The organism is Citreimonas salinaria (assembly GCF_900107235.1).
GTDB lineage: Bacteria > Pseudomonadota > Alphaproteobacteria > Rhodobacterales > Rhodobacteraceae > Citreimonas > Citreimonas salinaria.
On sequence record NZ_FNPF01000004.1, the window covers coordinates 55,330 to 163,701 of the forward strand.

General features: G+C 67.3%; 122 protein-coding genes and 1 tRNA gene (2 of these 123 cut by a window edge). 56 read left to right on the forward strand and 67 right to left on the reverse strand.

Features of this window, described 5'->3' with window-relative positions; translation table 11 throughout:
* The 6 genes in view from BLW27_RS06240 to BLW27_RS06265 are tightly spaced (at most 31 nt apart) and all read left to right on the forward strand, a layout consistent with a single transcriptional unit that may run on beyond the window.
* Positions 1-357: the 3' portion of a response regulator transcription factor gene (locus tag BLW27_RS06240; RefSeq protein ID WP_089880989.1), read on the forward strand. It extends 345 nt beyond the left edge of the window; 357 of the gene's 702 nt are visible here — the last part of the coding sequence; the start codon falls outside the window, past its left edge; its stop codon occupies positions 355-357.
* A 3-nt stretch (positions 358-360) separates the two neighbouring features.
* Positions 361-2,076, forward strand: a complete 1,716-nt coding sequence (locus BLW27_RS06245) for a sensor histidine kinase (protein ID WP_089880993.1) — start codon at positions 361-363, stop codon at positions 2,074-2,076.
* A 2-nt stretch (positions 2,077-2,078) separates the two neighbouring features.
* Complete coding sequence (locus BLW27_RS06250; RefSeq protein ID WP_089880997.1) at positions 2,079-2,507, forward strand: HPr kinase/phosphorylase; 429 nt, start codon at positions 2,079-2,081, stop codon at positions 2,505-2,507.
* A gap of 2 nt (positions 2,508-2,509) precedes the next feature.
* The gene (gene rapZ, locus BLW27_RS06255) at positions 2,510-3,433 is read left to right on the forward strand and encodes an RNase adapter RapZ (protein WP_089881001.1); all 924 of its coding nucleotides are present in this window, start codon (positions 2,510-2,512) and stop codon (positions 3,431-3,433) included.
* On the forward strand, positions 3,430-3,828 hold the full coding sequence (locus BLW27_RS06260) for a PTS sugar transporter subunit IIA (RefSeq protein WP_089881004.1): 399 nt from the start codon (positions 3,430-3,432) through the stop codon (positions 3,826-3,828). Before rapZ ends, BLW27_RS06260 begins: the two co-directional genes overlap by 4 nt.
* Before the next feature lie 31 nt (positions 3,829-3,859).
* A complete protein-coding gene (locus tag BLW27_RS06265; RefSeq protein ID WP_089881008.1) occupies positions 3,860-4,138 on the forward strand; it encodes an HPr family phosphocarrier protein in 279 nt (92 codons plus the stop codon).
* A 180-nt stretch (positions 4,139-4,318) separates the two neighbouring features.
* Here BLW27_RS06265 and BLW27_RS06270 read toward each other — a convergent pair whose 3' ends face one another.
* Complete coding sequence (locus BLW27_RS06270; protein ID WP_089881011.1) at positions 4,319-5,194, reverse strand: 3-hydroxybutyryl-CoA dehydrogenase; 876 nt, start codon at positions 5,192-5,194, stop codon at positions 4,319-4,321.
* A gap of 98 nt (positions 5,195-5,292) precedes the next feature.
* Between BLW27_RS06270 and BLW27_RS06275 the strand changes: the two genes are divergently transcribed.
* A complete protein-coding gene (locus tag BLW27_RS06275) occupies positions 5,293-6,174 on the forward strand; it encodes a DUF6473 family protein (protein WP_245710795.1) in 882 nt (293 codons plus the stop codon).
* A 70-nt stretch (positions 6,175-6,244) separates the two neighbouring features.
* Here the strand turns inward: BLW27_RS06275 and BLW27_RS06280 are convergent, their stop codons facing one another.
* The 5 genes from BLW27_RS06280 to gloB form a co-directional block, all read right to left on the reverse strand.
* Positions 6,245-7,171, reverse strand: a complete 927-nt coding sequence (locus BLW27_RS06280; protein WP_089881018.1) for an electron transfer flavoprotein subunit alpha/FixB family protein — start codon at positions 7,169-7,171, stop codon at positions 6,245-6,247.
* Positions 7,171-7,929, reverse strand: coding sequence for an electron transfer flavoprotein subunit beta/FixA family protein (locus tag BLW27_RS06285; RefSeq protein ID WP_089881020.1), 759 nt, complete (start codon positions 7,927-7,929; stop codon positions 7,171-7,173). Before BLW27_RS06285 ends, BLW27_RS06280 begins: the two co-directional genes overlap by 1 nt.
* 150 nt (positions 7,930-8,079) lie before the next feature.
* A complete protein-coding gene (locus tag BLW27_RS06290; protein ID WP_089881023.1) occupies positions 8,080-9,039 on the reverse strand; it encodes a M23 family metallopeptidase in 960 nt (319 codons plus the stop codon).
* A 10-nt stretch (positions 9,040-9,049) separates the two neighbouring features.
* Complete coding sequence (clpA, locus tag BLW27_RS06295; protein WP_089881026.1) at positions 9,050-11,380, reverse strand: ATP-dependent Clp protease ATP-binding subunit ClpA; 2,331 nt, start codon at positions 11,378-11,380, stop codon at positions 9,050-9,052.
* Between the two features lie 156 nt (positions 11,381-11,536).
* Complete coding sequence (gene gloB, locus BLW27_RS06300; RefSeq protein ID WP_177177838.1) at positions 11,537-12,298, reverse strand: hydroxyacylglutathione hydrolase; 762 nt, start codon at positions 12,296-12,298, stop codon at positions 11,537-11,539.
* Between the two features lie 64 nt (positions 12,299-12,362).
* Here gloB and BLW27_RS06305 point away from each other — a divergent pair, with 64 nt between their 5' ends.
* The 7 genes from BLW27_RS06305 (at position 12,363) to BLW27_RS06335 (ending at position 18,852) form a co-directional block, all read left to right on the forward strand.
* Positions 12,363-13,112 (forward strand): methyltransferase domain-containing protein, encoded by a 750-nt coding sequence (locus tag BLW27_RS06305; RefSeq protein WP_089881032.1) that lies wholly within the window; start codon positions 12,363-12,365, stop codon positions 13,110-13,112.
* A gap of 363 nt (positions 13,113-13,475) precedes the next feature.
* The gene (locus BLW27_RS06310; RefSeq protein WP_089881887.1) at positions 13,476-14,042 is read left to right on the forward strand and encodes a F0F1 ATP synthase subunit delta; all 567 of its coding nucleotides are present in this window, start codon (positions 13,476-13,478) and stop codon (positions 14,040-14,042) included.
* The gene (gene atpA / locus BLW27_RS06315) at positions 14,042-15,580 is read left to right on the forward strand and encodes a F0F1 ATP synthase subunit alpha (RefSeq protein ID WP_089881035.1); all 1,539 of its coding nucleotides are present in this window, start codon (positions 14,042-14,044) and stop codon (positions 15,578-15,580) included. The genes BLW27_RS06310 and atpA overlap by 1 nt, the downstream gene beginning before the upstream one ends.
* A 12-nt stretch (positions 15,581-15,592) precedes the next feature.
* Entirely contained in the window at positions 15,593-16,471 is an 879-nt protein-coding gene (locus BLW27_RS06320; protein ID WP_089881038.1) for a F0F1 ATP synthase subunit gamma, read from the forward strand.
* A gap of 18 nt (positions 16,472-16,489) precedes the next feature.
* On the forward strand, positions 16,490-17,914 hold the full coding sequence (gene atpD / locus BLW27_RS06325) for a F0F1 ATP synthase subunit beta (protein WP_089881042.1): 1,425 nt from the start codon (positions 16,490-16,492) through the stop codon (positions 17,912-17,914).
* A gap of 63 nt (positions 17,915-17,977) precedes the next feature.
* The gene (locus tag BLW27_RS06330) at positions 17,978-18,412 is read left to right on the forward strand and encodes a F0F1 ATP synthase subunit epsilon (RefSeq protein WP_089881045.1); all 435 of its coding nucleotides are present in this window, start codon (positions 17,978-17,980) and stop codon (positions 18,410-18,412) included.
* 92 nt (positions 18,413-18,504) lie between these two features.
* Positions 18,505-18,852 (forward strand): H-type lectin domain-containing protein, encoded by a 348-nt coding sequence (locus BLW27_RS06335; protein ID WP_089881048.1) that lies wholly within the window; start codon positions 18,505-18,507, stop codon positions 18,850-18,852.
* 11 nt (positions 18,853-18,863) lie between these two features.
* On the opposite strand, the gene BLW27_RS06340 is transcribed toward BLW27_RS06335, so the two are convergent.
* Positions 18,864-19,889 (reverse strand): ribose-phosphate pyrophosphokinase, encoded by a 1,026-nt coding sequence (locus BLW27_RS06340; protein WP_089881051.1) that lies wholly within the window; start codon positions 19,887-19,889, stop codon positions 18,864-18,866.
* Between the two features lie 95 nt (positions 19,890-19,984).
* Between BLW27_RS06340 and BLW27_RS06345 the strand changes: the two genes are divergently transcribed.
* The gene (locus BLW27_RS06345; RefSeq protein WP_089881055.1) at positions 19,985-20,584 is read left to right on the forward strand and encodes a 2-hydroxychromene-2-carboxylate isomerase; all 600 of its coding nucleotides are present in this window, start codon (positions 19,985-19,987) and stop codon (positions 20,582-20,584) included.
* The gene (locus tag BLW27_RS06350) at positions 20,581-21,372 is read left to right on the forward strand and encodes an alpha/beta fold hydrolase (RefSeq protein ID WP_089881058.1); all 792 of its coding nucleotides are present in this window, start codon (positions 20,581-20,583) and stop codon (positions 21,370-21,372) included. Before BLW27_RS06345 ends, BLW27_RS06350 begins: the two co-directional genes overlap by 4 nt.
* A 15-nt stretch (positions 21,373-21,387) precedes the next feature.
* On the opposite strand, the gene plsY is transcribed toward BLW27_RS06350, so the two are convergent.
* Genes plsY through BLW27_RS06370 form a run of 4 tightly spaced genes read right to left on the reverse strand, consistent with a single transcriptional unit; the run spans position 21,388 to position 24,803 of the window.
* Positions 21,388-21,975: a glycerol-3-phosphate 1-O-acyltransferase PlsY gene (gene plsY, locus BLW27_RS06355; protein WP_089881061.1), complete on the reverse strand. Its 588-nt coding sequence runs from the start codon at positions 21,973-21,975 to the stop codon at positions 21,388-21,390.
* A gap of 13 nt (positions 21,976-21,988) precedes the next feature.
* Complete coding sequence (pyrC, locus tag BLW27_RS06360) at positions 21,989-23,326, reverse strand: dihydroorotase (RefSeq protein WP_089881066.1); 1,338 nt, start codon at positions 23,324-23,326, stop codon at positions 21,989-21,991.
* Entirely contained in the window at positions 23,323-23,856 is a 534-nt protein-coding gene (locus BLW27_RS06365; protein WP_245710796.1) for an aspartate carbamoyltransferase catalytic subunit, read from the reverse strand. The genes pyrC and BLW27_RS06365 overlap by 4 nt, the downstream gene beginning before the upstream one ends.
* A complete protein-coding gene (locus tag BLW27_RS06370; RefSeq protein ID WP_089881070.1) occupies positions 23,853-24,803 on the reverse strand; it encodes an aspartate carbamoyltransferase catalytic subunit in 951 nt (316 codons plus the stop codon). Before BLW27_RS06370 ends, BLW27_RS06365 begins: the two co-directional genes overlap by 4 nt.
* Before the next feature lie 98 nt (positions 24,804-24,901).
* On the opposite strand from BLW27_RS06370, the gene BLW27_RS06375 reads away from it, so the two are divergent.
* The 4 genes from BLW27_RS06375 (at position 24,902) to BLW27_RS06390 (ending at position 31,179) form a co-directional block, all read left to right on the forward strand.
* A complete protein-coding gene (locus BLW27_RS06375) occupies positions 24,902-25,693 on the forward strand; it encodes a uracil-DNA glycosylase (protein ID WP_089881073.1) in 792 nt (263 codons plus the stop codon).
* Between the two features lie 3 nt (positions 25,694-25,696).
* The gene (gene moaB / locus BLW27_RS06380; RefSeq protein ID WP_089881076.1) at positions 25,697-26,239 is read left to right on the forward strand and encodes a molybdenum cofactor biosynthesis protein B; all 543 of its coding nucleotides are present in this window, start codon (positions 25,697-25,699) and stop codon (positions 26,237-26,239) included.
* A 93-nt stretch (positions 26,240-26,332) separates the two neighbouring features.
* Entirely contained in the window at positions 26,333-27,784 is a 1,452-nt protein-coding gene (locus BLW27_RS06385; protein WP_089881079.1) for an efflux RND transporter periplasmic adaptor subunit, read from the forward strand.
* Positions 27,784-31,179: an efflux RND transporter permease subunit gene (locus BLW27_RS06390; protein WP_089881083.1), complete on the forward strand. Its 3,396-nt coding sequence runs from the start codon at positions 27,784-27,786 to the stop codon at positions 31,177-31,179. Before BLW27_RS06385 ends, BLW27_RS06390 begins: the two co-directional genes overlap by 1 nt.
* A 7-nt stretch (positions 31,180-31,186) precedes the next feature.
* On the opposite strand, the gene BLW27_RS06395 is transcribed toward BLW27_RS06390, so the two are convergent.
* Positions 31,187-31,990, reverse strand: a complete 804-nt coding sequence (locus BLW27_RS06395) for a protein-disulfide reductase DsbD domain-containing protein (RefSeq protein ID WP_089881085.1) — start codon at positions 31,988-31,990, stop codon at positions 31,187-31,189.
* 130 nt (positions 31,991-32,120) lie between these two features.
* Between BLW27_RS06395 and BLW27_RS06400 the strand changes: the two genes are divergently transcribed.
* On the forward strand, positions 32,121-32,714 hold the full coding sequence (locus BLW27_RS06400; RefSeq protein ID WP_089881892.1) for a YqgE/AlgH family protein: 594 nt from the start codon (positions 32,121-32,123) through the stop codon (positions 32,712-32,714).
* A gap of 117 nt (positions 32,715-32,831) precedes the next feature.
* Here BLW27_RS06400 and BLW27_RS06405 read toward each other — a convergent pair whose 3' ends face one another.
* Positions 32,832-33,776 carry an L-threonylcarbamoyladenylate synthase gene (locus tag BLW27_RS06405; RefSeq protein WP_089881088.1) on the reverse strand — a complete coding sequence of 315 codons (945 nt, stop codon included), beginning with the start codon at positions 33,774-33,776 and terminating at the stop codon, positions 32,832-32,834.
* Positions 33,777-33,897: 121 nt separating this feature from the next.
* Between BLW27_RS06405 and BLW27_RS06410 the strand changes: the two genes are divergently transcribed.
* The 4 genes from BLW27_RS06410 to BLW27_RS06425 all read left to right on the forward strand — a co-directional run bounded on the left by BLW27_RS06410 (position 33,898) and on the right by BLW27_RS06425 (position 37,538).
* On the forward strand, positions 33,898-35,598 hold the full coding sequence (locus BLW27_RS06410; RefSeq protein WP_089881092.1) for an acyl-CoA dehydrogenase: 1,701 nt from the start codon (positions 33,898-33,900) through the stop codon (positions 35,596-35,598).
* Positions 35,595-36,638: an MBL fold metallo-hydrolase gene (locus BLW27_RS06415; protein ID WP_089881095.1), complete on the forward strand. Its 1,044-nt coding sequence runs from the start codon at positions 35,595-35,597 to the stop codon at positions 36,636-36,638. The genes BLW27_RS06410 and BLW27_RS06415 overlap by 4 nt, the downstream gene beginning before the upstream one ends.
* A gap of 115 nt (positions 36,639-36,753) precedes the next feature.
* Positions 36,754-36,888, forward strand: a complete 135-nt coding sequence (locus BLW27_RS06420; RefSeq protein WP_089881098.1) for an aa3-type cytochrome c oxidase subunit IV — start codon at positions 36,754-36,756, stop codon at positions 36,886-36,888.
* Between the two features lie 23 nt (positions 36,889-36,911).
* Complete coding sequence (locus BLW27_RS06425; protein WP_245710797.1) at positions 36,912-37,538, forward strand: hypothetical protein; 627 nt, start codon at positions 36,912-36,914, stop codon at positions 37,536-37,538.
* On the opposite strand, the gene BLW27_RS06430 is transcribed toward BLW27_RS06425, so the two are convergent.
* Together BLW27_RS06430 and BLW27_RS06435 are read right to left on the reverse strand one after the other, a co-directional pair.
* Positions 37,523-37,864: an AzlD domain-containing protein gene (locus BLW27_RS06430; RefSeq protein ID WP_089881100.1), complete on the reverse strand. Its 342-nt coding sequence runs from the start codon at positions 37,862-37,864 to the stop codon at positions 37,523-37,525. The two genes, BLW27_RS06425 and BLW27_RS06430, sit on opposite strands and share 16 nt — an antisense overlap.
* Positions 37,861-38,565, reverse strand: a complete 705-nt coding sequence (locus tag BLW27_RS06435) for an AzlC family ABC transporter permease (RefSeq protein ID WP_089881103.1) — start codon at positions 38,563-38,565, stop codon at positions 37,861-37,863. The genes BLW27_RS06430 and BLW27_RS06435 overlap by 4 nt, the downstream gene beginning before the upstream one ends.
* A gap of 118 nt (positions 38,566-38,683) precedes the next feature.
* Between BLW27_RS06435 and BLW27_RS06440 the strand changes: the two genes are divergently transcribed.
* Positions 38,684-39,163, forward strand: coding sequence for a glycosyltransferase family protein (locus tag BLW27_RS06440; protein ID WP_089881106.1), 480 nt, complete (start codon positions 38,684-38,686; stop codon positions 39,161-39,163).
* Here BLW27_RS06440 and BLW27_RS06445 read toward each other — a convergent pair.
* Positions 39,160-40,176, reverse strand: a complete 1,017-nt coding sequence (locus tag BLW27_RS06445) for a hypothetical protein (protein ID WP_089881109.1) — start codon at positions 40,174-40,176, stop codon at positions 39,160-39,162. The genes BLW27_RS06440 and BLW27_RS06445 overlap by 4 nt on opposite strands.
* Before the next feature lie 8 nt (positions 40,177-40,184).
* Entirely contained in the window at positions 40,185-40,655 is a 471-nt protein-coding gene (gene greA / locus BLW27_RS06450; RefSeq protein ID WP_089881112.1) for a transcription elongation factor GreA, read from the reverse strand.
* A 220-nt stretch (positions 40,656-40,875) separates the two neighbouring features.
* Between greA and BLW27_RS06455 the strand changes: the two genes are divergently transcribed.
* From BLW27_RS06455 to BLW27_RS06465, 3 genes are all read left to right on the forward strand, one after another.
* The gene (locus BLW27_RS06455; RefSeq protein ID WP_089881116.1) at positions 40,876-42,525 is read left to right on the forward strand and encodes an electron transfer flavoprotein-ubiquinone oxidoreductase; all 1,650 of its coding nucleotides are present in this window, start codon (positions 40,876-40,878) and stop codon (positions 42,523-42,525) included.
* A gap of 94 nt (positions 42,526-42,619) precedes the next feature.
* On the forward strand, positions 42,620-44,365 hold the full coding sequence (locus BLW27_RS06460; RefSeq protein ID WP_089881120.1) for a tetratricopeptide repeat protein: 1,746 nt from the start codon (positions 42,620-42,622) through the stop codon (positions 44,363-44,365).
* On the forward strand, positions 44,355-45,164 hold the full coding sequence (locus BLW27_RS06465) for a 4-(cytidine 5'-diphospho)-2-C-methyl-D-erythritol kinase (protein ID WP_089881123.1): 810 nt from the start codon (positions 44,355-44,357) through the stop codon (positions 45,162-45,164). The genes BLW27_RS06460 and BLW27_RS06465 overlap by 11 nt, the downstream gene beginning before the upstream one ends.
* Positions 45,165-45,282: 118 nt before the next feature.
* On the opposite strand, the gene BLW27_RS06470 is transcribed toward BLW27_RS06465, so the two are convergent.
* Complete coding sequence (locus tag BLW27_RS06470) at positions 45,283-46,281, reverse strand: polyprenyl synthetase family protein (protein WP_089881125.1); 999 nt, start codon at positions 46,279-46,281, stop codon at positions 45,283-45,285.
* 55 nt (positions 46,282-46,336) lie between these two features.
* Between BLW27_RS06470 and BLW27_RS06475 the strand changes: the two genes are divergently transcribed.
* The 3 genes from BLW27_RS06475 to BLW27_RS06485 all read left to right on the forward strand — a co-directional run bounded on the left by BLW27_RS06475 (position 46,337) and on the right by BLW27_RS06485 (position 47,601).
* Complete coding sequence (locus tag BLW27_RS06475; protein WP_089881129.1) at positions 46,337-46,552, forward strand: putative signal transducing protein; 216 nt, start codon at positions 46,337-46,339, stop codon at positions 46,550-46,552.
* Positions 46,542-47,315 carry a tRNA1(Val) (adenine(37)-N6)-methyltransferase gene (locus tag BLW27_RS06480; protein ID WP_089881131.1) on the forward strand — a complete coding sequence of 258 codons (774 nt, stop codon included), beginning with the start codon at positions 46,542-46,544 and terminating at the stop codon, positions 47,313-47,315. Before BLW27_RS06475 ends, BLW27_RS06480 begins: the two co-directional genes overlap by 11 nt.
* 115 nt (positions 47,316-47,430) lie before the next feature.
* Positions 47,431-47,601: a YdcH family protein gene (locus BLW27_RS06485; RefSeq protein WP_089881896.1), complete on the forward strand. Its 171-nt coding sequence runs from the start codon at positions 47,431-47,433 to the stop codon at positions 47,599-47,601.
* A gap of 175 nt (positions 47,602-47,776) precedes the next feature.
* Here the strand turns inward: BLW27_RS06485 and BLW27_RS06490 are convergent, their stop codons facing one another.
* From BLW27_RS06490 to BLW27_RS06510, 5 genes are all read right to left on the reverse strand, one after another.
* The gene (locus tag BLW27_RS06490; protein WP_089881134.1) at positions 47,777-48,385 is read right to left on the reverse strand and encodes an alpha/beta hydrolase; all 609 of its coding nucleotides are present in this window, start codon (positions 48,383-48,385) and stop codon (positions 47,777-47,779) included.
* Positions 48,378-49,310: a VOC family protein gene (locus tag BLW27_RS06495; protein WP_089881137.1), complete on the reverse strand. Its 933-nt coding sequence runs from the start codon at positions 49,308-49,310 to the stop codon at positions 48,378-48,380. The genes BLW27_RS06490 and BLW27_RS06495 overlap by 8 nt, the downstream gene beginning before the upstream one ends.
* Before the next feature lie 198 nt (positions 49,311-49,508).
* Positions 49,509-50,231: an acetoacetyl-CoA reductase gene (phbB, locus tag BLW27_RS06500; protein ID WP_089881140.1), complete on the reverse strand. Its 723-nt coding sequence runs from the start codon at positions 50,229-50,231 to the stop codon at positions 49,509-49,511.
* 139 nt (positions 50,232-50,370) lie between these two features.
* On the reverse strand, positions 50,371-51,546 hold the full coding sequence (locus tag BLW27_RS06505) for an acetyl-CoA C-acetyltransferase (RefSeq protein ID WP_089881143.1): 1,176 nt from the start codon (positions 51,544-51,546) through the stop codon (positions 50,371-50,373).
* Positions 51,547-51,669: 123 nt separating this feature from the next.
* Complete coding sequence (locus BLW27_RS06510; RefSeq protein WP_245710798.1) at positions 51,670-52,491, reverse strand: EAL domain-containing protein; 822 nt, start codon at positions 52,489-52,491, stop codon at positions 51,670-51,672.
* Positions 52,492-52,757: 266 nt separating this feature from the next.
* On the opposite strand from BLW27_RS06510, the gene rpsD reads away from it, so the two are divergent.
* On the forward strand, positions 52,758-53,378 hold the full coding sequence (gene rpsD / locus BLW27_RS06515; protein ID WP_089881147.1) for a 30S ribosomal protein S4: 621 nt from the start codon (positions 52,758-52,760) through the stop codon (positions 53,376-53,378).
* A gap of 187 nt (positions 53,379-53,565) precedes the next feature.
* Here the strand turns inward: rpsD and BLW27_RS06520 are convergent, their stop codons facing one another.
* Together BLW27_RS06520 and BLW27_RS06525 are read right to left on the reverse strand one after the other, a co-directional pair.
* Positions 53,566-53,784, reverse strand: coding sequence for a DUF1127 domain-containing protein (locus tag BLW27_RS06520; protein WP_089881149.1), 219 nt, complete (start codon positions 53,782-53,784; stop codon positions 53,566-53,568).
* A 199-nt stretch (positions 53,785-53,983) separates the two neighbouring features.
* Positions 53,984-55,009, reverse strand: coding sequence for a LacI family DNA-binding transcriptional regulator (locus BLW27_RS06525; RefSeq protein ID WP_089881151.1), 1,026 nt, complete (start codon positions 55,007-55,009; stop codon positions 53,984-53,986).
* A 127-nt stretch (positions 55,010-55,136) separates the two neighbouring features.
* Here BLW27_RS06525 and BLW27_RS06530 point away from each other — a divergent pair.
* Positions 55,137-55,213 (forward strand) — tRNA-Arg (locus BLW27_RS06530).
* A gap of 8 nt (positions 55,214-55,221) precedes the next feature.
* Here BLW27_RS06530 and BLW27_RS06535 read toward each other — a convergent pair.
* The 7 genes from BLW27_RS06535 to BLW27_RS06565 form a co-directional block, all read right to left on the reverse strand.
* On the reverse strand, positions 55,222-56,331 hold the full coding sequence (locus tag BLW27_RS06535) for a tyrosine-type recombinase/integrase (protein ID WP_089881155.1): 1,110 nt from the start codon (positions 56,329-56,331) through the stop codon (positions 55,222-55,224).
* Positions 56,328-56,519, reverse strand: coding sequence for a hypothetical protein (locus BLW27_RS06540; RefSeq protein WP_089881158.1), 192 nt, complete (start codon positions 56,517-56,519; stop codon positions 56,328-56,330). Before BLW27_RS06540 ends, BLW27_RS06535 begins: the two co-directional genes overlap by 4 nt.
* Before the next feature lie 72 nt (positions 56,520-56,591).
* A complete protein-coding gene (locus BLW27_RS06545; protein ID WP_089881161.1) occupies positions 56,592-57,155 on the reverse strand; it encodes a MerR family transcriptional regulator in 564 nt (187 codons plus the stop codon).
* A gap of 152 nt (positions 57,156-57,307) precedes the next feature.
* Positions 57,308-57,514, reverse strand: coding sequence for a hypothetical protein (locus BLW27_RS06550; protein WP_089881164.1), 207 nt, complete (start codon positions 57,512-57,514; stop codon positions 57,308-57,310).
* Positions 57,511-57,726 carry a hypothetical protein gene (locus BLW27_RS06555; RefSeq protein WP_089881167.1) on the reverse strand — a complete coding sequence of 72 codons (216 nt, stop codon included), beginning with the start codon at positions 57,724-57,726 and terminating at the stop codon, positions 57,511-57,513. Before BLW27_RS06555 ends, BLW27_RS06550 begins: the two co-directional genes overlap by 4 nt.
* Positions 57,716-57,997, reverse strand: a complete 282-nt coding sequence (locus BLW27_RS06560; protein WP_089881170.1) for a hypothetical protein — start codon at positions 57,995-57,997, stop codon at positions 57,716-57,718. Before BLW27_RS06560 ends, BLW27_RS06555 begins: the two co-directional genes overlap by 11 nt.
* Before the next feature lie 52 nt (positions 57,998-58,049).
* Positions 58,050-58,205, reverse strand: a complete 156-nt coding sequence (locus BLW27_RS06565) for an Arc family DNA-binding protein (protein WP_089881171.1) — start codon at positions 58,203-58,205, stop codon at positions 58,050-58,052.
* A 97-nt stretch (positions 58,206-58,302) separates the two neighbouring features.
* On the opposite strand from BLW27_RS06565, the gene BLW27_RS06570 reads away from it, so the two are divergent.
* Together BLW27_RS06570 and BLW27_RS06575 are read left to right on the forward strand one after the other, a co-directional pair.
* A complete protein-coding gene (locus BLW27_RS06570) occupies positions 58,303-58,617 on the forward strand; it encodes an Arc family DNA-binding protein (protein WP_089881174.1) in 315 nt (104 codons plus the stop codon).
* Positions 58,618-58,864: 247 nt separating this feature from the next.
* Positions 58,865-59,371 carry a hypothetical protein gene (locus BLW27_RS06575; protein ID WP_143042214.1) on the forward strand — a complete coding sequence of 169 codons (507 nt, stop codon included), beginning with the start codon at positions 58,865-58,867 and terminating at the stop codon, positions 59,369-59,371.
* Here BLW27_RS06575 and BLW27_RS06580 read toward each other — a convergent pair.
* The 21 genes from BLW27_RS06580 to BLW27_RS20635 form a co-directional block, all read right to left on the reverse strand.
* Positions 59,368-59,697, reverse strand: coding sequence for a phage tail assembly chaperone (locus BLW27_RS06580; RefSeq protein ID WP_089881180.1), 330 nt, complete (start codon positions 59,695-59,697; stop codon positions 59,368-59,370). The two genes, BLW27_RS06575 and BLW27_RS06580, sit on opposite strands and share 4 nt — an antisense overlap.
* Entirely contained in the window at positions 59,694-61,988 is a 2,295-nt protein-coding gene (locus BLW27_RS06585; protein ID WP_177177840.1) for a hypothetical protein, read from the reverse strand. Before BLW27_RS06585 ends, BLW27_RS06580 begins: the two co-directional genes overlap by 4 nt.
* A 9-nt stretch (positions 61,989-61,997) precedes the next feature.
* Positions 61,998-63,605, reverse strand: a complete 1,608-nt coding sequence (locus tag BLW27_RS06590; RefSeq protein ID WP_089881183.1) for a terminase large subunit — start codon at positions 63,603-63,605, stop codon at positions 61,998-62,000.
* Positions 63,583-63,981, reverse strand: coding sequence for a phage terminase small subunit P27 family (locus BLW27_RS06595; RefSeq protein ID WP_089881186.1), 399 nt, complete (start codon positions 63,979-63,981; stop codon positions 63,583-63,585). The genes BLW27_RS06590 and BLW27_RS06595 overlap by 23 nt, the downstream gene beginning before the upstream one ends.
* Entirely contained in the window at positions 63,978-64,295 is a 318-nt protein-coding gene (locus tag BLW27_RS06600) for a phage head closure protein (protein ID WP_089881188.1), read from the reverse strand. Before BLW27_RS06600 ends, BLW27_RS06595 begins: the two co-directional genes overlap by 4 nt.
* The gene (locus BLW27_RS06605; RefSeq protein WP_089881192.1) at positions 64,292-64,705 is read right to left on the reverse strand and encodes a DUF3168 domain-containing protein; all 414 of its coding nucleotides are present in this window, start codon (positions 64,703-64,705) and stop codon (positions 64,292-64,294) included. Before BLW27_RS06605 ends, BLW27_RS06600 begins: the two co-directional genes overlap by 4 nt.
* The gene (locus BLW27_RS06610; RefSeq protein ID WP_089881195.1) at positions 64,705-65,115 is read right to left on the reverse strand and encodes an HK97-gp10 family putative phage morphogenesis protein; all 411 of its coding nucleotides are present in this window, start codon (positions 65,113-65,115) and stop codon (positions 64,705-64,707) included. Before BLW27_RS06610 ends, BLW27_RS06605 begins: the two co-directional genes overlap by 1 nt.
* Positions 65,115-65,426 carry a head-tail connector protein gene (locus tag BLW27_RS06615; RefSeq protein ID WP_089881196.1) on the reverse strand — a complete coding sequence of 104 codons (312 nt, stop codon included), beginning with the start codon at positions 65,424-65,426 and terminating at the stop codon, positions 65,115-65,117. Before BLW27_RS06615 ends, BLW27_RS06610 begins: the two co-directional genes overlap by 1 nt.
* 9 nt (positions 65,427-65,435) lie before the next feature.
* Entirely contained in the window at positions 65,436-65,921 is a 486-nt protein-coding gene (locus tag BLW27_RS06620; protein ID WP_089881199.1) for a hypothetical protein, read from the reverse strand.
* A gap of 5 nt (positions 65,922-65,926) precedes the next feature.
* A complete protein-coding gene (locus BLW27_RS06625; protein WP_245710799.1) occupies positions 65,927-66,205 on the reverse strand; it encodes an HNH endonuclease in 279 nt (92 codons plus the stop codon).
* Positions 66,206-66,287: 82 nt separating this feature from the next.
* A complete protein-coding gene (locus BLW27_RS06630) occupies positions 66,288-66,674 on the reverse strand; it encodes a hypothetical protein (protein WP_089881206.1) in 387 nt (128 codons plus the stop codon).
* 12 nt (positions 66,675-66,686) lie between these two features.
* The gene (locus BLW27_RS06635; protein ID WP_089881209.1) at positions 66,687-67,856 is read right to left on the reverse strand and encodes a phage major capsid protein; all 1,170 of its coding nucleotides are present in this window, start codon (positions 67,854-67,856) and stop codon (positions 66,687-66,689) included.
* 3 nt (positions 67,857-67,859) lie between these two features.
* Complete coding sequence (locus BLW27_RS06640) at positions 67,860-68,363, reverse strand: HK97 family phage prohead protease (protein ID WP_089881212.1); 504 nt, start codon at positions 68,361-68,363, stop codon at positions 67,860-67,862.
* A complete protein-coding gene (locus BLW27_RS06645; protein WP_089881215.1) occupies positions 68,363-68,752 on the reverse strand; it encodes a hypothetical protein in 390 nt (129 codons plus the stop codon). The genes BLW27_RS06640 and BLW27_RS06645 overlap by 1 nt, the downstream gene beginning before the upstream one ends.
* Positions 68,742-69,932, reverse strand: a complete 1,191-nt coding sequence (locus BLW27_RS06650) for a phage portal protein (RefSeq protein ID WP_089881218.1) — start codon at positions 69,930-69,932, stop codon at positions 68,742-68,744. Before BLW27_RS06650 ends, BLW27_RS06645 begins: the two co-directional genes overlap by 11 nt.
* 193 nt (positions 69,933-70,125) lie before the next feature.
* On the reverse strand, positions 70,126-70,509 hold the full coding sequence (locus tag BLW27_RS06655) for a hypothetical protein (RefSeq protein WP_089881221.1): 384 nt from the start codon (positions 70,507-70,509) through the stop codon (positions 70,126-70,128).
* Complete coding sequence (locus BLW27_RS06660; protein ID WP_177177841.1) at positions 70,502-71,083, reverse strand: Panacea domain-containing protein; 582 nt, start codon at positions 71,081-71,083, stop codon at positions 70,502-70,504. Before BLW27_RS06660 ends, BLW27_RS06655 begins: the two co-directional genes overlap by 8 nt.
* 148 nt (positions 71,084-71,231) lie before the next feature.
* Complete coding sequence (locus tag BLW27_RS06665) at positions 71,232-71,528, reverse strand: hypothetical protein (protein ID WP_089881227.1); 297 nt, start codon at positions 71,526-71,528, stop codon at positions 71,232-71,234.
* Between the two features lie 2 nt (positions 71,529-71,530).
* Positions 71,531-71,758, reverse strand: coding sequence for a DNA-binding protein (locus BLW27_RS06670; RefSeq protein ID WP_089881230.1), 228 nt, complete (start codon positions 71,756-71,758; stop codon positions 71,531-71,533).
* A gap of 504 nt (positions 71,759-72,262) precedes the next feature.
* Positions 72,263-72,505: a hypothetical protein gene (locus BLW27_RS06675; RefSeq protein ID WP_089881232.1), complete on the reverse strand. Its 243-nt coding sequence runs from the start codon at positions 72,503-72,505 to the stop codon at positions 72,263-72,265.
* The gene (locus tag BLW27_RS20635) at positions 72,502-72,828 is read right to left on the reverse strand and encodes a hypothetical protein (protein WP_143042215.1); all 327 of its coding nucleotides are present in this window, start codon (positions 72,826-72,828) and stop codon (positions 72,502-72,504) included. Before BLW27_RS20635 ends, BLW27_RS06675 begins: the two co-directional genes overlap by 4 nt.
* A gap of 823 nt (positions 72,829-73,651) precedes the next feature.
* Here BLW27_RS20635 and BLW27_RS21660 point away from each other — a divergent pair.
* On the forward strand, positions 73,652-74,056 hold the full coding sequence (locus tag BLW27_RS21660; protein ID WP_245710800.1) for a hypothetical protein: 405 nt from the start codon (positions 73,652-73,654) through the stop codon (positions 74,054-74,056).
* Between the two features lie 32 nt (positions 74,057-74,088).
* Positions 74,089-74,901, forward strand: a complete 813-nt coding sequence (locus BLW27_RS06685; RefSeq protein WP_143042216.1) for a glycosyltransferase family 25 protein — start codon at positions 74,089-74,091, stop codon at positions 74,899-74,901.
* Between the two features lie 410 nt (positions 74,902-75,311).
* Here BLW27_RS06685 and BLW27_RS06690 read toward each other — a convergent pair whose 3' ends face one another.
* From BLW27_RS06690 to BLW27_RS06710, 5 genes are all read right to left on the reverse strand, one after another.
* Positions 75,312-76,427 (reverse strand): sensor histidine kinase, encoded by a 1,116-nt coding sequence (locus BLW27_RS06690; protein ID WP_177177843.1) that lies wholly within the window; start codon positions 76,425-76,427, stop codon positions 75,312-75,314.
* Positions 76,428-76,634: 207 nt separating this feature from the next.
* A complete protein-coding gene (locus BLW27_RS06695) occupies positions 76,635-76,865 on the reverse strand; it encodes a hypothetical protein (protein ID WP_245710801.1) in 231 nt (76 codons plus the stop codon).
* Between the two features lie 271 nt (positions 76,866-77,136).
* The gene (locus BLW27_RS06700; RefSeq protein WP_089881244.1) at positions 77,137-77,595 is read right to left on the reverse strand and encodes a GNAT family N-acetyltransferase; all 459 of its coding nucleotides are present in this window, start codon (positions 77,593-77,595) and stop codon (positions 77,137-77,139) included.
* 92 nt (positions 77,596-77,687) lie between these two features.
* A complete protein-coding gene (locus BLW27_RS06705; RefSeq protein WP_089881247.1) occupies positions 77,688-78,392 on the reverse strand; it encodes a response regulator transcription factor in 705 nt (234 codons plus the stop codon).
* Entirely contained in the window at positions 78,364-78,669 is a 306-nt protein-coding gene (locus BLW27_RS06710) for a hypothetical protein (RefSeq protein ID WP_089881249.1), read from the reverse strand. Before BLW27_RS06710 ends, BLW27_RS06705 begins: the two co-directional genes overlap by 29 nt.
* A gap of 163 nt (positions 78,670-78,832) precedes the next feature.
* On the opposite strand from BLW27_RS06710, the gene BLW27_RS06715 reads away from it, so the two are divergent.
* Complete coding sequence (locus BLW27_RS06715; protein WP_089881252.1) at positions 78,833-79,126, forward strand: hypothetical protein; 294 nt, start codon at positions 78,833-78,835, stop codon at positions 79,124-79,126.
* Positions 79,127-79,134: 8 nt separating this feature from the next.
* Here the strand turns inward: BLW27_RS06715 and BLW27_RS06720 are convergent, their stop codons facing one another.
* The 3 genes from BLW27_RS06720 to puuE are packed head-to-tail and all read right to left on the reverse strand — an operon-like array spanning position 79,135 to position 81,885.
* A complete protein-coding gene (locus tag BLW27_RS06720; protein WP_089881256.1) occupies positions 79,135-79,629 on the reverse strand; it encodes an ureidoglycolate lyase in 495 nt (164 codons plus the stop codon).
* A gap of 7 nt (positions 79,630-79,636) precedes the next feature.
* Positions 79,637-80,476, reverse strand: a complete 840-nt coding sequence (locus tag BLW27_RS06725) for a bifunctional allantoicase/(S)-ureidoglycine aminohydrolase (RefSeq protein ID WP_245710802.1) — start codon at positions 80,474-80,476, stop codon at positions 79,637-79,639.
* A complete protein-coding gene (puuE, locus tag BLW27_RS06730; RefSeq protein ID WP_089881259.1) occupies positions 80,473-81,885 on the reverse strand; it encodes an allantoinase PuuE in 1,413 nt (470 codons plus the stop codon). The genes BLW27_RS06725 and puuE overlap by 4 nt, the downstream gene beginning before the upstream one ends.
* Before the next feature lie 121 nt (positions 81,886-82,006).
* On the opposite strand from puuE, the gene uraH reads away from it, so the two are divergent.
* On the forward strand, positions 82,007-82,366 hold the full coding sequence (gene uraH / locus BLW27_RS06735) for a hydroxyisourate hydrolase (protein WP_089881262.1): 360 nt from the start codon (positions 82,007-82,009) through the stop codon (positions 82,364-82,366).
* A gap of 139 nt (positions 82,367-82,505) precedes the next feature.
* Complete coding sequence (gene smpB / locus BLW27_RS06740) at positions 82,506-82,979, forward strand: SsrA-binding protein SmpB (protein WP_089881900.1); 474 nt, start codon at positions 82,506-82,508, stop codon at positions 82,977-82,979.
* Positions 82,980-82,996: 17 nt separating this feature from the next.
* Here smpB and BLW27_RS06745 read toward each other — a convergent pair whose 3' ends face one another.
* Complete coding sequence (locus BLW27_RS06745) at positions 82,997-84,700, reverse strand: ATP-dependent nuclease (protein ID WP_089881265.1); 1,704 nt, start codon at positions 84,698-84,700, stop codon at positions 82,997-82,999.
* 173 nt (positions 84,701-84,873) lie between these two features.
* On the opposite strand from BLW27_RS06745, the gene sseA reads away from it, so the two are divergent.
* Both sseA and BLW27_RS06755 read left to right on the forward strand, forming a co-directional pair.
* Positions 84,874-85,731 (forward strand): 3-mercaptopyruvate sulfurtransferase, encoded by an 858-nt coding sequence (sseA, locus tag BLW27_RS06750; protein WP_089881268.1) that lies wholly within the window; start codon positions 84,874-84,876, stop codon positions 85,729-85,731.
* Positions 85,731-86,915: an amino acid aminotransferase gene (locus BLW27_RS06755; RefSeq protein ID WP_089881271.1), complete on the forward strand. Its 1,185-nt coding sequence runs from the start codon at positions 85,731-85,733 to the stop codon at positions 86,913-86,915. The genes sseA and BLW27_RS06755 overlap by 1 nt, the downstream gene beginning before the upstream one ends.
* Positions 86,916-87,107: 192 nt before the next feature.
* Here BLW27_RS06755 and BLW27_RS06760 read toward each other — a convergent pair whose 3' ends face one another.
* Together BLW27_RS06760 and BLW27_RS06765 are read right to left on the reverse strand one after the other, a co-directional pair.
* Positions 87,108-87,455, reverse strand: coding sequence for an antibiotic biosynthesis monooxygenase family protein (locus BLW27_RS06760; RefSeq protein WP_089881273.1), 348 nt, complete (start codon positions 87,453-87,455; stop codon positions 87,108-87,110).
* A gap of 57 nt (positions 87,456-87,512) precedes the next feature.
* Positions 87,513-90,515 carry an error-prone DNA polymerase gene (locus tag BLW27_RS06765; protein WP_089881276.1) on the reverse strand — a complete coding sequence of 1,001 codons (3,003 nt, stop codon included), beginning with the start codon at positions 90,513-90,515 and terminating at the stop codon, positions 87,513-87,515.
* Between the two features lie 190 nt (positions 90,516-90,705).
* Here BLW27_RS06765 and deoC point away from each other — a divergent pair, with 190 nt between their 5' ends.
* The 5 genes from deoC to rlmH all read left to right on the forward strand — a co-directional run bounded on the left by deoC (position 90,706) and on the right by rlmH (position 95,627).
* Positions 90,706-91,734, forward strand: a complete 1,029-nt coding sequence (gene deoC, locus BLW27_RS06770) for a deoxyribose-phosphate aldolase (RefSeq protein WP_089881279.1) — start codon at positions 90,706-90,708, stop codon at positions 91,732-91,734.
* Positions 91,734-92,243, forward strand: coding sequence for a hypothetical protein (locus BLW27_RS06775; protein ID WP_089881282.1), 510 nt, complete (start codon positions 91,734-91,736; stop codon positions 92,241-92,243). Before deoC ends, BLW27_RS06775 begins: the two co-directional genes overlap by 1 nt.
* Complete coding sequence (locus BLW27_RS06780) at positions 92,240-94,582, forward strand: aldehyde dehydrogenase family protein (protein WP_089881285.1); 2,343 nt, start codon at positions 92,240-92,242, stop codon at positions 94,580-94,582. The genes BLW27_RS06775 and BLW27_RS06780 overlap by 4 nt, the downstream gene beginning before the upstream one ends.
* A gap of 206 nt (positions 94,583-94,788) precedes the next feature.
* Complete coding sequence (gene rsfS, locus BLW27_RS06785) at positions 94,789-95,148, forward strand: ribosome silencing factor (protein WP_177177844.1); 360 nt, start codon at positions 94,789-94,791, stop codon at positions 95,146-95,148.
* A gap of 8 nt (positions 95,149-95,156) precedes the next feature.
* Positions 95,157-95,627: a 23S rRNA (pseudouridine(1915)-N(3))-methyltransferase RlmH gene (rlmH, locus tag BLW27_RS06790; RefSeq protein ID WP_089881288.1), complete on the forward strand. Its 471-nt coding sequence runs from the start codon at positions 95,157-95,159 to the stop codon at positions 95,625-95,627.
* Here rlmH and BLW27_RS06795 read toward each other — a convergent pair.
* Together BLW27_RS06795 and BLW27_RS06800 are read right to left on the reverse strand one after the other, a co-directional pair.
* Positions 95,615-96,331 (reverse strand): class I SAM-dependent methyltransferase, encoded by a 717-nt coding sequence (locus tag BLW27_RS06795; protein ID WP_089881291.1) that lies wholly within the window; start codon positions 96,329-96,331, stop codon positions 95,615-95,617. The two genes, rlmH and BLW27_RS06795, sit on opposite strands and share 13 nt — an antisense overlap.
* Positions 96,332-96,441: 110 nt before the next feature.
* The gene (locus BLW27_RS06800) at positions 96,442-97,245 is read right to left on the reverse strand and encodes an undecaprenyl-diphosphate phosphatase (RefSeq protein ID WP_089881294.1); all 804 of its coding nucleotides are present in this window, start codon (positions 97,243-97,245) and stop codon (positions 96,442-96,444) included.
* A gap of 220 nt (positions 97,246-97,465) precedes the next feature.
* Between BLW27_RS06800 and BLW27_RS06805 the strand changes: the two genes are divergently transcribed.
* The 6 genes from BLW27_RS06805 to queG all read left to right on the forward strand — a co-directional run bounded on the left by BLW27_RS06805 (position 97,466) and on the right by queG (position 106,851).
* The gene (locus BLW27_RS06805) at positions 97,466-98,929 is read left to right on the forward strand and encodes an NAD(P)-dependent oxidoreductase (RefSeq protein ID WP_089881296.1); all 1,464 of its coding nucleotides are present in this window, start codon (positions 97,466-97,468) and stop codon (positions 98,927-98,929) included.
* 7 nt (positions 98,930-98,936) lie between these two features.
* Complete coding sequence (locus BLW27_RS06810) at positions 98,937-99,362, forward strand: GFA family protein (protein ID WP_177177845.1); 426 nt, start codon at positions 98,937-98,939, stop codon at positions 99,360-99,362.
* On the forward strand, positions 99,359-103,915 hold the full coding sequence (gene gltB, locus BLW27_RS06815) for a glutamate synthase large subunit (RefSeq protein WP_089881303.1): 4,557 nt from the start codon (positions 99,359-99,361) through the stop codon (positions 103,913-103,915). Before BLW27_RS06810 ends, gltB begins: the two co-directional genes overlap by 4 nt.
* Positions 103,916-104,246: 331 nt before the next feature.
* Positions 104,247-104,981 (forward strand): monofunctional biosynthetic peptidoglycan transglycosylase, encoded by a 735-nt coding sequence (gene mtgA, locus BLW27_RS06820; RefSeq protein ID WP_089881307.1) that lies wholly within the window; start codon positions 104,247-104,249, stop codon positions 104,979-104,981.
* 84 nt (positions 104,982-105,065) lie between these two features.
* Complete coding sequence (gene fzlA / locus BLW27_RS06825) at positions 105,066-105,731, forward strand: FtsZ-binding protein FzlA (RefSeq protein WP_089881310.1); 666 nt, start codon at positions 105,066-105,068, stop codon at positions 105,729-105,731.
* Positions 105,732-105,801: 70 nt separating this feature from the next.
* Positions 105,802-106,851 carry a tRNA epoxyqueuosine(34) reductase QueG gene (gene queG / locus BLW27_RS06830; protein ID WP_425429278.1) on the forward strand — a complete coding sequence of 350 codons (1,050 nt, stop codon included), beginning with the start codon at positions 105,802-105,804 and terminating at the stop codon, positions 106,849-106,851.
* A gap of 124 nt (positions 106,852-106,975) precedes the next feature.
* Here the strand turns inward: queG and BLW27_RS06835 are convergent, their stop codons facing one another.
* Positions 106,976-107,476 (reverse strand): hypothetical protein, encoded by a 501-nt coding sequence (locus BLW27_RS06835; protein ID WP_089881313.1) that lies wholly within the window; start codon positions 107,474-107,476, stop codon positions 106,976-106,978.
* 161 nt (positions 107,477-107,637) lie between these two features.
* Here BLW27_RS06835 and msrB point away from each other — a divergent pair, with 161 nt between their 5' ends.
* Both msrB and msrA read left to right on the forward strand, forming a co-directional pair.
* Complete coding sequence (msrB, locus tag BLW27_RS06840) at positions 107,638-108,087, forward strand: peptide-methionine (R)-S-oxide reductase MsrB (protein WP_089881317.1); 450 nt, start codon at positions 107,638-107,640, stop codon at positions 108,085-108,087.
* Positions 108,084-108,372: the 5' portion of a peptide-methionine (S)-S-oxide reductase MsrA gene (msrA, locus tag BLW27_RS06845; RefSeq protein WP_089881320.1), read on the forward strand. Its footprint extends 221 nt past the window's final position; only the first 289 of its 510 coding nucleotides appear in the window; its start codon is at positions 108,084-108,086; its stop codon lies off the right edge, out of view. Before msrB ends, msrA begins: the two co-directional genes overlap by 4 nt.

Below are 108,372 nucleotides of genomic sequence, written 5' to 3' on the forward strand. Positions count from 1 at the left end.
CTGCGCCGGCAGGAAGCCGTGGCCGGCGACGAGGCCGGCGAGAGCGAAGAGGCCAGGCTTATGGTGCGCGGCGCGCTGACCATGGACCCGCTGCGCCACGCGGTCACCTGGAAGGACCGCGACGTGTCGCTGACGGTGACGGAATTCCTGCTGCTGCAGGCGCTTGCCCAGCGGCCGGGCTTCGTCAAGTCGCGCGACCAGCTGATGGACGTCGCCTATGACGACCAGGTCTATGTCGACGACCGGACCATCGACAGCCACATCAAGCGGCTGCGCAAGAAGATGCGCGCGGTGGACCCGGACTTCTCGGCGATCGAGACGCTTTACGGCATCGGGTACCGCTACAACGAAGAGTGATTTATGGCCTTGGCCGAGCAAATCGATACGCGCGACGATCGACGGGATCGGCCGGACGCCGAGATCGTGCTCGGCGATGACTGGATCGCACCAGACACAACGGTGGAAAAGGAACTGCGCGACACCCGCGCGCGCCGGTCGCGGCTGACGCTGAACCGCTCTCCGCTGACGCGCAAGATCATCACCTTCAACCTGATCGCGCTCAACATCCTGGCGGCGGGCATCCTCTGGCTCGACGGGTCGCGGGATTCGCTCGCGGTGCAGAAGGTCAATGCGCTGCAGACCGAGGTGGCGCTGGTCGCCGCCGTGATCGAGGCGGCGTTGCCGGACGATGCCACGGAACTGGTGTCGGCGGACGGCCCCGAGGTCGCCGCGATGCTTGAGGGCCTGACGCTGCGCGAGGGCACCGCGGTTCTGGTCTACGATGCCGAACGCTTCCTCGTCGGCGAAACGACCGGCACGACCGATCCGCTGGTGCCAGTCACGGACGGCGAGGGGCAACCAACGTTCATCTCCGACTTCCTGGACCGGGTCTGGCGCGCTGCGTCGGGCACGTTGTCGTGGTTCGCGGGAGCGCCCGAGCTGGTGCTGGAGGACCGGCTGCGCCGCATGCTCGAGGACGGCGATCCCGGCGTCACGCGGGTCGAGGCTGCCGGCACCGCCGGCGGCGCGCGATACTACGCCTTCAGCCCGATCCGGCAGGAAGGCGCGCTTCTGGGTTCCGTGGCGCTGGTTTCGCCCGCGCACGAGATCGACGCCGCCGTCAGTGCCGAGCGAGAGCGCGTGCTGCAGATGTTCGTCATCGCGACGTTGGTGTCCATCGGGCTCAGTCTCGTGCTGGCTTCGACCATCGCAAACCCGATCTCGGACCTTGCCGACGCCGCCGAACTGGGACGCGACCGCAACCGGAAGGCGCGCGCCGCCGGCCGCATCCGCATCCCCGACCTGACCGCGCGCCCCGACGAGATCGGGCGCCTGTCGGGCGCGCTGCGCGGCATGGTGGCGGCGCTGTACGACCGGATCGACGGCAACGAGCAGTTCGCGGCCGACGTCGCCCACGAGATCAAGAACCCGCTGGCCAGCCTGCGCTCGGCCGTGGGGTCCCTGCGCATGGTCAAGAAGGAGGAGCACCGCACCCGCCTTCTGGACGTGATCGAGCACGACGTGCGCCGGCTCGACCGGCTGGTCAGCGACATCTCGAACGCATCGCGGCTGGATGCCGAACTGGTCAAGGAGGAAGAGCAAGAGTTCAACCTGCTGGAAATGCTCGGCAACATCACGGATTTCCTAGGCCACGACGCCGAGACCAAGGGGATCGAGTTCATCACCGACCTGCCGCCGCGCCCCATCGCGATCCAAGGGCTCGAGGCGCGGCTGGCACAGGTCTTCGTCAACCTCATCTCGAACGCGATCAGCTTCTGCGAGGATGGCGACGCCATCCGCGTCTGGGTCCGTCGGCGTGAGGATCGCGTTCTGATCGTCGTCGAGGATACCGGTCCCGGCATCCCCGAAGACAGCCTGACCAAGATCTTCAAGCGCTTCTACACGTCCCGCCCGCAGGCCGAGTTCGGCAACAATTCTGGCCTTGGCTTGGCCATCTCGAAGCAGATCGTCGAGGCGCATGGCGGCGTCATCTGGGCCGAGAACATCCGCCCGACCGAGGCCGACGTCACTTCCGAGCCGCTGGGCGCGCGCTTCGTCGTCGGCTTGCCGCTCTGACGATGGCCGACGCGCAGCCCGCCATCCTGCACGCCAGTGCCGTCGCCCTGAAAGGGCGCGGCCTGCTGATCCGGGGCGCGTCGGGCAGCGGCAAGTCCGGCCTAGCCCTGCAACTGATGGCGCTCGGCGCGAGCCTGGTGGCGGACGATCGCGTCGTGGTCACCCGCGACGGCGCGCAGGTGCGGCTGGGCGCGCCCGACACGATCCGGGGCCGGATCGAGGCGCGCGGTGTCGGCATTCTGCACGCCGACACCGCACGCGATGCCGCGCTTGCGGCGGTCGTCGACCTGGACACGGTCGAGTCCGACCGGCTGCCGCCGCACCGCGTGACCGATATCCTCGGCGTTGCCGTAGCGCTCATTCACAACTGCGCGCACCCCTCTTTTCCGGCGGCGCTGCGTCAATATCTGATCGCCGGAAGGGAAACGTGAAAATGGCGGTTCAGGATAAGTTGCGCGTCGTGCTGGTCACCGGCCCGTCGGGCGCCGGCCGCGCGACGGCGATCAACGCGCTGGAGGATTTCGGATATGAGGCGATCGACAACATCCCGCTGACGCTGATCCCGCGGCTGGTCGAAGGGCCGTTCCAGGCGCTGCGGCCCCTGGCGCTGGGCATCGACACGCGCAACCGCGATTTCAGCGCCGAAGGCGTTCTGGCGCTGCATCGCCAGTTGTCGTCCTCGGCGGGTATCCAGGTGGATCTGCTGTACTTGGATTGCGGCGCCGACATCCTCGAACGGCGGTACTCCGAGACGCGGCGCAGGCACCCGATGGCGCCGGAGGGCACCCCGCGCGAAGGCATCCTGCGCGAGTTCGCGCTGTTCGAGACGGTCCGCCCCAACGCCGACATCATCGTCGACACGACGCACCTGACCCCGCACGACCTGCGCTCGACGCTCGAACCGTGGTTCGCGGCGTCGGCTGGGCTGGGCATGGCGATCTCGCTGGAATCGTTTTCGTACAAGCGCGGCCTGCCGCAGGGGCTGGACATGGCGTTCGACTGCCGGTTCCTGCGCAATCCGCACTGGCAGCCGGATCTCCGTGCCCTGACGGGTCTGGACGATGCGGTCGCGGCGCACGTGGATGGCGATCCGCGGCATGCGGCCTTCGCGTCGCATCTGCTGGGACTGATCCGCTTCGTCCTCCCCGAGGCTCAGGCCGAGGGAAAGGCGCATCTGACGCTCGGTTTCGGCTGCACGGGTGGCAAGCACCGATCGGTGGCGATGACCGAGACCGTCGCGCGCGCCCTTTCAGCGGACGGTTGGCGGGTATCGACGCGGCACCGTGAACTCGAGCGGCGTGGTCTTCTCTCCTCCGGGGCGGGCGCTCCGGACGAACAGGAAAAGGTACTTCCGTGATCGGGATCGTGATCGTCGCCCACGGAGGCCTTGCGCGCGAGTATCTCGCGGCGGTCGAGCACGTGATGGGTCCACAGACTGCCATGCAGGCAATCTCCATCGAGGCCGATTGCGACCGCGCCCGAAAGCAGGACGAGATCTGCGCCGCCGCGGATGCCGTCGATGCGGGCCACGGCGTGGTCATCGTGACCGACATGTTCGGAGGGTCTCCGTCGAACCTGAGCTTGCGGGCCTGCGTACCGGAAAACCGCCGCATCCTGTATGGCGCGAACCTGCCGCTGCTGATCAAGCTGGCGCGGTCGCGGCGCAAGTCGGTCAACGACGCGGTGGGCGCGGCCCTGGAGGCGGGCCGGAAGTACATTGACAGCCAAGACATTACGCCGGAATTTCCTTAGGCTTCGGGCCGGGGCCAGAGGAGGGCCGTCGATGACTCAGAGCGCGCGCCGCGCCTTGCGGATCGTGAACGAGAAGGGGCTGCATGCCCGCGCGTCGGCGAAACTGGTCGAGGTCGTCGAGATGTACGAGGCCTCGGCCGAGGTCGGGCGCGACGGCGTGCAGGCCTCGGGGGACAGCATCATGGGGCTTCTCATGCTGGCAGCCGCCAAGGGAACGACCATCGAGGTGCAGACGCGCGGGCCGGACGCCGAAGCGCTGGCGGAGGCGATCGAGAGGCTGGTCGCGAACCGCTTCGGGGAAGAGTGCTGAACGCGATCTGATCGCATCGCGGAGCGCAGGACAGAGACTGGCTTGAGGTCGGAAACGGCTGACGCCGCCTTTGGGGTGCCGTGCCTGCGCCTGATCCCTGGCCTGATCCCTGCCGGTCCGGAGGCTGACGCTCGTCCCGTTCGGGGACCTCGCCCCACCCACCGTCCCTTGGGCGCCGTGCTAGCGGGTCGGCACCGGGGTCTCGCCGCGGTAATCGTAGAAACCGCGCCCGGTCTTGCGGCCCAGCCAACCGGCCTCGACATACTTGGTCAGAAGGGGGCAGGGACGGTACTTGGTATCGGCCAGGCCGTCGTGAAGGACGTTCATGATCGCGAGGCACGTGTCCAGCCCGATAAAATCCGCCAATTCGAGCGGACCCATCGGATGGTTCGCGCCCAGCTTCATCGACTGGTCGATCGAGTTCACGTTGCCGACGCCTTCGTAGAGCGTGTAGACGGCCTCGTTGATCATCGGCATCAAGATGCGGTTGACGATGAAGGCCGGAAAATCCTCGGCGCTGGCGGCCGTCTTTCCCAGCTTCTCGACCACGGCGAGGCAGGCCTTGTAGGTCTCGTGGTCGGTGGCGATGCCGCGGATCAGCTCGACCAGCTGCATCACCGGCACCGGGTTCATGAAGTGGAAGCCCATGAACTTCTCGGGCCGGTCCGTGCGCGAGGCGAGCCGCGTGATCGAGATCGACGAGGTGTTCGACGTCAGGATCGTGTGCTCGGCCAGCGCGGGCTTCAGCGTTTCGAAGATCTGGTTCTTGACGTCTTCGCGTTCGGTCGCGGCCTCGATGATCAGGTCGCTGCGGCCCAGATCGGTCAGGGTCAGCGTCGTGCTGATGCGGGCCAGTGCCGTGTCGCGCTCGGCTTGGGTGATCTTGTCGCGGCTGACTTGCCGATCGAGATTTTTCGTGATGATCGACAGGCCCTTGTCGAGCGCATCCTGGCTGATATCGCTGAGCATCACGTCGTAGCCGGCAAGCGACATCACGTGCGCGATGCCGTTGCCCATCTGGCCGGCGCCGACGACGCCGATGCTCTTGATCTCCATGACGCACCCCTTCGTGTTCGCGGCGCACCATAGGCCCGGCCGGCGGGCGGCTGCAAGGCGCTGGCGCGCCGGAAGACGCGCATTTTCGGTTTCATCCTTTGTTCGGGTTTTGCTTCGATGCTGGTGCAGTGAAGCTTGGGCCGGGGGTGGCGGCGATGGGTGTGATGGGATCGGGTGGTTCCGCGCTCGATTACGATTTTTGCCGATATGGCGAAAGCCGGGTGCGCTTTCGCGGGCCGGCGCGCGATCTGGACGGCGACTACGTTGCCTTCGCGGGCGGCACGGATACGTTCGGATTGTTCGTGCCCGTGCCGTTTCCCGACCTGATCGAGGAGGAGATCGGGCTGGCTTGCGTGAATCTGGGTGTGGTCAACGCCGGACCGGGCCTGTTCCTGAACGACCCGGCCGCTCGGGCGAGCGTGCGGGAAGCAAAGGCAACGGTTTTGCAGATGATGGGCGCGCAGAACCTGACGAACGCCCATTACAGCGTGCATCCCCGGCGAAACGACCGCTTCCTGCGCGCGTCGGACGCGCTGGTATCGCTCTTTCCCGAGATCGACTTCACCGAGTTCCACTACACGCGTCACATGCTCTCGGCTCTGGAATACGTGTCGCCCCATCGCTTCCGCATGGTGCTGCACGATCTGCGCAGCACGTGGGAGCAGCACATGACGCGCCTGATCGCCGCTGCGGGTGGTCCGGTTATCCTCTTGCGGTTCGCGACCGGCGAATCCCCGGGCGAAACAGATGACGCCCTGGCTCGCGATCCCGGGCTGGTCGACGGACCCATGGTGGCGCGGCTGGCGCAAAAGGCATTCGCTCTGGTCGACGTCGAAGACCTGCGCGACCGGGACACGACCTGGGGTAAAGTGCATCGCGCGCACGAGGTTGCCGCCGCGCGGGAATGCCTGGGCCCGGAGGCGCATGAACGCGCCGCCGAAGCGCTGGTTGGTCCGCTGCGTGCTGCGCTGGCACGGTGACGGACAGCGCCGCGGAGCAACAAGAAAGGCCCGCCGAAGGGGCGGGCCTTCAACAGCGGGTCGATCCTCGTCAGAGCTTCTCGGTCAGTTCCGGCACGGCTTCGAACAGGTCCGCCACCAGGCCGTAATCGGCGACTTGGAAAATCGGCGCCTCTTCGTCCTTGTTGATCGCCACGATGACCTTGCTGTCCTTCATGCCCGCGAGGTGCTGGATCGCCCCCGAGATGCCAAGCGCGATGTACAGATCGGGTGCGACCACCTTGCCGGTCTGGCCGACCTGCCAGTCATTCGGCGCGAAGCCGGAATCGACCGCCGCGCGCGACGCGCCCACGGCTGCGCCGAGCTTGTCCGCCAGCTTCTCGACGATGGCGAAGTTCTCTTCCGAGCCGATGCCGCGCCCGCCCGACACGACGATCCCGGCCGAGGTCAGCTCGGGGCGGTCGCTCTCGGCCAGCTTGTCCTCGACCCATTCCGACAGGCCCGGATCGCCGGCGGCGGCGACGTCCTCGACGCTGGCCGAGCCATCCATAGCGACGGCGTCGTAGGTCGAGGTCCGCACCGACATCACCTTGGTCGCGTCGGCGGACTTCACCGTCTGAATGGCGTTTCCGGCATAGACGGGGCGCTCGAACGTGTCGGCGTCGATCACCTTGGTGACGTCGGTGATGACCATCACGTCAAGCAGGGCGGCGACGCGCGGCAGGATGTTCTTCGCGTCGGTGGTGGCGGGGGCAACGATGTGGCTGTAGTCGCCCGCCATGCTCACGATCAGGTCGGCTACGGGCTCGGCCAGCCGGTGGCCGTACAGCGCATCCTCGGCCACGAGGACCTTTGCCGCGCCGGACAGCTTGGCCGCCTCGGCGGCGGCATCCTTCGCCTTCGCCGCGGCGCAGAGCACGGTCACGTCGCCCAGATGAGCCGCGGCTTTCATCGCCTTGGCGGTCGCGTCGACGGACAGGACGCCATCGGAAATCTCTGCTATCAGAAGTACGGCCATCACACAGCTCCCGTTTCTTTGAGCTTCGCCACCAGTTCGTCGACCGAGCCGACCATGATGCCGGCCGCGCGCCCGGCGGGTTCGGCGGTCTCGACCACGGTCAGGCGCGGGGTCACGTCGACGCCAAGATCGGCGGCGGTCTTCTCGTCCAGCGGTTTCTTCTTCGCCTTCATGATGTTCGGCAGCGAGGCGTAGCGCGGCTCGTTCAGGCGCAGGTCCGTGGTGATGACGGTGGGCATCTTCACCTTGATGGTCTGCAGGCCGCCATCGACCTCGCGTGTGACCACGGCGTTCTCGCCGTCGATGTCGACCTTGTTGGCATAGGTCGCCTGGCTCCAGCCCAGCAGGGCCGAGAGCATCTGGCCGGTCGCGCCCAGGTCGTTGTCGATCGCCTGCTTGCCGCAGATCACCAGGCCGGGCTTCTCGTCCTCGATCACCTTGGCGAGGATCTTGGCCACCGCCAGCGGCTCGATGTCGGTGTGCACGTCGTCGGCGGCCACGATCAGGATCGCGCGGTCGGCACCCATGGCCAGCGCGGTGCGCAGTGTCTCCTGCGCCTGCTTGACGCCGATCGAGACGGCGACCACCTCGTCGGCCTTGCCGGCCTCCTTGAGGCGGATGGCTTCCTCGACGGCGATCTCGTCGAACGGGTTCATCGACATCTTGACGTTGGCGAGATCGACCCCCGAGCCGTCCGCCTTCACGCGGACCTTCACGTTGTAGTCGATCACGCGCTTGACAGGTACCAGTACCTTCATTGGCTTCCTCTTCCCTTGTCCGGCGCGGCCCGGCCGCGCGATGCGTCTGGGGGCGTTGATAGCGCGCGTGGAACCGGGGAAACAGGGCAAAATCGACGCGGCTTGCGCATCGGACGCGGCGTTCGCGGCTATTGACGCCGTCAGATCCGGTCAGTCGGCCGACACCTTGATATAGGCTTGGCGGGCGCCGATCAGGGTATCGTCCCGCGTCAGCCGCGCATCACCGCGATATGCGCCGGGCGGCCAACCCGTGTCCGGAGCGCGCCGGCCGAACGCGCGGAACAGCTGCGCGCGGCTCTCGTCGATGCGGATTCTTCGGTCGAAGATCTCTCCCTCGGGGCCTTCGGCGCGCAGATGCAGGACGTCGCCCGGCTCGGCGAGGAAAACAAAGCCGTATAGGACCAGCGCGTCATCCGGCCGTGCGCTGCTTGCGCGGGCCGAGCCGTCGCGCACCGCGGCCATGTCGGGCAGAGCGGTGGCGAAACCCGCGGTGTGGAAGCCGGTCGGGACATAGGCGGGCGGATCGGTCCAGTATCCGGCTGCGGACGGGCCGCAATCTTTCTCTGCGGCGAAGGGATCGATTGCCGTGCCGTCGCCCTGCAGCAACGCGAAATGCAGGTGGGGAAAGGTCGTCTGCCCCGACAGCCCGACCATGCCCAAAGCGTCGCCGGCCTCGACCGAGGTGCCCGAAGCAACCGCGACGGAGCCTTCGCGCAGGTGGCAGTAGAGCGTCTTGAGCCCGTTCGCATGGCCGATCCGGACGGCGTTGCCGCACTCGATCTCGGCGATGGTGCCCGCGGTCTCGGCCGTCATCACGCGGTCGGGTACACCGTCACGCACCGCCTCGACGCCTCCCGGAGCGGCGGCGAGCACCGGAACGCCGGAATTCATCGCGGCCATGTCGGGAAGCGCGAGATCCGTCCCGCGATGTCCCTCGCGCGCCTTCAGCCCGCAGGTGTAATCGCGGGTGCCGGGTGTGGGATCGGTGTCGACATAATCCTCGATAAAACACGTCGTGCCGACCTCGCAGGCAATCGGCAGGCCCAGAAACGGCTCCGCCGCGAGAGTTCCCGCGGCGGAGATCAACATGGTCAGGGCAAGCGACCTCATGGCCAAGGGCTCACTCGGCGGTGAGCAGCGGCGGTTTCTTCGACGACAGCCGCGCGCGATCGGGGCCTTCGAGGTTGAGCTTGAGCTCGCCGTCCTCGACCGTGACGCGGACAACGCCTCCCTTGGTCAGCTTGCCGAACAGAAGTTCCTCGGCCAGCGGCTTCTTGATGTGCTCCTGGATCACGCGGCCCAGCGGGCGCGCGCCCATCTTGTCGTCATAGCCCTTGTCGGCGAGCCATTCGGCGGCCGGGCGCGACAGCTCGATGGTCACGTTGCGATCCATCAGCTGCGCCTCGAGTTGCAGCACGAACTTCTCGACAACCGACAGGATGACCTCTTTCGGCAGCGGCTTGAAGCTGATGACCGCGTCTAGGCGGTTGCGGAATTCCGGCGTGAAGGTGCGCTCAATCGCGGCCGTATCCTCGCCCTCGCGACGGTCGCGGCCGAAGCCGATTGCCGCCTTGGCCTGCTCGGTGGCACCGGCGTTCGAGGTCATGATCAGGATCACGTTGCGGAAGTCGACCGTCCGGCCGTTGTGGTCGGTCAGCGCGCCGTGGTCCATCACCTGCAGCAGGATGTTGTAGACATCCGGGTGCGCCTTCTCGATCTCGTCGAGCAGCAGCACACAATGGGGGTGCTGGTCGACGCCGTCGGTCAGCTGACCGCCCTGGTCGAAGCCGACATAGCCCGGAGGCGCGCCGATCAGGCGGCTGACCGCGTGTTTCTCCATGTATTCCGACATGTCGAAGCGCAACAGTTCCACGCCCAGCGAATCCGCCAGCTGCTTGGCCACCTCGGTCTTGCCCACGCCCGTGGGACCGGCGAAGAGATAGTTGCCGATGGGCTTTTCGGGCTCGCGCAGGCCTGCCCGGGCCAGCTTGATCGCCGAGGACAGCGCAACGATGGCGTCGTCCTGACCGAAGACCACGCGCTTGAGCGTCGCCTCGAGATCCTTGAGCACCTCGGCGTCGTCCTTTGACACGTTCTTCGGCGGGATGCGGGCGATCTTGGCGACGACGGCCTCGATCTCCTTGGTGCCGATGGACTTGCGCCGCTTGGACTGCGCGACCAGGTGCTGCGCCGCGCCGGCCTCGTCGATCACGTCGATCGCCTTGTCGGGCAGCTTGCGGTCGTTGATGTAGCGCGCGGACAGTTCCACCGCCGTCTTGATCGCGTCGCCGGTGTATTTGACGCTGTGATGCTCCTCGAAATAGGGCTTGAGGCCCTTGAGGATCTTCACCGTGTCGTCGACCGAAGGCTCGTTCACGTCGATTTTCTGGAACCGGCGGCTCAGTGCGCGGTCTTTCTCGAAGTGCTGGCGGAACTCCTTGTAGGTGGTCGAGCCCATGGTGCGGAGCTTGCCGCCCTGTAATGCGGGCTTCAGAAGGTTGGACGCGTCCATAGCGCCGCCGGACGTGGCGCCGGCGCCGATCACCGTGTGGATCTCGTCGATGAACAGCACTGCGTCGGGGTGCTCCTCGAGTTCGTTCACGACGGCCTTCAGCCGCTCCTCGAAGTCGCCGCGATAGCGCGTGCCGGCCAGCAGCGCGCCCATGTCGAGCGAGAAGATGGTGGTCTTCGAAAGCACCTCGGGGGTTTCGCCGCTGACGATCTTGCGCGCCAGCCCCTCGGCGATGGCGGTCTTGCCCACGCCCGGATCACCCACCAGCAGCGGGTTGTTCTTGCGGCGGCGGCACAGCACCTGGATGCAGCGCTCGACCTCCGACTCGCGGCCGATCAGCGGGTCGATGTCGCCTTCGCGCGACTTGGCGTTCAGGTCGACGCAGTATTTGCCCAGCGCCGACTCCTTGTCCGAGGCGGGCTGCGACGGCGCCTCGGTCGCGGCTTCCTCCTCGGCCTCGGTGGCGCCCTGTACTGGGCGCGCCTCGCCGTAGGCGGGGTTCTTGGCGACGCCATGCGCGATGAAGTTCACGGCGTCGTAGCGGGTCATGTCCTGCTCCTGCAGGAAATAGGCCGCATTGCTTTCGCGCTCGGCAAAGATGGCGACCAGAACGTTGGCGCCGGTGACCTCGGTCCGGCCCGAGGACTGGACGTGGATCGCTGCGCGCTGGATGACGCGCTGGAAGGCCGCCGTCGGCACCGCTTCGGAGCCTTCGATGTCGGTCACGAGGTTTGCCAGGTCCTCGTCGATGAACTCGACGAGGGTGGTGCGCAATTCCTCGGTGTCGACCGAACACGCCTTCATCACGCGGGACGCATCGGGTTCGTCGACCAGCGCAAGCAGAAGGTGTTCGAGCGTGGCGAATTCGTGGCTGCGCGAGTTCGCCAGGGCGAGCGCAGAGTGAATTGCCTGCTCAAGGGTCGTCGAGAATGAAGGCACGGGCGTGCTCCTCTTGTCTGCGCCAATCGTGGGATCAGCATTGCCTCGTAACATTAAAGTTTGGTCGATAGCCCCCGTTCTTCAAGTTTTTTCTTGCGTCACCCGATCACATCGACGTTCTGCGCCTGTTCGACTGGCGTGATCCGAGGCTCGCGGTCAGAACCTGTCCTTGCGGCCGCGGATCTCGGCGAAAACCTCTGCATCGCTGGCGCCCGCCATACCCAGCGTCTCTTTCATCGCCGGATCGCCCGCGCGCAGGAACGGGTTGGTCTCCAGCTCCAGCGACAGCGGCACCTGCGCGGTCGGCTCGCCGGCCTGACGGGCTGCCTCGATGTCGCGGGCGCGGGCGTGAAGCGCGGCATTGTCGGGATCGACGCTCAGCGCGAAGCGGGCATTGGCGGCGGTGTACTCGTGACCCGAGTATACCATCGTCTCGGGCGGCAGCGCCATCAGCTTCGACAGGCTGTGCCACATCATTTCGGGCGTGCCCTCGAACACGCGACCGCATCCAAGCGCCATCAGGCTGTCGGCGGTGAACACGGCGCCCGCCTTGTCAAAGTGGAACGCCACGTGGCCCAGCGTGTGGCCCGGCACCTCGATCACGCGGAACTCCAGCTCGCCGGTGCCGCCGGTGTCGCCGTCGACCCAGCCGGTGGCGATCGGCGGCAGCTTGGACTGCTCGGATCGCGGCCCGGTCACGGTGCAGCCGTAGCGCTCGACCAGGTCGGCGACGCCGCCCACGTGGTCGTGGTGGTGGTGCGTGATCAGGATGGTGTCGAGGCTCCAGCCGCGTTCGTCCAGCGCGCCCGCGATTGGCGCGGCCTCGGGGGCGTCGACCAGGTAGGTCGTGTTGCCGTCGCTGACCAGGTAGGCGTAGTTGTCGCTCAGGCAGGGCACGGTCACGATGTCGATGGGCATGGTCAATCCTTCCCGGCTTTGTCTAAGGTCGTCCCGACACTGACTGATCGGGCGGAGCGCCGCAATGCATCTGGACGTCGGCACCCTGCGCAACTTCTACTATCGCAGCGCCCTCGGCCGCGCGGCGCAGAAGGTCATCCGCGACCAGGTGCTGGAGTGGTGGCCGGACACGCAGCGCATGACCGTCGTGGGCTATGGTTTTGCCGTGCCGTTGCTGCGCCCCTACCTCGACAACTCGCGCCGGGTGATCGGCCTGATGCCGGCGCCGCAGGGCGTGATGCCGTGGCCGGCCGGCATGCCGAACGTCAGCGTGCTGTGCGAGGAGACGCGCTGGCCGATGGAGACCGGGCACGTCGACCGGCTGATCCTGATGCACGGGCTGGAGACGTCCGAAAGCCCGTCCGAGTTGCTGGACGAGGCCTATCGCGTGCTGGGCCCGGGCGGCGAGGCGATGTTCATCCTTCCCAACCGCTCGGGGTTGTGGGCGCGATCGGACGCCACGCCGTTCGGCTACGGCCGGCCCTATTCTCTGACGCAGCTGGAAAGCCAGCTCAAGCGCCACGATTTCGTGCCGGGCGACCACGTGTCGGTCCTGTACCAGCCGCCGTCGACGCGGCGCTTCTGGATGAAGACCGCCGGGTTCTGGGAGCGCACCGGCCGCGCGGTGCCCGCCGTGACGGCCGGCGGCGTGATGATGGTGCGCGCGTCCAAGCGCCACCCGCCGCGCCGGCGCGGCGTGGGCGAGACGGCGCGGATCCTCAACCCGCTCGAGGTGCTGCAGCCGAAGCCGGGCAAGGCGGCCAAGCCGGCCTGAGCCGGCGGCGGCGGCGATTCCCGCACGCGACCGCGCGTCGTCATCGGCCGCCCCGGCGCTGCAGGCAGGGGTCGTCTCGCAACTGGGCGATCGCGCGGGGGATTGAACTGGCCGCGCCGTGGGCGCTAACGTCGCATCCGGACGGTGCGCGATCCGCGCTTTTCCAATGGAAAGATCCGCTTTTCGACCCGCGCGGGCTGCCAGCGCGGCACAGTGCCCCTGATTGACGTAAGCATGTTGCGGGGTCGAGACGGCTCTGCTACATCCCGCCGCGATCCATACGCCTTGCGGTGAGACAAGGTGAACCACGCCTCCATGCGCCCGGACATCCCGGTGCGCAGCGGGGGCATGATTATCGGAAGGGTGGACGTGTCTGAATCAGCTTCGATTTCCTCCGGCATCGCCGCGCGCTATGCCGCCGCCGTGTTCGAGATCGTCCGGGAAGAGGGTGCGCTCGACACGCTCGAATCCAACCTCGACGATCTCACCACGGCGCTGAACGAAAGCGCCGACCTGCGTGATCTGCTTGCCTCGCCGGTCTATTCGCGCGACCAGCAGCGGGCCGCGATCACCGCCATCGCCGAGAAGATGGGGTTGATGACGCCGCTGAAGAACGTGCTGGGCCTGATGGCCGCCAAGCGCCGGCTGTTCGTCGTGCCGCACTTGGTGACCCGCCTGCGCGCGATGATCGCCGACGAGAAGGGCGAAGTGACCGCGGACGTGACCAGCGCCACACCGCTGTCGGCCGATCAGGCCGCAAAGCTTTCCGAGACGCTCAAGGCCAAGGTGGGCCGCGACGTCAAGATCAATGCGACCGTGGATGAGCGTCTCATCGGCGGTCTTGTCGTCAAGGTGGGCTCGAAGATGATCGATACCTCGATCCGCGCGAAGCTCAATTCCCTCCAGAATGCAATGAAAGAGGTCGGATAATGGGTATCCAAGCAGCCGAGATTTCTGCGATCCTGAAGGAGCAGATCAAGAACTTCGGCCAGGAGGCCGAGGTCGCCGAAGTGGGTCGCGTCCTGTCCGTCGGCGACGGCATCGCCCGTGTCTTCGGCCTCGACAACATCCAGGCCGGCGAGATGGTCGAGTTCCCCGGCGGCATCCAGGGGATGGCGCTGAACCTCGAGACCGACAACGTCGGTATCGTGATCTTCGGCTCGGACCGGGACATCAAGGAAGGCGACGTCGTCAAGCGCACGAACTCCATCGTGGACGTGCCGGCGGGTGACGCCCTTCTGGGCCGGGTCGTGGACGGCCTGGGCAACCCGCTGGACGGCAAGGGTCCGATCGAGACCACCGAGCGCCGCGTCGCCGACGTCAAGGCGCCGGGCATCATTCCGCGCAAGTCGGTTCACGAGCCCATGGCGACCGGCCTGAAGGCGATCGACGCGATGATCCCGATCGGCCGCGGCCAGCGCGAACTGATCATCGGCGACCGCCAGACCGGCAAGTCGGCCGTCGCCCTCGACGCGATCCTGAACCAGAAGTCGTACAACGACGCCGCCGGCGACGACAAGACGCAAAAGCTGTACTGCGTCTACGTGGCGATCGGCCAGAAGCGCTCGACGGTGGCTCAGCTGGTGAAGAAGCTGGAAGAAACCGGCGCGATGGAATACTCGATCGTGGTCGCCGCGACCGCGTCGGACCCCGCGCCGATGCAGTTCCTGGCGCCCTACGCCGCGACCGCGATGGCGGAATACTTCCGCGACAACGGCCGCCATGCGCTGATCGTCTACGACGACCTGTCCAAGCAGGCCGTGTCCTACCGCCAGATGTCGCTGCTGCTGCGCCGCCCGCCGGGCCGCGAAGCCTATCCGGGCGACGTGTTCTACCTCCACTCGCGCCTGCTGGAACGTTCGGCCAAGCTGAACGAGGACAACGGCGCGGGCTCGCTGACGGCGCTGCCGATCATCGAGACGCAGGGCGGCGACGTGTCGGCCTTCATCCCGACCAACGTGATCTCGATCACCGACGGCCAGATCTTCCTCGAGACCGAGCTGTTCTACCAGGGCATCCGCCCGGCGGTGAACACCGGCCTGTCGGTGTCGCGCGTGGGGTCGTCCGCCCAGACCAACGCGATGAAGTCCGTCGCCGGCCCGATCAAGCTGTCGCTCGCCCAGTACCGCGAGATGGCCGCCTTCGCGCAGTTCGGTTCCGACCTCGACGCCTCGACCCAGCGCCTGCTGAACCGTGGCGCGCGCCTGACCGAGCTGATGAAGCAGCCGCAATACTCGCCGCTCACCAACGCCGAGATCGTCGTGGTGATCTGCGCCGGCACGCTGGGGTACCTCGACAAGATCAAGGTTTCCGACGTGGGCCGGTTCGAGCAGGGCCTGCTGACCTTCGTGCGCTCGAAGCACCGCGACCTGCTCGACTGGATCACCAACGAGGATCCGAAGATCAAGGGTGACAACGAGGCCAAGATCAAAGCGGTTCTCGACGCGTACGCCGCCGACTTCTCGTAAGGGGGAAAGGCATTGGCCAATCTCAAGGACCTGAAAAACCGGATCGCGTCGGTCAAGTCGACCCGCAAGATCACCAAGGCCATGCAGATGGTGGCCGCCGCGAAACTGCGGCGGGCACAGGACGCTGCCGAACAGGCCCGGCCCTACGCCGAGCGCTTCAACGCCGTGATGGCGTCGCTGGCCGCATCGGTCGGCGACAGCAGCACTGCGCCGAAGCTGCTGGCCGGCACCGGCAAGGACGACGTCCACCTGCTCGTCGTGATGACCTCGGAACGCGGGCTTTGCGGTGGTTTCAACAGCTCGATCGTCAAGCTGGCGCGCACGCATATCCAGCGGCTGCGCGGCGAGGGCAAGACGGTCAAGATCCTGACCGTCGGCAAGAAGGGCCGCGAGCAGCTCAAGCGCGACCATTCCGACAAGTTCGTCGGCCACGTCGACTTCACCGAGGTGAAGCGCATCGGCTATGCCGACGCGCAGGGCGTGGCGCAGGACGTGCTGGACCGCTTCGACGCCGAGGAATTCGACGTGGCGACGATCTTCTTCGCCAAGTTCAACTCGGTCATCAGCCAGGACCCGACGGCGCAGCAGATCATCCCCGCCAAGTTCGAGGCGGCCGAGGATGCGGACGACAGCGCGGCCCTGTACGACTACGAGCCTGACGAGGAGACGATCCTGGCCGATCTGCTGCCGCGCAGCATCGCGATCCAGATCTTCACTGCCCTGCTGGAAAATGGCGCGTCCGAACAGGGCGCCCGGATGAGCGCGATGGACAACGCCACCCGCAACGCGGGCGAGATGATCGACAAGCTGACGATCGAGTACAACCGCTCGCGCCAGGCCGTCATCACCAACGAGCTGATCGAAATCATTTCGGGCGCCGAGGCGCTCTAACGAACCCGGAGACACAAAATGGCTAACGCAAAAGGCAAGATCACCCAGGTGATTGGCGCCGTTGTCGACGTTCAGTTCGGCGACCACCTGCCCGAAATCCTGAACGCGCTGATCACCGACAACAACGGCAAGCGGCTGGTTCTCGAGGTGGCACAGCACCTCGGCGAGAACACCGTGCGCTGCATCGCGATGGACGCCACCGAAGGCCTCGTGCGCGGTCAGGAAGTGACCGACACCGACGGCCCGATCTCGGTGCCCGTGGGCAACGCCACGCTGGGCCGCATCCTCAACGTCGTGGGCGAGCCCGTGGACGAGGGCGAGCCGATCAACGCCGACGAATACCGCCCGATCCACGCGCCTGCGCCGGAATTCGTGGAGCAGTCGACCGAGTCGGAAATCCTGGTCACCGGCATCAAGGTCATCGACCTGCTGGCGCCCTACTCCAAGGGCGGCAAGATCGGCCTGTTCGGCGGCGCCGGCGTGGGCAAGACGGTTCTGATCATGGAACTGATCAACAACATCGCCAAGGTGCACTCGGGCTACTCGGTGTTCGCCGGCGTGGGTGAGCGTACCCGCGAAGGCAACGACCTCTACCACGAGATGATCGAATCCAACGTCATCAAGCCCGACAACCTGTCGGAAAGCCAGGTGGCGCTGGTCTACGGCCAGATGAACGAGCCTCCGGGCGCGCGTGCCCGCGTCGCCCTGACCGGCCTCACGCTGGCCGAGCAGTTCCGCGACCAGTCCGGTACCGACGTCCTGTTCTTCGTCGACAACATCTTCCGCTTCACGCAGGCGGGTTCCGAAGTGTCGGCGCTTCTGGGCCGGATTCCCTCGGCCGTGGGCTACCAGCCGACGCTGGCCACCGACATGGGCCAGATGCAGGAACGCATCACCTCGACCAAGTCGGGCTCGATCACCTCGATCCAGGCCGTCTACGTTCCCGCGGACGACCTCACCGACCCCGCGCCGGCCACGACCTTCGCGCACCTCGACGCGACGACGGTTCTCAACCGCGCGATCTCGGAGCTCGGCATCTACCCGGCCGTGGACCCGCTCGACTCGACCTCGCGCCTGATGGACCCGGGCATCGTCGGCGAAGAGCACTACAAGGTGGCGCGCGACGTGCAGGGCATCCTGCAGCGCTACAAGTCGCTTCAGGACATCATTGCCATCCTCGGGATGGACGAACTGTCGGAAGAGGACAAGCTGACGGTGGCCCGCGCGCGCAAGATCCAGCGCTTCCTGTCGCAGCCCTTCGACGTGGCGAAGGTCTTCACCGGCTCGGACGGCGTGCAGGTCCCGCTCGAGGACACGATCAAGTCGTTCAAGGCGGTCGTGGCCGGTGAGTACGACCACCTGCCCGAAGGCGCCTTCTACATGGTCGGCGGCATTGAGGAAGTGAAGGCCAAGGCCGAGAAGATGGCCTCGGAAGCGGCATAAGCGGTAGCGCGGCCCGTCCTTTCGGGGGTGGGCCCCATCGACAGCGAGACGAAGGAGCCAGACATGGCTGAGACAATGCAGTTCGACCTCGTCAGCCCGGAGCGGCTGCTGCTGTCGACGCAGGTCACCGCGGTGCGCATCCCCGCCACCGATGGCGACATGACGGCGATGCCGAACCACGCGCCGACGATCACCACGCTGCGCCCCGGCATCCTCTTGGTCGAAACCGAAAGCGGCCGCCAGGAATTCGTGGTCACCGGCGGCTTCGCCGAGATCGGCGAGACGCTGTCGGTTCTGGCCGAACGCGCGCTGGCGCGCGAGGACGTCGACCAGGCGACCTATGATTCGCTCGTGGCCGAGGCCAGAAGCGCCTACGAGAAGACCAAGGAAACCTTCAAGAACGAGCCCGGCCCGGTCGACGACGCGGCCAAGCTGCTCAGCGACATGGTCGCCGTGGGCACGCATATCGGGCTGGACCCGAAGCAGCCGGCGATCTGAGCGGCCGCCCGGCGCAACGTTCCGGCCCTGCCTTTCGGCGGGGCCTTTTTCTTTTTGGGGCGCGGCCCGGTGCCCGGATGTGGAGAAAGGCGATGCAGAGGTTCCCGCGCGGCCAACTGGCGATTGATCAGGGCGAGACCGAGGTCTTCTCGGAATACGAGGAGGGCGGCCCGATGTGGACCGGAAGCGGGTCGCGTGAACGCCGCCGGACCGTGACCTTCGCCACGCCGTTCCTCGCCCCGCCTGTGGTACAGGCGACCGTCTCGCTTTGGGATACGGACCAGAGCACCAACCTGCGCGCCGATATCACCGCGGAACACGTGACGCCCGAGGGCTGCGAGCTGGTCTTCCGGACTTGGGGCGACACGCGCATCGCGCGCATCCGCATGCGCTGGATTGCGATCGGCGCCGTGGCGTCCGAGGATGACTGGCCGGTCTAGCGGGCGCCGTCTCAGTCTGATTGTTGGCCGAGGATGCCCTCGTAGATCGGGCCCAGCGTGTCGGTCTCGAACAGGGACGAGACGCTGGTGCCGTTCCAGATGTTCAGGATCGCCTGCGCGAATAGCGGCGCGGTGGGCAGAACGCGGATGTTCGGCGCGGCCTTGATCGCGTCGGTCGGCTGGATCGAATCCGTCAGCACCAGCGACTTCATCACTGATTTGCTCACCCGCTCGACAGCCGGGCCGGACATGACCCCGTGGCTGATATAGGCGTGCACTTCGGTCGCGCCGTGCTCCATCAGCACCTCGGCGGCCTTGCACAGCGTGCCCGCGGTATCGCAGATGTCGTCAACGATCACGCATTTCTTGCCGCTGACGTCACCGATCACGGTCATCTCGGCGACTTCGCCGGCGCGCTCGCGGCGCTTGTCGACGATCGACAGCGGCGCGCCGATGCGCTTGGCCAGTTCGCGCGCGCGAGCCACGCCGCCGACGTCCGGGCTGACGACCATGAGTTCTTCGGCGGGGTTGTCGAATTGCTGCAGGATGTCCAGTCCGAAGATCGGGCTGGCATAGAGGTTGTCGACCGGGATGTCGAAGAAGCCCTGGATCTGCGCCGCGTGCAGGTCCAGCGTCAGCACCCGCTCGATCCCGGCGCTGGTGATCATGTTCGACACCAGCTTGGCGGTGATCGGCGTGCGCGCCTTGGTGCGGCGATCCTGACGGGCATAGCCGAAATAGGGGATCACGGCCGTGATCCGCGCCGCCGACGACCGGCGTAGCGCGTCCGCCATGATCAGCAGCTCCATCAGGTTGTCGTTCGCGGGATTCGAGGTCGATTGCAGGATGAACATGTCCTCGCCGCGGACGTTCTCGTAGACTTCGACGAAGATCTCCTGGTCGTTGAACCGCTCGATCCGGGCATCGACCAGCCCGACGCTCATCCCCCGATACAGCGACATGCGCCGCGCGATGGCCTTGGCCAGCGGCAGGTTGGCGTTACCGGAAATAAGCTTGGGTTCTACGACGGCTGGCATGGGCGAAGGCTCCGAAGATGGCGGATTCGTGACGTTGCGGACCGCTTAGCATGCGCCTACCCTGCCCGCCAGCAACAGCGGACGGGGGATGCCGGATGGCTCATATCGACTATTTTTTCGCGACTTTGTCGCCCTACGCCTACCTCGCCGGCACCCGGCTCGAGGACATTGCCAAGCGGCACAGCGCGACCTTGACCTACAAGCCGCTGGACGTGATCGCGCTGTTCTCGCGCACAGGGGGGACGCCGCCCAAGGACCGGCATCCGAACCGGCAGGAATACCGCGCGCAGGACCTGGCGCGGCAGGCCAAGAAGCACGGCATGCCGATCAACCTGAAGCCAGCGCACTGGCCGACGAACCCGGCGCCCTCGTCCTACGCGATCATCGCCGCGCAGAAGGCCGGCGGCGGCGACATGGGCAAGCTAGTCCACGGCTTCTTGCGCGCCTGCTGGGCCGAAGAGCGCGACATCGCCGAGGATGCGGTGATACGCGAGTGCCTTCTCGCGGCGGGCTTCGACCCCAAGGTGGCCGATCGCGGGCTGCTGGAAGGGGCCGAGACCTATTCCCGCAACCTCGACGAGGCGGTCGATCGTGGCGTCTTCGGCGCGCCGTTCTACATCACAGACGGTGACCAGCGGTTCTGGGGCAACGATCGGCTGGAGGATCTCGATCTGCACCTGTCGGGCCGGCTTTGACGGCCGCGTCCGGTAGCGCCGAGGTGCTGCACATCCACGTCCGCGAGTTCGGCGCCGGGCATACGCCCGCTTTGCTGCTGCATTGCGGGCAGGGCCGGGGCGGCATGTGGCGCGGCGTGGCGCAGCATCTGCACGATCGCTACGCGATGACAGCACCCGATTTCCCCGGCCATGGCCGCAGCGATCCCTGGCCTGCGGGGCAGGACGTGCACGACGTGGCCACCGATGCGGTCGAGCCCTTCGTGCGCGACGGCGCGCACGTGATCGGCCACAGCTTCGGCGCCACGGTGGCGCTGCGCCTCGCGCTGCGGCGGCCGGATCGCGTCGCGCGGCTGGTGCTGATCGAGCCGGTGCTGTTCGCAGCCGCCCGCAACAGCCCCGAAGCCGCGCTCCAGCAACAGGCCGACGCCGCGTTCACCGCCGCCTGCAAGGCCGGCGACATGGCCGCCGCCGCGCGCGCTTTCAACCGGCAATGGGGCGCGGGCCAGCGCTGGGACGACCTGCGCGACGACACCCGCGCCGCGATGGCGCGGTCGATCCCGTTCATCCTCGCCTCGGAACCGGCCCTGCGTGACGACCGCGCCCGCCTGCTCGCGCCCGGCGGGTTGGAATTGCTGCCGATGCCGGTCACGCTGGTCCGCGGGGCGCGGACGCAGCCGGTGGTCGCGGCCATCCATCGCGCGCTGGCCAAGCGTATCCCCGACGCCTCGGAAACGGTGATTCCGGGAGCGGGTCACATGGTGCCGATCACGCATCCTGACGCGGTCGCGAAGGCGATCGTGGGTTGAGCTTAAGTCAAGGCTTCAGAGCTTCCGGCGCAGGGTCGGCTCGGTGCCGGCGCGCAGCCGCTCGATGTTCTGCCGGTGCCGCCAGAAGATAACGCCGGTCATGATAAGCCCCACCGGCACCAGGTTGGGATAGTCCAGCACCCACATCCAGATCGGCGTGGCCGCCGCGGCCGCCAGCGCTCCCAGGGACGAGATCCGCACCACGCCCACCACCGCGAGCCATGTCGCACAGGCGGCCAGTCCGACTGGCCAGGCCAGCGCCAGCACGGTGCCCAGGAAGGTCGCCACGCCCTTTCCGCCGTGAAAGCGCAGCCAGACCGGGAAGCAGTGCCCAACGAAAGCCGCCAAGCCCGCCCAATGCGCGATCTGCGGACCGGACATCACGTGCACGATCCCGACCGCGATCGCGCCCTTGCCGGCGTCCAGGATCAGCGTCGCGGCGGCGGCGGGCTTGTTCCCGGTGCGCAGGACGTTCGTCGCGCCGATATTGCCCGAGCCGATCTTGCGCAGGTCGCCCAGCCCCAGTGCGCGCGTGATGACAAGGCCGAACGGGACGGACCCCAGCAGGTAGCCCAACGCGATCCACAGAGCCGACGTGATCATTTCGGGATCTCCCTCAGCCTTCGTGCACGCGCCGGCCACCGACCCAGGTGCCCAGCACCCGGCCCTGCAGGCGCGCGCCGTCGAACGGCGTGTTCTTCGACTTCGACCGCAGCTTGAACCGGTCCAGCACAAGCGGCTTTTCCGGGTCGAACAGCACTAGGTCGGCGGGCGCGCCCTCGGCCATGCGGCCGCATTCCAGCCCCAGCAGTCGCGCCGGGTTCAGCGACAGCGCGCGGAACAGCGCCGGCAGGGTCAGATCCTCGGCGTGGTACAGCCGCAGCAGCACCGGCAGCATGGTTTCCAGCCCGACGGCGCCGCTGGCGGCTTCCTCGAAGGGCAGGCGCTTGGATTCCTCGTCCTGCGGCGTGTGGAAGCTGCCGATCACGTCGATCAGCCCGTCCCGCAGCGCCTCGATGATCGCCTGCCGGTCGTCCTCCGAGCGCAGCGGCGGCTTGACCTTGAAGAAGGTTCGGTAATCCGCGACGTCCATCTCGTTCAGCGTGAGGTGGTGCATCGAGGTGCCGGCGGTCATGCGCAGACCGTTGCGCTTGGCGCGCTCCAGCGCGGGCAGGGCGCGGGCGGTGGTAATCTGGTCGGCGTGGTAGCGCACGCCCGTCATCTCGACCAGCGCGATGTCGCGGTCCAGCCCCATCCGCTCGGCCATGGGGGACACCGAGGGCAGGCCCCGCAAGCTCGCGAACTTGCCCGAGGTGGCAGCGGCCCCGCGCGACAGGCCCGGGTCCTGCGGGTGGCCCATGACAAGCGCGCCGAGGCCCGCCGCGTAGGTCATGGCGCGCGCGGCGACGCGGGTATCGGCGATCACCGCGTCGCAATCGGTGAACGCCACCGCGCCCGCATCCATGAGAAAGCCGATCTCGGTCATCTCGCGGCCCTGCCGGCCCTTGGTCAGCGCCGCCATCGGCAGCACGTTCACCGGCGCCGCGGTCACCGCGCGGCGGCGGATGAATTCCAGCGCCTCGGGCGTGTCGATGCATTGCTCGGTGTCGGGCCGGGTGACGATCGTCGTCACGCCCCCTGCCGCCGCGGCCGCGCCGGCGGTGCCATAGCTTTCCTTGTGTCGCTCGCCCGGCTCGCCCACCTTGACGCCGATATCGACGATGCCGGGGGCAAGGCAGCGACCGCGCGCCTCGACCAGCCGATGTTCGCCAAGCCCGGCGACGATCTCGGCCACCGACTGCCCGGCGCCGTGGATCGCGGCGATGCGGCCGTCGCGGATCACCACGTGGCCCGCACGTTCCTCGCCGGCATCGGGGTCGATCAGACGGGCGTCCGCGATTACCGTGGCAACCGGCGACGCGCCGCCCGCGCGCGGGTCTTCGCCGTCGCTCATGCGGCGATCCAGACCATCACACCGACCAGCACGAACAGCACCAGCAGGGCGATGGCGGCGATGCGGCCGCTCATCGCCGCGTCCGAGGGCTTCGTGCCGCTGACGGTTCCGCGTGCCGCCTCGCTGTGCAGCGGGGCGCCGGCGGGCTCGGCGCGTTCCTCGCCGAAGGTGCCGATCCAGCGCAGCGGCGCGCGCACCTCCAGCGTCTGGGTCGTGCCGTCGAAGGCCTGCGACGGCAGCGCCACGACGACTCCTTCCAGCGCATCGACCCGGTCGCGCAGGCCGGCCAGCGACTCCTCGGTCACGCCGTGCGCCTCGCGCAGGTAGCGCGACAGGGGCATGTCGCCCAGATCCGCCACCCGCACCAGATCGACGAAGTCGGTGCGCAGCCGGTCCGCGCCCAGCGCGTCCCGCAACGGCCACGTATAGCCCTTCTGCGTGACGAAGCCCTCGGCCTCGTCCTCGGGCAGGTCGAGCGCGAAGAGCCGCAGCACGTCGCGTTCGGTTCCGCTGATCCGCATCTTGGTCATGCCATCACCTCCGAAGGTCGGGCGCGCAGGTTGCGCGCCAGCAGGTCCATTGCCGCCATCCGCACCGCGACGCCCATTTCCACCTGGTCCTGGATGACCGAGCGGTTGATGTCGTCAGCCAGCGTGCCGTCGATCTCGACCCCGCGGTTCATCGGGCCGGGATGCATCACGATGGCGTCGGGCGCGGCGTGGCTCAGTTTCTCGGCGTCCAGCCCGAAGCGGTGGTAGTATTCCCGCTCGGACGGGATGAAGCCGCCGTCCATCCGCTCCTTCTGCAGCCGAAGCATCATCACCACGTCGGCGCCCTTCAACCCCTCGCGCATGTCGGCGAAGACCTCGGCGCCGAAATCCTCGATCCCCGTGGGCATCAGCGTCTCGGGGCCGATCAGGCGGATGCGGTTCTCCATCTTGTGCAGCAGCAGCAGGTTCGACCGCGCCACGCGGCTATGCGCGATGTCGCCGCAGATCGCGATGGTCAGCCGGTGCAGCCGGCCCTTGGCGCGGCGGATCGTCAGCGCGTCCAGCAGCGCCTGCGTCGGGTGTTCGTGCCGTCCGTCGCCGGCGTTCAGCACGGCACAGTTCACCTTCTGCGCCAGCAGGTCCACCGCCCCGGAATGCGGATGCCGCACCACCAGAAGATCTGGGTGCATGGCGTTCAGCGTCAGCGCCGTGTCGATCAGCGTCTCGCCCTTCTTCACCGACGACGCCTGCATCGACATGTTCATCACGTCCGCGCCCAGCCGCTTGCCCGCCAGCTCGAAGCTCGCCTGCGTGCGGGTCGAGTTCTCGAAGAACATGTTGATCTGCGTCAGCCCGGCCAACGCGTTGGCGTGCTTGTCGCGGCCGCGGTTGAACCGCACGTATTGCTCGGCCAGGTCGAGGATCGTGGTGATCTCGTCCGGCCTCAGGGGTTCGATCCCAAGCAGGTGGCGGTGGTCGAAGCGCATGCGTCTCTCGCTCGTCGCGGTCCATCCGCTTGTAGGAAGCGCGCGCCGCCGGGGCAAGGCCGGTTCCCGCCGCCCGCGCGGCCGGATAGGATGGGCGCATGGATTCGGCACTGGATTGGCACGCCGCCCGCGCGGCGCTTGAATGGCAGCTCGAGATGGGCGTGGACGAGGCGTTGGCCGACGCGCCGGTCGACCGCTTCGCGGCCGAATCCGCGCGCGTGGCCGCACAGGCGCAGGCGGCCCCGACCACCGCCACCGCGCCCGCCGCACCGATGCGCGCCGAGGCCGTCGATCCCGTGGCCGAGGCCGAGGAAGCCGCCGCCGCCGCGCCCGACCTGGATGCGCTGCGCGACGCGATGGGCGCGTTCGACCACTGCGCGCTCAAGCGCGGCGCGCGCAACCTGGTGTTCTGCGACGGCACCCCCGGCGCCCGCGTGATGATCGTGGGCGAAGCGCCGGGCCGCGAAGAGGACATGCAGGGCAGGCCCTTCGTCGGGCAGGCTGGCCAGTTCCTCGACCGGATGCTCGCCGCCATCGGCCTGTCGCGCGCGGAATCCGTCTACATCACCAACGTGATGCCGTGGCGCCCGCCGCAGAACCGCGACCCCAAGCCCGACGAGATCGCCATGATGCAGCCCTTCCTGCGCCGCCACATCGCGCTGGCGAACCCGGACGTGCTGGTGATCATGGGCAACATCTCGGCCCAGGCGCTGCTGGGCAAGCGCGGCATCCTGCGCCTGCGCGGCCAGTGGGCCGAGGCCGAGGGCCGCCCGGCCCTGCCGATGACCCACCCCGCGTACCTGCTGCGCACCCCCGCCGCCAAGCGCGAGGCCTGGGCCGACCTGCTGTCGCTGCAGGCGAAGCTGCGCGAAACCGCCAACCAAGGATAGACCATGTCGAAGATTGACGAGAGCCGCGATTCCATCCCTGTGCGCATCGCTGTGCTGACGGTCTCGGACACGCGTACCGCCGGCAAAGACCGCTCCGGCGACACGCTGGTCGAGCGGCTGGAAGCGGCGGGCCACAGCCTCGCCGCGCGCGCCATCCTGCCTGACGAGCGCGATTTGATCGCGGGCAAGCTGCGCGAATGGATCGCCTCGCACGAGGTCGACGTGGTGATCTCGACCGGCGGCACCGGCCTTACGGGGCGTGACGTGACCGTCGAGGCGCACAGGGACGTCTACGAGAAGGAGATCGACGCCTTCGGCACGGTCTTCACGATGATCAGCTACGAGAAGATCGGCACCTCGGCCGTGCAAAGCCGGGCGACCGGCGGTGTGGCGGGCGGCACATACCTGTTCGCGCTGCCCGGCAGTCCGTCGGCCTGCCGCGACGCATGGGACCAGATCCTGGCGAAACAACTCGATTATCGCCACCGGCCCTGCAACTTCGTCGAGATCATGCCCCGCCTGGACGAACACCAGCGCCGCAAGTAGTCGCACCCGTCACGGCCTTGTGGCTTGGCACCGGGTGACGGGTCTATATCTGGGGAAGGGGCGGTCCGGATGCCGCCGCCACCGGAGACGTGGATGCGCTTTCTCGGCAAAAGCCTGCTGGGCCTCTTCCTGCTGTCCCTCACGCTGGGCCTGATCGTCTTCGCCGGCGTGCTGGTGCGCGACGCGGTGCAGGTGCGGTTGGCCGACGAACGCCCCGCGCCAGAGCCGAGCGAGCGGGTCTTCGCGGTCTCGGCCGTGACCGTGACGCCATCGACCGAAACCCCGGTCCTGACGGCCTTCGGCGACGTGCAGAGCCGCCGCACGCTGGAACTGCGCAGCGCCGCGCCCGGTCGGATCATCGAACTGGCGCCCGACTTCGTCGAGGGCGGCCGCGTCGCCGAAGGACAGCTTTTGGCCCGCATCGACCCCACCGAGTCCGAGGCCGCGCTGGCCCGCTCCGAAAGCGACCTGATCGACGCCCGCGCCGAACTGCGCGAGGCCGAGCGCGCGATCGAGCTGGCCCGTGACGAGCTGACCTTCGCCCGCGACCAGGTGGGCCTGCGCGAGGCGGCGCTGCAGCGCCAGCGTGACCTGATCGAGCGCAACGTCGGCACCGCCGCCGCGCTGGAAGCCGCCGAACTGGCGCTGTCCACGGCGCAGCAGGCGGTGCTGTCGCGCCGGCAGGCCGTCGCCTCGGCCGAGGCGCGCATCGATCAGGCGACGACCGCGCTTTCTCGGGCAGAGATCGCCCGCGACGAGACCGCGCGCGGCGTGGCCGACACCGAAATCCGCGCCGCCTTCGCCGGCCGCCTGTCCGATGTCTCGGTGGTCGAGGGGCGGCTGGCTTCCGCGAACGAGCAGCTGGCCCGGCTGGTCGACCCCGACGCGCTCGAGGTCGCGTTCCAGGTTTCGACCACGCAATATTTGCGGCTGCTGGACGATGGCGGCCTGCGGCAGGCCGACGCCACCGTGACGCTGGGCACGGGCGAGGACGCCGTGACCACGGCCGCCCGCCTAACGCGCGAGGGCGCTGCGGTGGGCGAAGGCCAGGTTGGCCGGCGGCTGTTCGCCGAGCTGCGCGACGCGCAGGGCTTTCGCCCCGGCGACTTCGTGATGGTCACCGTGTCCGAACCGCCGCTGGAGGGCGTCGCGCGCCTGCCCGCCACTGCGATCGACGCAGCCGGAACCGTGCTGGTGGTGTCCGACGATGACCGCCTGCGCCCCGTCCCGGTGACCGTCCTGCGCCGGCAGGGCGACGACGTGCTGATCGCGGCAGGCGACCTTGCGGGCGCACAGGTGGTGGCGCAACGCACGCCGCTGCTGGGCGAGGGCATCAAGGTCCGGATCATGCAGGGCCCGGACGCGCGCGCCACCGGCGACGGCATGGTGGCGCTGGACGATACCCGTCGTGCCGACCTGCGCGCGATCGTCGAGATGGACACCGCGCTGCCCGACGCGGCACGGGAGCGAATCCTGGCACAGCTTGACGCGCCGCAGGTGCCCGCCGCCGTAATCGCCCGTATCGAAGCGCGGGCCGACGGCTGATGGCGCGCGCGATCCCCGAAAACGCGCGCGGCATCCTGGGCTACTTCGTCCGCCACCGGACACTGGCCAACCTGCTGCTGGTCCTGCTGGTCGCCGCCGGCTTGTTCGCCGCGCCGAACATGCGCGCGCAATTCTTCCCCGACGTGATCGTGGACGAGATCGACGTGTCCGTCCGCTGGGACGGCGCAGGCGCCGAGGACGTGGATGCCGCCATCGTGCAGGTGCTGGAACCTGCGCTGCTTGCGGTGGACGGCGTCGAGGCGACGCAGGCGCGATCGCGCGAAGGCTCGGCCAGCATCGAGCTGGAGTTCGAACCGGGCTGGGACATGGCCCGCGCCGAGGCCGACGTGCAGGCCGCCGTCGACGGCGTCACCAACCTGCCCGACGAGGCCGAGGAGCCGTCGGTCCGGCGCAGCTACTGGCGCGACCGGGTGACCGACGTGGTCATCACCGGCCCGGTGGGCACCGACCAGCTGGCGCGCTTCGCCGACGAGTTCACAGCGAGATTGTTCGCCGAGGGCGTCACCCGCACCACGATCCGCGGCCTTGCGGCGCCCCGCATCATGGTCGAGGCCCCGGTGGCCAGCCTGATCGAACACGACGTGACTCTGCGCGAGATCGCCATCGCCATCGCGGCGCAGGTCGACGCCGATCCGGCCGGCGACGTGGCGGGCGCCGACGCCCGCGTCCGCACCGGGGTCGAAAGGCGCAGCGCGCAGGAAATCTCCGCCATCGCGCTGCGCTCGGACCCCGACGGGACGACGCTGACCGTGGGCGACGTGGCGACCATCACCACCGAAGGCGTCGACCGCGAACGCAGCTACTTCGTCGGAGACAATCCGGCCATGTCGGTCCGCGTCGACCGCTCCGACCAGGGCGACGCCATCGCCATCCAGAAACAGGTTCAATCCGTCGCCGCCGACTTCGCCACCACCTTGCCCGTGGGCGTGTCGGTCGAGTTGATCCGCACGCGCGCCGACGCGATCTCGGCCCGGCTCGAGATCCTGCTGGACAACGGGTTGATGGGGCTGGGGCTGGTGCTGGCGCTGCTGTTCCTTTTCCTGAACGCGCGCACCGCCTTCTGGGTGGCGGCCGGCATCCCCACGGCGATGCTGGCCGCGATCGCGTTGATGTACCTGGGCGGGCTCACCTTCAACATGATCTCGCTCTTCGCATTGATCATCACGCTGGGCATCGTGGTGGACGACGCCATCGTCGTGGGCGAACACACCGACGCGCTGGCGCGCCGCGGGTTGTCGCCCTTCGAGGCGGCCGAGGGCGCGGCCCACCGCATGGCGCTGCCGGTCTTCTCGGCCACGCTGACCACCGTGATCGCCTTCTTCGGGCTGGTCATCATCGGCGGGCAGTTCGGCACGCTGATCGCCGACATCCCCTTCACGGTGATTGCGGTGCTGCTGGCCAGCCTGGTGGAATGCTTCCTGATCCTGCCCAACCACATGGCACACGCGGTGGCCAGTTCCGCCAGGGCGCGCTGGTACGACGCGCCGTCGCGCGCGGTGAACCGCGGCTTCGAATGGGTGCGCGACCGGCTGTTCCGGCCGATGATGGCCGGTGTGATCGCGGCGCGCTACGTGGTGCTGGCGGCCGTTCTGGTGGCGCTGGCCAGCCAGGTCGCGCTGCTGGTGCGCGGCGACGTGCAATGGCGGTTCTTCAACGCGCCCGAACAGGCCTCGGTCTCGGGCAATTTCGCGATGGCGCCGGGCGCCACGCGCGCCGACACGCTGGCGCAGATGCGCCTGCTGCAGAAGGCGACGGACGAACTGGCGGCGGAATACGAGGCCGAGCACGGCACCAACCCGCTGGTTCACGTCATGGCCGAGATCGGCGGCAATTCAGGCCGTGGCCTGTCGGGCACCGACGGCAAGGACCCCGACCAGCTGGGTGCCATCTCGATCGAGCTGATCGGCTCGGACGAGCGGCCCTATTCCAGCTTCGCCTTCGTCGGCGACTTGCAGGACCGGGTCGAACGTCACCCGATGGCCGAGACGATCAGCTTCCGCGGCTGGCGGTCCGGGCCCGGCGGCGATGCGCTGGACGTGCAGTTCCACGGCGCCGACGCGGCCACGCTGAAGGCCGCGTCGCTCGACCTGCAGGCCGCGCTTTCGCGCTTCCCAGAGATCTCGGCGCTCGAGGACACGCTGGCCTACGACAAGGAGGAGCTGATCCTCGACCTGACGCCGCGCGGCCTGGCGCTGGGCTTCGACATCGACGGGCTGGGCGCCGTGCTGCGCGACCGCCTGGGCGGGATCGAGGCGGCCAGCTTCCCCGTCGGTCCGCGCTCGGCCACCATCCGCGTGGCTCTGCCCGAGGGCGCGCTGACCGCCGACTTCCTCGAGCGGATGCAGCTGCGCACACCCCAGGGCGTCTACGTCCCGCTGGCCGACATCGTCAGCGTCGAAAGCCGCACCGGCTTTTCCACCGTCCGGCGCGAGAACGGCATCCGGACGGTCTCGGTGCTGGGCGACCTGTCCGAGGACGACCCCGCCCGCGCGGCCGAGATCATGCAGGCGCTGGAAACCGACATCCTGCCCGCCATCGCCGCCGAACGTCAGGTCGAGTACCGCCTCGCCGGCCTGTCCGAGCAGGAGGACGCGTTCCTGTCCGACGCCCTCAACGGCCTGATCCTGGTGCTGCTGGGCATCTACCTCGTGCTGGCCTGGGTCTTTGCCAGCTGGTCGCGGCCGCTGGTGGTGATGGCGATCATCCCCTTCGGCCTCGTGGGCACGATCTGGGGCCACGCGCTGTGGGAGGTGCCGCTGTCGATGTTCACGGTGGTCGGCCTGCTGGGCATGACCGGGATCATCATCAACGACTCGATCGTGCTGGTGACGCAGATCGACGAATACGCGGCCGAGCGAGGGTTGATCCCGTCGATCATCGACGGGGCGGCCGATAGGCTGCGGGCGGTGTTCCTGACCACGGCCACGACCGTGCTGGGGCTCGCGCCGCTGCTCTACGAAGGCTCGGCCGACGCGCAGTTCCTCAAGCCCACGGTGATCACGCTGGTCTACGGGCTGGGCTTCGGCATGGTGCTGGTGTTGCTGGTGGTGCCCGCGCTGGTGGCGGTCCAGCACGACGTGTCGTCGCGCCTGCGCGCCCTGCGGCGGGGCCTGCGCTTCCGCCGGGGCGGAATGCGCGCGCTGCTGCTGGGTGGCGTGGCAGCGATGCTGGGTTGGCTGGGCCTCACGATGGGCCACGTGGCGATCACCGGCGCGCTGCCCGCCGTGCTGGCCGCGATCGTGCCCGCCGAGCTGTCGCCGCTGCCCGCGTCCTTCGCGCTGTTCGCCGGCGGCGTGGCCGTCGCGATGGTGCCGCTTTACGCGCTGGGCGCCACGATCCTGTGGGTCGGGCACCGCGCCGCGCGGCAAGCCTGATCCGGCGTCAGCCCGAGCAGCCCATCACGTCGATCGCCTGCCCGTCGCGCAGCACGGTGATGCGCACGGCCGAGCGGTCGACCGCGAACGCGCCGCCGTCGATGTGGCGCATCTCGGCTTCGGCCACCAGCGCACCGTCTTCCCACCGGCTCTCGGGCTCGGCGACCCACACTTCGGGGTCGGCGGTCTCGATCACCGTCTCGACCGCGCCGCCGGGACGCGGCACGTCCAGCGTCGCGCGCAGCGCGATGCCCCCGCGCACAGGCGCCACGCTGCACCGCACCTGGCGAACGCCGGCCTCGGCATGGGTCAGCGGCTGGTCGGCCAGCGCCGCGGCGATGCGTGGATCCGGGGCGCGCGCCGCCGCCGGCAGGGTGGCCGAGACGCGAACCTCGTGCGGCATGCAGATGTCCTTGCAGATGCCCAGCTCGACCGTGCCCGCAAGCTGCGCATCGGCGTCGGCGTCGCGCAGCCGCACCCGCAGAGGCAGGACGACCTCGTTCCTGTAGCCGACCGAGCGCAGGCCCGACTGGTGGAACACGTAAGGCGTGGGCCAGATCACCGACACGCCCGCGACCTCGGGGCCCGAGCCGGACCAGCGGAACAGCGGCGGGATGCCGGCGGCCCCGGGGCTGCGCCAGTAGGTCTTCCACCCGGGCGCGAGGCGAAGATGCAGCGCGGCCATGTGGCTGCCGTCGGGCAGCCGCCAGCCGGGCCGCAATTCGGCCGAAACCACGGAATCCAGCGACTCCGCCCGAAGCGGCAGGGCGGTCAGGGCAAGGCACAGGGCAAGGGAGATGAGGCGAAGCATGGTCCCCAGATGCAGGCGGGGGATTGAAATGAAAAGTCACTTTGCAGCGATGAGGCAAAGCGCGGCCTGGCCGCGGCGTCATGGCGACACCCCCTTGCACAGCCCCCCCGGCGTCGCCATTCTTTTTCCGATGACCCAACCCGAAGCCACCAAAAAGGGCGCCGAGCCCGCCATGCTGACCGGGCGGATGCTGATCGCCATGCCGGGCATGGGCGATCCGCGTTTCGAACACGCGGTCGTGCTGCTCTGCGAACATTCGGCCGAGGGCGCGATGGGCCTTATGGTCAACAAGGCCAACATCGATCTCGACATGCCGACGCTGCTGGCGCAGCTCGACATCGACGCCTCGGCAGACCTGTCCAGCCGCCCGGTGCATTTCGGCGGCCCGGTCGAGCTGGGCCGTGGATTCGTGCTGCATTCGGCGGATTATGCGACCGAAAGCGCGACGCTCGAGGTCACGGGCGATCTGCACATGACCGCCACGCTGGACGTGCTGGAAGATATCGGTCATGGGCGCGGGCCATCGGCCTGGATGATGGCGCTGGGCTATGCCGGATGGGGGCCGGGCCAGCTCGAGGCCGAGCTGATGCAGAACGCCTGGCTGGTCTGCGACGGCTCGAACCGGCTGATCTTCGATCTGCCGAACGCCGAGAAGTGGGAAGCCGCGCTCGAGACGCTGGGGGTCGCGGCGCTGGCGCTGTCGTCCGAGGGCGGGCGCGCTTAGACTCTTCCGAGGGCGAACGCGCCTGGAATCTACCGAGGGCGGACGCGCGTACAGGCTAACGGGAGCGTACGCGTGCAGGATTCTCCGGAGGGCAGGCGCACAGGTCCGAAGGCGCGCCTACCTGTCGGCGGCGGCGCGGCTCAGCCGGTCGTTGATTGCCACGCCCAGCCCCAGGTGCGGGATCGGCGAGATCGCGATGACGTCGGGATTCTCCACGTCCAGCCGGTGCAGGTACTCGAACAGGTTCGCCGCCGCCTCGGTCAGGTCGCCGTTTGGCGAAAGGTTCAGGTCGCTTTCCACGTCGCCGAAGCCCAGCCGCGCCTCGCCCGCGTGCCACTCGGCCGCGTTCAGGCGCACCCGCGCGCCCGGCGCGTAATGCGACCGCAACTGACCGGGGGCCGAGATCGCCTCGCCCTTGCGCGCGGCGGGGCGCCGGCCCAGCACCTCGGCCAGTGCGTCCTCGGTGATGCCTCCGGGGCGCAGCAGGGTCGGCCGGCCCGCCAGCCCCAGGATCGTCGATTCGACGCCCACGGTGCAGCGCCCGCCGTCGATCACCGCCGCCACGCGGTTTCCCAGCCCCCGCACCACGTGCTCGGCCGAGGTGGGGCTCATTTTGCCCGAGGGGTTGGCCGAGGGCGCCGCGATCGGCCGGCCGGCCGCGCGCAGCACGTCGCGCGCCACGGGGGCTGCGGGCACCCGCACCGCCAGCGTGTCCAGCCCCGCGGTCGCCAGCTTTGAGATCCGCGCCTCGGGCCGCATCGGCAGGACCAGCGTCAGCGGGCCGGGCCAGAACGCCTCGGCCACGGCCTGCGCCACGCCGGACCATTCCACCAGCGCCTGCACCGCCTCGATGTCCGGCAGGTGCACGATCAGCGGGTTGAAGCGTGGCCGCCCCTTGGCGTCGAAGATCGACGCCACCGCCCGGTCGTTGCCGGCATCGGCGCCAAGCCCGTAGACGGTCTCTGTCGGGAAGGCGACAAGCTGCCCGGCGCGCAGCATCCGGCCGGCCTCGGCAAGGCCGGCCTCGTCGGCACACAGGATCTGGGTGACGGGTCCGGCCAAGGGCGCGCTCCGGTTTTCGTGACGCCGCGTTTTGTTTGCAGGCGGGCGACGTCGTCATAGCATTGCAATGCCGTGCTTTGCTATCAATCCGGTCAAGTCTTGCCAAGACGATGGAGCCTCTATGCCCTACCGCGCGCCGCTCGAGTCCTTCCAGCTGATCCTCGACCACGTCGTCGGCTACGACGATGTCGCCCGCACCGGCCGCTTCGCCGAGGCGGGCTCCGAGACCGTGCAGGCCGTCATGGCCGAGGCCGGCCGCCTGTGCGAGGACGTGATCGCGCCCACCAACCGCGTGGGCGACCAGAACCCGGCGGTGCTGGAAAACGGCGTCGTGCGCACGGCGCCGGGGTTCAAGGATGCCTACCGCGCCATCGCCGAGGGCGGCTGGGTCAGCTCGTCCGCCGATCCGGCGCATGGCGGCATGGGCCTGCCGATCACGCTGACGACGGCGGTGAACGAGATGATGAGCGCCGCCAACATGTCCTTGCAGACCGGCACGCTGATGACGCAGGGCCAGATCGAGGCACTTGAGCATCACGCCTCCGACGCGATCAAGGACCTGTACCTGCCCAGGCTGATCTCGGGCGAGTGGGCCGGCACGATGAACCTGACCGAACCGCAGGCGGGCTCGGACGTGGGCGCGCTCAGCACCAGGGCCGAAGACAACGGCGACGGCACCTACGCCATCACCGGCCAAAAGATCTACATCACCTGGGGCGACCACGACATGGCGGACAATGTCTGCCACCTAGTGCTGGCGCGCATCCCCGGCGCGCCCGCGGGCACCAAGGGCATCAGCCTGTTCCTCGTCCCGAAGTTCATTCCCGACGCCGACGGCAACCCGGGTACGCGCAACGATCTGCGCGTCGTCAGCCTGGAAAAGAAGATGGGCACCCATGGCTGCCCCACCTGCGTCATGAGCTATGAGGGCGCGACTGGTTGGCTGGTCGGGCCGGAACAGGGCGGCATGCGCGCCATGTTCACCATGATGAACAACGCGCGGCTCGGCGTCGGCGCGCAGGGCGTCGGCGTGGCCGAGGCCGCGGCGCAGGCCGCCATCGCCTGGGCGGCCGAGCGCAAGCAGGGCAAGTCGCCCACCGGCACGATCGACGGGCACGCCGACGTGCGCCGCATGCTGGCCGAGATGCGGGCCGAGACCTTCACCGCCCGCTCGATCGCGTTGGCCTGCGCCGTCGCCATCGACATGCAGACCGCCACCGGCGATGCGGAATGGGCCGCGCGCGCGGCGCTGCTGACGCCCATCGCCAAGGCCTTCGGCACCGACACCGGCATCGCCGTCAGCCAGCTGGGCATCCAGGTGCACGGCGGCATGGGCTATATCGAGGAGACCGGCGCGGCCCAGTTCCTGCGCGACGTGCGCGTCACCGCGATCTACGAGGGCACCAACGGCATCCAGGCGATGGACCTCGTCGGCCGCAAGCTGGCCGACGGGGGCGAGGCCGCCTTCGCCCTGCTGGACGAGATCGAGGCCTGCGCCGAATCGGTGCGCCACGACCACCCGACGCTGGCCGAACCCGTCTGGCAGGCGGCCGAAACCCTGCGCGAGACGACCGAGGCGCTGGTCGCCCGCGATGCCGCCGACCGGCAGGCCGGTGCGGTGGCCTACCTGCGCGCCTTCGCCCGCGTGCTGGGGGGATACTTCCATCTCAAGGCCGCGATGGCGCGCCCCGACGGCCCCGAGGCGCGGCTCGCCGCCTTCTACATCACCCGCATGCTGCCCGAGCACACCGGCCTCTGCGCCCAGGCGCGCGCCGCGTCCGACACGGTCATGGCCCTGTCGCCCGACGATCTCGCCGCATGATGGACGGCGGCACCGTTCCGATCCGCTACCCGTGGGACACGCCGCCCGCCGAGGGCGAGGCGGTCGAGGTCGCGCCGGGTGTGCTGTGGCTGCGCCTGCCGCTGCCGATGAAGCTGGACCACGTCAACGTCTACGCGCTGGACGAGGGTGACAGCTGGACCATCGTCGACACCGGCTTTTCCACCCGCCGCAGCCGCGCGATCTGGGACAGGCTCCTGTCCGGCCCGCTGGCGGGCAAGCCCGTGGGCCGGGTGATCGTCACCCATCACCATCCCGACCACGTCGGCCTTGCCGGCTGGTTCCAGTCCGAGCACGGCGCCGAGCTTGTCACCACGCGCACCGCGTGGCTGTTCGCGCGGATGCTGACGCTGGACGCGCAGGACCGCCCCGCGCCCGAAACCGTCGCCTTCTGGAAGCGCTGCGGCATGGACGCCGGTATCCTCGCGCAACGGCTCGACGAGCGGCCCTTCAACTTCGCCGACGTCGTCTGGCCGATGCCGCTGGGCTTCTCGCGCATCCGGCAGGGCGACACGATCCGCATGGGCGGGCGCACATGGGACGTGCACATGGGCAATGGCCACGCCCCCGAACACGCCACGTTCTGGAGCCGCGACTGCAATCTCGTCCTTGCGGGCGACCAGATGCTGCCCTCGATCAGTTCCAACATCGGCGTCTACGCGACCGAGCCCGAGGCCGATCCGGTGGCCGACTGGCTGGAAGCGTGCGAGCGGCTGGCCACGCTCGCGCGCGACGACCAGCTTGTGCTGGGCGGGCACAAGCTGCCCTTCACCGGCCTGCCCGCGCGCATGGGCCAGTTGATCGACAACCACCACGGCGCGCTCGCCCGCCTGCACGCGCACCTGTCGCAGCCGCGCACCGCCGGCGAGTGCTTCGCCCCGCTGTTCAAGCGCCGCATCGGCGCGGCCGAGTACGGGCTGGCGATGGTCGAAGCCGTCGCGCATTGCCTGCACCTGTGGCACGAGGGCCGCGCCCGCCGCACCGAGGGCGCGGACGGCGCCTGGCTGTTCGAGGCGATCTGATGGCACGCCGGCCACAGGGCGCGCCGACCGCGACAATTCTGCGCTATTGCCGGCGGTGACAGCGCGTGACAAATGCGCTAGCACGCCTCGACACGTAACGAACGGGAACACCGACATGGCCGAACACAAGCACGGTTCGATGGACATCACGCAGCATCAGAAGACCTTCGAAGGGTTCATGCGCTACGTGGTGCGCACCTCGATCGCGATCATCGTCGTGCTGCTCTTCCTGGCCCTCTTCGGGGCCTGATGGTCCTGCCCGTGCAGGCGCCGATGACGGCGCTCCGCGTCGCGGCGGCGGTGTGCCTGCTTGCCGCGCTCGGAGCCTGCGCCAACATCGACAGCGGCCCCAACCACTCGCCCGAGGAAGTGGCCCGCGCGGCCTATCGCGATGACGGCCCGGCCGAGCTGACGCTCTACACGATGGTCGACAACAACACGGGCAGCGGCGCGCATACCTCGCTGCTGATCAACGCTCCTTCGCAGCGGGTGATCTTCGACCCCTCGGGGTCGGTCGACATGCCGTCCGCGCCGGAAATCGACGACGTGCTGTACGGCATCACGCCCAAGGTGCGCGAGATCTACGAAAGCGCCCATGCCCGCAACACCTACCGCGTGCGCATCCAGACGGTGTTGGTGCCCTCCGGCGTGGCCGACCGCGCCATGCGCCTGGCTCAGGCGAACGGACCCGTCGGCGCCACGCAATGCACCAGCGCCACCGCGCGCATCCTGCGCCAGTTGCCGGGCTTCGAGAGCGTCGGCAGCACGCTGTTCCCCAACACGCTCGCCAACCGCTTCGCCCGCCTGCCGGGCGTGCAGGAACGCGTGCTGCGCGAGGACGATTCCGACGACAAGGCGCGCGCCATCGCCGCGCTGGAAGCGGCTCAGCCGAACCAGTAGCTTCCGGCCACCAGGATCAACGCGCCCGACGCCATTCCCGCCAGGACGTTCTTCCAGACATAGGCCACGCCCAGCGTGACGAAGGCGGCGGCCAGCCGCACCGGGTCGGGCTCGCCGCCCGTGGCGCGCGGCCACAGCACCAGCGGCGCGACCAGCGCCGGCAGCACCGACACCGCGGTGTAGCGCAGGTGGCGCAGCAGCCAGTCGGGCAGCGGCCGGTCGCCGATCAGCCCCAGGAAGACGAAGCGCAGCCCGAACGACCCCGCTCCCAGCGCCAGGATCACGAACCACAGCGTGGCCGTGTCGATGCCCGTCCCGGTGCTCATTCGAAATACCCCCGGCGCTCGGCCTCGGCGCCCGCCATCATGCCCAGCAGCGCCGAGACGATGAGGCCCAGGTTGTACGGCATCCAGGCCAGCGACAGCGCGGCCACGATGGCCACCAGCGCCGCGATCCGGTGCGCGGTGGTGCGCAGCGCCGGGCCGATCATCGCCAGGAAGGCGATCGGCAGCACGAAGTCGAGGCCCATGTTCGTCGGGATGGATTCCCCCGCCAGGGCGCCCACCACCGTCGCGACGTACCACGGCAGGCAGATCGGCGTCAGCACGCCCAGGAAATAGGCCCACTTCTCGGTCAGGCTCTGATCGGGCCGCGCCTCGTAATCGATGAGCGAGGCGGCATAGGTCTGGTCGACCAGGAAGTAGGCGACCACGATCCGCTTCCACAGCGGCAGGCGGCCCAAATGTGGCGTGATCGAGGCGGAATACATCGCCATTCGCAGGTTCACCGCCAGCGCCGAGGCCAGCACCACGATCACCGGCGCGTTGTCGGTCATCAGCTGCAGCGCTGTGAACTGCGCCGCACCGGCGATCACCACGACCGAGAAGGACAGCGTCTCGAACACGTTCAGCCCGGCCTCGGTCGCCAGCACGCCGAACAGCATGGCGAAGGGAACCACCACGGCCAGGAACGGCAACCCGTCCCGCACGCCCCGGGCGAAGCCGGTCTTCACTTCCTGCGATGCCATCTGTAGACCCGATCCTGCGCCCGGTTTCCGGCCGGATGTCCACCCGGTGCGCGATCCGTAGGCCAGCCCGGGGGAAAGTGCAAATGTCCGTGACCGCCCCGCGCCGCAGCCACCGCCGATGATCCCGCCGGCCGGCCTCGTGCTGGACGCGGCGGGCGACGTCGATGCCGTCTGCGCGGCGCTCGCGCCACAGGTCAGCGTGCTCGCGGTCCATTCGAACGCGGACGTGGACACGACGCTTCCGGTGCTGCGCGACCTTTACCCCGAACGTCCGGGCCTTCTGGCCGGCGTGCTGGCCGGGCTCGAATGGGCCGCCGCGCAAGGGTTCGAGCAGCTGGTCACCGTTCCCGCCGATGCGCAGGTGCCGCCCGATCTCGTGGCACGGCTTCAGGACGCGGCGGCGCAGGCCGGCCCGGTGCCAATCGTCGCCTCGACCGGGGCAGGGCGCGTGGTCGCGATCGCGCTCTGGCCGGTGATCCGCACCGAACGCATCCGCAGCGCGCTTGCCACGGGCCAGCGGGATGCATCGGCGGTGATCGACGCGCTGGGCGGGGTCGAGCTTGCCCTTGGGGACCTGCCGCCTGCGCCGGAGGCCTAGTCGAAGGTTCCGGCCACCCGGCCCAGCAGCATGAAGGCGCGCGCGGTTCGCGTGGCGGCAAAGTCGTTGATCTCGGAATCGCTGGCCTGCGGCTCGAACGCGGCGAAGGTCTTGTCGAAGCGGCGCAGGAAGTGATGAACCGCGTCGCGGAAGATCGGGTCCTGCTTCATCCGGCCGGCCGTCATCGCCAGCGCAGCGCGGTCATGGACGCCCCCCAGCGCCGCGACGGCACGCCCGCGCGCGCCCTGGCCGAAGGCGCGCCACGTCTCGGGGCGCGCCATGTCGGGGCGCAGGTCGTCCATGTAGATGCCGTCCTGGCTCAGCAGGGTCAGCACGTCCTGCGCGGCCTGGATCAGGTGCGCCGCCTGCCGGTCGCGCAGCGCGCGGCGCAGCGCGGCGAAGCCCTCGGTATCCTCGGCCGTCTCGGGGAAATGCAGCGCGCGGATGAAATCGGCGTTCGACAGGCGCGACTGCGCCTCGGGCGGGGTGCCAAGCGACAGCGCCTGCTGGTCGTCGTCCGCCGCCTCCGGCTCGGCCACCGGGTCCAGCGCCAGCCCGCCCTCGGCGATATGGGCCGAGGCGAACAGCGTCAGCCGCGCGTCCATCGCGGCCTGCGCGCGGGCGATCTCGTCCAGCCGCTTCGCCAGCGCGGGGTTCAGCGCTTCGGTCCGGCCGGTCTGCTGCTGCACCACGTAGGCCTGCCGCAGCGCGTCGATCGCGGCCCCCAGGCGGGCGCTTTCGGTCCGCACCGTGCGCGCCGCGCGCGCCGCCAGCACCGAGACCCAGATCAGCGCCACCGGCAGCACGATCACCATCAGCCCCAGCACGAAGCCGGCGGCGCCGGGGATGCCGGTTCCGACCATCAGCACGTAACCCGCCGACAGCGCCACCCACAGCGCCGATGCGACCGCGCCGACCACCTCGATCCCCGTCACGCCCTGCGGCGGCGCGGGATCGTAAAGGCCGGGCGCGCGGCCGCGGGACCGGTCGCCGTTCTGGGGCTTGTCGGACATGGCCAGCCCTACTTGTATTCGATCGACAGGATCTCGTAGCTCTTCTCGCCGCCCGGGGTGCGCACCTCGACGCTGTCGCCCTCGTCCTTGCCGATCAGCGCGCGGGCGATGGGCGACTTCACGTTCAGCTTGCCCTTGTCGATGTTGGCCTCGTACTCGCCGACGATCTGCCAGGTCTTTTCCTCGTCGGTGTCCTCGTCCACGACGCGGACGGTGGCGCCGAACTTGACCGGGCCGGACAGCTTCGTGGGGTCGATCACGTCCGCAAGGCTCAGCACGCCTTCCAGCTCCTTGATGCGCCCCTCGATGAAGCCCTGCTTCTCGCGGGCCGAGTGATACTCGGCGTTCTCCTTCAGGTCGCCCAGCTCGCGCGCCTCGGCGATGGCCTGGATCACCGAGGGCCGTTCCACGGACTTGAGGTGCTTCAACTCGGCTTCGAGCGCGGCGAACCCGGCACGCGTCATCGGCATCTTTTCCATCGGACTCCGCTCCCGTCGTCGTAAACGCACGAAACCCGCGGCCGGAGGTCCGGCGCGGTTTGGCCGGACTCTGTTCACAAGGCCCGGGCGGTTGCAAGGGCACAAGCGCGGCCGGCAAGGCCCTGCCGCGCATGCCGTAACGCCGTGTCGCGATTGCTCCCAGCGCGCGCCCGCGCTACCTACGCATATCAAGTGGATCACAAACGCCGGGAGGCTGCGGATGAGCGCACCGACACGTGAATCGATGGAATACGACGTGGTGATCGTCGGCGGCGGGCCGGCCGGCCTGTCGGCGGCGATCAGGCTCAAGCAGCTGGACCCCGACCTGTCCGTCGTCCTGCTGGAAAAAGGCTCCGAGATCGGCGCGCACATCTTCTCGGGCGCGGTGCTGGATCCCTGCGGGCTGGATGCGCTGATCCCCGACTGGAAGGAAAAGGGTGCGCCGCTGACCGTGCCCGTGACCGACGACAGCTTCTACATGCTGGGCGAGGGCGGCAAGATGCGCATCCCCAACTGGCCGATGCCGAAGCTGATGAACAACCACGGCAACTACGTGGTCTCGATGGGCAACGTCTGCCGCTGGATGGCCGAGCAGGCCGAGGCGCTGGGCGTCGAGGTCTTCGCCGGCATGTCGTGTTCCGAACTGGTCTATGACGGCGACCGGGTGAAGGGCGTCGTCGCCGGCGAATTCGGCCGCAACGCCGACGGCACCGAGGGGCCGGGCTACGAGCCGGGCATGGAGCTGCACGGCAAGTACGTCTTCCTCGGCGAGGGCGTGCGCGGCAGCCTGACGAAAGAGGTCATGGCGAAATACGACCTGTCCAAGGGGCACGAGCCGCAGAAATTCGGCCTCGGGATGAAGGAGCTGTGGGAGATCGACCCCGACAAGCACAAGCCCGGCAGCGTCACCCACACGATGGGCTGGCCGCTGAACGGCAATGCCGGCGGCGGGTCGTTCATCTACCACCTGGACAACAACCAGGTCTACGTGGGCTTCGTGGTGCACCTGAACTACGAGAACCCGCACCTCTATCCCTACATGGAATTCCAGCGCTTCAAGCACCACCCGCTGGTGGCCGAGCTGCTGAAGGGCGGCAAGCGCATCGCCTACGGCGCCCGCGCCATTTCCGAAGGCGGCTACCAGTCGATGCCCAAGATGGTGGCACCCGGCGTGGCGATCCTCGGCTGCGGCGTGGGCATGGTCAACGTGCCGCGCATCAAGGGCAACCACAACGCCATGCTGTCGGGCAAGGCCGCGGCCGAGGCCGCCCATGCCGCGCTGAGCGCGGGCCGCGAGGGCGACGAGCTGAGCGATTACGAGACCGAGGTGCGCAACGGCGCCATCGGCCAGGACCTCAAGCGCGTCCGCAACGTGAAACCGCTCTGGTCGAAATACGGCCTGACCGCGTCGCTGGCGCTGGGCGGCCTCGACATGTGGACCAACTCGCTGTTCAACGGGTCGCTCTTCGGCACGATGAAGCACGGCAAGACCGACGCCGAATCCACCGGCAAGGCGGCCGACTTCAAGCCGATCGACTACCCCAAGCCCGACGGCACGCTGTCCTTCGACCGCCTGACCAACGTCAGCTATTCCTTCACCAACCACGAGGAAAGCCAGCCGGCGCACCTCAAGCTGAAGGACCCGGACCTGCCGGTGGCGGTAAACCTGCCGGAGTATGGCGGACCCTCGGCCCGCTACTGCCCGGCCGGCGTCTACGAGTTTGTCACCGAAGAGGGCAAGGATCCGCGCTTCGTGATCAACTTCCAGAACTGCGTGCACTGCAAGACCTGCGACATCAAGGACCCGCGCCAGAACATCGTCTGGACGGTCCCGCAGGGCGGCGACGGGCCGAACTACCCGAACATGTGACCGCAGCGTGCGGCCCGGCGCGATTGTCAAGCGGCGGCCGCGCGCATACGATCGCGCACGCGACACCAAGCGCAGGAGGACACGCGTGCCAACCATGAGACAGACGATCCGGGCGGGGCTTCTGGCGTTCTGCGCGCTGGGCGCGATCGGACCCGCCGCGGCGGCGGCCAACGGTCTGGCCGGCGATTACCTCGCCGCGCGGCAGGCCAGCTTCACCGGCGACCTCGCGGCGGCGGCCGAATATTACGGCCGTGCCGTGGACAACGACCCGTCGAACCTGTCGCTGCTGGAACGCGCGGTGCTGGCCAACGTCTCGCTCGGCCGCTTCGACGCGGCGGCGGAACGGGCCGACCAGCTGACCGGACAGGGCGGGCAAAGCCAGCTGGCGCAGATGGCGCAGGTCGCGCGCGACGCCCAGTCCGAGAATTACAGCGCCGTCCTGATGGCCATCGATGAGGGCCGCGGCTTGGGCCCGCTGGCCGACGGTCTGATCGAGGCCTGGGCGCAGCTGGGCCAGGGCGACATGTCGGCGGCGCTGGTGGCGTTCGACGACGTCTCGGCCCAGCAGGGCCTGTCGGCCTTCGCGGGCTACCACAAGGCGCTCGCGCTGGCATCGGTCGGCGATTTCGAAAGCGCCGAGGCGATCTTCGGCGCCGGCGGCGCGGGCGGCATGGCCAACACCCGGCGCGGCATCATGGCCCGGTCCGAGATCCTGTCGCAGCTCGACCGGTTCGACCAGGCGCTGGGCCTCATAGACGAGACCTTCGAGGGCGATCTGGATCCCGCGCTGGCCGAGATGCGTGCGCGCCTGGCCGCGAAGGAGAAGATTCCCTTCACGCATGTCCGCTCTGCCCGCGACGGCATGGCCGAGGTGTTCTACACGCTCGCCGGCGCGCTCGCCGGCGAGGAGAACGCCGACCTGACCCTGATCTACGCGCGTGTCGCCAACCACCTGCGCCCCGATCACGTCGACGCCATGCTGCTGGCGGCCGAGCTGCTGGAAAGCCTCGGCCAGTACGATCTCGCGATCGAGACCTACGCCGCCGTGCCGCCCGACCACCCGGTCTTCCACGCGGCCGAGCTTGGTCGCGCCGAGGCGCTGCGCCGGCAGGGCAGCATCGACGAGGCTATCGCCGTGCTCGACGCGCTGCGCGAAAGCCATGACGACATGGCGGTGGTGCATTCCACGCTGGCCGATCTCTACCGCGAGCAGGAGCGCTTCGTCTTGGCCTCCGACGCCTATACCGCAGCAATCGACCGGATCGACGAGATCGGCGAACGGCAGTGGTTCCTGTTCTACGCCCGCGCCATCTCCTACGAGCGTCAGGACATGTGGGAACAGGCCGAGGCCGATTTCCGCCGCGCGCTGGAACTCAACCCCGAGCAGCCGCAGGTGCTGAACTACCTCGGCTATTCGCTGGTCGAGAAGCAGCAGAAGCTGGACGAGGCGCTGGACATGATCGAACGGGCCGTCGCCGCGCGGCCCGACAGCGGCTACATCGTCGACAGCCTCGGCTGGGTGCTCTACCGCCTCGGCCGCTATGACGAGGCCGTGGGCCACATGGAGCGCGCGGCCGAGCTGATGCCCGTCGACCCGGTGGTCAACGACCACCTAGGCGACGTCTACTGGGCCGTTGGCCGCGAACTCGAGGCGGAATTCCAGTGGAAGCGCGCGCTGTCCTTCGTCGACTGGGAGGATGCCGCCGAAGAGGTCGATGCCGAGCGCATCCGCCGCAAGCTCGAGGTCGGGCTGGACCAGGTGCTGGTCGAAGAGGGCGCGCCGCCCCTGCGCATGGCGGGCGACGCGACCGGCGGCGACGCGGGCGAGGATGCCAACTGAGGCCTTCGCGCCGGCCAAGGTCAACCTGGCGCTGCACGTCACGGGCCGGCGGGACGACGGCTACCACCTGCTCGACTCGCTGGTGGCCTTCGCCGACATCGGCGACCGGATCGCCGTCGCCCACGCGCCCGAAACGCGCCTGACGGTCACCGGCCCCCGCGCGGGCGGCGTGCCGGCGGATGCGCGCAACCTGTGCTGGCGCGCGGCCGAACTGCACGGCACGCACGCCCACATCACGCTGGAAAAGCACCTGCCGGCGGCGGCCGGCATCGGCGGCGGATCGTCCGACGCCGCCGCCACGCTGCGCGCGCTCGAGGCCCTGACCGGCCGAGGTACGGATTTCGACCCGCTCGTCCTCGGCGCCGACCTGCCGGTCTGCCTGTACGCCCGCGCCGCCCGCATGCAGGGCATCGGCGAGGCGCTGACCCCGCTGGACCTGCCGCCGCTGCCGGCGGTGCTGGTCAACCCCGGCGTCGAGGTGCCCACCGGCCCGGTCTTCGCTGCGCTGCCGTCGCGGGAAAACCCGCCGATGACCGACATGCCGGTCGCGCGCGACCGGCAGACGTTCCTCGGCTGGCTCGCCGCGCAGCGCAACGATCTGCAGGCCCCTGCCATCGGCCTGCAGCCGGTCATCGCGCAGGTGATCGACGCGCTGCGCGACGCCGATCTCGCGCGGATGTCCGGCTCGGGCGCCACCTGTTTCGGCCTTTATCCGGTCCAAGGCGCCGCCGAGCGCGCAGCCGGCCGCATCGCCGCCCGCCATCCCGGTTGGTGGACTGCCGCCTGCACCCTGGGCTAGGGCGTCTTCCGTTCCAGGGTTGCCTGGGGCTGGATCGCTCCGCACGCGCGAGAGCAGCAGAGCTCACCGCAACGCTTAACGGTGCGTCTCGGTGCAAGCCCGACCACGCCCCGGATGGTCAGTGGACGCGCGCGACCACGTAATCGGCCAGGTCGATCAGCAGGTCCCGGATCTCGCCCTCGGGCAGGCGGCCCATCGCCTCCTTGGCGCGCGCCGACCAGCTCAGCGCCTCGGCCCGCGTCGCTTCCAGCGCGCCGTGCTTGTCCATCAGCGCGATCGCGTGGGGCAGGTCGTCGTCGCGCTGCTCGCCCTTCTCGATCACCCGCACCCAGAACGCGCGCTCGGTCTCGTCGGCATGGGCCACGGCCTTGATCACCGGCAGGGTCAGCTTGCGCTCGCGGAAATCGTCGCCGACGTTCTTGCCCGTCGCGTCCGAGCCCCAGTAATCCAGCAGGTCGTCGACGATCTGGAAGGCGATCCCCAGCGCGTCGCCGTAGTCGAACAGCGTGCGCACCTCGTCCTCGGGGCGGTCGGCGATCACGCCGCCCACTTCCGTCGCGGCCGAGAACAGCGCCGCCGTCTTGCCGCGCACCACCTGACGGTAGATGTCCTCGGTCGTGGACAGGTTCTGCGCCGCCGTCAGCTGCAGCACCTCGCCCTCGGCGATCGTGGCCGCCGCGTCCGACAGGATGCGCAGCACGCGCAGGTTGCCGGTCTCGGTCATCAGCTGGAAGCTGCGCGCGAACAGGTAGTCGCCCACCAGCACGCTCGACTTGTTGTCCCACAGCAGGTTCGCCGTCGGCCGCCCGCGCCGCTGGCCGCTTTCGTCCACCACGTCGTCGTGCAGCAGCGTCGCGGTGTGGATAAACTCGACCGTCGCGGCGAGATGCACGTGGTACGGCCCCTCGTAGCCGCACAGCCGCGCCGCCGCCAGCGTCAGCATCGGGCGCAGCCGCTTGCCGCCGGCCTCGACCAGGTGCGCCGTCACCTCGGGGATGCGCGGCGCGTGGCGCGAGGCCATGCGCTCGCGGATTACCGCGTTCACGGCGGTCATCTCGGTGTCCAGCAGTGCTGCCAGGCGGTCATGCGGCTTTGCGCGCGGGTCGTCCAAACTCATCCTGCCCCCCAACGAAGGCTCGACAATCGCCGGGCCCTGATCCTACATCCAACCCATGGAAGAGCTCTTGCGCACCAACGACATAACGCTGATCCCGTACGCCAGAAGCCTTCTGGACGCCGAGGGTATAGACAGCTTCGAGTTCGACGTAAACATGAGCGTCCTCGAAGGGTCGATCGGCATATTGCCGCGCAGGCTGATGGTGCGGCGCGACCAGATCGACGGCGCCCGCCGCGTGCTGCGGCAGGCGGGCGTGCAGTTTGAGGCATGAACCCTTCGCCGACGAGGACCTGACCCGCGACGCGTTCCTGGGCGGGCGACTTCACATCCGCCAGCCGCGCGCCGGCTACCGCGCCGGGATCGACCCGGTGCTGCTGGCCGCCGCCATCCCCGCGCGGTCGGGCGAGACCGCGCTGGAGCTTGGCTGCGGCGCAGCACCCGCCCTGTGCTGCCTCGGGATCCGCGTGCCGGGCCTGACGCTGGCGGGCCTGGAACTACAGCCCGGTTATGCCCACCTCGCCCGCCGCAACCTGGCCGAAAACGCCCTCGTCGGCACGATCCTCACCGGCGACGTCACCGATCCGCCGGCAGACCTGCGCGCCATCGCCGCCGATCACGTCCTGATCAACCCGCCCTATTTCGAACCCGGCACCCGCAGCCCCGCCCCCGATCCGGGGCGCGAGATCGCGCTGGCCGGGCCCGCGCCGCTGGCCGCCTGGATCGACACCGCCGCGCGGCGGCTGAAGCCCGGCGGCACCTGCCATGTCGTGCTGCGGGCCGAGCGTCTGCCCGAGGCGCTGGCCGCCCTGGCCGCGCGCCTGGGCTCGATAGAGGCGCTGCCGCTGCTTCCGCGCGCAGGCCTGGCCCCGCGGCTGGTCCTGCTGCGCGCGCGCAAGGGCGGGCGCGCCGCGTTCCGCCTTCACGCCGGCCTCGTTCTGCACGAGGGCGATTCGCACGCGCGGGACGGCGACGATTACGCGCCCGCCGTCTCGGCCGTGCTGCGCAACGCTGAGGCGCTCAAATTTCCGGCGTGACACGGTAGGGTTGTCATCAATTCGCAGCAATCTTCCGCCGCATGATGCAGGCGCAGCGTGACAGAAACGGTTTCCTGTGGTGCACTGAAGATCTCGACACCATATGGAGGATACCATGAGCCTTAGTTCGCATGTCCAGGAACTGAAGCGGAAGCACCATTCGCTTTCGATGGCCGTGGAAGAGGCGCAGCGCGCGCCCAGTGTTGACGATTTGCATCTGTCCGACCTCAAGAAGCGCAAGTTGCGCCTGAAAGAGGAGATCACGCGGCTCACGCCTTCGGCGTGACAGGATCGCTGACGCCGAAGGCGTGATCGGGCCGGCCCGCATACGGGTCGCGCAGTATTGCCCCTGAGACGGGGGCCCCACGGGCCTTCAAAGGCCCCTCTCCCTCAGAAAGCGGTCGGACCGCGTCACGCTCGGCGCGGCCGACACGCCTTCCACCGGACAAGGCGGCGGCGCCTCAGCCCGCCATGAACCGCGCCAGCGCGTCGATTTCCGGCTGGGCGATCTCGTGCCCGCCCGGATGCCATTGCGCCGACACCTCGGATTCCTGCGCATCGAACCAGTCGATCAGTTCCTGCGTTTGCGGCGCCGGGCAGATCGGGTCGCGCTGCCCCGCCGTGATCAGCACCCGCGTGCCCTTCAGCCCCGGCTGCGGGTCCGGCGTCCACGGGATCAGCGCGTGCAGCAGCGCCATGTCCGTGAACAGCTCCGGGTGCCGGAACGCAACCGAGGCCATGATGTTCGCGCCGTTGGAATAGCCCAGCCCGATGACACGATCGGCCCCCACGCGCGCCTTGTGCGCGGCGATGAAGCCCGCCATGCGCGTCGTGCGCGTGGCCAGGTCCTCCATGTCGTAGATGCCTTCCGCCTTGCGGCGGAAGTAGCGCAGCGCGCCCATCTCCGACACATCGCCACGGACCGAGATCACGTGCGCCCCCGGCAGGACCTGCCGGGGAAAGTCGTGGAACTGCCGCTCGGACCCACCTGTGCCGTGGAAGGTGAAGACCAGCGGCGCGCCGGGCTCGCCTTTCGTTTCGGCGAAGGTGTAGTTCTGCAACTCAGTCATGGATCGGCTCCAGGTGCTGTTCCAGCGCCTCGCGCAGGTGTTCGTGCTGCCGGGGCAGGCGCAGCGCCTCGCCCAGATGCGCGGTATCCTCGTCGCGGTCGAAGCCGGGCTCGTTCGTGGCCACCTCGAACAGCACGCCGCCAGGCGTCTGGAAGTAGATCGCCCAGAAATAGTCTCGGTCGATCACCGGCGTCACTTGGTAGCCCGTGTCCATCAGCGCCTTGCGCACCTCCAGCTGTTTCTCGCGGTTGTCCACGCTGAAGGCCACGTGGTGCACGCTGCCCGCGCCCTGGCTGCCCGCGGGCGCGTCCACCTCGCTGATGTCGATCACCTGCGCGGCGTTCCCGTTCGGCACGCGGAACCGGGTGACGTTGCCTTGCGAATCCTCGCGTTCGTAGCCCATGAAGCCCAGCAGTTCCGCCGTGCCCGCCGCGCCCCGCGCGTTCAGCCGCATGTCGGTCGAGTGAAAGCCGCGAATCGCGGCCTCCTCCGGAACGCCGTTTCCGGTCCAGCCGGGCCGGTCGTCGTCCGTCTCCACCAGCGCGAAGCCGTCCCCATCGGGGCCGCGAAAGGCCAGAAAGTTCTCGCCAAAGCGGGTGCCTGTCTCGATTCCCGGCACTTCGAAGGTCGCCAGCCGCGCCTGCCAGTATGGCAGGGCGCCCTTAGGCACGATGAACGCGGTGGTCGACACCTCGCCCGCTCCCGACCGGCCGCGGCGCGCGCCGGTGAACGGGAAGTAGGTCATGACGGTGCCGGGCGTGCCCTGCTCGTCGCCGTAATAGAGGTGATAGACGTCGGGCGCGTCGAAGTTGACGGTCTTCTTGACCCGCCGCATCCCGAGCGTTTTCGTGAAGAAGTCGTTGTTGCCCTGCGCCCCGCTCGCGATCGAGGTCACGTGGTGCAGGCCGTTGATCTGTTTCAGCATGGCGCGTCTCCTATCCGTTGCAATGGATATAGAGCGCGCGCTGACGCAGAGAAACTGGTGCCCGCGCGCGGAATTGGTGCGCGCGTGCACAACTTCTCGGAGGCCGCCGCGCGGGCAAGGGTTACCAAGTCGTGAATCCGTCTCTGTAACCCATTGATTTCTCGTGCCCGCGGCCGTGTCCCATCGTGGGACACCCGATCAGGCGAAGAACTGCGCCCCGTTGGCCGAGATCGTCGACCCATTGATGAAGCCCGCATCGTCCGAGGCCAGGAAGGCCACGCAGCGGGCGATCTCCTCGGGCTCGCCCAGCCGCCCGGCCGGGATCTGGGCGATGATCGACTCGCGGACCTTCTCGGGCACCGCCATGACCATCTCGGTCGCGATGTAGCCCGGACAGATCGCGTTCGCCGTGATCCCCGCGCGCGCGCCCTCCTGGGCCAGGCTGCGCACGATGCCCAGATCGCCCGCCTTCGTCGCGGCATAATTGACCTGCGCGAACTGCCCCTTCTGCCCGTTGATCGACGAGATCACGATGACCCGCCCGAACTTCCGCTCGCGCATGCCCGGCCAGATCGGGTGAATCGTGTTGAAGACGCCCGTCAGGTTGGTGTCGATCACCTCTTTCCACTGCTCGGGCGTCATCTTGTGGAACGGCGCGTCGCGGGTGATGCCCGCGTTGGCGACGACAACCTCGATCGGCCCCAGATCCGCCTCGACCTTGGCGATCCCCTCTTTCGAGGCGTCGTAATCGGCCACGTTCCACTTGTAGGTCTTGATCCCGGTCTCTTCGGTGAATGCGGCGGCTTTTTCGTCGTTGCCGGCATAGGTCGCCGCGATCTGGTAGCCGTCCTCCTTCAGCCGCCTGGAAATCGCTTCGCCGATACCGCGGCTGCCGCCGGTGACAAGTGCAACACGTGCCATGTACTGTTCCTCCTCAGGTCATTGAAAACATTGCTAACGGTATTGCGTGTGTGGCGCAACAATGTTGCGCTGCAGCATTTGCGCGAGGCAAGGAAAAAGGGCGCCGAAGCGCCCTTTCATGCCGTGCAGTGCGATTGGGTTACGGGCGCTCCACGCAGAGCGCGACGCCCATCCCGCCGCCGATGCAAAGGGTGGCAAGGCCCTTTTTCGCGCCGCGGCGCTTCATTTCGAACAGCAAGGTGTTGAGAATCCGCGCGCCGGATGCGCCGATCGGATGGCCGATGGCGATGGCGCCGCCGTTCACGTTCACGATGGACGGATCCCAGCCCATGTCCTTGTTGACCGCGCAGGCCTGCGCGGCGAAGGCCTCGTTCGCCTCGACGAGGTCGAGATCCTCGACCTTCCAGCCAGCCTTTTCCAAAGCCTTGCGCGAGGCGTGGATCGGGCCGACGCCCATGATCGCCGGGTCGAGGCCCGCAGTCGCGTAGGAAGCGATGCGCGCGAGCGGCTCGATGCCGCGCTTCTCGGCCTCTTCGGCGGACATCAGCAGGGCGCCGGCGGCGCCGTCGTTGAGGCCGCTGGCGTTGGCGGCGGTCACGCTGCCGTCCTTGGCGAAGGCGGGGCGCAGTTTCTGCATGCCCTCAATGGTGGCGCCGTGACGGATGTATTCGTCCTTGTCGACGGTGATGTCGCCCTTGCGGGTCTTGACGACGAAGGGAACGATCTCGTCGTCGAAGCGGCCGGCCGTCTGCGCGGCCTCGGCCTTGTTCTGCGAGGCCAGCGCGAACTCGTCCTGCTGATCGCGGCTGATCTGCCATTGCTGGGCCACGTTCTCGGCGGTGTTGCCCATGTGGTAGCCGTTGAAGGCGTCCCACAACCCGTCGCGGATCATCGTGTCGATATATGTGACGTCGCCCATCTTGTGGCCGGCACGCAGATGCGCGGCGTGGGGCGACAGGGTCATGCTTTCCTGGCCGCCGGCGCAGACGATCTGCGCGTCGCCCAGCATGATGTGCTGCGCACCCAGTGCCACGGCCCGCAGGCCCGAGCCGCAGACCTGGTTGATGCCCCAGGCGGCCGATTCCTTGGGCAGGCCGGCGTTGATATGCGCCTGGCGCGCGGGGTTCTGGCCCTGTGCGGCGGTCAGCACCTGGCCCAGAATCGTCTCGGAAACGTCCGCCTTGTCGATGCCGGCGCGGGCGACCAGCTCTTCGAGCACGGCGGCGCCGAGGTCATGGGCGGGGGTGGTCGCGAAGGCGCCCCCGAAACTGCCCACGGCGGTCCGTGCGGCGCTTGCGATTACCACGTTCGTCATGCTGATCCCTCCAACGGTCGAGACACTTTGGTCGGCCTCGCCAGCAGGCGCAAGCGGCCGTCTCGGCCCGTGGGGTATCGCAGGCCGTGCCGACGCGACAAGAGGCGATGTGTCTCACCGTTCTCAGGCGGTCTGAAGGGCCTCCGATTCCCGCCATGGCGGCGTCACCCTGGGCGCGCCGTAGTGGAAGCCCTGAAGACAGGTCAGCCCCAGTTCCCGCAACACGATCGCATCCTCATGGCTTTCCACCGATTCGGCGACGGTGAACATGTCGAACTGGTCGGCGATGGAGACGATCGCCGCCACGAGAACCTGATTGTCGGGATCCCGGGCGATGTCGCGGGTAAATTGTCCGTCGATCTTCAACAGATCAAAGTAGAAGTCCTTGAAATGCCGCAGCGCGGTGTAGCCCGAGCCGAAATCGTCCATCGCGAAGGACACGCCCCGGCATTGCGTGGCGTTCATGAAGTCGATCAGAAGTTCCGGCACGATGATGGCCGAATGCTCGGTCACCTCGAGGATCAGCCGCTCCCCCACGGTCGGGTCGGCGTCCAGCCCCTGCTCCAGCGTCTCACGCCACTTCGAATAGCCGATCGACCGCGCCGACATGTTGATCGAAAGGCGCAGCGAGGGTTCGCGTCGCAGCTCGGACAATCCCTTTTGCAGCGCGATGCAGTCCAGTTGCCGGCCCAGTTCGGTGGTTTCGACCTCGTGAATGAAGTCGCGGGCCGGAATCACGCGGCCCGTTTCGTCCAGCACGCGCACTAGGCCTTCGTAGAAGGCGACCTTGTCCGGCGCCTGCGCCTGGACCACCGGCTGGAAGGCAAGCAGGACTTCGCGATACTCGATGGCGCGGCGCACCATGGCAAGGACGCCGGCATCCCGCCGGCTGACCGCGTAGTCGAGCGCGCTGTTCATTTCGGCCGGCACGTCCGCGCTGTGCATCAAAGAAACTCCCATACTTTCACCGTCACTGCGCGACAGTGCCATGCCCGGCTTAATGCGCGATTAAGCGCAGCGGGTCTGGCGGCAACTGCCCGCGCGCACTTGACTCGGGCAGGCTGCCGGGGCAAACGCCGCGCACTGGTGTTGGTGGCCCCCGCAAGGGGAAGCCTGTCAGTCCGGGTCGCCGGTTCTCCGGTCCGGGCAGAGGACAACGCCCTTCAACTCATGGTCGCCCCGCGCGGCCGCATCACGAAGGAGATCAGACGGTGACCAAACGCACCTCTGCCAAGTACAAGATCGACCGCCGCATGGGCGAGAACATCTGGGGCCGCCCCAAGTCGCCGGTCAACCGCCGCGAATACGGCCCCGGCCAGCACGGCCAGCGCCGCAAGGGCAAGCTGTCCGACTTCGGCATCCAGCTGCGCGCCAAGCAGAAGCTGAAGGGCCATTACGGCGACCTGACCGAAAAGCAGTTCCGCCGCATCTTCGCCGAGGCTGAGCGTGTGCGTGGCGATACCGGCGAGATCCTCATCGGTCTGCTCGAGAGCCGGCTTGACGCGGTGGTCTACCGCGCGAAGTTCGTCGCCACGATCTTCGCCGCGCGCCAGTTCGTGAACCACGGCCACATCCTGGTGAACGGCCAGCGCGTCAACATTCCGTCCTACCGCGTCAAGGAAGGCGACGTCATCGAAGTGCGCGAGAAGTCCAAGCAGATCGCCGCGGTGCTCGAGGCGACGCAACTGGCCGAGCGTGACGTGCCCGATTACCTCGAGGTCGACCACAACAAGATGACCGCGACCTTCACCCGCACCCCCGCGCTTTCGGACGTGCCCTACGCGGTGGTGATGGAACCGAACCTGGTCATCGAATTCTACGCCCAAAACTGATCCGGTCGCAGAAAGACCCGAAAGAAACGAGAAAGGGCCGTCCCGCCGGGGCGGCCTTTTTCATGGCCGGTGGCGCACGAATGGCGGGTTCTCATCACGAATCTCGGCCGCAAAAAGAAAAAGGCCGCGCCCGAAACGGATGCGGCCCTAGCGACGGCGCCACCGGCGCCGCGATCGGATCCTTGGATCAGACGTAGTACATGTCGCGGAACACGTGGCGCGCAATGTCTTCGCGCTTCAGACCGATGCGCGCCAGTTCGGCGTCGCTCATCGCGTTCAGGCGCTCGGCTTCGCGCATGCGCGAGTTGGACTCGGCGATCGCGGTCAAGAAGCTCAGGATCCTGTTGCCGAGACCGTGGAAGAAGCCGGCGGCGGAATGCGGTGCGGTGGTCGTAATGTGGGCCATGGTGCTGTCCTTGCTCTGTCTGCGTTGACGGACAGATATGCCGCAGTGCAGCGAAGCAGTAGGCCCATGCCCGAATACCCGCCTTTCGTCAGACGCATGGCGCCCGAACGGGCGCAAGCGTGGCGGTCAGGAGGCTTGCGCGGCCCGGTGCAGGCGCCGGACCTCGCTCGAAGCCAATCAGGATCGGGAATCGATGCCCCTAGCGCCGTTTCAGCGTGTCGCCGTAGGTGATCCGCGGGGTCAGCTCGACCACCTTTTCGATCGGGCTGTCGGGCTCTTCCACGCGCTGGGCGATGATCTGCGCCGCCTTGGTGCCGATCTCGGTCCGGCAGGCATCCATGGTGGCAATGGCGCGGGGAAGGCCGTCCAGCAATTCGACGCCGTTGAACCCCGCGAGGCCGATCCGGCCGGGGATGTCGATGCCTTGGTCCAGCAGTTCCAGAAGGCCACCGGCGGCGATCATGTCGTTGGAATAATACAGGAAGTCCAGCTCGGGCTCGCGTTTCAACATGGCGCGCGTCATCTCGCGCCCCTTGGCCAGCGCAGAACCGCCCGAGTAGAATTCCTGGTCGATCACCTCGACGCCCTCCTTGGCCAGCGCCTCGGTAAAACCCTCGAAGCGTTTGCGGGCGCGGTGGTCCAGCGGCATCTTCGTGCCCATGAAGCCGATGTTTCGGTAGCCCTGCTTGAGGATCGCGCGCGCCATCTCGCGCCCGGCGCGGCGATGGCTGATGCCCACCGCGCAGTCGATCGGCGTGCCGTCGGTGTCCATGATCTCGACCACCGGAATGCCGCTGGAGCGCAGCATCGCCTTGGACGCGTCGGAGTGTTCGAGCCCCGCGATGATGACGCCGGACGGGCGCCAGGACAGCATCTCGTACAGCACCCGCTCTTCCTTTTCCGGAAGGTAATCGGTGACGCCGACGACGGGCTGCAGGTCGGTCTGTTCCAGCACCGACGAGATGCCCGACATGACCTCGGGGAAGACCATGTTGCGCAGGCTGGGTATGACGACCGCCACCAGATTCACCCGCTGGCTTGCCAGCGCGCCGGCGATCTTGTTGGGCACGTAGCCGAGCGCCTTCGCCGCCTCGAGCACCTTCTCGCGCGTGGCGTCGCTGACATCGCCGCGATTGCGCAGCACGCGCGACACCGTCATCTCGGACACGCCGGACGCCTCGGAAACGTCGCGCAGGGTCAGCGGGCGGGGTTCATCAATGGACAACCGGGCATTCCTTTCTGGTTTGCGGCGATGTTATCGCAATCGACGGGACGCTCAAGCACGGCGCAGCGTCCGTTCCGCACGTGCAAGGGTGACAAGACCTTGCCGTCGCGCTAAGGACCGATCCAGTGGTCCCGTGGCTCAACTGGATAGAGCAGCCCCCTCCTAAGGGGCAGGTTGCAGGTTCGAATCCTGCCGGGATCGCCAATGCTCCATTATTTCCCTTTCTTTTCATGCTGTTGCATGGTGGTTTTGCCCAACCAATCGGATAGGTTGGACACATTCTGCGAGCCGTGGGCGAGCTTCATGCCCGCGGCCGCCAGTCTCCGACGCTGCGCCGCCTGCACGTACCGCAGAGCCTCGCGGGTGCTGCGGTGGGCGAGGAAGGCCATGATCTGGAGCTCGTTTGCACCCTTCTCGGCCAGGATCGTCGCGCCGCGCTTCCGAAGGCCGTGCGCGCGGCACTTGGCGGGAAGGCCGGCTGCCGTGCACTGGTCCGCAAACCAGTTGCCGAAGCTCTCCGGGGTGTAGGGCTTGCCGTCGCTGTGGGTCAGAAAGAGGCTCGACCCATGCGGTAGCTGGACGATCTCCGCGACCAATTCCGCCATGTAGATCAGCGGCAATTCTGTCTCTTGGCCCGTCTTGCCGCGCCGGTAGTAGATGTGATCGCCCTTGATGTTGTGCCGGCCCATGGCGCAAGCGTCCTGGCGGGCGGCTCCCGTCGCCAGCATCAGCTCGAACGCCAGCCGGGGCTTGGAACCAGTGGGATGCGCGTCCCGGAACTTCTGCACCTCGTCGTCGGTCCAGGTGTGGAAGCCGCCCTTGCGGGTTTTGTGCGGCTCCACCCCGCCCGTCGGGTTCGGGACGTTGTAGCCCAGCTTCTTCGCAGCGTAGTCGAAGATCTCCGAGATCTCCTTCAGCAGCCGATTGGCGGCGTCCGGCCCGCCCTTGCGGTCCATCAGGTTCTCTAGGTGGCGCGCTTCGAAGCTCGACAGACGGGCGGCGCCGATTAGTGAACGTATCCAGTCTAGGCGCTTGCCCTTGGCGTAGCGGGTTGAGGCGGAGAGGTCCTCCCGCCACTTCCGGCTGCCCTTCATGTGCGTGATGACGTGGTCGAAGGTGCCCCAATCGCCTGCGGTCTTTGGCGCTTCAGGAGCCGGGTTCAGCGCGGCCTCATAGGCGGCGCGAAACTCTGCGGAGCCGTAGCGGCCCGAAAGGTAGGTATCGATCTTGCGGCCCTTGATGCGCTTCCGGAGCCGCCAGTGCACTTTTCCGTGGCGGTCAACGTGGCGCGAGACGCCGGGGAAAGGGTTCTTGCGCGTCACTTGGAGATCCCCAGCATCTTGTCGAGGTCAGCCCCGTCTTGGACCGCGGCAGCTTCGAGCGTGTAGACGATGATCTTGCCGGTCGCCGGTTCGATCTCCGCACGCGCCACCGGAAGACCTGCCGCCATCATGCCCTTGCAGGCGCGGGTGAGATCGACTTGCTTAAAGGCGGTGCGGCGCTTGTTCATCTTCTGTCTCTTTGTCAGCTCGCCGTGGTGATAAGGTGCTCAGGTTTCACTCAGTTAAAAATTCGTTGCCGGTCAGGGGGCCGTCACCTCGACATCGAAGCGGATGATCGGCAGGGGGGAGAGCTTCGCGATCCGATGGGCGAGCAAGTCGTGGGCCAAAGCGATCCCGTAGAAATTGCCGCTCATGCCCATGATCCGCTCGCCATCCGCCAGATTGCGGAGTCGAGCCGCGCTCGCGCCTTCCTCGTCTTCGGGCAGCGCCACGAAGGTGAACTGCTCATCGCCAGATGCGCCCCTGACGTGGGCGCCCCTGATCCGCTCCATCTGCTCGGCGGATAGCTGATCGCCGGTGAAGACCGCCACGCCGTCCCAGCGCACCAGTTCGTCGATGACGGGCAACACCGCTAGGTTGGAAACAGACTCAGCGGTTTCGAGGGAAATGCCGCTCTGGGTAAACGCGCGCATCACGGTCATGCGGATCACGTCAGAAAGGTCGTACTTATTCCAGCCGTCCGTGCGACCCTTGATAACGTCACGCCGTCGCCAGTCCCGTTGCAGCGAAGTCGAGACGCCGGAAACGCGTGCGACTTCGCTCGGGGAGTATTCGTGCTCGATAGTCCTGACGGAATATTTCATCGCTTTCGCCTCCTGCCTTACCGTGTGAGATACCACGGAAAGCAGAGCGTGGCAAGACACACGGTTCAGACGAGGCGCCGGCCCGTAGGTGTTGCCATGACGGCAACACCCTCCGGTTGGTGGCGATGAGGCAGGCGGCGTAGCCAGACGCACTATGCCGCCTCTTTCTGCGCTGCCTTCTCATTCAACTCGATGCTGTCGATCACCGAGGCCATCAGTTCCCCGGCGAGGCCCAGCACCGTTGCCGTGCCTGTCCAGTCTACGCCGCTTGTCTCGTTCTCTTCGGCCAGCATGGCGCAGCGCAGCAGCGCGTAGACCTGATAGGCGCGGTGGCTGGGGTCGTTCATCTTCTCATTCATGCCGCGTCCTTTCGCGCCTGATCTGCAGCTTCGACCACCGGCAGAAGATCAATCAGGATGTGGATGACGTGTTCGATGCCGGAATCCTGGCAATAGGATTGACCGAAGATCTTCTCCGCATTCAGGGCGGTGTCGCCGGCTAGGTAGTGAGCCTGCAGGATGCCGATCGCAGCGAAGAGGCGGTCCTGCGATGTTTCGTCTTCAAGCGCCATGGTGAAACCCCTTCATCTCCATCTTGTCGAGTTCGCCGTTGATCCGATTTGCTTCCGCGATGATCCGCTCGAACATCGGCGGCATTGCGTTTGCGGCCCGGCGCGCTACCGGGTTGTCGGAGCGCACCAAGCCTCCGTCGACAGTGTCGGACAGGACGGACGCTCCTTCGATCAGACCGACCAGCATCGTCATGTCATGCGACAGGGCGTAGATGCGGGAGCGCAAGTCAGGGGCGCAGGTGGCGGTCGGCTTCATCGCTTCGGCGGGCATGGCGGGATCGTTCCCGCAAACGGGTTCATTAAGCATTGTGCTTCCTCTGGTTTCAGGTGGCGGCTTGATCTTCGATGCGCTCCATGCGGTCGCGGACCGCCCGGATCACTTCGCTGTTCTGCGAGCTGCCGTTCTTCTGTGACTGCGCCTTGATCCAGGCTTTCATCTCTGGCGGCAGGCGGAGCTGCATTGGTTTTCGGTCCAGCATCATCGTCTCCCAAGTCACCGTGACACCATATGTCACCGTGACGCCATTGTGGTCAAGCGAAACTTGCTGTCACCGTGCTATAAAAATTGGAGGCATCATGGCAGGCACTACTGGAAGAGACAGCGACAAGTTCATGTTGCGCCTCCCAGCGGGTATGCGCGAGCGCATCAAGGCCTCTGCTGAAGAGAACAACCGGTCGATGAACGCCGAGATCGTCCACGCGCTGGATTTCTATTTTGCTTTCGACAACCTTGGCCCGTCAGATGAGAACGGAACGGCGCCACTTGATCCACCTCAGGCTGTGAGAACCTCTGACGATGCGTCGAAAGTCGCTGCCGCGATGGCGAGGCGATACCAGCGCGACCTAGAGTTGGCGATGATCCGGATGCTACGCGAAGAGGCCGATGAATGAGGCCCTAGTAGAATTCATCCTGGAAGTTGGTGGCGAAGCTGTCTCGCAGATGACGCGGCGCCCGCGCTAAGCGAAACGATTATCGCTACCTGTCCCCCCGTTACTACCTAAAGAAGTATCAAAAACCTCAAACCGTGTATCGCTTTTGTGGAACCCACATTTTCGATACTGAACTCGATATTTTCGTTACATCGAAACCGTCTCGCCGCAAGGTGCGACGATCGAAAATAAGAATCAGAGGGACAGAATGAAGAGTGTTGTTTTCGCGGGACTGCTCGCAATGGTAACCGCGGGTTGCGCGGGCAGAGTGATTGAAACCACCGTGCCGTTCAATCCGAACGAGGTTGCCTTCATCAATCAGCGCGGTGCGGCGGATATCGAGGGTCAGGCCTTCTTTCGGCAGCAGGGCGGCGGCGTCGTCACCTGCGCAGGGGAAGAGGTCACCCTTGTCCCGGCCGGGCAATACGCGACACAGCGTATGTCGCAGATCTATGGAAACGTGAATGGTGGCCGCATCAACGTGTTCCAGGGCGCGAGCCAAGAAGGCCTTCCGCCTCAATACGTCTCGATGGTGCGCTCATCGATGTGCGACGCTGAGGGCGACTTCAGGTTCGCGGACGTCGCCAACGGTGACTATTACGTCACCACCAGGGTTCTTTGGACCGTCGGGAATAGCATCATTCCAGAGGGTGGCGCGCTTGCGCAGCGCGTGTCCATCCGCAACGGTCAGGATGCGAGAGTACTCCTGAACTAACCCAGCACGGCATCGAACGCAGCGGGCGACAGCGTACCCGATACGCGCTGTCGCTCCTCGCGCCGGTAGGCGTGCTCCATCCAGACTCGATCCATCGCCGTCAGCGCCTCGACGTGGTGCGGGTCCAGCGGCATCCGCATCAGCGACGACCAGGCGGCGATCTCCGGGAAGCCGATCGGGTTCGGCCCCACGGGTCCGCTGGAGCGCACGCGGCTGAGCTGCATGAAGGCGTTCCAGAGGATGGCGGCACCCTCGGGCGGCCTGACATGCTGGCCTTCCAGCTGGGCGCGCAGGGCGGCGCAGAGGCGGTCTGACAGGCGGCTCATGTCATCGTCCCCCGCTGCTGGAAGCGTTGCGACTGAGATCCGTGAGCGCGGGTCTGAGCGCGTGCGGTCTGGACCGAGACCTGCACGGCTTGCTGATGGCTTTCCGCCCGGATGGCCGGCTTGAAGAACGGCCCCTCCTGTCCCTCGACGATCAGCTTGACCGTCGTCGGACCGCCGCCGCCGGCCCCTGCCGCTCCTCTAAGCGCGGCCTGCGCTTGGGGCACGTTCAGAACGCCGCCGGACTGGCTGGGCACGAACACCTCGGACCGCGGCGTGCGCTCGTTGACCAGGTAAGCGGAACCCGCACGCACCGGGCCGCCAGTGGCGCGACCGCCTGACAGCAGGCCACCCAGGGCCGCGACGAATCCGCCGCCTGCGCCGCTATCTGCGAGACCCAGAAAGGCCTTTTGGATCTGGACGCGGGCAAGCTCCATCAGCAGCTGCGCGAGCGCCTCCTTTGCGTCCATGCTGCCATCCATGATGCTCATGAAGAGGTCGGTCATCCGGTCCGCGCCGCGCTGCGCGTTCTCCTCCATCTCCAGCAGGTGATCCGCCGCGTCATCGGCCGCCACCCCGGCTTGCGTGTAGGCCGCTGCCAGCTGGTCGATCTCAGCCTTCAGCTCGGGCGTTATCGCCTTGCCTTCCTTCTGAGCCGCCATCAGCAGCTCGGCACGGGTGCGGGCGTATTCGACGGCATCGCCGTAGTCCTGGCCACCCGCCGCGACCGCCGCCAGGGCAACCGCCTCAGCCTCCAGCCTCGCCGTCTTCTCGCGGATCGCCTCGATCTCGCGCTGGTAATCGTCGGCGGTCTGGCGCGAGCCTCCGCCGCCGCCGCCGCCGGTCTCCTCGGGGTCGGGCACGCCGAAGCTGTGATTGACGCTGGGCAGCCGGGGACGTGGGGAATCTCCGGGTGCCAGCGCGCCGCTGCGCCCGCCCTGGAAGATGCGCGGGTCGCTACCCCGCCCGCTGTAGACCTTCGTCGGCGTGTCCGGCGTGGGCAGGCTGTCGCGCAGTGTGGCAGCGTTTGCCGCCGCCGTGGCCAAGGCCTTCGCCATCCCTCCGATGGCCTCGACAACGTTCCCGAACCGCTGTGCGTCTACGGCGTCCAGTTCCGCGATCAGATCCTGCGCCTCTCCGATCAGGTCTCCGACCTTCTCCTCGAACTCACCCGCGCTGGTGGCCCCCGTCTGGAAGGCGCGCATTTCTCTGTCGATGTCCTGCAGGATGCCGGCCAGCTCGTGCGCCTCGTCGACGTCGGCCACGTCCATCAGCCGCAATCCGTCCGGCCCGGTGGCCGCGTTGATCGCGCGGAACAGCCCCTCATACGTCGTCTGCAGATCTTCGACCGTGTCGATCTGCTCCTCAGTGGCGTCGTCAGCGTCCTTCATCGCCCGGTAGGCTTCGCCGCCCATCATGGCGATGGCCCGCTCGGCCGATCCGAAGATCTCGTCGACGTCGATCGTCAGCGCGTCCTCGATCGCGCCGGCCACGTTGACCACGATGGACTTGCCCAGGGCCGACACGCGCGAGGCGATCTCGGCGAACTTGCGGTCGAGTTCCGCCGCCTTGGCGATGGCCTCCTCGTCCAGCACGAGGCCCAGCTCGTTGGCGCGGTCCATCAGCTTGCGGATGCCCTCGTCGCCTTGGCTCAGAAGCTCGACGAACCGTTCCCCGCCCGTGCCGCCGAACACCTCGTCGGCGATCCGGATCTGCGCAGCGCGGTCGAGGTCTTCGAGGCGATCCACGATGTCGAGGAACAGCTCCTCGGGTTCCTCCAGGCGGCGCGCCAGGTCGCGCGCGTCATAGCCCAGCCGCTTGAACGCGTCGGCACCCGCGCCCTTGCCGGTCACGATGAACTCGTCCGCGCGCAACTGCAGCTCCTTCAGGCCGTCGACCATGTTGTCGATACCGATCCGGCTCTGCTCCGAGACGAACTGCAGCTGCTGAAAGGCCTGTACGCTGAGGCCGGCGCGGTCGGCCTGTTGCTTGATCTCGGCCATGGAGCGGATCGCCTGCACCGCGCCGGTGGTGATCGCGCCGATGCCTGCCGCTACCGCCGTTGCCGCGAAGGCCTTGCCGAAGGCGCCGATGCGGCTGGATGTCGAGGCGAGGGCCTGGTTGATCCGGCTGGTCGAGCGGATCATGTCCCGCTCCATCGCCGTCGTGGTCGTGCGTGAGCCGCGGCGCAGGCGCTGATAGCTGTTCGTGCCCTGCCGCTCGGCCTTGGCCATGTTGCGCTCGAAGTCCCGGATGCGGGCCTCCAGAGCGACGATCAGGCGTTCTTCGTCCATTGCGGCCTCCTATGCCGTCCAAAGGTCGTCGGTGAACCAATCGGCCGCCGTGACCATGCCGTTCTCGTCAGCGGCAGCACGTGCCACGGCCATTGCCGCCGCGACCGCGCCGTCGATCTTGTCGCCGCTCTTGCCCTTGTGGAAACTGCGGTTGCCCGCCGGATCGACGCGCAGCTGGATGTTCGAGAAGTTCCAGCGCAGCACCGGGTGGCCACCGTGCTTGAACCGCCCGGCGAGGATGGCCCGCTCGAGTTCCTTCACCGCCGGCGCCATCGTCACCCAGCCCTGCCGAAACTCGGTGACCGGGAAGCCGTCGTCGTTCAGGCTGGCCATCATGTGGCGGCCGTAGGTCGGGTCGAACGCGATCTCGCGCACGGAATGGCGGGCGCACAGTTCGCGAATGTGGTCCTCGACCGCGGCGAGATCGACCACGTTGCCGGGCGTGGGGATGATGAATCCCTCCTCCGCCCAGGTGACGTAATCCACGCCGTGCAGCTCGCCCCGCTTGCGCAGGTTGTCCTCGGGGCAGAAGAAGTACGGCTTGACCTGATAGCCCTCGTCGCCGTCCCGCCAGCACGCCACCACGGCCGTGAGGTCTTCGTTCTTCGACAGGTCGACCCCGATCCAGCATGGCTCCTGCACCATCTCCAGCTCGTCCTCGTCCACCTCGTGCGCGCCCTCGTCATAGGTGCGCATCTCGACGAACGGCGAGGTCGACTGGTCGAGCCAGCGATTGAGGTTGAACTGAAGGAAGCTGTCCCGCTCGAACGGGCTGTGTTCGGCCTTCTGCGCCTTGTCCCGGAAGCCCATGATGTCGGGGTATCCGTGGCGCAGGCCGGGGTTCACCTTGAACCAGAGATCCTCGTCGGACCAGTCGTCGCCCGGCTCGGCCATGAAGATCACGGGCAGCGTGGCCGGATCGTCGATCTCGCCCTTCTGCACCTTGATCGCGTACTCGACCTGGTTCCACGCGAGGTTTTCCTGCCCGCGCCCCGAGGTGCTGGCGATGATCATCAGCGTACCGGGCACCTTCACCAGCGCGGAATCCAGCGCCTCCCATTGGCGCAGGCCTGCGCGGCCCTCCCATGCGTGCAGCTCGTCGGCGATCACCACGTTCGGCGTCTTGCCGTGCTGAACCTTGCCGTCCGAGGCCACGGCCACGTAGCGCGCGCCGATGCTCTTGAAGGCGATGCGCGAGACGTATTCGCGGACGCTGAGATGCTTCGACAGCCGCCGGTCGTGCTGGATGATCATCGCGGCCTCCTGGAACAGCTCCATCGCCTGCTCACGCGCGGACGCCGCCGACAGGGTAAGCCCGCCGGGGATGCGCTCAGGGCCGATCAGGTGCAGAAGCGTCAGGCCGGCGGCGAGGCTGGTCTTGCGGTTGCCCCTTGGCAGCAGCAACACGACACGGCGCACGACGCGCGTGCCGTCCTCGTGGCGCGGGCCATAGATCCGGCGCACGATCCGCTCCTGCCATGGGTCGAGCTGGAACGGGTGGCCAGGCGCCGGGTTCTTCGGATGCTTCAGGCGGCGCAGCCATTTGACCGCGCGTTCGCCATAGCCCAGCGGGTCCTCGATCTCCGATCCGTCATCAATCCAAGTCGGCGAGATCATCCTCGTCCTCCTCGTCTCGGATGGCGGGACGGGAGCGGGAGACGGGCGTCAGCCCCAGCTCGGCCGCCAGGAGCCGCGCGCGGGTCATCGCGTCGGACTGGATGCCTACGGCCGGGTTGCGCTTCATCTTGCCTTCGATGTCCTGCATGACGTGGCCGTGCTCCTGCAGGTGCGCTTCCATCTCGCGCACCGTGCCTATGGCGATGCAGTAGTTCTCCAGGCCTCCGAGGTCCGCGTCGGTCAGGATGCGGCGTTCGGTCAGGATCGGCATCACCCGATCCCATTCGGCCCGCGCGTGCATGGACAGCCATCCCGGCGCGGCAAGGTTAGCCACGGCCTCGGGGTCCGGACTCATGTGCGGCTTCGTGCCTCTCATGGCTCCACCCGGGTGCAGTGGAACTCCAGCCCGCGCCGCCGGCCGATGTGGACGATCTTGTCGATGTCGTACGCTTCCCCGTCGAAGCTGATCCGGTCGTTGTCGGTGATGTCTGGGGCGAACCGGGTGCAGAACACGATGGCGGTGACGGTGGTCTCGCCCGCATTGCGCAGGAACTCTTCGGCGCTTTCCTCGACCACCTCGGCGCGCAGCGTGGCAACCTTCGACCACGTGCTGGTGGGCGTGCCGGCGTCGTTGACCACCACGGCCGCGCGCTGGACCTCGATCACGTGTGCGAGCTTGCCGGACTTCATGCGACCTCCTCGACCAGTACGTCGACCACGAGGACTGCATGGGCGCTTTCGCCATCGGGATCGGACATCGCGCGGATGCTGGACACGCGCCAATCGGCGCAGTGATATCCGGCGCCAAGGTCGAGGCGGCCGGCATGAATGGCGCTGCGGACGGCCCCGGCAATGGTCTTCACGCCCTCCCGCGAGACTTCGGTCTTCCAGACGTGCAGCGTGTGATAGACGCGGGACCGGGTGCGCGCGATGCTGTCGCCCTGATCGACCACCTGCGCCTCGCCCAGGATGATGCTCGGGCGCGGCGCAGGGCGGCCATTCGTGTCGATGATGCTTGTGGCGGGCACGAGGGCTGTGACGGTAGATGTGGCCGCCAGGCGGGCGCGGATCGCCTTCTGCACGGCAAGGTCAACGCTCATCAGCGCGCCTCCTTGATGGCCTTCGAGATGGCCCGCTTGATCCGGTTCTCGGCCTTCTTCCGCGCCAGTCGGAAGCCGGGCCAGAAGAAGGGCTGCGCGGTCGCGTGAATGGTCCCGTATTCCACGAGGTGGGGATAGCGCACGTCAGTGTTGCCGACCGTCACCGCGACCTGGTTCTCGGGCACGAAGTGGGCGCCGCCGGGCATGGAATAGGGCGGCGTGCTGCGACCGGGCAGCGTGACTTCGATCGAGCCGACCAAGTCGCCCGTGTCTTCAGGCGCGAGCATCTCCATGGCCTCGGCGATCTCATAGCCGCCCTGCACAAGAGCCGGCTCGACAGCCTTGCGGGCCGCCTCGGGGATCGCCCTCATGCGCCGCTGGAAGCGTTTCAGGCCGCCGTCGTTCGCCATCAGAACGTGAACTCCCGGTACTCGGTGATCATCTCGCGCACGCCGAAAGGCGCCTCACGGGATGCCTCCCCCGCTGTCTCGCGGTTCTCGTACCACCACGCGGCAAGCTGGCTGACCGCCTCGACCAGGAGCGGCGGGATCGGGTCCTGGTCTACGCCGCCGAACGTCTCCTCGATCTTGAAGCCGAGAAGCCGCTCGACGTGGTTCTGCGCCGCGTGGATCTTCCGATCCAGAAGCGCGTCGTCCACCGACCCGATGTCGTCGGTGAACGAAAGCTGCTCCTTGATCTCCTGGAGGGTGACGATCGCCATGGATCAGCCTCAGACGGCCGGCTCGGCCGCGGCCACGCGCACGATGTTGCTGTTCACCCAGAGCGAGATATTCAGCTTCATCACGTTGTTGGCGGTGTCGAGTTGCTCGGTCACCGCGCCGACCTGGGCGACGAAGTACCGCTCGGACGGCGTGCCGCCGGTGGGCGCATCGTCGAAGGTGATCTTGAACGCGTATTCCTTGTCGGTCTTCTCGGCCGCGATGGCGGCGAGTTGACCGGCGTCGGCGTAGTCCATGCCGCACACGATCTCCATCGTACCGGCGCTCCGAAGGCCCTTCATCCGGCGGGTGCGGGAATAGCCGAGGCTCTCGAACGGGACTTCCTGTGCTGTGTCGCCGAACGATCCGAGGCTCTCGACCTCCATGATCTCGGTCCAGGTGACGCCGGAGAAGTCCGCGACCGCGAAGTCGGCGGATTGTGCGGCCAGTTCCCCACCGATGTGGATCTTTGCGCCAGCCGTAGCGAATACGGGCATGCTAGTTACCTCGCGAGGTTGCGGCGCTCTTCACGTTGCTTGGCGCCGGAGTGACAGGGTTTGCAGAGGGATTGCAGATTGGTCGGATCAAGCCGCCGCTCGGGCGCCTTGGATCGTGGGATGATGTGGTCGACCTCGGCCGCCTGGGCACCGCACCGGATGCACCACGGGTGATGCTTGAGGTGATCGAGGCGCAGGCGCCGCCAGTCGGCCCCCAGCCCGCGCGCGGATGCGCTGGGACGGGTCTTGTCGAACCGGGCCTTGCGAGCGGCGTCCCGTGCCATCTCACAAGCGCACCGCGTCCCTGCAGCGACACGATGGCCGCAGGCGCAGAGGCGTGGTGACTTGCCGGGCACGGGATCATCCTCAGCTCACGGGCGCGTCAGCCGGGTTGCCCTTCACGATCACCGCGCCGGCAGCGATCGAGGTGCCGCCGTTCTTGGTGATGACCGTGCGGACGTACCGCTTGTGGCCGATGTAACCGACCTTCACGACGCTGTCGGCGGCGAGGCTGGCGGGGAACGTGCCCACCAGGTGAGCCGCCGCCACGTCGGTGAAGTCGCCCGCCGTGGTCGTGTCGCTCTCCTGCAGCTTGGCAGTGAAGTCGCCGGCCGAGACGATGGCGCCGGTGTTGATCACCAGCGCAGCGCTGTTGAAGCCGAGAAGGTCGATCGCGGCGGAGGTGTTGGCGGCGCTCAGAACCTGCGGTGCGACCGCCTGAACCGGGCCGATATTGGATGCGATGTCACGCATGGGTCATTCTCCTCAGCTGGTCGACATCTTGAGTTTGCGGAAGCGTGCGGCCTGTAGGACGCGGCCACCGACGCGGCGGGTGGCGTGCATCCGGGTCACGCCCTTGCGCGCCTGGGTGTACGGGTCGGACAGGATCGACATCGCGAGGCGATCCACGATCCGGTAGGCCGAGAAGTCGCCGAAGATGATCGGGAACGTGCCGGATGCCACGTCGGGCATGTCGACGATCTCGATCACCGGGCGGCCCAGGATCGTCTCGGGCTGGCCCGCTGCATAGCTGGGCTGCCAGAGGAACCGGCCGTCGGCATCCTTCAGCTTGCGGATCGTGGCGAGCGTGGTGCCGTTCAGGCCCCAGGTGCCCGCGTTCCGGTACATCGCCGGCAGCGCGTACATCAGGTCGATCAGCTTGTCGGGGTCGATCGCGCTGGTCGAGCCGTTGACCGTCGCGGCGATCTCGGCGTTCGTCATCAGGCCCTCGGGCTGTCCTGCGCCGGTGCCGTTGACGAAGGCGGTGCCTTCCTTCTTGCCGAAGTCTTCAGCCAGCGCGAGCCGCACCTCTGCCTCGGCCGCGCCGCCGCTATCGGACAGCAGCTCGTTCGAGATGTCGGTGAAGGTGGTCAGCTTGTGCGGGATCACTTCGAGCTGCCCGAAGCTGGGCGCGCTCTCTTCCGATTCCTCGGCCTCGCCTTCCCACTGCGCATTCGTGATGCCGGTGCGCTTGGGATATTTCACCGACGAGCTGGTGATGCCGCGCACGCTGGCCACGGACCGGATCGGGGAGACCTCGACCAGGTCGCGGACGAACTCCGTCGACATCTCGGCCGGCGCCAGATAGCCCGCCTGCGGATCGCTCGACACGGTCAGCGCCTTGATCTCGTCGGGCGGGGTCTGGTTGCCCAGGCGCAGATAGGTGCCGAACGCCTTGCGCTCGACCTGGGCCGACTCGTCGGCATCGCCGTCGCCGCCATCCTTCGCGCGGTTGGCCTTGGCTTCGATCTTGTCGAGGCGGTCTTCGAGCTTGGACGTGTCGGCCTTCTTCTCGATCTCTTCCAGCCGCTCGTTCACGGTCTTGGTCAGATCTCCGATGGCCTTGGTGACGATGTCGTTGGGATCGTCCTCGCCGCCGTCCTTGAGGGTCAGGGCCGTGCTGCCGCGCAGCTCGGTCGTCTTCAGATGTCGCATGGGTTACCTCTTTGCGAGCTGCGCCGCGGCGCGTTGCAGTTGGGCGGCGAGGCTGAGCGCCTGTACCGCTGTCTTGGCCGACGTCACGCGGGCGCCGGGATGCATGGGAATGGTCACGAGGCTGGCCTCGAGAAGTTCGAGCTGCGAGATCGAGCGACCACCGCGCGGCCGTTTCGCCGCCTTGATGGTACGGAAGCCGATCGAGATGCCGCGCACGGCGCCGGAGCGGACCAGGGCGGCCACCTCTCGGGCGCGCGGGACGTCATCCACCAGCAGGCGGCCCTTGACGTGCAGGCCGTCGTCACGCTCGTCTGCGGTGTCCCACGTGCCGATCGGGTCGTTCTGGTCATGGCCGAAGAGCATGGGCAGCGGCATCGCCGTGCCGGTGAAGGCACCCTTGACGATCATGTCGCCGATGCGGTCGGGCTCTGCATACTTCCACGCCAGCCCCTCGACGGTGCCGTCGTCGGACGCGTGGATCTTTGTTTCGAGAAAGACGCGGTCCATCAGTCGGCCCTCCGGAAGGCTGCGCGGTCCGAGGCGAAGGCGTCGATCTGCGCCTGCACCCAGCTTGCGGCCTTCAGCAGGCGCACGGCGTTTGCGTGGGTGAACGAGACCGGGTTGCCGTCTTCGCGGACTTCCCAGTCGAGGATGCAGCGCGCGAGGCTGTCGATCCGGGCCGCTTCGCGCTGCTCTGCCGTCACGCGGCCCTCGGCATCGGCCACCGCGGACAGGTCGTCGGCGAGCTGCAGGCGGGCCTTGTTCTGGGTCACGCTGTCAGGCCCGGCCAGCTTCACCCGGATGCCGGTCGCCTTGCCCGTCACAGGGTCGGCCAGATCGAACCAATGGCCGCGCTCCTGGTCGGCAGAGAAGGCGCGGATCTCGTCAAGCTGCATCGTCGGCCTCCCCGCCGCTGGTCGTGATGTTCGGGTTCAGGAACTGGTCGCCGCCGGTGCGGGGCGTCAGGCCCAGCCACGCGCGGGCTTCGTTCGGGTTGATGACCTGCGAGGCGATCAGGCTGTTGATCACCGTCGAGCGGGTCGAGAGGTCGGCCCGGGTCAGGTCGTCACGGTCGAAGCGGATCACGTACTCGGCCCGCTCCTCGTCGGTGAACAGCGCCCGGCGCAGGGCGCCCTCGGTCGCGCGCAGCCAAGGCTCCAGCGTGTAGGACAGGAACTCGCGGCCCATCTGCTCGGTGTTGCTCCAGGTCGCGCGGTCGTGGTCGTAGAGCATCGAAGGCGGCACGCGGAACACGCGGGCGATTTCGAGGATCTGGAACTTGCGGTTTTCGAGGAACTGCGCGTCGGTCGAGCTGAAGGTGAACGGCACGAAGTCGGCGTCGTCGAACAGGATTGCCGTCTGCCCGTTCGCATCGGTGCCTTCGTGGGTGGCCCGCCAGGCGGCGCGTGCGGCTTTCACCGCGGCCTCGCCCATGCCCTTCGGGAACTTGAGCGCACCAGACGGTCGGGCGCCGCGTCCGAAGAGCTGCGCCGCGTGCCTGTCCAGCGACAGGGCAACCCCGATGGCTTCGCGTGCGAGGCTCAGGGGTGCGCGTCCGAACGGGCTGCGAAGATGGATCATCGATGTCGACGGCACCGCCCGCGTGTCGATCTTGTAGCGCGGCTCGCCGGTCGTCTCGTCGAACTGCACGTCGATCACGCCGCGGCGGTAGCGGATCAGCTCGGCGATGCGGCCCGCACCCACGCGGTTGACGTAGACGGTGCCGCCCTTGTCGTCGCTCAGCGCGTCGATCACGAGGTCGCGGATCAGGCTGAAGCCGTCCGTCCAGTCGTTCGCCTGGTCGCGCAGGAGCGTGCGCACCGGGTGATCGGGAACGTCGATCTCGGTGCCGTCCTCGGTCACGCGCTTGACGTGGATGTCGAGCGTGGCCACCGCCTCAGAGATAACGCGGATCGCGGACCCGACAGCCGGGACGCGCAGGGCCGCGTCGGGCGTGACGGTGACGCCGCCGGTCGAGGTCGGGGTGATGCCGAAGATCGCATAGAGGTCGTCGCCGGGTTCGGCGAGCCCCTTCGTCTCGGTCGCGGGCTGGGCTTTGGGTTTGAACGGCCACATGCCGCCAAGTATCCAGCACGCGCGCCGCTACGGGTAGATTGCAGACCGCAGGTAACCGTTGGAAATCGTAGGTAATCGTGAGGGCGGATTGCCTATTTCATGCAAATCTCGCGCCGTGTTCCCCGCGCCGGTCCCCAAGGGCGGCCCAAAGTTCAGGACCACCCCCGGGTCGGGTTATGCGACAGCGATCAGATCAGAACAAGCTTTCCAGCGCCGCGACGACAAAGCGCTTTTCGGGAGCGGTGAGAACCTTGGTATCACGAGCAAATGCAGCCAGAACCCCCGCGACATCGCCAGAGATCTTGCCTACTTTCTCCGCTTTGAAGAGCTTAAGCTTATCCTCACCGATACGGGTAATGTTGGTGAACGAGACGATGGACTCTGACGTCCGTGACTCTGGCAGGCCCGGTATTTCGCCATCTTCGAAAACGCAGTCGCCTCGATATCCAGTCTCAGAGTTTACGAACAGGAACGCAAGCCGTGGCCCGCCATGCTCGTCGTAGCCCACGCAAAGATGGTACTTTGGCTTCCCGACGGTGGAACTGTGGAAGCGGACGACATCGCCCACTTCAAACATAGGCAGACTGTTCCGCTAGAAGCTGTGCCCGGTCGAAGTTGGGCTCATCGAACAACAAGCCGAGCTTCATATCATAGGCGGCACGCCCACCATCTTCACGCCAAGCATCTACATACGCAGGATCTTCATGCGTAAGCCTTCGAACTTGCCCAAAACCCAACCGCAACACCGTGGTCAGCGCATCATCAAGGGCTTCAGTATCGCTCTCCGACAGCCATTCTTCGACATCTATCGCGCCCCGCCTGGGGGTGTAGAACTTCTTGCCTTTCTTCCCCTGCGTCCACGTCCAAGGCAGAGATCCAAACCCGTGCTCACGTACTGCCCTCTCATTCCCCTTCAGGAAGTCGTAAGCTAAGCTGGGCACGGGACCATGCTCCATAGCCTTGTAGTTATCGTACGTGATCGGACGACCCCACTCATTCAAATGAGATCGGTCAGCAAGGAACAACGTCTTGACGAGGTCGTACTGCGTCAGGGGAAGACGACGACGACGTTCAGCCGCAAGCAGCGAATGATAGATCGCTGCCCTGATCCGCCCCGCGTTTGGCGTCATGATGTCGACGTGATCGGTCATAATGCTCTCCATACACGGTTCAGATATTCGCTGAACGTCACTATAGCAATAAGAACGCGCGAAAGTGAGTTCCTTTCCGCCTGTCCTAAGAGCACCTACTTAGCGCGGGCCGTCGTGGTTACTGTCTGCCGTCTTACGTCCTCCAGTGTCACGCCATCGCGTCCATCTCGGCCAGCCCTTCGCGCACCGCATTCATGGCAGCTTCGATGATGACCGGCTTGGCCGCACTGATGAAGCTGAAGTCCCGCGATGGGCACCAGACCTTGATCTCGCCCTGGTGCTTCACGAGGCGCACGTTCTGAACCCGGATCGGATAGGCCAGCACTGTGAACGTGGCGAGGAGCTGCGCGTTCGATGCCTCCATCTTCATCGGCGGCACGTTGATGGACAGGTTGGCGATGCGCGGGTTCAGGGCGGGCATCTCGTGGGTGTTCGTGTCGGTCATGGTCATTTGCTCCTTAGCCATGCGTTTAGTTCTCCCCGGAAGGCGAAGTAGCTCCCGCCGTCGGGTCGGTAGATCGGGCAGTCCGGCAGCCGCGCCAGCCGCCGTGCTTTGTCGATCGAGATGCCAAGCGCCGCAGCGATGGCGGGCAGGCCCCAGAGTTTCTCCGGGCCGGCTGCGATGGCGTCGAAGCGCCAGGGGTCGAGGGGTGGATGTGTCGCTGTCCGTGTCACTGCTCGTCTCCTTCTTCGCTTATAGGTCAATACTATTTACCTTTACCATATAGGCGCACTCCTCCACCCGCTCCTTCCCCCCGCCTATGCGAACAGGTTCTTGACCTGCTCAGGGGAAAGGCCCTGCGCCTCCTCGATCCGTATCCACGCGATGCCCGTGTCGTGGGCCAGTCGCTTCCCCCTGAGGTTCTCACTCAGCCCGCCCTTCGCAGCTCTGCGCCGGTGCGGTCCCCGATCGGATCATCTCGCGATGAACAGGGCCGAAGCCCCCGCCGGTGGGATTTAGTTGTCGCGCTTCTGAGCGTCCTGACAGGGGCCGGTGTCGCTCGGGTCGGGTGATGTCCCCGGATCGTCATTGCCCGCCGATCTCGCTCGACGGTCAAAGGCGCGGATGGAGCGAAGCCCCTGACGTGATGTGCCCCGTGGTCGGGTATGCTCGTCGTCAGGAGGCTCCAAGTGACTACCTGCCGTGCCGGAGCCATCCGACAGCGGCACGACAGGCCATCACTCGATGACGGAAAGGTCCTCCCCGTGGTCGGCACCGTAAGCGAACAGGTCGGACACCAGGTCGCGCATGATGTGCAGTTGCTTGGGAGACGGACGCCAGCCGCGGCGGCGGGACTGGCGAACGATGGAAAGGGCGAAGGACTTGGCCCAGCCGGTCGACGCGCTCTCGGCAACAACCGGCATGTGGAAGACCAGACGCTCCAGCTCTTCCTGACGGATCGGGGGGCGATGCATGTTCATATCAGCACCTCCCCAGCGCTGACGCCGAAGACGGCCATGCTCGCGATGCGGTAGGCGTGGTCCTCTTCCAAGCCGAGGAGCGCAGCGTAGGCGATGCTCGCGCGCTCTTCTTCGCTCAGGCGAGCGGCAAGGATGATGGCGAGACCGACTGCACGTTCCCCGGACACGCCCAGCGTCAGGAAGTTCCGGATTGCATTTGCGACCCGGTTGCGGCTATCTTTGGCGGGACGATTTGCGTTGTCATCTGCACAGTCAGCCCCGGTTGCGCCCGCCAGCGCGCCGGGGTTTTGCTTTGCCGGAACCCCGTCCGACCAGTTGGGCAAACGTAGATTTTCCCCAACGATCTCAATGGGGGGATTAGTGCAGGTCGGGCAATCTACTGCGCTGATATGGTTGGCAGTATTCGCGTCCTGCCGGGATCGCCATATTCAGGAAATGCTTCATTTCAAATGCCTTGCTGAGTAGTGATCACTGTTGGGTGGTGCATGGGACGCCACAGAGGGACTCCACCGAAGAGTATCTTGCCATACATCGAACAGTTGATGGGAGCGGGCACTGCCTACCGGCTCCGTATGAAAACCCCGAAGAGCCTCAGTGGGCCGCCAAACCCATTGACGAAGGGCAGCTGTTCGGTGCGCGGATTACCAGGTCCATGGTCGGCGAAAGGCACCTGCCGACAGCTAGGAAGCTCCAAGACATCTACATGGCGGAGGTCCGCAAGCCGAGAACGAGTATCACGCCCGTCAACTTTACAGCTTGGATCGAGCCGCGCTAAAGCCAAAAGCCGTGAGGACGGAGGAAGACTGGATCTTCGTTCGCGATCTCGTCTACGCGGAAGCTGAGAGGGCACCGTAGGAAAATTGCAAGGCGTTCGTGAAGGTGGCCACGGCAACGACCCTGCCTTTATCGAAGGCGCTGGCTGGCACAGTATCTGGACGCGGGCTGCCGGTCTTGAGGCGCAAGAACGCGACTTGACGGCGGCAGGCTGCTCGCAAACCGTGCGCGCGCAGGTTTCCTCCGACGATAGGGGCCGCCGGAACACTTGGCAGGGGCGCTAGACTGGCTGCGCGAGGGAGACACATTGGTCGCGGCGAGGCTCGACCGTCTCGCCGTTCGGTTGCCCATCTGGTCGAGATCCTGGACCAGATGGAGGCCAAGGGGCATCCCTTCGCATCTCGCTATGGGTATCGACACGGGCACGCCTACGGCCATCTGATGCTGGCCATTCCAGGCGGTGCTGCCGAGTTCGAGCGTGCCATCATGCTTGAGCGGCATCGTGAGGGAATTGCCAAGGCGAAGGCGGAAAGGCGGTACAACGGTCGCAAGCCGACTGCGCGTGCCAAGGCTGACGAAGTGCTATCCTCGCACGCCAAGGGGGTACGAGCGACCGAGATCGCGCGCCGCGTCGGTACTGGCCGCGCCAGTGTCTACCCGCATTCTCGACGGCACCAAGGCCTCTGCGGGCGCGCAGTGAGCCTTGAAGCGGGCGTCAGATGGGTCCTTGCGGATCGACTTGAACGAGTGTTGAGGCTAAGCACAAGCTCACGGTAACAGCGCTGGGGTTTTTCTTCCTGCAGCCATGCGTGATCTGGCTTCCTGCTGCTCTTGTTCCGCGAATTATGGAGTGCTGTGTGGTGTTCATTCAAGTTATCAACCTCGACCGAAGCGAGGAACGCATGGCGGCCATCGGCGCGGCGCTTGAGCGCGAGGGGGTCGCGTATTCGCGCCTTCCAGCGACCGATGGACGGTCCTTGTCAGCGTCCGACCGAATACTTTATTCCGCCTCCCGGTCAATACTCTACACGGGCCGACGTCTGAAGGACTCGGAAATCGGCTGCTACATTTCTCACGTTCGTGCGGCCAATGCGTTCTTGGCGAGTGGCGACAACCTGGGGCTGGTGCTGGAGGACGATGTCAAGCTGCCGAGCGACTTCTCTTCGCGATTGCAGCGCCTCCGCGAAATAGTTGACGAGATGGAGGCGGGGAGTTGGGAAGTCGGAAACCTCGGAAAAGCCCCCACGCCGAAATACCGCAAGCATGTCGGTACCCTCGACGCGGAACACGAAGTCGTCAGGGCCTACAGGTTCCCGATCAGGGCGAGCGCCGTCCTGTGGACGCGTCAGGGAGCGGCCCGATTTGTTGCGGAGGCCTACCCGATCGCAGCGCCGGTCGATGTGAAGATCCAGGTGCTGGCGACTCTGAGCGGAAAAGGCGTGGCCACCGTTCCTGAGTTGATTCCGACCAGCGGTGCGGTGAGCGATATCGACCCGACAGGCGGTCCCCGGAAGGGGCAAACCCGAACCGGTCTCTCTCTACCGGCGGCGGCGATGAAGATTAGGCAAGGTGTCTTACGCCGAGTGGCGCGCCGGAACATGCGGAAAGCGGGCACGGCGTAGAGGAAGGATAGGCCTTCCTGCTCGAACGCTGCTGCGCGAACCAAAGCGGGGGCTAGTGAAGCGCTGACTGCGTCCATGAGTATGCCGGTTCGCAGCTGGGTTCCGGTGCGAAAACAGCGCCGAGAGAACGTCAGGAGGCCTTGCTGTGGCGACTGTCAAAAAGCAGGATGGCGCGCCCTGCGGACGGAAACCATTCGCAAGGCACGCACACGGAAGCCCGTGCTGGCAAGAAGTTCTCGAAATGCCCCCCACGCCACGTCGACGGACCACCATCTGCCATGGATCGTGCATTATTGTGATCATTGGTTTGCATTTGCGGTCTGAGAGAAGAACCCCCCTCCTGCCGGCGTCGCCACCGCGGTGGTTGACCTTCGTGCCCAGCCGCAAGCGCCAGCGCGGCCAGCGGGTCCTCACTTGAGCGGTACGCGGAGCTGGTAGATCACGCCGTCCGGATGGTAGTCGAGCTCGGCTTCGCCGTCCATTTCGCGGCCCACGACGCGTTGCAGCAGGAGCGATCCGAAGCCGCTGCGATCGGGCCGTCTGACCTCGGGGCCGCCGAACTCCTGCCAGCGCACGATCAGGCGGGGCTGGTCGGCGTCGCCCTGGATGCTCCAATCCAGCTCGACATGGCCCTCCTTTACCGTCAGTGCGCCGTGTTTCGCCGCATTCGTGGCAAGTTCGTGCAGCGCCAGACCGAACATCCGGCCCTGGCGGGCGCTCATCCGCACGTCCGGCCCTTTGATGACGATCGTCTGCGATCGGCTGCTTCGGTGTGGTGCGAGGATGTCCTCGGCGATTCTGCGCGGATCGGCGGCGTCGGCGCGTACATCGAAGATAAGGCTTTCAGCCTTCGACAGCGCTTGCAGGCGGCCCAGGAAAGCGCTCCGGTAATCCTGCGCCGACCGGTTCTCCACGCTGGTTTGAGAAGCCAGTGCCTGCACGAGGCTCAGAACATTCTTGACCCGATGGCCCAGTTCGCGCGCGAGTAGCGTTTGCTCGCGGGCCCGAAGTTCGAGTTCGTCGTGCCGGCGCATCCGTTCAACCGCCATGGCGAGCAGGTTCGCATACGTGCGCAGAAAGGCGATCTCGTCCTCGTCGAAATCCCGTTCATGCTGGGCATCCACCTCGAGGACGCCGAATGGCTGCTCCTCGCCGGCGATGATGACGTTCACGACGCTCCGCACGCCGTGACGCAGGAGGAGGTCGTTGATCTGGAACCGGTCTTCCGCGGCGATGTTCCGTGACACTACCGGCTTGCCGGTAAGCAAAGCGTACCCGGCAGGCGATTCTTCATGGTCCGGCAAAGTCGCATGGCCGACGACCCCGGGCGCCCAGTTGACCCCGGCTCGCAGCAGGAAGTCTTGGCGCTCGGGCCGGTGCTCCAGAACCTTGACCAGATCCACCTCAAGGGCTTCGGACACGAGCGCTGCCGCACGGGTCAGAAGCGTGTCGAGATCGCTGCACTGGAAGGCGAACAGGCTGAAGTCGGCAAGCGCAGTACGCTGTGCACGTAGGTCGTAGGACACTGGTAGGCTTCCTGCGCATAGCGCCGCCATGGGGCAATCGCCGCCAAGGCTATCGCATGTCGCAGGTATAGACTACCGGGTCGCCTCCGGTTTCTCTCCGGGCATTCTGCCCGCTCGGTGGGACACTGCAACACGCCCATCAAGGCGGCCCGCGGCGATAATGCGGCCCGGCTTCCCACGCCGCCCCGGGAAATACTGCCGGAGCGGTCAGTAGTTTCCGGGCGGGTCGCTGGCCGGAAAGCTCTCGTCGACAAACTCGTCCACCCGATCCCACGTTCGCGGCGGATCACGCATTTCCTCCGGCCCGGCGTCGCGGACTCTATTGCAGTCGGTTCCGGGCGGCGCGCCAAAGCCATCGCGCTGCCGCGCAAGGATTGCGCCCAAGGCAAAGGCGGCCCCGGTCGCCGCCAGCAACATGGCCCAGCCATTCGCTCTCATCATGGTCTCCCTCACGGTTGAGTCGACCTTACAACCCGGCGCCAAGCCGTGCTGTTCCCGCGCCGCAACGCACCTGGGAGACACGACGAGGGTGGCACGGCCGCCTTTCGGCGGCGCAGGTAGTCCGGTTCTCGATATGGCCAGTTTGAATTCAACGCCGCCGGCGGGCCGCAGGTATCGAGGGTCGACACGATCCGGGATATCGCGAGATCGCGCGCACGGCCGCACTGCGGCGCCGGGGCCGCGCCTGAGGCCTGCCACGAGCCGTCTTTCAGTCGAGCTCGAGGCGCATCGTCGCCATGCCGCCGCGGCGCGACAGTTCCTCGTACCCGGCCGCCCGGTAGGCGTTGAGCGCCGGCAGGTTCTCGAGTTCGCATTTCAGCGTCACCGTCAACGCCCCCAAGCTGCGCGCCGCCTGCTCGACCAGTTCCGCCATCCGCGCGCCGGCGCCGCCGCGCGCCTCCGGCTGCAGGAAGAGATAGGTCAGGTGCCGCACCTCGGGGCCGACGCCGACGCGCAGGGCGAAGAAGCCCACGTCGCGCCCGTCTTCGTCGGTGACGTAGAACGACGCGTCATCGGGCTCGGCCAGCCACTTGTCCTGCCATTCCAGCGGATCGAACGGGTGCTTGGCGTTAGGGTTGACCAGCGTCAGGTCGTCGGGGTCGGTCAGCATCACTGACAGCGGGGCAAGGTCGAAGGGCGCATTGGCGCGGATGACGAGCGGGGGCATGGGCGTCTCCTGTGGCGTCTTCCGGGGAAGCTTCGGGCGTCTCAAGGCACCGGTTTCTGCCATCCACGCGCGCGTCGTGCAACCAATCGGGGTCAGAGGACCTCGATCACGCCCTTGTCGACCGCCAGCACATAGCCCTTGCGCGTGATGTTCTTGACCAGCAGCGCGCTGACCATCTGGTTGCCCAGCCCGTCGCGCAGCCGCTTGATCCGCACGGCGCCCGATGCCTCGTCGCAATCGGATTCCGGGCGGCCCGAAATCATCGCCTCGATCTGGGCGCCGGTCAGCGTTTCGCCGTCCAGACGCGCCTCGGCCAGCACCGACAGCGTTTCCATCAGCGACTCGGTCAGCTTGAAGCCCATCGTGTTGAGGTAGACCGTACTTTCGTCACGGGCGATGACCAGCGAATTGACCTCGATCCCCGAGCGTTCGATCTGCGCCATGCGCCGGTTCAGCCCAACCAGCATCACGAGGAAGACCAGCGCCGCGACCAGCATCGCCGCCGCGAACACCAGCAGCACGAGGATGACCATCCGGTAGCCTGCAAGCACGTCGGAAAAGGCCGTCCCGGACTGAGCGAGGATCTCCAGCAGGCGGATCTCGGTCGGTCCGGACAGGTCTTCGCTTTCGACGAACAGTCGCTCGACGCGCGCGTTGAACGCGCCTGCGTCGGGCAGCGTCAGCAGCAGCCAGGCACCCGCCGCGACCAGAAGGGCGACGATCGCGGCGATCCCCGCCGCGACGATCCGTGTGCCCGAGCGGCGGCTTTCAGTAACGAAGGTAGAATTGTCCGGCATCGGCCTTCCTGTCGTCGCCCGGTTCCGTTTCGGACAGGCCGACAACGTCTAGCAAGGTCCACCCGGCGGCGTCCAGTCGGGCGCGCGCTGCGTCGGTCGCGACATCGGGCGCCGGGCAATCGCCGTCGAGTTTCAGCACGCCGAAATGCAGCCGCAGGGGATCGTCCTGCTTGGCCTTGTAGGCGGCGAAGCAGTCGGCCCGTGCCGAGGCGGGCAGCAAGGCCAGGCCGACGGCGATGGCCAAGGGGGCAAGCAGGGGGGCGAGGGTGGCTTTCATGCGGTCAATCTGCGCCCGCCGATCCCGACATTCAATAACATGCGCACGAATGACGCGCGGATATCGGATAGCGCGCCCCCGTCATTGTCCGCGCGAGTCGACCCGGCGCATTACCGCCCTGCGGCCCCTGTCAGCCCGCCACATCCGCAGAAAGGAAACGATCATGTCCAGGCGCTTCATCATCGGAACTCTGACGACGGCAGTTCTCATCACCGCAATCTCTGCTGCGGCACCCGTGCGCGCCTCGGGCTTTCCCGCGCTCGAGCGGTTCTTTGGCGCGGCGGCCGGGCTGTTCGCCATCAGCCATATCCTCGGCTTCTCCGATGGTGCCGAGGCGAGCAGCGGGGACATCGCCACGGCGCCCGCGGCGTCGGAGCATAACTCGGTCAACCCGCACCGTCGCGCCGGGCCCTACTGGGCGCCGGAGCAGACCACGTGGCGTGAGGCGCGCGGCTGACGCCGGGCTCAAGCCTCGAGGATCGTCACCGGTTCGGGCAGCGGATGCTCGACCAGGTTCGGCGTCGACCCGATGCGGTCGATCACAGCGAATAGTCCCGGCGCGTGCAGCGGCGTCAGCACGCCATGCCACGTGCCCCGCAACAGGTTCACGCCTTGGCCCGGCGCCGCCCGGAAGGCATGGATGCGGCCGGGCGCCTCTCCGGGCTCGGCGACGATGACCAGCCACGGTTTCGAGTGCATCGGGATGAAGGCCTGACTGCCGTCCGGGTGGTGTTCCAGCAGGTCGAGCCGGTAGGGCAGGGCGCGCGGCTGCGCGTCGAACAAGCTGATCCCGGCACGGCCGCCCGGCCCGAAGTCAAGCCGCGCGCGGTCGTGGAAGCGCCCGCACAGGCCGGCGTTGATGATCTTGTCCGGATCTCCGCGCGTATCCAGAACGTCGCCGAATGGCGCGAATTCCTCGGGGTCGAGCGGGCGGAGCGGGATCGTGGGTCTGCCTGTCATGGCCCGGCTACCGCAGGCTCAGCGCCGGGTGGCGGTTCACGTCCTTGTAGAGCAGGTAGCGGAACGGCTCTGTCCCGGTGGCGATGCAGGCCTGGGGGCAGAAGGCGCGCAGCCACATGAAGTCGCCCGGTCCCACCTCGACCCAATCGGTGTTCAGCAGGTAGCGCGCCGTGCCCTGCAAGACGTAGAGCCCGTGCTCCATCACGTGTGTCTCGGCGAAGGGAATGCGGCCGCCGGGGGCGAAGGAGACGATGTTGACGTGAAAATCGTAGCGGATGTCGGCCGGGTCGAGGAATCGCTGGGTCTCCCACACGCCCTCGCACCCCGGCATCGCGTTGCGCGGCGCGTCGGCTTCGTGAAGCACGACGGGCGCGAGCGGATCGCCTGCGCCGATGGGTTCGAAGCGCTTGCGGACCCAGTGAAAACAGGCCGGCGCATCGCTGGTGTTGCAGATCTCCCACGCGGTGCCGGCGGGAACATATGCGAAATGGCCGGCCTTCAGGTCGTGCCGCGCTCCCGCGATCGTCAGGCGCAGCGCGCCGGACGCGACGAGGATTGCGGCCTGGCCGTTGGCGTCGGGTTCAGGCGTGGCGCTGCCGCCGCCAGGCGCCAGTTCCACCGCCAACTGGGCGAACGTCTCGGCGAAGCCCGAAAGCGGCCGGGCCAGGATCCAGGCTCGTGCGCCGTCCCATCCCGGCAGCAGCGAGGTGACGATGTCGCGCTGCGTGTTCGCCGGAAGGACCGCGTAGGCCTGCGTGAAGATGGCGCTGCCCGCGGGATCGGTGTCCTGCGGGGGCAGGCCGCCCGGCGGGAAGGCGTAGGTCGAGGCGATCTCGGGAAGGATCAAAGGATGGTCTCCAGTCTCAGGCGTGCGATGCGTTCGACCTGCCGGCAGGCGGTGGCGAACTCGGTCTCGGTGTCGTTGGCCACACGGGTTTCGAAGGCCTGCAGGATGCCCGCCTTGTCGTGGTCGCGCACCGCGATGATGAACGGGAAGCCGTGCTTGGCGGTGTAGGTGTCGTTGAGCGCGCTGAAGTGCGCGCGCTCGTCGTCGGTCAGCGCGTCGAGGCCGGCGCTGGCCTGTTCCGATGTGGACTCGGCCGTCAGGCGTTTCGCGGCCGCCAGCTTGCCGGCGAGGTCCGGGTGGGCGCGCAGCACGTCGAGGCGTTTCGCGGACGAGGCGCTGCGGAAGGCGCGGGCCAGCGCGTTCGCCAGACCGGCGGGGCGGTCGTGCGCGGGGCCGAGTTCCAGATCGAACGCGCGTTCGGCCACCCAAGGCGAGTGTTCATAGATCCCGCCGAACCGCGCGACGAAGGTGTCGCGGGCCATCTCCGACGGACGCTCGCTCCGGACGGGCGGGTGCGTGGCGGCCCAATGCTCGGCGATCTGCAGGCGGGTCGGCGTCCAGACGCCCTCGTGGGCCGCGATGTGGTCGAGGAAGCGGATCAGCCCTGCGATCTTGCCGGGGCGGCCGATCAGGCGGCAATGCAGGCCGACGCTCATCATCGCGGGACGGCCCTCGGCGCCCTCGGCCATCAGCACGTCGAAGGCGTCGCACAGGTACTGGCCGAAATCCTGCCCGGTCACCCAGCCGGGACTGCCGGCAAAGCGCATGTCGTTGGCTTCGAGCGTATAGGGGATGATCAGCTGGTCGCGCCCGTCCACCCGGATCCAGTGCGGCAGGTCGTCGTCGTATGCGTCCGAGATATAGGCGAACTGCCCGGTCTCGGCCGCCAGCCGCACTGTGTTCATGCTGCAGCGCCCGGTATACCAGCCGCTCGGCGGCTGGCCCACGACCTCGGTGTGCAGGCGGATCGCCTCGGCGATCTGGGCGCGTTCCTCGGCTTCGGGCATGTCGCGGTGCTCGACCCATTTCAGACCGTGGCTGGCGATCTCCCAGCCGGCGTCCTTCATCGCCTCGACCTGCTCGGGGCTGCGCGCCAGCGCGCTGGCCACGCCGTAGATCGTCAGCGGAATGCCGCGCCCGGTGAACAGGCGGTGCAGGCGCCAGAAGCCGGCCCGCGCGCCGTATTCGTAGATCGACTCCATGTTCCAGTGGCGCTGACCCTCCCACGGGGTGGCGCCGGGGATGTCGGACAGGAACGCCTCGGAGGCGGCGTCGCCGTGCAGCAGGTTGTTCTCGCCGCCCTCCTCGTAGTTCAGGACGAACTGGACCGCGATCCTGGCGCCTCCGGGCCACTGGGGGTCGGGGCGGTCGGGGCCGTGGCCGATCATGTCGCGGGGGTAGCGGGTCATCCGGGTCTCCTGGTCGTTCGGCGGGCACCATAGACCCTCGGGCCGGCGACCGGAACGGCGATTGCGACTTGCATCCCGGGCCGTGCCGGGTTCGGATGCCGGCGATTCAACGGAGGGCGCGATGGCCAAGGGATATCTGACGACGCACGTTCTGGACACGGCGCAGGGCTGCCCGGCGGCGGCGCTGGCGATCACGCTCTACCACCTCGAGGGCGACGACCGGACCGAGGTGGCGTCGATGCTGACCAACGAGGACGGGCGCACAGACGGGCCGATCCTGCCGCAGGAGCGTTTCGAAACAGGCACTTACGAGCTGGTCTTCCACGCGGGCGACTATCTGCGCAAGGCGGGGCTGGGGGCGGGCGATCCGCCGTTCCTGGACGTGGTGCCGATCCGCTTCGGGATGTCGGACCCGGACGCGCACTACCACGTGCCGCTGCTGCTGTCGCCCTACGGGTACTCGACCTACCGGGGCAGCTGAGGCGCTGCGGGGCCGCAAAATCGCCCCGCACGATCCATGCACCGCGCATGCACAACCCATGCGCATGGGCGTGCACGGGGGGACCACGCCGGCCGCGCCCCCCGTGGACACCGGCGCGCGCAGGGCTTATCTGGCGGACATGGCCAGCAAACCCGACGACAAGAACTACAAGGTGATCGCCGAGAACCGGCGCGCGCGCTTCGACTACGCGATCGAGGACGATCTCGAGGTCGGCATCGTGCTGATGGGGTCCGAGGTGAAATCCCTGCGGCTGAACAGCGCCAACATCGCCGAAAGCTACGCCGCCGTCGAGGACGGCGAGCTGTGGCTGGTCAACTCGTACATCGCCCCCTACGAGCAGGCCATGTTCGGCCACGAGGACCGCCGCCGCCGCAAGCTGCTGGCCAACCGGCGCGAGCTTGCCCGCATGTGGAACGAGACCCAGCGCAAGGGCATGACGCTGGTGCCGCTGGTGCTGTACTTCAACCACAAGGGCATCGCCAAGATGAAGATCGGCATCGCCAAGGGCAAGAAGACCGTCGACAAGCGCGAAACCGAGGCCAAGCGCGACTGGAACCGCCAGAAGCAGAGGTTGCTGAAGGAGCGGGGGTAGGCTAGTTGCTGTGCAAATTAGAATGTAGGTTTTGTTCTTTCTAGCATGTAGTTCGCTATCTGCCCGACTACTCGCTTAGCATCTATCATGTCTTCATCTTCGATGCTCTTCTCTAGCACCTGAGTCAGCCAAGCTGACTTGTTTCTGGGCAGTGATCGGCAAAGACTTTCCAATTCTCCGGTGGGATTTATGAAAAGCCCTAGCGAAGAACACTTCTGCTCGATTTCCTTGAAGGCGTTAACGGATGCGGCGTCCACAAATGCGGCATACCCGTCCTCCTTAATGCGCCCCCATGGCGAGCTGCGGCGAATGAGGTTTGATATTTCCTTCTGCATTGGCGCGCTCACGTTTTGGGCCTGCTTGTACTCCTGCTTTATTCGATCAAGCTCCGACCAAAAGTAGTGGGCGGAGATCTCAGCTTTTCTTTCAGAAGTTCTTTTTAGAATCAAATCGTGCTGCTTTCTCACGTCTGCGTAGTCTCCGCCGTGCGCCGTGAATAATTCGCAGAACACTGTCTTGTCGTTGAGTACGTCTATGTCGCAGAAGCTGAGAATGTTGGCCCCAATAGGCCTAATTGATGAGACAATTCTGCGCATTTTTTGTTTGCCGCCGCAGTGCGCGATAAAGTAATCAATATGAGAGTTTTCGGTCATTGTTTTGTCTAGCGCCCATCGGAGAAACCTCGCGTCCGTCTCGCCTTCGCAGACAATCGTAAATTGGTGAAATAGCGAAGAAAGTGCGTTGGATGTTCTAAGCAACGGGTCTGCCCACAGCTCGTTGACATCTGAGTTCTGGAGGGACCGAACGCTAGTTTCCCCTGCTGTGCGTGTTAGGCGAATAAAATTGAGGTCATGCGGTTGGTTGTCCAAAACTCCTTTAACAAAATCATCGCTATGGGTCGATATGATTAGCTGAGTGTTTTCTGGCTTTTCCTGCACCAGTTTTCTGGCTAACTGCCGTATTTGTGGCGGGTGTAAAAAGAGTTCTGGTTCGTCGATCAGTACAATACTGTGCTTGCGCACAAAGACCTCGATCAGCAGTCTCGCGAAGCTTCGCATCCCATCGCCCTGCTCTCGAAGCGGTAAAAGCTTTTCGACCCATTTTCTAAATTCAGGGGTCAGCCTTTGATCATGTGGCGGCAGTTCCTTTCTGTCGCACAGGTAGAAGCTGCCTTCCTTGCGCGTCCTGTCTAAGAATAGACCGATGCCAAACGAATCTTCAAAGATCTTGCTCAGTGCAATTTCGCCGGCCTCATTGGAAAAGAATGAGTCGGCCGCTGAATCGACTGAATCTTTGTATCCTGATCCTCCTAATCTCTCGTGCGCCGGAAGCCGAGCCTTGAATGAGGCTTCGACTGGTGCCGGAAGCTTACCTCGTGCCACAGACGCTTTTATCGTTGATCTCTTATAGATGTTTTTCGAGTAGCCGTTGGGTGCAGTAAAAATAAACGCTTCTCGCTCTGTGTCGTACTTTTCTGATTCCGTAAAGAAATCCAAAAAGTCCTTTTGCGAGCCAATCAGCTTGGAATCGATTCTTTTCGCTATCCTCCCGGAAAATTTCTTCCTTCCCCTATTGGGGTCGAAATTAGAGCTTATTTCTCGAAGGAAAGTGCTCTTCCCAGCGTTATTTGGTCCTGTGACGACGACAATAGATCCCGGCTTGAGTATTAACAAGCCTCCGTCGGGAAACTCTATTTCGTTTATGATTAGGGCTGGTTCCATGATCCGCCTGAACAGTTATCAATATTGCTTCAGCGTATAATGTTTTCGCTGTCCCGCAACCTTTTGGTGCGCAGTGGCGTTTCAGCGAAACTTGCATTGTGAGGCCTCCGACAGCCACCCTTGCCCTCCACCCCCCAAGCCTCTAAGCAAGCGCTGATCTCAGGGAGGGCCTCATGTCCGTCGACGATCCCCGCACGCTCGTCTCGACCGCGTGGCTGGCGCGGCACCTGCGCGACCCCGATCTGCGCGTGCTCGATGCCAGTTGGTACCTGCCCGACATGGGCCGCGATCCGCGGGCCGAGTACGAGGCCGCGCATATCCCCGGCGCCCGGTTCTTCGACATCGACGACGTGAGCGACCACCGCTCGGACCTGCCGCACATGGCGCCCCCGATCGAGAAGTTCATGAGCCGGATGCGCCGGATCGGCGTCGGCGACGGGCACCAGATCGTGGTCTATGACGGCGCGGGCATGTTCTCGGCCGCGCGGGTCTGGTGGCTGTTCCGGCTGATGGGCCACGAGGATGTCGCCGTGCTGGACGGGGGGCTGCCGAAATGGCAGGCCGAGGGGCGCGAGATCGAGGACATGGAGCCGATCATCCGCGACCGGCACATGACCGTGCGGCGGCAGGCGCACCTGGTGCGCGACGTGACGCAGGTCTCGGCCGCGAGCAAGCTGCGCGACGCCGAAATCGTCGATGCCCGCGCGCCCGAGCGGTTCCGCGGCGATGCGCCCGAGCCGCGGCCGGGCCTGCGCGCGGGGCACATCCCGGGCTCGAAGAACGTGCCGTACAAGGCGCTGCTGAACGGTGACGGCACGATGAAGGATACGGACGGGCTGCGTGCCGCGTTTCAAGCGGCGGGCGTGGACCTGGACAAGCCCGTGATCACCACCTGCGGGTCCGGCGTGACCGCCGCGATCCTGTCCCTCGCGCTCGAGCGCCTGGGTAAGACCGACCATTCCCTTTACGATGGCAGCTGGAGCGAGTGGGGGCAGTTCCCCACCCTTCCCGTCGCCACAGGAGACACCTGATGTTCGAATCCCTGACGGAACAACCGCCCGACAAGATCCTGATGCTGATGCAGGCCTACAAGGAGGACCCGCGCGAGCAGAAGATCGACCTGGGCGTCGGCGTGTACAAGGACGCCGAGGGGCGCACGCCGATCATGCGCGCGGTAAAGGCCGCGGAAAAGCAGCTGTGGGAGGTCGAGGAGACCAAGGCCTATACCGGGCTGGCGGGCGATCCGGCCTTCGGCGAGGCGCTGTCGCGGCTGGTGCTGGGCGATGCGGTGCCTGCGGGACACGTCGCGGCGGCGGCGACGCCCGGCGGGACCGGCGCGTGCCGGCAGGGCTTCGACATGATCCGGATGGCGAACCCGGATGCGAAGGTCTACGTCTCCGACCCGACGTGGCCGAACCACCTGTCGATCCTCAAGCACATGGGCATCCCCGTGGTGCCCTACCGCTATTTCGACGACGAGACGCGCGGCGTCGATTTCGACGGGATGATGGTGGATATCGGCCGCGCGGGTGCGGGCGACGTGGTGCTGCTGCACGGCTGCTGCCACAACCCGACCGGCGCGAACCTGAACCTGACGCAGTGGCAGGCGGTGGTCGACCTGCTGCTGAAGACAGGTGCTGTCCCGATGATCGACATCGCCTACCAGGGCTTCGGTGACGGGCTGGAGGCGGATGCCGAGGGCGTGCGGCTGGTGGCGTCGTCCGTGCCGGAATGCCTGATCGCGGCGAGCTGCTCGAAGAACTTCGGCATCTACCGCGAACGCACCGGGCTGCTGATGGCGGTGGCGAGCGACCCGTCGCGGCAGAAGCTGCACCAGCAGACGCTGAACTACCTCAACCGGCAGAACTTCTCGTTCCCGCCGGACCACGGCGCGCGGCTGGTGACGATGGTGCTGAACGACGACGCGCTGCGGGCCGACTGGCAGGCCGAGGTCGAGGCGATGCGCACCGGCATGCTGAAGCTGCGCGAGCAGCTGGCGCAGGAGCTGCGGCGGCTGTCGGGGTCGGACCGGTTCGGCTTCATCGCGCAGCATCGCGGGATGTTCTCGCGCCTCGGCGCGACGCCCGAGCAGGTCGAGACGATGCGCGAGCAGCACGGCATCTACATGGTGGGCGATTCGAGGCTCAACATCGCGGGGCTGAACGCGAAGTCGGTGCCGGTTCTGGCGCAGGCGATCATCGACGCCGGCGTCTGATTCGTCGGTTTCGAGGATGATTGGGCCGGGCTGGCGAAGCCCGGCCCATTTTCGTGTTGCGGACGTGACATGGGCCGGCCTTGCGGACGTGGCGTGATCCACCGGGCTCGCTGCACGAGGCACGATGCCTCGGCCCCTCCCTGTCCCTCCCCCGTGGCCGGGGGAGGGGACGCCGACGCGAGCGGTCCGCGCTCAGGCGCCGTGGGCCTCGACGCTGTCGGCGGGCGCCTGTTCGCGATCCGTCAGGGTGTAGTCGCGCAGGACGTGCGCCACGCGCAGGCGGTAATCGGCGAAGAGCCCGCCGCGGCCCTTCGCCTGCGCGCCGCGATGCTCGGCGAGCTTGCGCCAGCGGGCGACGGCATCCTCGTCCTCGAAGAAACTGACGGAGAGAAGCTTTTCGGGGTTGGTGAGGCTCTGGAAGCGTTCGACGCTTATGAAGCCCTCGACCTCGTGCACCATCGGGCGCATCTCGGCGGCGATGTCGAGGTATTCCTGCTTGCGGCCCTCCTTGGGCACAAGCTCGAAGATGATGGCGATCATGGGCTCTCCTCCGGTTCCGGCGGGCACTTTCGTCAAAGCCCCGCCGCAAGGCAAGCGTCAGTCCGTGTTCGCCCGGGTGGCCGGCACGCGGAAGCGCCTTGCGCCGTCGTTTCCTTGGTTCCGGGGCATCGCGGGGGAATCGTCTTGCGGCGAGGGAGGCGGAGCCGGGCCCCGCCCGCCGCCCATGCCCGGCGTCAGGCGATGGCGCAGCAGCGCCACGGGATGCGCGCGCAGGCTGAGCTGCATGGCGACGTAGTCCTCGACCACCTGTTCGCCGCCGGTCATCGCTGGCAGGTGGGCCGCGGGTTCCATGATCGCCTCGCCGTCCATGTCGCCGGCGAAAAGCGGCAGTTCGGGCCCCTTCGCGAGGGCCTTCGCCTCCCACAAGGCCTCGCGGCGGCTCAACCCCAGCCCGGCGAAGGCGTCGGCCTCGGCCAAGCGCGCGAGCACCGAAGGCGCGACGCCCGCCCGGCGCCAGACGTCGCGCAGCGCGGCGTAGCCGTTGCCGCGGGCATTGGCGATCCAGGTGGCGTCCTCGTCGCTCAGCCCGCGGATCTGGCGGAAGCCCAGCCGCAGGGCCAGACCGCCGACGCCGTCGGGCTCCATCACGTTGTTCCAGTAGCTGGCATTGATGTCGATGGGGCGCACCTCGACCCCGTGTTCGCGCGCGTCGCGCACGATCTGCGCCGGCGCGTAGAAGCCCATGGGCTGCGAATTGAGCAGCGCGCAGGCGAAGATGCCGGGGTGGTGCCGCTTGATCCAGGCGCTGGCATAGACCAGCAGCGCGAAGCTGGCCGCGTGGCTTTCGGGAAAGCCGTAGGAGCCGAAGCCCTCGATCTGGGAAAAGCACCGCTCGGCGAAGTCGGGATCATAGCCGTTGCGGGCCATGCCCTTGAGGAACCGGGTGCGGAATTCCGAAACGTTGCCGAGTTTCTTGAAGGTGGCGAGCGCGCGCCGCAGGCGGTCGGCCTCGGTGGGCGAGAAGCCCGCGCCGATGATGGCGATCTGCATCGCCTGTTCCTGGAACAGCGGCACGCCCAGCGTCTTGCCCAGCACCTGCCCCAGCGCATCCGAGGGGAAGCTGACCTGCTCCTCGCGGTTGCGCCGGCGCAGGTAGGGGTGGACCATGTCGCCCTGGATCGGGCCGGGGCGGATGATCGCCACCTCGATCACCAGGTCGTAGAAGCAGCGCGGCTTCATCCGCGGAAGAAAGTTCATCTGCGCGCGGGATTCGACCTGGAACACCCCGACCGCGTCGGCGCGGCAGAGCATGTCGTAGACCTTGGGATCCTCGGGGGGCAGGTCGGCCAGCGTGTAGCGCTGCCCGTGATGCGCCGCGATCAGGTCGAAGGCCTTGCGGATGCAGGTCAGCATGCCGAGGCTGAGGACGTCGACCTTGAGGATCCCCAGCGCGTCGATGTCGTCCTTGTCCCAGCAGATGACGGTGCGGCCCTCCATGCTGGCATTCTCGATCGGCACCAGCTCGTCCAGCCGGCCCTCGGTGATGATGAAGCCGCCCACGTGCTGCGACAGGTGGCGGGGAAAGCCGATGATCTCCTCGATCAGCTCCAGCGTCAGGCGCAGGCGGCGGTCGTCGGGATCGAGGCCGATCTCGCGCAGGCGCGCCTCCTCCATCCCGCTGGTCGAGAAGAACCCCCAGAGCTGAGAGGACATGGCCGCGATCGTGTCCTTCGACAGGCCCATCGCGGTGCCGACCTCGCGGATGGCGCGCTTGCCGCGGTAGTGGATCACGGTGGCGCAGAGGCCGGCCCGGTGGCGGCCGTAGCGTTCGTAGATGTGCTGGATCACCTCCTCGCGGCGCTCGTGCTCGAAATCCACGTCGATGTCGGGCGGCTCGTCCCGAGCTTCCGACACGAAGCGTTCGAAGACCATGGTGCCGATCTCGGGGGAGACCGAGGTGACGCCGAGGCAGTAGCAGACGACCGAGTTCGCCGCCGAGCCGCGCCCCTGGCACAGGATGCCGCGCGACCGGGCGAAGTGAACGATGTCGCGCACGGTCAGGAAGTAGGGTTCGTATTTCAGCTTGCCGATCAGGTCGAGCTCGTGCGCCATCAGCTTGCGCACGTGATCGGGCGCGCCTTCGGGATAGCGCCAGGCGAGGCCGTCATGCGCGAGGCGGGACAGGCGCTGCTGCGCGGTCTCGCCCTCGGCGATTTCCGAGGGGTATTCGTAGCGCAGGGTGCCGAGGTCGAAGCCGCAGCGGCGGGCAAGGGCGGCCGCGCGGTCCACCGCGTCCGCGTGCCGGCCCATCAGGCGGCGCATCTCGGTCTCGGACCGCAGGCGCTTTTCGGCGTTGGGCAGCGCCGCGCGGCCCAGATTGTCGACGCGCAGGCCCAGCCGGATCGCGGTCACCACGTCGGCCAGCCGGCGCCGCCGGCCGTGATGCAGGATGGGCCGCGCGGTGGCGATCGTGGGCAGGCCCAGGCTGAACGCCAGCCGGGCATGGGTGTCGAGGCGGCCGCGATCCTCGCCGTCGTAGCGCGGGGACAGCGCCAGGTGCAGGTGCCCGGCCAGCCGGTCGGCCAGCGCGCGGGCATGGCCGCGCCATGCGGCATCGGGGGTGTTCCGTGGCGGGTGCAGGATGAATTCCAGCCCGGCAATGTCCTTCAGGTCGGCCAGCGCGATGTCGCAATCGCCCTTCTGCGCGCGCGTCCGCCCGGTGGTGATCAGCCGGCAGAGCTGCGCCCAGCCATTGCGCGTGGCCGCCAGCGCGGTCATCTCGACCCCTTCGACGAACACCAGGTGCGCGGCGGGAATCAGGCGCGGGACGTTGCGGATCGCGGCGCCTTTCGGGGCATGACCGGACGGCGCGGGCGGTCCGATCGGCCCGTCGAGGGCCTCGGCCGCGTCGCGTTCGGCCACTTGGCGGGCGATTTCCTTTGCATGGGTGTGGGCGCGCACGATGCCGGCCACGGAATTGACGTCGGCGATGGCGATCGCCTCGAGTCCCATCAGGGCCGCGCGCTCCATGTATTCCTCGGGGTGCGAGGCCCCGGTGAGGAAGGTGAAGTTCGAGGTGATGCAGAGTTCGGCCGCCATGCAGGGAACATTAGTTCACGTTGTGTTCTCTTTCGAGTCCGCATTCGCCAAGCACCGTCGCGCCGTCGCGTCATGCCGGCCGGGGCGCCGCGCGCCGCCTTGAACGCGCGCCTTCCGCGTGCAAGATTGCCGGCCTGTCGGCAGGCATGGATTGCGCCCGTCGACGCGACGGGCGGCCAGGGAGAGCGGCATGGTCAAGACGGCGGGCAAGACGGCGATCCGCAGCGCGATCCAGGCGGCGCGGCCGCAGGATGACGCGACGCGGCAGCACGACGACGTGGCGCGCAACCCGGGAACCGCGCTCGACATGGACTGGGTGATGCGCGCGCGGGCCAACCGCTCGGCAGTGGAACGCCGCTGCGCCACGCTGCCCGGCCGGCGCAGCGTCAAGAAGGAATACCAGGCCGCGTGGCTGGCGCGGGCGATCTCCTGCATCGACCTGACGACGCTCGCGGGCGACGACACGCCGGGCCGGGTGCAGCGGCTCTGCGCCAAGGCGCGCCAGCCGGTGCGTGCCGACATCCTCGACGCGCTGGGCCTGCCCGACCTGACCGTCGGCGCGGTCTGCGTCTACCACGACATGATCGAACCGGCCGTCGCCGCGCTCAAGGGCAGCGGAATCCCCGTCGCCGCCGTGTCCACCGGCTTTCCGGCCGGCCTGTCGCCGATGCACCTGCGCGTGGCCGAGATCGAGGAAAGCGTGAAGGCCGGCGCCGCCGAAATCGACATCGTGATCTCGCGCCGCAAGGTGCTGACCGGCGACTGGCAGGGCCTCTACGACGAGATGCGTGCCTTCCGTCAGGCCTGCGGCGACGCGCACGTCAAGGCGATCCTCGCCACCGGCGAACTGGGGACGCTGCAGAACGTGGCGCGCGCGAGCCTCGTCTGCATGATGGCGGGTGCGGATTTCATCAAGACCTCGACGGGCAAGGAAAGCGTCAACGCCACGCTGCCCGTCAGCCTGGTGATGCTGCGCGCGATCCGCGAGTACCACGACCGCACGGGATATCGCGTCGGCTACAAGCCGGCGGGCGGGATTTCCAAGGCCAAGGATTCGCTGACCTACCTCGCGCTGATGAAGGACGAACTGGGCGACCGCTGGCTGCGCCCCGACCTGTTCCGCTTCGGCGCGTCCTCGCTGCTTGGCGATATCGAGCGGCAGCTGGAACACCACGTCACCGGCGCCTATTCGGCGTCGTGGCGCCACGCGCTGGCCTGATGGGCGGCTCGCCGACATATTCGCTGCTGGCGGTCTTCTTCTTCCTGGTGATCGGGTCGAGCGGCTGGCGCCGGTCGCGCATCCGCCGCGCGCGGCGCGACCTGCCCACCGCGATGCAGCGCCGGCTTGGACCCGACCCGATGTTCGACCCGCGCGCCGATCCGCCCGAGGGATTGCGCGCTTACACCGCGCTGCACCGCCGGACCGCGCGCATCCAGTATGCGGCCTGGGCCTTGGGCTTTGCGTGGCTCGTCTGGGTCGCTTATTTGCTTGTGAGCGCGGCTCCGGCCGGCGCAACTGAAGCCGATGATGTCTTTTTGCTTTTCCGCACCTCTCTCGTAGAAACTGCGGACAGGGAGCACGTCGCCACTTTCGATACGCGCTTTGGGTTGGACTACAACTTTCAGAATTGCTGGCAGGCGGCAGAACTCTTCCAATCGCAGGAAGGCGTCTCGACGCGCTTTTGGTGTGAGCCTGTGACGCAAAACATCAAGAAAGACACGCCATGACCGTCAGGGAAATATTCGAGAGCATGGAATACGGCCCCGCCCCCGAATCCGCCGCCGACGCGCTGGCCTGGATCGCCGACCGGGGCGCGCGCTTCGGGCACTTCATCGACGGCGCCTTCTCCGAGCCGGGCGAGACGTTCGAAACCCGCAACCCCGCCACCGGCGACGTGCTGGCCGAGATAACGCAGGGATCAAAGGCCGACGTGGACGCCGCCGTGGCGGCCGCCCGCGCGGCCCAGCCGGGCTGGGAGGCCTTGGGCGGTCCGGGCCGCGCCCGATTCCTGTATGCGCTGGCGCGGCTGGTGCAGAAGCACGCGCGCCTGCTGGCCGTGCTCGAGACGATGGACAACGGCAAGCCGATCCGGGAAAGCCGCGACATCGATATCCCGCTGGTCGCGCGCCATTTCTACCACCATGCCGGCCATGCCCAATTGATGCCGACCGAGATGCCTGACGCCCGCGCGCTGGGCGTCTGCGGGCAGATCGTGCCGTGGAATTTCCCGCTGCTGATGCTGGCGTGGAAGATCGCGCCGGCGCTGGCGATGGGCAACACGGTGGTGCTGAAACCGGCCGAGTGGACACCTCTGACCGCCTTGTGCTTCGCCGATCTGTGCCGTCAGGCCGGGTTGCCGAAGGGCGTCGTCAACATCGTCACCGGCGACGGTGCCGTGGGCGAGATGATCGTGGCCTCGGACGTCGACAAGATCGCCTTCACCGGGTCCACCGCCGTGGGCCGCCGCATCCGCGAGGCGACGGCGGGGCGGCGCATCTCGCTGACGCTCGAGCTGGGGGGCAAGTCGCCCTACATTGTGTTCGAGGATGCCGATCTGGATTCCGCGGTCGAGGGGCTGGTGGATGCCATCTGGTTCAACGGCGGGCAGGTCTGCTGCGCCGGGTCCCGCCTGCTGGTGCAGGAGGGCGTCGCGCCCGATTTCCACGCGCGGCTGCGCACACGGATGGACAAGCTGCGCGTCGGCGATCCGCTGGACAAGGCGATCGACGTGGGCGCCATCGTCGATGCGAAGCAACGCGACCGCATCGCCGCGCTGGTCGACGCGCATGGCGCCGAGGGCGACGTGCACCGCGCTGCCTGCAACCTGCCCGAGGGTTGCTTCTATCCGCCGACGCTGATCGCCGGGCTGTCGTCGGCCTCTCCGCTGATGCAGGAGGAGATCTTCGGCCCGGTGCTGGTCTCCACGACCTTCCGCACGCCCTCCGAGGCGGTGCAGATCGCCAACGACACGCGCTATGGCCTGGCGGCGAGCGTCTGGTCCGAGAACATCAACACCGCGCTGGACGTCGCGCCCAAGCTGGCCGCCGGCGTGGTCTGGGTCAACGGCAGCAACATGTTCGACGCGGCGGCGCCCTTCGGCGGGGTGCGCGAGTCGGGCTTCGGCCGCGAGGGCGGGCCGGAGGGGCTGACGGCCTATTCCCGCTCCGGGGGCGAGACGGACATGCTGAAGCCGGTCGCGCCGTTCGCCGGTGATAAGGCCGAACCGCAGCCGGTGGACCGGACCGCCAAGCTCTATATCGGCGGCAAGCAGGCGCGCCCGGACGGTGGCTATGCGCGCAACGTCTTCGACGCCAAGGGCGGGCTGATGGGGCAGGCGCCCATCGCCAACCGCAAGGACGTGCGCAACGCGGTCGAGGCCGCGCGCGGCGCAGCCGGCTGGTCGGGCGCCACGGCGCATAACCGTGCGCAGGTGATCTACTACATCGCCGAGAACCTCGCCGCGCGGGCGGAGGAGTTCGCCGCGCGGATCGACCGGATGACCGGCGGCACCGGTGGCGCGGCCGAGGTCACGGCGAGCGTCCAGCGCCTGTTCACCTACGGTGCCTGGGCCGACAAGGTCGACGGCCGTGCGGCGCAGGCCCCGGTGCGCGGCATCGCGCTGGCCCTGCGCGAATCCTGCGGCGTGATCGGCGCGCTCTGCCCGGACGAGGCGCCGCTGCTGGGGCTGATCTCGGTCGTGGGGCCGGCCATCGCGATGGGCAACCGCGTGGTCGCCGTCGCGTCCGAGCCGTTCCCGCTGGCGGCACTGGATTTCTACCAGGTGCTCGACACCTCGGACGTGCCGGGCGGCGTGGTCAACATCCTGACCGGCGACCATGCCGAGCTTGCCAAGACGCTGGCCGCGCATGCGGACGTCGACGCGGTCTGGTCGTTCTCGTCGTCCGACATCTCGGGCGCGGTCGAACGCGCGGCGGCGGGCAACCTGAAGCGGACCTGGGTGAACAACGGCCGGGCGCGCGACTGGACCGGCCCGGCAGGCGAGGGGCGCGCGTTCCTCGACGCCGCGACCGAGGTCAAGACGGTCTGGGTTCCCTATGGTGCCTGAGCGTCCCGCCCCCTTCGGGCGCGCCCTGCATGGGCGGCGGGCCGCCCGCCTGCGCCGGTTTGCCGCATGATCGTTGAGAATCCCGCGATCGGATGTTACCTTGGTGGCACGCCCGCGCCGGGGCGGTTGCCGGCGTTTGAATCCAGGAGGACGATGTCCTGTCTTCGACAGCACACGCGGCAGGTGCCGCACCCCACGGGCAGCCGATGACCGGCGACGCCCAGATGCACCCCCAGAGCGATGCGCTTCTCGACGCGATCCTCGAAACCCTTTCCGACAGCAAGGCAGAAGACGTCGTGCAGATCGACCTGCGCGGCAAGACCTCTGTCTGCGACTGGATGGTGGTCTGTTCCGGCCGGTCGACCCGGCAGGTCTCGGCCATGGCCGAACATGTCGAGGACATGCTCAAGCAAGAGCATGGCGTGCTTGCCAAGACCGAGGGCAAGGAAAGCGGCGACTGGGTGCTGATCGACGCGGGCGACGTGGTGGTCCACGTCTTCCGCCCCGAAGTGCGCGAGTTCTACCAGCTCGAGAAGATGTGGCAGCCAGCCGGCGGCAAGGTCTGACCGGCTGAATGCGCGTTCACCTTTGCGTCGTGGGCCGCCTGCGGGCGGGCCCTGAACGCGCGCTGATCGACGACTACCTGTCGCGGTTCGACAAGACCGGGCGCGCGCTGGGCCTTGGTCCCGCGCGCGTGGTCGAGGTCGAGGACAAGCGCGGCGGCGGCATGGCCGCCGAGGCGGCGCTGCTGCGCCGGGCGGTGCCCGACGGTTCCTACCTGTGCATCCTGGACGAACGCGGGCGCGTCATGGACAGCCCCACCTTCGCCGACGAGATCGCTGCGCGGCGCGACCAGGGCCGGGGCGACATGGCCTTCGTCATCGGCGGCGCGGACGGGATCGACCCCGCGCTGCGCGCCGAGGCCGACATGGCGCTATCGTTCGGCGCGATGGTCTGGCCACACATGCTGGCGCGCGTGATGCTGGCCGAACAGCTGTACCGCGCCGCGTCGATCCTGGCCGGAAGCCCCTATCACCGCGTCTGAGGGGCCGAGTCTTTCCGGAAAATCATCTCGAACCGCTCGCAATAGTTCGGGTTCGTCGCCTTCTGCACCATCGCTGCCCCCCGCCATAGAACATGCAGCGGGGTGAAGAAGGTGAAGTAGCCGGAGAAGTATATCTTGTTGACCTGGTCGACCGTGCCGCCCTGCGCCTCGATCATGGCGCTAACCTCATGCGGAGTGGTCCTGTCGTAGAAGGCGGGAAATCCATCCGTCTGCTTGGCGGGATAGAGCGCGAAAAGCAGCCGCCGCTTTGCGCTCTCCGGCATCAGGCGGTTGATGTAAGAGAATACCGAATTGCGCGACGGGACCACGAGGTAGCCGATGCCTCCGGGTGCAAGAAGGGACATCAGCCCCTTGATTGCTTTTTCGGTGTCCTTGACATGCTCAAGCGTCGAGCGGCAGATGAGCATGTCGAAATCGCCGTTGCCTCGATAGCGGGTGATGTCCGCCACGATGGTTTCGTCGTAGGTGCCGGCGGGCGCACGGGCGAGTTCTTCGGCGTCGAGATCGATTCCGCAATAGTGACGGATCGCCGGGGTCTTCTCGAAAAGAGGCTGCTTGCCGCCGCCGACATCGGCCACGCGCCCCTCCGGGACGAGTTCGTCGACGATCTCGGAGGCAGGAAAGAAACCGAGGGTGCGCTCGATCTTATGGGACAGACGCTTGTTCGCCTTTAGGAAACCCACCCGTCTTCCTCCGTTTTTGGAGGTTCAAGGGTGCTTGCTGGAGGCCGTGTGTCAAGTTTTTTGTCCCACGTTCTCCCGGAACGGCAGTCGTGAGGCGCGGCAGCGTCGGTTCAGGTATACGCGATCCACAGCAGCGCCGCCCCTAGGATCAGCCGGTAGATCACGTACGGCGTGAAGCTGACCGAACGCAGCAGCCGCATCATGAACGTCAGCGCAAGCAGCGCCGCGACGAAGGACAGCGCCGCCCCGATCGCGCCGTCCCGCGCCGCCTGCACGTTCGCGTCGGCCGCGACCTCGATCCCCAGCAGCGTGCCAGAGGCGATGATCGTCGGGATCGACATCAGCATCGACAGCCGCGCCGCGTCGTGGCGGGCATAGCCCAGGCGGCGCGCGGCGGTGATCGTGATGCCCGACCGCGACGTGCCCGGGATCAGCGCGACCGCCTGCCACAGGCCCATGATCCACGCGTCGCGCAGGCTCCAGCCCTCGGCGCGCTTGTGTTCGGCGCCCGTGTGGTCGGCCCAGTAGAGCACGATGCCGAAGATGATCATCGTCCAGCCGATCACCGCGGTCGAGCGCAGCAGGTCGTCGTAACCGGTCGCATTGAGGATGAAGCCCACGACGACCACCGGCACCGTGGCGATGACCAGGCACAGCGCGAGCAACGCGCCCGGCGTGTCGACCCGGCCGCGCAGAAGGCGCCCGGTTCCCAGCAGCGCGTCGCGCACGTCTGGCCAGAAATAAACGACCACGGCGCCCAGCGTGCCGATATGCACCGCCACGTCGATCACCTGTCCCTGGTCCGCCATGCCGCTGAGATTCGGCAGCAGGATCAGGTGCCCCGAGGACGAGATCGGAAGGAACTCGGTGATTCCCTGGATCAGTGCTATGATCGTGAGGTGAAAGAAGGTCATGCGGTGCGGTCCCGGCCCGAAGTCAGCGCCTGTATAAATGATTGAAAGCGTTCCTGAAGGCCTTTGTTGGGTCCGTTTCGGACCTGATATTGTGCGAATTTCCGCCCCTGCCGGCTGGATGCGGCGAAATATCCTCTATATAGGTCAGCACGACTGACTTTTCTTTCGCGCGCCCTCGGAGTAGACAGCGCGAACTCATTCGAGGAACGGAGACGAGCCGATGGCCAAGCAGCCGATGCTGAAATTCGTGGAGGTCGGGCGGGAGATGCCCGAAAAGCGCGAGGCCGGCGCCCGCCGTGCGGACTTCGACGAGATCTATGCCGAATTCGCGCGCGAGAAGGCCGCCGAGCAGGCCGCGCGGTGCAGCCAGTGCGGCGTGCCCTATTGCCAGAGCCATTGCCCGCTGCACAACAACATCCCCGACTGGCTTAAGCTGACGGCCTCGGGCCGCCTGCAGGAAGCCTACGAGATCAGCCAGGCCACCAACACCTTCCCCGAGATCTGCGGCCGCATCTGCCCGCAGGACCGCCTGTGCGAAGGCAATTGCGTGATCGAGCAGTCGGGCCACGGCACCGTGACCATCGGCGCGGTCGAGAAGTACATCACCGACACCGCCTGGGACGAGGGCTGGGTCGAGCCGATCAGGCCGGCCTCCGAGCGCCCTGAATCGGTGGGCATCATCGGCGCGGGCCCCGGCGGGCTGGCGGCGGCGGATTTCCTGCGCCGCGCCGGCGTGCAGGTCACCGTCTACGACCGTTACGACCGCGCGGGGGGGCTGATGATCTACGGCATTCCCGGCTTCAAGCTGGAGAAGCACGTGGTCACGCGCCGCAACGACCAGCTTGCCGCGGGCGGCGTGAAATTCGTGCTGGATTGCGAAGTCGGCCGCGACATCACCTTCAAGGAGATCCGCGAGCAGCATGACGCGGTGATCATCGCCACCGGCGTCTACAAGTCGCGCGACCTGCCCGGCCCGGGCGCCGGCGCCACCGGCATCGTGCGCGCCATCGACTACCTGACCGCGTCGAACCGCGCCGTGAACTTCGGCGACGACGTGCCCGAATTCACCAGCGGTGAGCTGAACGCCAAGGGCAAGCGCGTCGTCGTCATCGGCGGTGGCGACACCGCCATGGACTGCGTGCGCACGGCGATCCGGCAGGGCGCGACCTCGGTGAAGTGCCTGTATCGCCGCGACCGCACCAACATGCCTGGTTCGCAGCGCGAGGTCACCAACGCCGAGGAGGAAGGCGTGGAGTTCCAGTGGCTGACCGCGCCCAAGGGCTTCAAGGGCGACCCGGTCAGCGGCGTCATCGTGCAGCAGATCCGCCTGGGCCAGCCCGACGCGACCGGCCGCCAGGCGCCCGAGATCATCGAGGGCAGCGATTACGAGGAACCCGCCGATCTGGTGATCAAGGCGCTGGGCTTCGAGCCCGAGGAGCTGCCGACCCTGTGGAACCAGCCCGAGCTGGAAGTCACCCGCTGGGGTACCGTCAAGGCCGAGTTCACCACCGGCCGCACCGCGATGCCCGGCGTCTACGCCGTGGGTGACATCGTGCGCGGCGCCTCGCTGGTGGTCTGGGCGATCCGCGACGGCCGCGATACGGCGGCGGCGATCCTCGACGACCTGAAGACCGGCCGGGCCTCGGTCGTGGACGGCGCGAAACCCGCCGTCGCGGCCGAGTGACGCTGTGATGAGCAGGGCGATCGAAGGCCGCTGCCTGTGCGGCGCGGTGACGCTGACGGTGGGCCGGCACGAACCGACGGTCGGCGCCTGCCACTGCACCATGTGCCGCCGCTGGGCCGGCTCGGCGCTGTTCGTCTTCAAGGGCGAGGATGTGCAGGTCGAGGGGCCGGTGAAGGTCTACCGCAGCTCGTCCTTCGCCGAGCGCGCCTTCTGCGGCACCTGCGGGAGCCTGCTGTGGTTCAAGGACCGCAACGACGACGATTACGACGTGCAGGTCGGCCTGTTCGAGGCCGCCCGCGAGTTTCCGCTGACCAGCGAGATCTACATCGACCAGCGCCTTGCCTGCCTGCCGCTCGAAGGCGGCCACCGGCAGGAAACGCAGGCCGAATACGAAGCAAAGTACCCATCCGTGGATGAAGGGGACCTGACATGACCAAGTACGAAAACACCAGGTACGACAGTGCATGGGTCGCCGCCGAGGAGGCCAAGCGCCGCTGGCTGGCCGAGAACGGGCTTTACTCGGAATCCGAGGAGCATTCCTCGTGCGGCGTGGGCCTCGTGGTCAGCGTCGACGGCACGCGGTCGCGCAAGGTGGTCGCGGCGGGCATCGACGCGCTCAAGGCGGTCTGGCACCGCGGCGCGGTCGATGCCGACGGCAAGACCGGCGACGGCGCGGGCATCCACGTGCAGATCCCCGTCAGCTTCTTCTACGACCAGATCGACCGCACCGGGCACACGCCGCGCAAGGACGAGCTGATCGCCGTGGGGCAGGTCTTCCTGCCGCGCACCGATTTCAACGCGCAGGAGGCCTGCCGCACCATCGTCGAGACCGAGGTGCTGCGCATGGGCCATTACATCTATGGCTGGCGCCACGTGCCGGTGAACGTCGACTGCCTGGGCGAGAAGGCCAACGCGACGCGCCCCGAGATCGAGCAGATCCTGATCTCTAACGCCAAGCGCATCCCCGAGGAGGATTTCGAGCGCGAGCTCTACGTCATCCGCCGCCGGATCGAGAAGGCCGCCGCCGCCGCCGGGATCAACGGGCTGTACATCGCCTCGCTGTCCTGCCGGTCGATCATCTACAAGGGCATGATGCTGGCCGAGCAGGTGTCGGAGTTCTATCCCGACCTGCTGGACGAGCGTTTTGAATCCGCGTTCGCGATCTACCACCAGCGCTATTCGACCAACACCTTCCCGCAATGGTGGCTGGCCCAGCCCTTCCGCATGCTTGCCCATAACGGCGAGATCAACACGCTGAAGGGCAACACCAACTGGATGAAGTCCCACGAGATCCGCATGGCGTCCGGCACCTTCGGCGACATGGCCGAGGACATCAAGCCGATCATCGCGCACGGGGCGTCCGACTCGGCCGCGCTGGACGCGGTGTTCGAGGTGCTGGTCCGCGCCGGGCGTTCCGCGCCGATGGCCAAGACCATGCTGATCCCGGAATCCTGGTCCAGGCAGGCGCTGGAACTGCCCGACGCCTGGCGCGACATGTATTCCTACTGCAACTCGGTGATGGAGCCGTGGGACGGCCCCGCCGCGCTTGCCATGACCGACGGCCGCTGGGTCTGCGGCGGGCTGGACCGCAACGGTCTGCGCCCGATGCGCTACGTGCTGACGGGCGACAACCTGCTGATCGCGGGCTCCGAGGTGGGCATGGTCCCGACCGACGAGGCCACGGTGAAGGAGAAGGGCGCGCTTGGCCCGGGCCAGATGATCGCCGTCGACATGGAAGAGGGCAAGCTCTACCACGACGTCGAGATCAAGGACCGCCTCGCCGCCGCGCAGCCCTTCGGCGAATGGGTCGGCAAGATCAACGAGCTCGACGAGCCGCTGGCCGCCGTGACCGAGAAGCCGCTTTACGAGGGCGCCGAGCTGCGCCGCCGCCAGATCGCCGCCGGCTACACGATCGAGGAACTGGAAAGCATCCTCGCGCCGATGGCCGAGGACGGCAAGGAAGCGATCGCCAGCATGGGCGACGACACGCCGTCCGCGGTGCTGTCGAAGAAGTATCGCCCGCTGTCGCACTACTTCCGCCAGAACTTCAGCCAGGTGACCAACCCGCCGATCGACAGCTTGCGCGAATTCCGCGTGATGTCGCTCAAGACGCGGTTCGGCAACCTCAAGAACGTGCTGGACGAGGACAGCAGCCAGACCGAGATCCTGGTGCTGGACAGCCCCTTCGTGGGCAACGCCCAGTTCGCCGAGCTGCGCAGGCACTTCAACGCCCCCGAGGTCGAGATCGACTGCACCTTCGCCGCCGGCGGCAAGCGCGACGCGCTGCGCACGGCCCTGACCCGCATCCGGTCCGAGGCCGAGGACGCCGTGCGCTCGGGCGCCGGGCACATCGTGCTGACGGACGAGCATTCGGGCGAAGGCGCCATCGCGATGCCGATGATCCTGGCCACCAGCGCGGTGCACAGCCACCTGACGCGCAAGGGGCTGCGGACCTTCTGCTCGCTCAACGTGCGCTCGGCCGAGTGCATCGACCCGCACTACTTCGCCGTGCTGATCGGCGCCGGTGCCACGGTCGTGAACGCCTACCTCGCCGAGGACAGCCTCGCCGACCGCATCAGCCGCGGGCTGCTGGACGGCACCCTGACCGAGGCGGTGGCGCGCTACCGCAACGCCATCGACCAGGGCCTGCTCAAGATCATGTCGAAGATGGGCATCAGCGTCATCTCGTCCTATCGCGGCGGCCTGAACTTCGAGGCGGTGGGCCTGTCCCGCGCCATGTGCGCCGAGTACTTCCCCGGCCTGATCAGCCGCATCAGCGGCATCGGCCTCAACGGCCTTCAGCGCAAGGCCGAGGAGGTCCACACCCTAAGCTTCGGCGGCGGGCGCGACGTGCTGCCCATCGGCGGCTTCTACAAGGCGCGCAAGACCGGCGAGACGCATGCCTGGGGCGCGCAGAACATGCACATGATGCAGGCGGCCTGCAACAAGGCCTCCTACGAGATGTGGAAGACCTATTCCAAGGCGATGCAGTCCAACCCGCCGATCCACCTGCGCGACCTGCTGGCGATCAAGCCGCTGGGCACCGCGATCCCGCTGGAAGAGGTCGAAAGCATCACCGCGATCCGCAAGCGGTTCGTGACGCCCGGCATGTCGCTGGGGGCGCTGTCGCCCGAGGCGCACAAGACGCTGAACGTCGCGATGAACCGCATCGGCGCGAAATCCGACAGCGGCGAGGGCGGCGAGGATCCGGCGCACTTCGTGCCGGAACCCAACGGCGACAACCCGTCGGCGAAGATCAAGCAGGTGGCCTCGGGGCGCTTCGGCGTCACGGCCGAGTACCTCAACCACTGCGAGGAGCTCGAGATCAAGGTCGCGCAGGGCGCCAAGCCCGGCGAGGGCGGTCAGCTTCCGGGCATGAAGGTCACCGACCTGATCGCGCGGCTGCGGCACTCGACCAAGGGCGTGACGCTGATCTCGCCGCCGCCGCACCACGACATCTACTCGATCGAGGACCTCGCGCAGCTGATCTACGACCTCAAGCAGATCAACCCGCGCTGCAAGGTGACGGTCAAGCTGGTGGCATCGTCCGGCGTGGGCACGATCGCGGCCGGCGTGGCGAAGGCCAAGGCCGACGTGATCCTGATCTCGGGCCATAACGGCGGCACGGGCGCGTCCCCTGCGACCAGCATCAAGTATGCCGGCCTGCCGTGGGAAATGGGCCTGACCGAGGCGCACCAGGTGCTGTCGATGAACAACCTGCGCGGCCGCGTCACGCTGCGCACGGATGGCGGGCTTCGGACCGGCCGTGACATTGTCATGGCCGCCATGATGGGCGCCGAGGAATACGGCATCGGCACCGCCGCGCTGATTGCGATGGGCTGCATCATGGTCCGCCAGTGCCAGAGCAACACCTGCCCGGTGGGCGTCTGCACGCAGGACCCGGCGCTTCGCGAGAAGTTCACCGGCAACGCGGACAAGGTGGTGAACCTCATCACCTTCTACGCGCAGGAGGTGCGCGAGGTGCTGGCATCCATCGGCGCGCGCAGCCTCGACGAGGTGATCGGCCGGGCCGACCTGCTCAGCCAGGTCAGCCGCGGGTCCGAGCATCTGGACGACCTCGACCTCAACCCGCTGCTGATCCGCGTCGACGGGTCCGAGGACATCGTCTACGACCGCAACAAGCCGCGCAACGAGGTGCCCGACACGCTGGACGCCGAGATCGTGCGCGACGCCGCGCGGTTCCTGGAGGACGGCGAGAAGATGCAGCTGTCCTACGCGGTGATGAACACGCACCGCACCGTGGGCACGCGCGTGTCGTCGCACATCGTGCGCAAGTTCGGCATGCGCAACGCGCTGCAGCCCGACCACCTGCACGTCAAGCTGACGGGCAGCGCCGGGCAGTCGCTGGGCGCCTTCGCGGCCCCGGGGCTGAAGCTGGAAGTGTCCGGCGACGCCAACGACTATGTCGGCAAGGGCCTGTCCGGTGGCCTCATCGTGGTCCGCCCGCCGCAGGTCAGCCCGCTGACCGCGTCCGAGAACACGATCATCGGCAACACGGTGCTTTACGGCGCCACGGCGGGCCACCTGTTCGCTGCCGGCCGCGCGGGCGAACGCTTCGCCGTGCGCAACTCGGGCGCGCAGGTCGTGGTCGAAGGCTGCGGCTCGAACGGTTGCGAGTACATGACCGGCGGGGTCGCCGTGATCCTCGGGAGCATCGGCGCGAACTTCGGCGCCGGCATGACCGGCGGCATGGCGTACCTCTACGACCCCGACACCCTGGCCGAGGTCCTGCTGAACCGCGAAGGCCTCGTCACCTGCCCGGTCACCACCCCGGAATGGGAGGCGCAGCTGCGCGGCCTGATCGAACGCCACGCCGCCGAGACCGGCAGCCGCAAGGCGCGCGACATCCTGCAGCACTGGGATCTCGAACTGCCGAAGTTCCTGCAGGTCTGCCCGACCGAGATGCTGGACAAGATCAAGTATCCGCTGGGCATCGAGGACCAGCTGGCCGTTCCGGCCGAATGATCCGCCACCAGCGACGCGACAGCCCCGGGGGACGCACCCCCGGGCCTTTTTCATTGCGCGGGGCCGAATTTCCGCCTTGGCGTGCGCGGGAATTGTGCCGGTCCGAAGTCGCGGGCGGCGGAGGATCACCTATACCGGCCGGTAAAAGACCCCGCCACGGCGGGCCTTTCGTTAAAGCTTCCTGAATCGGTCTCTGTAACCCATTGAAAAGTCTTGGGCGGACTCGTGTCCCACCGTGGGACACCCGGTTTGCGCGCGCGCCTCCGCTCGGGAATGAGTTGCACCCTGCGCCGCCTTGACCCTATCTGCGCGGGCATCCACGGGGGCGGACATGGCCAAGAAACAGACCGGCACGTCGAAGCGAGACAAGGCGGCAAGGGCGCGCCGGCGCGCCCCGCTGCGCTGGCTGCGCCGGCAGGCGCTGCGCGCCGTGCTGGCCGTGGCCGCGCTCGCCCTGCTGCTGGTCCTCGTCTTCCGGTTCGTCGCCCCTCCCACGACCCACACGATGTGGGTCGAATCGCGCCGCCTCGGCGGGGTCGAGCGCGACTGGGTCCCGGTCGATCGCATCGCCCCGGTCATGCTGCGCAGCGCCGTCGCCGCCGAGGATGCGAATTTCTGCGCCCACTGGGGCTTCGACATGAACGCCATCCGCGACGCGATCGCCGACGGCGCCGCGCGGGGCGGCTCGACGATCAGCCAGCAGGTTGTGAAGAACGTCTTCCTCTGGCAGGGGCGGTCATGGCCCCGCAAGGCGCTCGAAGCCGGGCTGACTCCGCTGGTCGAGGCATTCTGGCCCAAGCGCCGCATCCTCGAGGTCTATCTGAACGTCGCCGAGTTCGACGAAGGCGTCTTCGGCGTCGAGGCCGCGGCACTCCACTATTTCGGCGTCGCCGCCGCCGATCTCAGCGACGCCGAGGCCGCGCGGCTGGCCGCGATCCTGCCCGCCCCCAAGAGCCGCAGCGCCGTCGATCCGACCGCCGCCACGCGCCGCCGCGCGGCGCAGATCGCCGACGGCGCCGTGGTCATCGCCCGCGACGGCCGCGCCGCCTGCTTCGAGGCGGAGTGACGCCGATCCCGGCTCCGTCAGCTTGAACTGGCCGCTCGTTAGGGACTAAGACAGGCGCGGTTTTCCCCAATTGCCGGACCCTTCATGGCCAAGCTCTATCACGTGCCTCTGTCTCCCTTCTGTCGCAAGGTTCGGCTGAGCCTTGCCGAGAAGAAGATCCAGTGCGAGCTGGTCGAGGAGCGATACTGGGAGAAGGACGCCGATTTCCTGCGCCGCAACCCGGCCGCGAAGGTGCCGGTGCTGAAGATCGACGGCAAGGTCATGGCCGAGTCCACGGCCATCTGCGAGTGGATCGAGGAGAAGTATCCCGAGCCGCCGCTGATGCCGCGCGCCGCCGACGCCCGCTACGAGGTGCGCCGCCTTGTGGGCTGGTTCGACGACAAGTTCCACAACGAGGTCACGTCCAAGCTGCTCTACGAGCGCGTGAACAAGAAGGTGATGAAGCAGGGCTTTCCGGATTCGACCAACGTCAAATCAGGCGCGAAGGCGATCAAGTACCACCTCGACTACATGGCGTGGCTGCTGGATCACCGCCGCTGGCTGGCGGGAGACGTGATGACCTTGGCCGACTTTGCCGCCGCGGCCCACCTGTCGGCGCTGGACTACATCTCGGACGTGGACTGGAACCGCAGCGCGGCGGTCAAGGACTGGTACGCGAAGATCAAGTCGCGCCCGGCCTTCCGGTCCATCCTGGCCGACCAGGTGCCGGGCTTCCCGCCGCCGCGGCATTACGCCGACCTGGATTTCTGAGGATGACGGTACGGCGCGCGCCTGCGGCGACGCCCCGCCCGCCATCCCGCAACGCACCGAACGACTGGAGGTGCCCATCGCCGACGCGGCCGATCTGAAGCAGCGCGTGTTTGCGCGCGCGCTGGAGGAGGGGTTCTCCTCCGCCCGCGTCTGCGCGCCGGACGCGGTGCCGCAGGTCATGGAGCGGCTGCAGGCGTATCTCGACGCGGGGTATCACGGGCAGATGGGGTGGATGGCGGACCGGGTGCACTGGCGCGGCGACCCGGCGGCGCTGTGGCCCGAGGCGCGTTCGGTCATCATGCTGGCCGAGAATTACGGCCCTGACCACGATCCGCTGGCGGTGCTCGAGACGCCCGAAAGCGCCGCGATCAGCGTCTATGCCCAGAACCGCGATTACCACGATGTCGCCAAGAAGCGGCTGAAGCGGCTGGGGCGCTGGCTGATCGACGAGGCGGGCGGCGAGATCAAGGTCTTCGTCGACACCGCCCCCGTGCCCGAGAAGGCGCTGGCGCAGGCGGCGGGGCTGGGCTGGCAGGGCAAGCACACGAACGTGGTCAGCCGCGAGCTGGGGTCGTGGTTCTTCCTTGGGTGTCTGTTCACGACGCTGGACCTGCCGAAGGATGCGGCCGAGGTGGATCATTGCGGGTCGTGCCGGCGCTGTCTTGACGTGTGCCCGACGGACGCGTTTCCGGCGCCCTACCGGCTGGATGCGCGGCGCTGCATTTCCTACCTGACGATCGAGCACAAGGGTCCGGTGGACGAGGCGCTGCGCCCGGCGCTGGGCAACCGGATCTATGGCTGCGACGACTGCCTGGCGGTTTGTCCCTGGAACAAGTTCGCGCAAGCCTCGGCCGAAGCGAAGTACCACGCGCGCGACGATCTGCTGGCGCCCGACCTTGCGGATCTGGCTGCGCTGGACGATGCGGCGTTCCGGGCGCTGTTCTCGGGCTCTCCGATCAAGCGGATCGGGCGCGACCGCTTCGTGCGCAACGTCTGCTACGCGATCGGCAACTCGGGCGCGGCGCGGCTGGTCCCGGCAGCGCAGGCGCTGTGCGACGATCCCGATCCGGCCGTCGCGGACGCGGCGCGCTGGGCGGTGGATCGGCTGCGTGGAGACTGAGACGGGACGGCGTCAACGAAAGAAGGCGCCAACCGGGTGACCGGCCGACGCCTTCTGGTCGTGCCTTGGGAGAGAAAGCCCAAGACCTCTCACTTAACGGTAGAGCGGCGGAAAGCAAGCCCGATCAGCTGCGCGTGTCCACAACAAGAGAGATTTCCGTCGCCGAGGATCCATAGGCGGCGATCACATCGCCGGGGGCATAGCCGGCCTCTTCCAGCGCGGCGCGTAAAGTGGAGTCGGATTCGATCCCGGCGCGGATGCGCCCGATCTTGCCGGAAGCATCGGACAGCGCGCTGTCGAGGCCTTCTGCGTCGCCCGACATGCTGTCCAGCGTGACGGTCTCGACCTCGGTCACCGACGAGACCGATTGCCAGGCGATCTCGGGCATGGTGTCTTCCTCTAGGTCCGAGATCAACGTGGCGATGTCTTCGGGTGCGCCTTCGGTCTCGGTCTCGTTCAGCGTGGTGGTGACGCCGAACATCGCCGCGCTGCCGGACGAGCCGAACGTGGCGACGCCGTCATCCTCCTGCGCCAGGGCGGGCACGGCGAAAAGCGCGCTCAGGGCGAGGCCGAACATGGCGCCCGGACCCGCGGCCGTCTTCTTGATCTGCGTGATGCGTGACATCTTCTTCGTCCTCCTGTCGGATTGTCGTCGTCGTTGTCGTGTGTCACGGGTAGCGAACGCCTGACGCTGGGGAAAGGTTCAACGCTCACACCAGCGCGACGGACGTTGCACCGGCCGGCACGCGGCCCACATAATGGGCAAGACAGTTCAGGAGGACGGCAATGGCCAAATATGAACGCCGCGCCGAAGTGATCGATTCGCTGACGCCCGAGCAATACCGGGTGACCCAGCAGAACGGCACCGAGCGGCCCGGAACGGGCGAATACCTCGAAAACAAGGAACCGGGGATCTACGTCGACGTCGTTTCGGGCGAGCCGCTTTTCGCTTCGGGTGACAAGTACGAGTCCGGCTGCGGCTGGCCCAGCTTCGTGAAGCCGATCGAGCCCGCGCACGTGACCGAGTTGCGCGATGCCAGCCTGGGGATGATCCGCACCGAGGTGCGCAGCGCCCACGGCGACAGCCATCTCGGCCACGTTTTCCCGGACGGGCCGCCGGACCGCGGCGGGCTGCGCTACTGCATCAACTCGGCCTCGCTGCGCTTCGTGCATCGCGACGACATGGAGGCCGAAGGCTACGGCGAGTATCTGGACCAGGTGGAGGAACGGGCATGAGCTTGGAACGCGCAGTGCTGGCCGGGGGATGCTTCTGGGGCATGCAGGACCTGATCCGCAAGCTCGACGGGGTCGAGAAGACCCGCGTGGGCTATACCGGCGGCGACGTGAAGAACGCGACCTACCGCGACCACGGGACGCACGCCGAGGGCATCGAGATCTGGTTCGACCCGGCGCGCATCAGCTATCGCCGGATCCTGGAGTTCTTCTTCCAGATCCACGACCCGACCACGCCGAACCGGCAGGGCAACGATCGCGGCATGAGCTATCGCAGCGCGATCTACT

Coding starts and splice junctions, on each gene's coding strand:
- BLW27_RS06245 (WP_089880993.1), top strand. CDS start 361: ATGGCCTTGGCCGAGCAAATCGATACGCGCGACGATCGACGGGATCGG.
- BLW27_RS06250 (WP_089880997.1), top strand. CDS start 2,079: ATGGCCGACGCGCAGCCCGCCATCCTGCACGCCAGTGCCGTCGCCCTG.
- rapZ (WP_089881001.1), top strand. CDS start 2,510: ATGGCGGTTCAGGATAAGTTGCGCGTCGTGCTGGTCACCGGCCCGTCG.
- BLW27_RS06265 (WP_089881008.1), top strand. CDS start 3,860: ATGACTCAGAGCGCGCGCCGCGCCTTGCGGATCGTGAACGAGAAGGGG.
- BLW27_RS06270 (WP_089881011.1), bottom strand. CDS start 5,194: ATGGAGATCAAGAGCATCGGCGTCGTCGGCGCCGGCCAGATGGGCAAC.
- BLW27_RS06280 (WP_089881018.1), bottom strand. CDS start 7,171: ATGGCCGTACTTCTGATAGCAGAGATTTCCGATGGCGTCCTGTCCGTC.
- BLW27_RS06285 (WP_089881020.1), bottom strand. CDS start 7,929: ATGAAGGTACTGGTACCTGTCAAGCGCGTGATCGACTACAACGTGAAG.
- BLW27_RS06290 (WP_089881023.1), bottom strand. CDS start 9,039: ATGAGGTCGCTTGCCCTGACCATGTTGATCTCCGCCGCGGGAACTCTC.
- gloB (WP_177177838.1), bottom strand. CDS start 12,298: ATGCCCATCGACATCGTGACCGTGCCCTGCCTGAGCGACAACTACGCC.
- BLW27_RS06305 (WP_089881032.1), top strand. CDS start 12,363: ATGCATCTGGACGTCGGCACCCTGCGCAACTTCTACTATCGCAGCGCC.
- atpA (WP_089881035.1), top strand. CDS start 14,042: ATGGGTATCCAAGCAGCCGAGATTTCTGCGATCCTGAAGGAGCAGATC.
- atpD (WP_089881042.1), top strand. CDS start 16,490: ATGGCTAACGCAAAAGGCAAGATCACCCAGGTGATTGGCGCCGTTGTC.
- BLW27_RS06330 (WP_089881045.1), top strand. CDS start 17,978: ATGGCTGAGACAATGCAGTTCGACCTCGTCAGCCCGGAGCGGCTGCTG.
- BLW27_RS06335 (WP_089881048.1), top strand. CDS start 18,505: ATGCAGAGGTTCCCGCGCGGCCAACTGGCGATTGATCAGGGCGAGACC.
- BLW27_RS06340 (WP_089881051.1), bottom strand. CDS start 19,889: ATGCCAGCCGTCGTAGAACCCAAGCTTATTTCCGGTAACGCCAACCTG.
- BLW27_RS06345 (WP_089881055.1), top strand. CDS start 19,985: ATGGCTCATATCGACTATTTTTTCGCGACTTTGTCGCCCTACGCCTAC.
- plsY (WP_089881061.1), bottom strand. CDS start 21,975: ATGATCACGTCGGCTCTGTGGATCGCGTTGGGCTACCTGCTGGGGTCC.
- pyrC (WP_089881066.1), bottom strand. CDS start 23,326: ATGAGCGACGGCGAAGACCCGCGCGCGGGCGGCGCGTCGCCGGTTGCC.
- BLW27_RS06365 (WP_245710796.1), bottom strand. CDS start 23,856: ATGACCAAGATGCGGATCAGCGGAACCGAACGCGACGTGCTGCGGCTC.
- BLW27_RS06370 (WP_089881070.1), bottom strand. CDS start 24,803: ATGCGCTTCGACCACCGCCACCTGCTTGGGATCGAACCCCTGAGGCCG.
- BLW27_RS06375 (WP_089881073.1), top strand. CDS start 24,902: ATGGATTCGGCACTGGATTGGCACGCCGCCCGCGCGGCGCTTGAATGG.
- moaB (WP_089881076.1), top strand. CDS start 25,697: ATGTCGAAGATTGACGAGAGCCGCGATTCCATCCCTGTGCGCATCGCT.
- BLW27_RS06385 (WP_089881079.1), top strand. CDS start 26,333: ATGCGCTTTCTCGGCAAAAGCCTGCTGGGCCTCTTCCTGCTGTCCCTC.
- BLW27_RS06390 (WP_089881083.1), top strand. CDS start 27,784: ATGGCGCGCGCGATCCCCGAAAACGCGCGCGGCATCCTGGGCTACTTC.
- BLW27_RS06395 (WP_089881085.1), bottom strand. CDS start 31,990: ATGCTTCGCCTCATCTCCCTTGCCCTGTGCCTTGCCCTGACCGCCCTG.
- BLW27_RS06400 (WP_089881892.1), top strand. CDS start 32,121: ATGACCCAACCCGAAGCCACCAAAAAGGGCGCCGAGCCCGCCATGCTG.
- BLW27_RS06410 (WP_089881092.1), top strand. CDS start 33,898: ATGCCCTACCGCGCGCCGCTCGAGTCCTTCCAGCTGATCCTCGACCAC.
- BLW27_RS06415 (WP_089881095.1), top strand. CDS start 35,595: ATGATGGACGGCGGCACCGTTCCGATCCGCTACCCGTGGGACACGCCG.
- BLW27_RS06420 (WP_089881098.1), top strand. CDS start 36,754: ATGGCCGAACACAAGCACGGTTCGATGGACATCACGCAGCATCAGAAG.
- BLW27_RS06425 (WP_245710797.1), top strand. CDS start 36,912: ATGACGGCGCTCCGCGTCGCGGCGGCGGTGTGCCTGCTTGCCGCGCTC.
- BLW27_RS06430 (WP_089881100.1), bottom strand. CDS start 37,864: ATGAGCACCGGGACGGGCATCGACACGGCCACGCTGTGGTTCGTGATC.
- BLW27_RS06435 (WP_089881103.1), bottom strand. CDS start 38,565: ATGGCATCGCAGGAAGTGAAGACCGGCTTCGCCCGGGGCGTGCGGGAC.
- BLW27_RS06440 (WP_089881106.1), top strand. CDS start 38,684: ATGATCCCGCCGGCCGGCCTCGTGCTGGACGCGGCGGGCGACGTCGAT.
- BLW27_RS06445 (WP_089881109.1), bottom strand. CDS start 40,176: ATGTCCGACAAGCCCCAGAACGGCGACCGGTCCCGCGGCCGCGCGCCC.
- greA (WP_089881112.1), bottom strand. CDS start 40,655: ATGGAAAAGATGCCGATGACGCGTGCCGGGTTCGCCGCGCTCGAAGCC.
- BLW27_RS06455 (WP_089881116.1), top strand. CDS start 40,876: ATGAGCGCACCGACACGTGAATCGATGGAATACGACGTGGTGATCGTC.
- BLW27_RS06460 (WP_089881120.1), top strand. CDS start 42,620: ATGAGACAGACGATCCGGGCGGGGCTTCTGGCGTTCTGCGCGCTGGGC.
- BLW27_RS06465 (WP_089881123.1), top strand. CDS start 44,355: ATGCCAACTGAGGCCTTCGCGCCGGCCAAGGTCAACCTGGCGCTGCAC.
- BLW27_RS06470 (WP_089881125.1), bottom strand. CDS start 46,281: ATGAGTTTGGACGACCCGCGCGCAAAGCCGCATGACCGCCTGGCAGCA.
- BLW27_RS06475 (WP_089881129.1), top strand. CDS start 46,337: ATGGAAGAGCTCTTGCGCACCAACGACATAACGCTGATCCCGTACGCC.
- BLW27_RS06485 (WP_089881896.1), top strand. CDS start 47,431: ATGAGCCTTAGTTCGCATGTCCAGGAACTGAAGCGGAAGCACCATTCG.
- BLW27_RS06490 (WP_089881134.1), bottom strand. CDS start 48,385: ATGACTGAGTTGCAGAACTACACCTTCGCCGAAACGAAAGGCGAGCCC.
- BLW27_RS06495 (WP_089881137.1), bottom strand. CDS start 49,310: ATGCTGAAACAGATCAACGGCCTGCACCACGTGACCTCGATCGCGAGC.
- phbB (WP_089881140.1), bottom strand. CDS start 50,231: ATGGCACGTGTTGCACTTGTCACCGGCGGCAGCCGCGGTATCGGCGAA.
- BLW27_RS06505 (WP_089881143.1), bottom strand. CDS start 51,546: ATGACGAACGTGGTAATCGCAAGCGCCGCACGGACCGCCGTGGGCAGT.
- BLW27_RS06510 (WP_245710798.1), bottom strand. CDS start 52,491: ATGCACAGCGCGGACGTGCCGGCCGAAATGAACAGCGCGCTCGACTAC.
- BLW27_RS06520 (WP_089881149.1), bottom strand. CDS start 53,784: ATGGCCCACATTACGACCACCGCACCGCATTCCGCCGCCGGCTTCTTC.
- BLW27_RS06540 (WP_089881158.1), bottom strand. CDS start 56,519: ATGAACAAGCGCCGCACCGCCTTTAAGCAAGTCGATCTCACCCGCGCC.
- BLW27_RS06545 (WP_089881161.1), bottom strand. CDS start 57,155: ATGAAATATTCCGTCAGGACTATCGAGCACGAATACTCCCCGAGCGAA.
- BLW27_RS06550 (WP_089881164.1), bottom strand. CDS start 57,514: ATGAATGAGAAGATGAACGACCCCAGCCACCGCGCCTATCAGGTCTAC.
- BLW27_RS06555 (WP_089881167.1), bottom strand. CDS start 57,726: ATGGCGCTTGAAGACGAAACATCGCAGGACCGCCTCTTCGCTGCGATC.
- BLW27_RS06560 (WP_089881170.1), bottom strand. CDS start 57,997: ATGCCCGCCGAAGCGATGAAGCCGACCGCCACCTGCGCCCCTGACTTG.
- BLW27_RS06565 (WP_089881171.1), bottom strand. CDS start 58,205: ATGCTGGACCGAAAACCAATGCAGCTCCGCCTGCCGCCAGAGATGAAA.
- BLW27_RS06570 (WP_089881174.1), top strand. CDS start 58,303: ATGGCAGGCACTACTGGAAGAGACAGCGACAAGTTCATGTTGCGCCTC.
- BLW27_RS06575 (WP_143042214.1), top strand. CDS start 58,865: ATGAAGAGTGTTGTTTTCGCGGGACTGCTCGCAATGGTAACCGCGGGT.
- BLW27_RS06580 (WP_089881180.1), bottom strand. CDS start 59,697: ATGAGCCGCCTGTCAGACCGCCTCTGCGCCGCCCTGCGCGCCCAGCTG.
- BLW27_RS06585 (WP_177177840.1), bottom strand. CDS start 61,988: ATGGACGAAGAACGCCTGATCGTCGCTCTGGAGGCCCGCATCCGGGAC.
- BLW27_RS06590 (WP_089881183.1), bottom strand. CDS start 63,605: ATGATCTCGCCGACTTGGATTGATGACGGATCGGAGATCGAGGACCCG.
- BLW27_RS06595 (WP_089881186.1), bottom strand. CDS start 63,981: ATGAGAGGCACGAAGCCGCACATGAGTCCGGACCCCGAGGCCGTGGCT.
- BLW27_RS06600 (WP_089881188.1), bottom strand. CDS start 64,295: ATGAAGTCCGGCAAGCTCGCACACGTGATCGAGGTCCAGCGCGCGGCC.
- BLW27_RS06605 (WP_089881192.1), bottom strand. CDS start 64,705: ATGAGCGTTGACCTTGCCGTGCAGAAGGCGATCCGCGCCCGCCTGGCG.
- BLW27_RS06610 (WP_089881195.1), bottom strand. CDS start 65,115: ATGGCGAACGACGGCGGCCTGAAACGCTTCCAGCGGCGCATGAGGGCG.
- BLW27_RS06615 (WP_089881196.1), bottom strand. CDS start 65,426: ATGGCGATCGTCACCCTCCAGGAGATCAAGGAGCAGCTTTCGTTCACC.
- BLW27_RS06620 (WP_089881199.1), bottom strand. CDS start 65,921: ATGCCCGTATTCGCTACGGCTGGCGCAAAGATCCACATCGGTGGGGAA.
- BLW27_RS06625 (WP_245710799.1), bottom strand. CDS start 66,205: ATGGCACGGGACGCCGCTCGCAAGGCCCGGTTCGACAAGACCCGTCCC.
- BLW27_RS06630 (WP_089881206.1), bottom strand. CDS start 66,674: ATGCGTGACATCGCATCCAATATCGGCCCGGTTCAGGCGGTCGCACCG.
- BLW27_RS06635 (WP_089881209.1), bottom strand. CDS start 67,856: ATGCGACATCTGAAGACGACCGAGCTGCGCGGCAGCACGGCCCTGACC.
- BLW27_RS06640 (WP_089881212.1), bottom strand. CDS start 68,363: ATGGACCGCGTCTTTCTCGAAACAAAGATCCACGCGTCCGACGACGGC.
- BLW27_RS06645 (WP_089881215.1), bottom strand. CDS start 68,752: ATGCAGCTTGACGAGATCCGCGCCTTCTCTGCCGACCAGGAGCGCGGC.
- BLW27_RS06650 (WP_089881218.1), bottom strand. CDS start 69,932: ATGTGGCCGTTCAAACCCAAAGCCCAGCCCGCGACCGAGACGAAGGGG.
- BLW27_RS06655 (WP_089881221.1), bottom strand. CDS start 70,509: ATGTTTGAAGTGGGCGATGTCGTCCGCTTCCACAGTTCCACCGTCGGG.
- BLW27_RS06660 (WP_177177841.1), bottom strand. CDS start 71,083: ATGACCGATCACGTCGACATCATGACGCCAAACGCGGGGCGGATCAGG.
- BLW27_RS06665 (WP_089881227.1), bottom strand. CDS start 71,528: ATGACCGACACGAACACCCACGAGATGCCCGCCCTGAACCCGCGCATC.
- BLW27_RS06675 (WP_089881232.1), bottom strand. CDS start 72,505: ATGAACATGCATCGCCCCCCGATCCGTCAGGAAGAGCTGGAGCGTCTG.
- BLW27_RS21660 (WP_245710800.1), top strand. CDS start 73,652: ATGGAGGCCAAGGGGCATCCCTTCGCATCTCGCTATGGGTATCGACAC.
- BLW27_RS06695 (WP_245710801.1), bottom strand. CDS start 76,865: ATGAGAGCGAATGGCTGGGCCATGTTGCTGGCGGCGACCGGGGCCGCC.
- BLW27_RS06700 (WP_089881244.1), bottom strand. CDS start 77,595: ATGCCCCCGCTCGTCATCCGCGCCAATGCGCCCTTCGACCTTGCCCCG.
- BLW27_RS06705 (WP_089881247.1), bottom strand. CDS start 78,392: ATGCCGGACAATTCTACCTTCGTTACTGAAAGCCGCCGCTCGGGCACA.
- BLW27_RS06710 (WP_089881249.1), bottom strand. CDS start 78,669: ATGAAAGCCACCCTCGCCCCCCTGCTTGCCCCCTTGGCCATCGCCGTC.
- BLW27_RS06715 (WP_089881252.1), top strand. CDS start 78,833: ATGTCCAGGCGCTTCATCATCGGAACTCTGACGACGGCAGTTCTCATC.
- BLW27_RS06720 (WP_089881256.1), bottom strand. CDS start 79,629: ATGACAGGCAGACCCACGATCCCGCTCCGCCCGCTCGACCCCGAGGAA.
- puuE (WP_089881259.1), bottom strand. CDS start 81,885: ATGACCCGCTACCCCCGCGACATGATCGGCCACGGCCCCGACCGCCCC.
- uraH (WP_089881262.1), top strand. CDS start 82,007: ATGGCCAAGGGATATCTGACGACGCACGTTCTGGACACGGCGCAGGGC.
- smpB (WP_089881900.1), top strand. CDS start 82,506: ATGGCCAGCAAACCCGACGACAAGAACTACAAGGTGATCGCCGAGAAC.
- BLW27_RS06745 (WP_089881265.1), bottom strand. CDS start 84,700: ATGGAACCAGCCCTAATCATAAACGAAATAGAGTTTCCCGACGGAGGC.
- sseA (WP_089881268.1), top strand. CDS start 84,874: ATGTCCGTCGACGATCCCCGCACGCTCGTCTCGACCGCGTGGCTGGCG.
- BLW27_RS06755 (WP_089881271.1), top strand. CDS start 85,731: ATGTTCGAATCCCTGACGGAACAACCGCCCGACAAGATCCTGATGCTG.
- BLW27_RS06760 (WP_089881273.1), bottom strand. CDS start 87,455: ATGATCGCCATCATCTTCGAGCTTGTGCCCAAGGAGGGCCGCAAGCAG.
- BLW27_RS06765 (WP_089881276.1), bottom strand. CDS start 90,515: ATGGCGGCCGAACTCTGCATCACCTCGAACTTCACCTTCCTCACCGGG.
- deoC (WP_089881279.1), top strand. CDS start 90,706: ATGGTCAAGACGGCGGGCAAGACGGCGATCCGCAGCGCGATCCAGGCG.
- BLW27_RS06775 (WP_089881282.1), top strand. CDS start 91,734: ATGGGCGGCTCGCCGACATATTCGCTGCTGGCGGTCTTCTTCTTCCTG.
- BLW27_RS06780 (WP_089881285.1), top strand. CDS start 92,240: ATGACCGTCAGGGAAATATTCGAGAGCATGGAATACGGCCCCGCCCCC.
- rsfS (WP_177177844.1), top strand. CDS start 94,789: ATGACCGGCGACGCCCAGATGCACCCCCAGAGCGATGCGCTTCTCGAC.
- rlmH (WP_089881288.1), top strand. CDS start 95,157: ATGCGCGTTCACCTTTGCGTCGTGGGCCGCCTGCGGGCGGGCCCTGAA.
- BLW27_RS06800 (WP_089881294.1), bottom strand. CDS start 97,245: ATGACCTTCTTTCACCTCACGATCATAGCACTGATCCAGGGAATCACC.
- BLW27_RS06805 (WP_089881296.1), top strand. CDS start 97,466: ATGGCCAAGCAGCCGATGCTGAAATTCGTGGAGGTCGGGCGGGAGATG.
- BLW27_RS06810 (WP_177177845.1), top strand. CDS start 98,937: ATGAGCAGGGCGATCGAAGGCCGCTGCCTGTGCGGCGCGGTGACGCTG.
- gltB (WP_089881303.1), top strand. CDS start 99,359: ATGACCAAGTACGAAAACACCAGGTACGACAGTGCATGGGTCGCCGCC.
- mtgA (WP_089881307.1), top strand. CDS start 104,247: ATGGCCAAGAAACAGACCGGCACGTCGAAGCGAGACAAGGCGGCAAGG.
- fzlA (WP_089881310.1), top strand. CDS start 105,066: ATGGCCAAGCTCTATCACGTGCCTCTGTCTCCCTTCTGTCGCAAGGTT.
- BLW27_RS06835 (WP_089881313.1), bottom strand. CDS start 107,476: ATGTCACGCATCACGCAGATCAAGAAGACGGCCGCGGGTCCGGGCGCC.
- msrB (WP_089881317.1), top strand. CDS start 107,638: ATGGCCAAATATGAACGCCGCGCCGAAGTGATCGATTCGCTGACGCCC.